We start from the raw sequence: 91921 nt of genomic DNA, 5'->3' as shown, positions 1-91921 counted from the left end.
GCAGTCTGTTGAAACCTATAATCAGAAAAGGCCACACACAGCCTTAAAGTACAAAACGCCCGATGAAATTCATCGAGCGTTTTGACATAAAAAGTGTCAACCCATACTAGGATGGGTCAGACTTATTATGTAAAGACATAAGTAGTTCAGCTTCAGCCCTTGGCAGCTCACATTCCCTCATGATCTCCTCAAGATCTGCGCCAAGTTCCACCATTTTAACGGCCCGAGAATATATTTTCGCGTCTGGGTCATCATATTTTTGCGCTGCTTGCTGCTGCGCCAAATCTTTGGCAAAACTCTCACTAGCGACAAGACGCTTTCCGATACTTAGTACACTTGCTCTAACTTCAGCAATTTCACTTCTTAAAATGCTAATTTGTTCTGCATCATTTTGTGTTTGTTTAAGCAATCTAGCATTACTTTGCTGGGCTTGATATATACGCTTACTAAATACAAAAAGCAAACCCAAGCACAGCAAGCTAATCACGCTCGCCGCTATTACAAGTACAATAAGTACGTCATCTAATGTTACTGCCGCCACAATCTACAGATGACTCAACTCATCCCACTCATCATCGCTGAGTAGTTTGTTAAGATCGACTAAAATCAGTAGCTCACCTTCACGGTTAGAAACACCTTGAATAAATTTAGCACTTTCTTCAGTGCCAATATTTGGTGCGCTGTCGATTTCTGAACTGCGTAAATAAACAACCTCAGCAACACTGTCTACTAAAATGCCAATTACTTGCTTTTCAGCTTCAATAATAACGATGCGAGAATTGTCGGTTACTTCAGCGCTCATCAGTCCAAAGCGGGCACGCGTATCTATAACAGTTACAACATTACCACGTAAGTTGATAATACCTAACACATAACTTGGTGCGCCTGGAACAGGGGCTATTTCAGTGTAACGAAGCACTTCTTGCACTTGCATTACATTGATACCGTACGTTTCTTCCTCTAGTTTGTATGTCACCCACTGCAGGACTTCATCATTACTATCGGCATTTTTATCTGCAGAAAGTATTCTTTCTTGGCTCATGATTAAACTCCAGATTGATGCTAGTTACTGCTCTCGGCTATCGAGGCCTTGTTCTAGCAACCTATTTAAATTCTCTACGTCAATAAGCGCACACATTTTTTCTTTGATAACACCAGCAAGCCATGGACGCTTGCCACATGCTGTTCGCCACTTAACATCATCTGCTGAGAGCGTAATATTATTCACTAGCTTTTCCGCTAATAACCCCCAAGGGCTGTCTCCTAGCATGATTAAATATTGATAGTTAAGCTGAGATTCTAACTCAGGGGTATACTTTTCAGGCATAACCCAACGCGCCGTATCAACAACATTTAACTTTTCTTCGCGGTTTAACATCACGCCTTTAAACCACTTCGGTTTACCAAATAGCTGGTTAACCTCTGTCAGCTGATGAATTCCACCAAGTGCCTGTAAAGGAACCGCTAACGTTAACCCTGCCACTTCAAAGAATAAAGCCTGAAATTCACCTTCTATAAAAGCTTCCTTTGCAGCACTTTGCGCGGGAGCTTGTTCTTTGATAATAGTTGTATTTTCAGTTATCTCAAGCTCTTGAGTTGGCTTCACAGGAGTTTCTTGTAGAACTTCCTCTACAGGAACCTCCTGAGTTTGAACTTTCAGCTCAACTTTTGCTTTCGGTTCTTCTATTGCCTCGGCTTGTTTGAGTAGCTGCTCTTGCTTTTGAGCATCTGGGACAGATTCAAGCAACTTTGCAACGGGTGCAAGTGCAACATCCTGATCTTCCTCTTCTTGCAGTAGAGCACCAAGATATTGTTTCATCACTTGTTCGTTTGCAAACAGGTGCTTACTCATTCTTACCTCTTTCTAATTCACCAATATGCTCAAGCAAAGCTCGATACGCATATACTCCCCTTGATTTTGGGCAGAATTGTACCGGAACCTTTTGCGCCAAGCTAGCATCTCTGAATTTAGTATCAACTGGGATAACACCTGGCCAGACTTTATCCCGATATGACTCAACCAAAGATTTGTATGCTTCTAGCGACGCTTTAGTACGCTTATCATACATTGTAGGAACTATAGTATATTGATATTGCTTAGAATGCGAACTTTGCATTAATGTCATTGTTCGCATCATTCTATCGAGACCTTTAAGTGCTAAAAACTCGGTTTGTACTGGGATTAATATTCGCTCACTTGCAGCCAACGCATTAACCATCAGTACACCAAGTACTGGAGGGCAATCTAAAATAGCATAGTCGTAATACTCACTGATTTTCGCTAAGGCTTTTTTTAGTATCAGCCCCATACCTGAGCGGTTTCCCATACTTCTATCTAGTGTTGCAATGGCCATAGTTGCCGGCAAAATATCTAGGTTTTCAACAGTTGAAGGACACAGCGCTTGCAAAATTTCTTCGCTTTGCATATTAGAGCCGCGTATAAAAATATCATATACGCTCACCTCTAGATCTTCAGAGTCTATTCCAAAATAATAGGTTAGTGATGCATGTGGATCCGTATCAATCAATAATACTCTCTTACCTTCAGCGGCCAAAATACCGCCCAAGCTCACAGCTGTGGTTGTTTTACCCACACCACCTTTTTGATTAGCTACCGTCCAAATTTTCACTTTATTATTTTATTCCTTTGTGACTCATGGCAAAGCTGTTTTTAACAATTCAATATGCCCTAAGCGATCCCCAGCTCTTTATTGATACGTAAAGCTACATCCTGCAACGCCAAGCTTTCAGACGATAAGCCAGCAGCGGTAACTGCTTGTGGCATACCATAAACAACACATGTCTTTTCATCTTGGGCCCAAATAGTTGCACCTACTTGCTTGAGCATACGAGAACCATCTCTGCCATCTGCGCCCATACCAGTTAAAACAATTGCCAATACATCTCCAGAATATGCTTTTGCAGTACTCGCAAAAGTCACATCCACACAAGGTTTATAGGTAATTCTCGGGCTGTCATCTTCAAACACTTTTAATGATTTACTACCGCCTCTTGATTCAACCATCATTTGTTTGCCACCTGGTGCGAGATAAGCAACACCCGGCATCAATTTGTCACCTTGCTCAGCTTCTTTCACTTTAATCTTACACAAGCTATTTAATCGCTGTGCAAACGCTGGTGTAAACGCCGCAGGCATATGCTGAATAAGTAATATCGGATGGGGGAAGTTAGCGGGTAATTGAGTTAATATTGTTTGCAAAGCTACCGGACCACCTGTGGATGTACCAATAGCGACGACCTTATATGACTTGCCCGACGCCTTGAAACTTCTTTGTGGTGTTGCTTCTGGCGTAGCTCTTTGAAAACTTCTATCCGGTTGAGCGACTGTCGATGTAGAGCGTAAACTTGATGGCGCAGGCTTCGCAGCAGGTGTCGCTGGTTTGGACGAGGTCATTGGTCGAGTAAATCGACTTACTCGCTTCCTACCAATTTCTTTTACTTTGCTCTGTAACGCACGTGTAGCGTCTTCACTATTTCGAGCAATGTCTTCAAACTTTTTGGGTAAAAAGTCAACCGCACCAGCATCTAGCGCGTCTAAAGTGGCACTGGCCCCTTCTCTCGTTAAAGACGAAAACATTAAAATTGGCGTCGGATTACTTTGCATTATTTTTTTAACGGCGCTGATACCGTCTAATACAGGCATTTCAACATCCATTGTAATTACGTCAGGACGTAATTTACTGGCTTTTTCAACGGCTTCTTGACCATTTACTGCAAAATCAATGACTTCAATACCAGCATCTTTTTCCAGTATTTCACTTACACGACGACGAAAAAAACTTGAGTCATCAACAACTAATACTTTTACTGCCATTGGCATCGCTCTTTTTTATGTTACAGATCCGAAAAGTGGTGCCCTTGGCACCACTAATTCGGTGACAGCAAAAAGCGTCAAACGCTATTTGCCCGCGTAATGCTTCAACATACTTGGTACATCCAAGATCAATGCAATTCCGCCATCTGATGTGATGGTCGCACCTGCCATGCCTGGAGTACCTTGTAGTAGAGAATCAAGTGGTTTAATGACCACTTCCTCTTGACCTATTAATGAATCAACTACAAAACCAACTTGCTTAGTACCGATTTGCACTATCACCACGTGGCCTTCAGCTTTCTTCTGACTGATGTCAGTACCTTTGACTAACCAATGTTCAAGATAAAAGAGTGGTATCGCTTTTTCTCTCACGATAATAGTCAATTGCCCATCAACTACATTGGTTTTAGTTAAATCGAGGTGGAAGATTTCACTTACCCCAGCCAATGGCAAGGCAAATGTCTGCTCTCCAACCATCACCATTAATGTCGGTAAAATAGCAAGCGTGAGTGGTACTTTAATTTCTAATATAGTGCCCACTCCCAGCTCTGACTGAATGTTCACTTGGCCATTAAGCTGGGTAATTTTAGTTTTTACAACATCCATTCCAACACCTCGGCCTGAGATGTCAGATATTTGTTCTTTAGTCGAAAATCCAGGAGCAAAGATCAGGTTATATGCCTCAGTATCCGACAATCTGCTTGCCTGATCAGAGTCAATTACGCCTTTACTAATTGCTATTTTCTTCAGTTTTTCAGGGTCCATACCTGCACCATCATCTCTGATGGTCAATAGGATATGATCACCTTCTTGTGAAGCTGACAAGGTCACAGTACCTGTACGCACTTTTCCAGCAGCTTCACGGACATCTGGCATTTCTATCCCGTGGTCAACCGAGTTTCTAACTAGGTGGACCAATGGATCTGCTAGTGCCTCTACGAGGTTTTTATCTAAATCTGTATCTTCACCCTCAAGGATCAGATTAATATCTTTTTTAAGGCTGCGCGCCAAGTCCCTAACAACGCGGGGGAAGCGACCAAATACTTTCTTAATTGGCTGCATTCGCGTTTTCATAACAGCACCTTGCAAATCTGCGGTAACCACATCTAAATTTGAGATGGCTTTACCCATTGCTTCGCTGTTGCTGTTATTAGCAAGGCTTACTAAACGGTTGCGCACCAATACTAACTCACCGACCATATTCATTATTTGGTCTAAGCGCTTTGTATCAACACGGACTGTCGTCTCAGCCTGAGCTGCGGGCTTCTTCGCAGCTCCACCTTTTGGCTCTGCTTTGGCAGGCGCTGGTGCCGATTTTGCTGCTGGTTTCGCAGCCGATTTTGGCGCTTCCACTTTTGCAGCTGGCTGGGGTTTAGGCTTTGGAGCCGGGGCAGGTTCAACTTTTGGTGCCGGTGCAGGATCCGATTTTGCTGAAGAATCTTCCTTATTTTTAGGCGCCTGACCTTTGCCATGTAGCTCGTCTAATAAGGCTTCAAATTCATCATCGTTTATTTCTTCATCCGTACCTGCCGATTCTGACGCAGGTGCAGCTGGCGTTGCTGGTGCAACAGGAGCTGCTGGCTTCTCAGGTTCACTGGGCGTAGAGCCAAACTGGCCAACACCGTGCAATTCATCTAATAAGCTATCGAATTCATCGTCGGTAATATCACCATCATTTGCATTTGCTGGCGGTGCAGCTGGCGCTGATGCGGCCGGTGCTTGCTCTTCTGCCGACGGGCCGTTCCCAGAGCCATGTAGCTCATCTAACAGGCTTTCAAATTCTTCTTCTGTTATTTCATCAATGTTGTCAGACTTAGCTGGCTCGCTACTTTCTTCACTACTGCCATCTAAATCGAAAAATACGTCAGCTTCAGGTTCAGGAGGGGCTTCTGGCGTCGGTGCAACAACAGCCTCTGGTTCTGGAGTCAGTGCAACTGGTTCTTCGTCAGCAGATTCTGGTTGGCTAAGCTTGTGCAAGACGTCAAGTAACGTCTGGTCAGCTGGCTCTGGTTGCTCGCGGTTTTGAATACAAGCAAACATATCGTTAATTGTATCCAGTGACTGCAAGATCACATCCATTAATTCTGGGTTGACTGAACGTTGACCTTGTCTCAGTACATCGAAAACATTCTCAGCACCATGACAAGCATCAACCAGCTCATTCATGCCTAGAAAGCCAGCACCACCTTTAACTGTGTGGAACCCTCTAAAAATTGCATTTAGTAAATCTTTGTCATCTGGGTTGTTTTCTAATTCAACGAGTTGCTCAGATAACAGTTCGAGTATTTCTCCAGCTTCAACAAGAAAGTCTTGTAAGATATCTTCATCGACTTCAAAGCTCATTATTATACTCTCCTATTAGAAACCCAAACTAGATAACAAATCATCAACTTCATCCTGACCAGACACGACATCGTCTCGTTCTTCAGCGTCAATGATAGGTCCTTCTGGACCTGATAGTTCATCAGTGGTGGTTTCAACTACTTCTTGTGGTTGTTGAGCCGTGCTAAGTTGACCCACTTCTGACGTGCCAAATACAGTTAATAAATGAATTAAACTGTCTTCAACCTCTCTGACAAGTTCAATGACTCGGCGAATAACTTGACCAGTCAAATCTTGATAATCTTGCGCCATCAAGACATTTGTCATCAAGGTTTGTAGCTCATCGGTACGGCCTTGTGAAGATTGCATAAAGTCATTTAAGTCGTGACACAGGGATTTAAACTCCCCTAATTGTATATCACGACTCATTAACCTATCCCAGGTAGGCTTTATTTCAGAAAGCTCATCTGCCAACTGTTGAGCAAGCGGCAAACTCGCTTCCACCGCGTCCATTGTTTTATTAGCCGCGTTTTCTGTCATTTCCATGACATAATTTAAACGTTGTTTTGCATCTGGTAAGGCTTCAGTTGTTAAGTCTGATAAACGCGTATCTAACTCGAAGTTTTTCAACGATTCGTGTAATTGGCGTGTCAATTTTCCGACTTCAGCAAATAATTCAGATTGTTCTTTATTAGTCGCTTCAATTAAAATTTGATCAGCTTTTTCTTGTTCACCATTTTCAAGAAACTCAACAAGTTGCTTTGCTTGCTCTAATGTTATTTGTGGCGCAGAGGATTCTGACATAAGCCTATCCTTACTAGTAACTAGCCTAAGCGTTCAAAGACTTTTTCTAACTTAGTTTTCAATGTTCCAGCTGTAAACGGCTTGACGATATAACCATTTACACCAGCTTGAGCTGCTGCAACAATTTGTTCTTTTTTAGCTTCTGCAGTTACCATCAGCACTGGAATGTGCTTAAGGCTATCATCGGCTCTTATCGCTCTTAGCAGATCGATACCTTGCATGCCTGGCATGTTCCAATCGGTAACAACAAAGTCAAATTCTTGATTTTGCAACATTGGAAGCGCAGTGCTGCCATCATCTGCCTCTTGAACATTTGTAAAGCCTAAGTCTCTCAAAAGGTTTTTGATTATTCTTCTCATTGTAGAGAAATCATCAACCACGAGAATTTTCATGTTCTTATCCAAAACTTCCTCCGGTGAGGTTTGAACCTAAATAAATAATAAAATGTACTCTAATTGATCCAGTCATTTATCTTGGCTCTGAGTTTAATCATTGCCTGACCATGAATCTGACTCACTCGAGACTCGCTCACATCAAGGATCTGGCCAATCTCTTTTAAATTCATTTCATCGTTATAGTACAAAGACAAAACCATCGCATCTCGCTCAGGTAATGTTTTAATTGCTTCTACTAACGATTCATTAAAGCGCTCATTCTTAACGTTATTGAATGGTTTGTCTAGCGCTAAATCACTGCCTGCAGGTGAAATTACATCTTGATCGACACCCAAGTCTTCAATGCCAATAATTTTACTTGCATTTACGTCATGTAAAATATGATGGTACTCATCTAAGGGAATATCAAGTTTTTCAGCGATTTCAGTATCTTTAGGCTCTCGGCCTAAGGCTGTTTCCAGCTCAGAAATAGCCTCTGCCACCATACGGCTATTTTTATGAACTGAGCGTGGTGCCCAGTCTCCACGGCGTATTTCATCTAACATTGCGCCGCGAATGCGAATCCCTGCAAAGGTTTCGAAGCTAGCCCCTTTACTTGCATCAAAATTCTTTGTCGCTTCAATTAAACCAATCATGCCAGATTGAATTAGGTCATCGAGTTGAACGCTCGCGGGTAGTCTCGCGAGCAAATGACAAGCAACTTTTTTGACTAAAGGTGTATGACGCTCAACCACCTTATTCAGATGATCTGCTGTTTGATATCCCGCCATTCGATTGACCGGTGTAGCCATAATTACCCGTTAACTAGTTGCTCAATGAAAAACTCTAAGTGACCTGAAGGCTGGTGAGGTACAGGCCATTTCACTGCTTTACTTGCCAATCCCCTAAATGCAACTGCAGCTGGGGAATTAGGGTAGAGTTCCACGATCGTTTTTTGACGACGCGAAGACTTTCGCATATTTTCGTCGAAAGGTATTGTTGCAACGAGTTCAAGCGCTACATCTAAAAACCTATCCGTTACTTTCGAGAGCTTTGCAAAGAGTTCCTGACCTTCACGAAGGCTTCTCACCATATTCGCGACGATTTTAAATTTGTAAACTCCGTGCTCTCGGCTTAATACTTTTATCAGTGCATAAGCATCTGTGATTGACGTTGGCTCATCACAAACTACAACCATGACGTCTTGAGCTGCTCTTGAAAAACTGAGTACCATATCTGAAATACCAGCAGCCGTATCGACAATCAGAACATCAAAATCGTTACTTAATTCACTGAATGCTCGAATAAGACCGGCATGTTCTGCTGGGCTTAATTCAACCATATTTTGAGAACCTGAAGTAGCAGGTACAATTCTTATACCAGCAGGCCCTTCTACTAAAATCTCATCTAATTCACATTCGCCGGATAGCACATGAGACAGGTTGCGCTCAACACGTAACCCTAGCATTACGTCACAATTTGCTAATCCAAGGTCAGCATCTAAAACTAATACTCTATGGCCTTGTTGTCCTAACGCAATCGCAGTATTCAATGAAACATTGGTCTTACCGACTCCTCCTTTACCACCAGTTACTGCTATTACTTTTACTCCGTGGTTACTTTTTTGATTCATTTTACGCAGGCCACTTGCTTGATCTAAAACTGTATTAATCATACATTCCTACTGTCTGGGACGCCACTGCTTCACGTCGTGAATGTTGTGCTTTTGTTCTTTTTAAATACAATTGCTCAGCCTTTTTAACTAATTTTTGAGCATTTGCTACACGAATGTCTTCTGGCACTCGCTGTCCGTTGGTAAGATACCCTATTGGCAAACGATTTTGAATCGCAATACTAATAATCTCACCTAAACTTAGACATTCATCAAGTTTTGTAAAAATGCAACCGCTTAAATTTACTTTTTTAAAGTGATTGACAGTTTCTTGCAAAACATGCATTTGCGATGTTGCACTTAATACTAAGTAGCTACGAATATCAACTCTTGAACTACGCATCAATGTATTAAGTTGTTCAGTTAAACGCAAGTCTCTTTGACTCATGCCCGCAGTATCTATTAATACTAGTCGTTTATTTCGTAAATGATAAAGAACTTCTGCTAATTCATTAGCATCTTTAACTTGCTTTACCGGACAGCCAATGATTCTACCATAAGTTGCCAACTGCTCGTAAGCACCAATTCGATATGTATCAGTAGTAATTAAAGCAACTTTATCAGCACCATATTTTTGAGCGCCTAGCGCTGCAAGCTTTGCAACCGTCGTCGTCTTACCAACTCCAGTTGGTCCAACCATCGCATACACACCACCTTGACGAAGAATATCGTTGTTGGTTGTGTGCATTTGATTTACAACCATATTTAAAAGTGCATTCCACGCTTCTTTTCTCGATACATCGTCAGGGATAAAACAGGCCATTTGCTCAGCGACATCAGAACTAATTCCCATACCTTGAAGGCGGTCTACTAAACAAGCTCTAGTCGGATCACGTCGTTCCATTTCTTGTTTCATTAAACCAGAAAGCTGATATTCAAGTAATTGACGTATCGCATTCATTTCATCACGCATCGAGCTCATTTCATCTTGCGGAGCGGCTGCTGTTGCTGTTTGTAGCGGATCCAGCTCTGAATCTAAATCATCGTCAAAACCCCAGTCTGAAGAAATAGGGTCGGCTTCTTTTACAGGACGTTGACGAGCACTGATGGGCTGCGCTTGCTGAGTTTGATTGAATTCAGGTCTCTGTGCTTGTTGAGGTTGAAACAAGTCATCTGTGTCTATCCCTGAATGCGAAAACATAGAAGCAAGCTCAGGTGAACGAGGTTTTGGAGCTTGACGCTCTAGGAGCGCTTCTAGGCTATCAGCCACTTGAGCCTGAGGCTGAGCTTGAGGACGACGAGTTTGAGGCTTAACCACTCTTGCTGGCTGACTATACGTTGGCTTTTGTACGGCTGCTGGCGCAGGCTCAGGACGAGTCTCCACAGGAGCAGCCTGTGACTGCGGCGCTACGCGGTCGTTGTCAATTGCAGCGACGATTTCTACGCCATCAGCAAGCTTTTTGTTTGACATGATCACCGCGTCTGCACCTAATTCATCTTTTACTTCTTTCAAAGCAGTACGCATATCTTTTGCAAAAAATCTTTTAATCTTCATAACTCAGCACCTCGTTCCTCTATTATTGCCCTACAGAGCTAATAATCTTGATTTGTCTCTCGTCTGGTACTTCCTGGTAAGACATCACTCTTAATCCAGGGATCGTATGTTTGACAAATCGAGATAAAACACTTCTTAACATACCTGAGGTTAATAAGATGGACGGCTCGCCTAGCATTTCTTGCGTTTGATGCGCTTCTCTCAATGAACCTTGAAGTCGCTCTGCAAGTCCTGGCTCTATGCCTGCCCCCTCATCACCTGCGTTCTGAAGTGACTGATGCAACATCTGTTCCAACTCGGGCGCCAATGTTATGACAGGTATCTCATCAGCATTGCCAACAGCATCTTGAACTATGAGTCTGCGTAGTGAGATTCGCACTGCAGCCGTTAGTACATCAGGGTCTTGGCTTCGAGGACCATATTCAACTAAGGTCTGCACAATTGATCTCATATCTCGAATTGCGACCCCTTCATTGAGTAAATTTTGCAGTACTTTTACAATCGTTGTCAGTGGTAGTACATCAGGAACTAACCCTTCAACTAATCTAGGGTGGCTTTTCGCCAACATATCTAATAAGTTTTGAACTTCTTCATGACCTAACAATAAAGAAGCATTATTGGTCAATAACTGACTAATGTGTGTTGCAACCACAGTAGCTGCATCAACAACCGTATAACCTAAAGAATGAGCTTCATCTTTTTGGTCGGGTTTAATCCAAACTGCATCCAACCCAAAAGCTGGATCTTTTGTTGCGACACCTTGAATTGGTCCAAATACCTGACCTGGGTTAATCGCGAGTTCATCACCATGTTTTAGTTCACCATCGCCAGACCCAACGCCCATTAGCGTGATCTTATAAGCGTTCGGGTCTAGTTCTAAATTGTCACGAATGTGAACAGGAGGGACGAGAAAGCCTAGCTCTTGTGATAACTTTTTACGCACACCTTTTATGCGGCTGAGTAATTCACCACCTTGGGCCTGATCGACAAGTGGTATAAGTCTATAACCCACTTCTAAGCCAATCACGTCAACTGGTTGAACATCGTCCCATCCAAGCTCTTTTTGATCTTGCTGCTTATTGGCAACTTGTGTGCCTTTAGCTTCTTGCTCTGCTTGTTCTGCAGCTGCCTTTGCTTTGTGCTGCTTTGAGTAATATGCTAAACCACCGATTAAGCTCCCCAAACCTAAGAATGCAACATGTGGCATGCCCGGTACTAAGCCCATTACAATGAGGATACCAGAGGCAATATATAGAGACTTTTCATTGCCTAATTGCTGTGTTACCTGCTCACCCATGTTGTGAGATTCATTTTGACGTGTCACAACGATTGCAGTGCCAATTGACAACAGCAGTGATGGTAATTGTGCAACAAGGCCATCACCAATCGTCAGTAACGTATACACCTCCATCGCTCTGCCAAAAGTAAGGTCATGCTGTACCATGCCGACAAATAGGCCACCAATAATATTGATCGCAAGTATCACAATGCCTGCGATTGCATCACCTTTTACAAATTTGCTGGCACCGTCCATCGAACCATAAAAGTCCGCTTCTCTTGTCACTTCATCACGGCGAGTACGTGCGTCTTCAGCAGAAATGAAACCGGCGTTCAGGTCGGCGTCTATTGCCATCTGTTTACCTGGCATTGCGTCTAGTGTGAAACGCGCTGATACTTCTGAAATACGTCCCGCACCTTTGGTGATTACTACAAAGTTAATTATGATCAGAATTAGGAAGACGACTAAACCAACGGCATAGTTACCGCCAATTACAACAGAGCCAAATGCTTCAATCACTTTACCAGCTGCATCACCACCGTTGTGACCTTCGAGAAGCACTACTCGGGTACTGGCAACATTCAGTGCCAGTCTCATAATTGTCGCAATAAGAAGCACTGCCGGGAACATACCAAACTCAAGGGGTTTTAGCGTATATACCGTTACTAATAATACGACCAGTGCCAATGCAATATTGAATGAAAATAAGATATCTAACAAAAACGGAGGCATGGGTAATATCACCATACCTAACGCAGCAAGAACCAGTAACGGTGTACCTATCCCCTTCGCATATTCTTTTTTGTCTCGATTAATTTGTTGTAGAACCGCTTTAAAATCCATAACTTATCAACTTCAATTTATTGACGCAGATAAGTTAAAGCAAAGTTCGTTCCAACTATTAGTGTTTCAAGCTATCAGGAATAGGTAAGTCTTTACTCAGTTCGTTAGGCCTGCGACCACGACCTTTATTGAATTTTTTCAGCTGGAATACATAAGCGAGCACTTGTGCCACCGCTGTAAATAACTGATCAGGTATTTGGTCACCCACCTCTGTGGTGTGGTATAAAGAGCGCGTCAACACAGGAGATTCGACAATCGGCACCTCATTACCTTTAGCAACCTTTCGGATCTGCATTGCTAGCTCATCGACCCCTTTGGCTATAACCATAGGTGCACCAGCTTTTTCCGTGTCATATTTCAGTGCTACTGAGTAGTGTGTGGGGTTTGTAACAACAACATCTGCATCAGGTACATCTTGCATCATGCGTCGCTGTGACATTTCTCGTTGTGTTCTCCGAATACGCGCTTTAATTTGAGGATCACCTTCTGAATTTTTATACTCATCTTTCACTTCTTGCAATGTCATCTTCAATTGCTTGTTGTGGTTATAACTTTGATAAGGTGCATCAATGGCAGAAATTATGATCATGGTGCAACTGAGGGCGAGGAACAACCAAGACAAAATTTCCAGTGAATGAATAACACTTCCAGGGACTGATTCAATGCTCAGATGCAAGATGTCGTAAAACATCCACTTGATGAATAAGATAGCAAACCCAGCAACCAGTACAAACTTTAAAATAGATTTAAACAGCTCCACGGCGGCTTGCGGACCAAACATACGTTTGATCCCTTTCATCGGTGACATTTTACTTGGCTTTGGAGAGGCAGCTTCCCAGCTAAAGTTAAAGCCGCCAAGCAATGTATTACCAATTACACCGGCGACAAGAATAATCAAGACAAACATCGACATAGGGAAGAAAAGTTCGGAGAATGCATCACCCCAAACAGCAAACATCTTGGTTGTATCATATGTTTCGTTGCGATTGAGAGTGAGCATGCGGCCCATGATGTTATAAAGGCCTTTAGCGATATCGGCCCCATATAAAATAAGTGCGACCGCAGAGAAAATAAGTACAAACGTCGTCCCCAACTCCTTAGAACGAGCGACTTGACCCTTTTTTCTAGCATCACTGATCTTTTTCGCCGTGGGTTCTTCGGTACGTTCTTGACCTGAATCTTCAGCCATCTTACTCTCCTACACCGTACAGCCAATTAAATTACACATCAGCTCAGTCATTTTAAGCCACTGAAACTCGTACTGCATAGTAAAGTTGCCCAATGTCGCCCAAATAATCATTAGTCCAGCGACTAGGGTAAACGCAAAGCCAACAGAGAAAATATTCATTTGTGGTGCTGCACGCGTCATAATGCCAAAGGCCAAATTTATCACTAACATCGCCGTTAAAGGTGCCAACGAAAGAGATAAAGCCGTTGCGAACAGCCAAGAGCCCCAGTTAGCAATGTCATAATAATTATCAACATGCCACCAGTCTCCTCCGATGGGCCACGACTGAAAGCTAAACACAATCATTTGGATCATCATCAAATGACCGTTGAATACAAAAAATAACAGTGTTGCTAGGATCAAATAAAACTGGCCTACGGCTGGCACACTTAAACCATTTGATGGGTCAACAACGGATGCGAAACCCAGACCAGTTTGCATCGCCAGAACTTGACCGGCAAGAATAAAGGTGTTTAATAACAGTAGCGAAGCAAAACCAATCGCTACCCCAACAATCATCTCTTGGATAACCACCAGTATCATCTGAAACGAAAATAAATCGGTAAACTGAGATTGCGGTATCGCAGGAGCAACAGCTAAGGTCACCACCATAGATAAACAAATTTTTATGCGCTTTGAAACACTCTGTGCACCTAAACCTGCCATGACCATGATCATTGAACTAATGCGAATGAACGGGATCAAGTAATCACTTAACCCCTGCATTATGTCTGAGAATAAAAACTCCATCCTAGCCTGCTATTTCAGGGATACGCATCACCATTAATTTAAAGAAATCCATCAGCTCTTGAGTCATCCAGTGCCCCCCTGCGATTAAGGCAACCAGAGTAATGATGAGTTTTGGTAAAAAGCTTAGGGTTTGCTCATTGATTGATGTGGCGGCTTGAAACACAGACACCACAAGACCAACCATCAAGCCGGGAAGCACAATCGCGGAAACTAATTTGATAACGACAAACAGTGAGTCACTTAAAATATCTACAAATATTTCCGGTTCCATCTTACACTCCTAAGCCGAAACTTCGTGCCAATGTCCCCATAACCAAGGACCAGCCGTCAACTAAGACAAAAAGCATAATCTTAAATGGTAAAGAGACAATCATGGGCGATAACATCATCATACCCATTGCCATCAAAACACTGGCGACAACCAAGTCAACAATTAGGAATGGAATGAAAAACATAAACCCAATTATAAAAGCGGTTTGCAGTTCGCTAGTTACAAAGGCCGGTATAATGACGATAAATGGCGTATCTTCTGGGCTGTCCAACTTCTCATAACCCGCTATTTTGGCAAAAGTCTCCAGATCTTTTATCCGCGTTTGCGAAAGCATAAATTCCTTCATTGGCTCTTTTGCTGCATGCAAAGCTTGTACCGACGTCATTTCTTCATTGATGTATGGCTGCACTGCTTCATCATATATTTGGCTGAAAATGGGCGCCATAATGAAAAATGTCAAAAACAATGACATACCAACCAAAATTTGATTTGACGGTGACTGCTGTAAGCCTATTGCCTGACGTAATATCGCCAGCACCACGATGATCCGGGTAAATGATGTCATCATTATCAATGCGGCAGGTATAAAACTAAACGCCGTCATGATGGCTAACACTTGAAGTGTTACAGAATACTCTTGAGACCCGTCAGGGTTGGTCGTCACACTCAGCGCTTCGATACCATCATTAGCGCTTACTTGTGGAATAAATACAGTTAATACAAGTAAAATTAGCAATCGAAGCATGATATTCACTTTGTTTTTTTTATGGGTTGATTCATAAAACGACTAAGCTCTTTGACAAAAGGGGCCGTTTGATTTTCACTTAAAGGAGTTTCCAATTGATATAAGTAGTTGATATTTTGGGGAGTTACACCGAGTAAATGTTGTTTGTCATCAATTTCTATTACAAGCAGCCTTTCACGAGTCCCTAAAGGCATGCTTCGGATCACTTTAAAATCTTGATTGTTACCCACATTAGGGTTTATCCGCTTCACCAACCAAGCTAAGCCAACGATTAGCACAACAATAACAGCCAGCGAAAACATCACTGTCACTATTTCCAAGCTTGTCCCTTGTGGCTGCGATACGGCAGCCGCATTTGTAAACATTATCCAAGTCATTTTTTAATATATTACCTGAGCTTTTTAATACGCTCTACTTGGCTAATGACATCAGTTAGACGAATACCAAACTTATCGTTTACTACCACTACTTCACCGTGAGCTATCAAAGTACCATTGACGAGTACATCTAACGGCTCACCTGCAACCCTATCCAACTCAACTACCGAGCCTTGGTTTAATTGTAACAGGTTACGTATGTTTATTTTAGAACGACCTACCTCCATCGAAATGGTAACAGGAATATCTAAAATCGTGTCTAACTTTCTTTTTTCATCAACACTTAGGTTGGCGTTGCTTTCTTCAAGCTCTTCAAGCTCGGCTACTTCAGCATCCCCTTGATCAGCATCTTCTGCTTCAGCAAGTGCTGCCGCCCATTCGTCCATTGTATCTTGATCATCACTCATGCACTAACTACCTTAAAAACTTGATCACCAGTCAAGGTCTACACCTTCAGACAGGTGCAGATCTTCTTCTAATTCCGCCAATTCCGCATCCGAATCGAGCTTTTTACCACCTTTGGTAAATACGTGAAGCTCTGATTTAACAGACTCTGGACGTTTGATTTTTTCACTTATTTGTAAAGCAACATTGTCTCTGGAACGCCCCATTTTTGCTCTAAATGTAGGCAGTTCTTCGACAAAAACAGTAATATGTTCTGGCATCTCCACAGGAATAATGTCTCCTGCTTTTAAATCCATAATTTGTTGCAGTGACAAGTCGACTTCTAACAACTGTGTTGACATTTCGACTTCAACGTCCATTATTTCATCGCGAAGCGCCTTACTCCAACGAAGGTCTGTGTCTTCTGTATCCGACTGTACACCTGCGTCCAGTAATTCCCTTATTGGTTCTAGCATCGAGTAAGGAAGAGAAATATGAAAGTCTCCACCCCCTCCATCTAGTTCTATATGAAATGAGCTAATAACGACTACTTCGGTAGGCGAAACGATATTCGCCATCGCGGGGTTAACCTCTGAATCCAAATATTCAAATGACACATCCATGACAGGTGCCCAAGCTTCTTTATAATCTTCAAAGATGATCTTGAGCAGCATTTGAACAATACGGCGCTCTGTCGGCGTAAACTCTCGTCCTTCAATTTTGGCATGGTAACGTCCGTCACCTCCAAAGAAGTTGTCCACCAATATGAAAACCAGTCGCGCTTCCATAGTGATAAGACCGGTTCCTTTGAGTGGACGAAACCGCACCATATTCAAACTAGTAGGTACAAATAGAGTATGAATATACTCACCAAACTTAAGCATTTGGACGCCATTGATTGACACTTCAGCGGTGCGTCTCATCATATTGAACAAACTGATCCGCATGTGTCTCGCAAAACGTTCATTCACAATTTCAAGCGTCGGCATCCGACCACGAACAATGCGGTCTTGCGATGAGAAGTCGTATTGCAAGGCATTTGCATCCTCGCCCTCTTCACCTGTGGATACTTCATCTTCTTCAACTTCATCAACGCCATGAAGTAGCGCATCGATTTCGTCTTGCGATAATAAGTCACTCACAATTTAGTCCTACTGCATTACAAAACCAGTAAACAGCACTCGCTCTATCACTTTGCTGCCCTCAACGCCTTCCATTGCAGCTTGCACCTTGTCCAATGCTGTCAAGCGCAACGTCTCTTTGCCTGCACTTGTACTTAGTTCATCTGCGGTAGTCGTCGAAAATACACTCAATAAAGTGCCCTCGATAAGCGGGATATGCTTCTTGGCTACCTCTTCATTGACGTCTCCGCGTACCAAGAGTTGCACTTTAATTTGCACAATTCTGTCTCTGCTCGCTCCTGGCACGTTGAATACGAAAGGTCTTGGCATTGCAACATATAGTGCGCTACCCATTTCAGCTGAGTTTTGCTCGCTTAAGTCTTCCTGTACAGCGGTTGCTTCTTCTTCTAACGAAGCTTCTTCTTCGTCACCACCAGACAACAAGAAAAAGGCTGCTACACCACCTAAAATAACTACCGCAGCAGCAATGATGATGATAAGTTTCTTCTTCGACCCACCCGTTTCTTCTATTTCTAAATCGGTTTCTTCTGCCATATGCGCGCTTCTATAACTCAATAATCTTTTTTAATAATAGCAGTTGTTAAGCATAGTAATCTATCGCCGAATCACTTTGTTTTCTGCTAGTCACTGATTGTTCTTTATTATTTTGCGCTTCACTGCCTTCATTAGCAAGTTTTCCATGACCATTTTGCTCATTCCCTTCGTTGTCACCGTTGCCTTCAGACTGCTGCTGAATATTACTTTCTCCTAACTCAATCCCTTGTTCTTCTAACATTTCTCTCAGTTTAGGCATGGATTCTTCCAACAACTCTTTTGCTTGTTGGTTTTGTACCACAAAATTTATTTGTGCCTGTTCTGCATCTGAGCGGATACGGATTTGCATACTGCCCAGTTCAGCCGGGTCAAGACGTATTTCAGCCTCTTTATTGTTCAAGTTAATCATCATGTTAACTTTGTCTTGCAACATTTTTGCGGCATCATTTCTAGCAAGATTCAACGCTTGTGTTACAGCCGGATCAGCCTGCAGTTTGGCTTGAGCCGTCGCTTGTTGCTGAACAGTTTGCTGACTCTGACGGGACTGCTCAACCTGATGGATCACTTGCTCAAACTCTTCTTTGCTCTGTATTTGCTCTGTACCTAGAGTGCGGATAGCTTTAAAGATATTTTCCACATTGGCGCTCGCTGTTTGGCGCTGGTTGCTACCCGAATTTTGCGACTGTTCACTATCTGTATCAGAAGTCATCTCCTGAGACTCATCACTTGGAGCGACCTCAACGTTTTGTTTAGGTGCCTCTGCGGTAGTTGTTTCTTTGGCTGACACAACTTTTGTTGAGTTATACGTTACTTCTGGTTTAGCAGTTTGAGGTGTTTTGGCATCGCTAACCAAGCTATCCAACTTAGAAGGATTTTCAGCCACCTTGTCTGGCTTTTGCTCTACAACTGCAACGTTTTGAGTCTGTGCTGCCCCAACTTCTCCCTTGCTAGCTTCTCTTGCGGGTTTGCCGGTTACCATTTCATACAGCGTACTTTCAATTCGCTTAACTTGGGGATCAGCTGCTTTATCGCTATTAATACTTTCTTTGAGCGTCACTTCTAAATGTTTTTTCTCTTGGGGGGTCAGTTGTTCGACCATGGCTTTTAAATCAGACATGGACTTGTTACTCATGTCAGTGGGGATGCGCTGCGTAACGCTAGCCTCTGTGCTCTTATCAGTATTCACAGCAACAGGTAGCTCATCTGCCTGTTGTGTAGAATTCGATGTAGATATTGGTTCGCGGGCTTGTAACAAGGCTTTTTTAATATCGGCTGCCAACTGAGTTGTTTCAGCTTGAGGGCCAACTTTAGGTTGCTTAACTGGCTGTGTTAGATGCTCTGTAGACTCGCTTTTAACGCTCGGAGCTACAATTGGCTTCTCTTCACTTTGGGGCACTTGGGTCGCTTTTACATCAGCTTGCTGCTGGGCTGTCACTTCTTGGCTTGCAGCATTTTTATTATGTAAAAACCATTCTCTCGGCTTAATTTCACCGTCAAATGCTTCTACTTTGGAATTAAAGTTTCTGCTGCGTTCAAGCTGGTCGTTATTCGTTTGGCTTACAATAGCGTCGGATGGCGCCTTTGAATCAATAATTGGGCCTTCAGAATATCTTGGACCTGGATCTGTTGCTTTGAAGGCTTCTACTTGAGTATGTTTCGTTTTTGCAGTCTGATTCTCTTCTAAGCCACTTTTATCGCTCACCTTGACACTATCCGTTTCAACTTGCGGCTCTTCTCCTTGCTTAACTATCGGGCCAATTAAATCAATTGGACCTTTTTTAGTCTCTTTCGCTATTATGTCAGGTGCAATAATTTCAACCTTTCCGGCATGTTCCTGCATAGATTTTGGCAGTGCACCAAGGTGGTGTTCAACATCTGTTTTTTGGTTATTTGATGCAGTAATTTGAGATAACAAACTATCAGGGCTAGTCGACTTTGATTGGTTTTGCTCTCCCACTGACTTTTCAACTTGCAATATGACATCAGGGCCATTTTTTGGTTTTGGCAAGTGTGAATCATCTAGTTTAAGGCGTTCATCTGGACCGATGTGGTTGGGATTATCGACACTATTGACCTGCTGCTCTTCACTACTTTCTTCGTTTTTTGTCGTGAAAAACCCGCGTAAAACCTCTTTGCTTCCTTCATTGTCAGTACTGGTCTTTTTTTCTTGCCCCTGCCCCTGCTCCTGCTCATTCGCCTGCGCCATAATGGCCATAAACTTCTGATCATCTTGACTTTCTTCAGTCTGTCGATGTTGAGGTGAAACTGTTTTGTTCAAACCTACATCTAGTGAAACATTAGCCATACTCTCACCTTTTCATGTGGCAATTTAAAACCGCTTGCCTACTTCAAATACTATTATTTCCAAAAAATGCAATTTTCAAGCCACTAATTGAGCAGTTTGTTGCGCATAAATATGTTGGTCGCAAATTCGTCGAGCATTTTTTGCTCTGCCTTTGCTTCTAATCTTTGTTTTTCATCTTGTTTTTTCTCAATCAACTTAGCAATCGCCTTTACTTTTGCCTGTTGAGTTAACCACAGCTTTCTTCGCTGCTCGACAACTCGCTTTGCAGTTGCAACCGTATTTGCTTGTTGTTTGATCGCTTCTTCAATTTTATTTATGAAGCTATGATATTGAGTAAACCCGCTACTACTTAGCCCCTGCTGTGCCTTTGTATGCAGTTGTTGTGTATATTCCAAGCGAAAATCATTTAACCCTTTGAGCTTCTGCTGATTCTCATTGAGGCTATTTTCGGCTTGTACAAAATTAATTCTCAGTGAGTCTTCTTTATCTGTTTCAAGCTTATGTAACAAAGATAATTTATCTGCAGCCATTAACCTTGTCCTAGTATTTGTGATAAGCCTTGTAAGCACTCATCATAGTTAAGTACATCTTTCATACCTTGTTGCAGGAACCCATTTACAGTCGGCATCATCGCTATCGCTTGATCTAACATGGGATCACTCCCTTTTTGGTATGCCCCTAGGGTGATCATGTCTTTGTTCTGTTGGTACATTGAATAGACCTGTTTTAGTACTCTTGCTTGCTGCATATGCGTATCTGAAACAACTTGAGGCATAACACGACTAATGGACTTTTCAATGTCAATCGCGGGATAGTGTCCACTATCGGCCAGCTCTCTAGATAGCACTATGTGACCGTCAAGAATTGCCCGTGCGGAGTCTGCAATTGGATCTTGCATATCATCCCCCTCACTGAGCACAGTAAAAAATGCTGTAATTGACCCCTGTCCTTCACCACCGTTGCCCGCTCGCTCAACCAGAGCCGGTAACTTGGCAAATACAGAAGGTGGATAGCCCTTTGTTGCAGGCGGCTCACCAACAGCCAATGCTATTTCACGCTGTGCCATTGCATAGCGTGTTACCGAATCTAAAAGTAATAAAACGTTTAGTCCTTGATCTCTAAAATACTCAGCAATGGTGACTGCACTTTCACAGCCTTTTAACCTCATCAAAGGAGATGCATCTGCTGGTGCGGCGACAACGACAGAACGACGGCGACCTTCAGCGCCCAATATGTCATCTATAAACTCTTTGACTTCTCGTCCACGCTCTCCGACGAGGCCTACCACGATGACATCTGCTTCACTGCCTCGTGTCATCATGCCAAGTAATACCGATTTACCCACACCACTACCAGCAAACAGCCCCATCCGCTGCCCCTGTCCAACTGTGATGATGGAATTTATCGCTCTAACACCCACGTCCATTGGCTCTTTAATTGGTCTTCTGGCAAGAGGGTTTATGGGGGCCTGTGCAAATTTCAGTCGTGTGTCAGCTTGAATAGCGCCTAACCCATCTAAAGGTCTGCCTAAGCCATCCACAACACGGCCCAATAGCCCCATGCCAACAGGCAAGCCAGCTTCTTTAACTTGAGGAATAACTCGTGCGCCAGGTAAGACGCCTGATATACGATCATTTGGCATAAGATACAAAACATCATTATTAAAACCGATGACTTCAGCATCAACAAAGCCATTGATCGTTTCAATTTTGCACTGACTGCCTACTGCTGCATTTAAGCCTTTCGCTTCGAGCGTCAGCCCAACAACACGTGTTAGGCTCCCCGCAACGGCAACACCGAAAGGATGGATATGTTTTTGATACTTATTTAAACGTTGCGCAAACGATTGACTTTGTGATTCAAGATCTGACATGACACATGATGCGGTTATTCTTAGATACCGCTATCATGCAAAAACTTTTCCAATATTTCAGTCAGGCGTGTTTTTATTGTTAAATCAATAGAAGAGATAGGTGATTTTATTTCACACCCTCCACGGTCAAATGTTGGCTCAGGGATCAGTTGCCATTGCTGCTTTTGTATCATTTCTGCGCCGTACGCCTCTTCAACTAGCGCCAAGTCTTCTGGATGAAGATGTACTTTTAACTGCACCTCAGCAATTGGCAGTGCATCCAAGCCTTTTTTCAAAGCTTGAAGAATTAAATTTGGATTGGCTTTAACTTCATGAAAAGTAATTTGTTGTGTCAATAAACTGACAAGTTCTATCAATTGCTTTTCACACGCCTCATCAACTTGCTTAAGTGGATCATGCATCTTTTCGATCAGTAATGATAACGTGTGTAGCCTTTCTTCCACCAAAGGCTTAGCATCTTCGAGGCCTTGTTGTTTACCGATCTCAAGCCCTTCTTTCTGGCCTGCTTCGTTTCCTTCTTTGGCGCCTTTTTCAAAGCCCTCTATATATCCTTGTTCATGACCCTGTTTGAGGCCCTCATCGTAGGCATCTTGGCGGATCTGCTCTAGTTCTTCGAGCGTCAGAGTGGGGATTTCTGGCTCGACTGCTTCTGGTTCAACATTGCGCTCGGTTTTGGTATATAGCTCTTCTAGGGGTGTGCCCATCGCTGTTGATCGGCCCGATAAGCCACTCAGGTCCTCTTTCACATCAGGAATGGGCCAATCTTCTAAGTGCTCCAATAGTGCATCGACTGCATCACCTTGCACTGGTCTGCCGCGTTGTAACTTTGGTTCAGACATGGTTTATAAGAACTCCTCACCGCCACCGCCGCCAAGCATGATCTCTCCAGAGTCAGCCAAACGTCTTGCTGTTGCCAATATTTCTTTTTGTGCCGCTTCTACTTCACTAATACGTACAGGTGGCATTGCTTCAAGGTCATCAGCCATCATTTCTGCAGCACGCTTCGACATATTGCTAAGGATCTTGTCTTTCAAGGAGTCATCAGCGCCTTTAATGGCCTTCATTAACACATCCTGCTGTACTTCGCGTAATATTGCCTGAATACCTCTATCTTCAACATCCATTAAGTTTTCAAACACGAACATAAGGTCTTGGATCTGCTGCGACATTTCTTCATCATGCTCACGGATAGAATCCATTAACTGACCTTCCACATTCGTATCAAGGTAGTTCATGATGTCAGCAGCCGCTTTCAAGCCACCCATCTTCGCAGCCTGTGCACCTGCTTGCCCCGCAAACTGTTTCTCCATAATTTCGTTTAACTCTTGCAATGCAGCTGGTTGAACTTCTTCTAAGTTTGCAATACGCATTGTTAAATCAAGTCGTACTTTCTCAGTAAACTGCGACAAAATTTCCGCAGATTGCTCCGGCTCTAAATACGACAAGACGATAGTTTGGATCTGAGGGTGCTCATTTCGAATGATATTCGCAACCTGCTTAGAGTCCATCCATTTCAATGAATCTAAACCCTTCGCGCCTGAGCCCATGACAATTTGGTCAATTAAGCTCGCAGCCTTATCTTCACCCAGTGCGGCTGTTAATGCCTTTTTAATGAAGTCTTCTGATTGGAAACCTATGGTACTAAAGCTTTGAATTTGTTCGATGAACAGATTATGTACCGCACTAATTTTAGATTGCGACAGGTCATCTATCGCGGCCATAGCCATACCGACTTTTTGCACTTGCTTAGGCTCTAAGTGCTTTAAGATTTGCGCCGCATCCTCCTCTGTTAGGCTCAGAAGCAAGATGGCTGCCTTGTCGACACCATCTAACTTCTCAACATCGAATGTTGGGGGCAGTTGTTTTTGTTCTTCATCACTCATCTTCAGTTAACCACGCTTTGACCACTTGTGAAGAAAGCTCTGGTTCATTTGCTACCAATGCACGAACCGCTTTCAATAGATCTTCATCTCCATGTAAGTCTGGCAATTGTAATGTACCATCCGAGGAGAAGCCAACAGCTGATTCATCAAAGTCATTACTTAACATATCTAAAGTACTATCTCCTAAGTCTACACCAGCAGTAAGTGCATCCTCATCGTAGTCCTCAAGTGTATCATCTGGGTAAATAAGTCTTTTCAGCATAGGGCGAACTACTGCCATTATCAATACAATGATAACCAAAGCACCTGCCGCTAAACGGGCAACCTTCATAAACCACTCTTGTTCCCACAGTGGTTGCTCTGATGCCTCTAGAATATCTTCACGTACAAATGGGACAGTAACAACCTCTAGTGCATCACCACGCTGCATATCGAAACCAACACCACCTTGCAGTAAACGACGAATGTTATTTAATTCTTCTTGAGCGCGGGGCACCATGGAAACATTGCCTTCTGCATCCGCTTTTGCAACATAATCAACTGCAACGGAGACGCTGATCCGACGGATCACGCCAGTTTGTTGACGCTTATGAGAAATCGTTGTATCCAGCTCGTAGTTGCGCGTCGCCTCTTTTTGCGAACGACTCGGTGTAGTACCTTTGCCGCTGCCACCAGCACCTGCTACTTCAGGAATATTCGAGTCCATCGGTGGCTGATTACTCAACGCACCTGGGATACCTGCGGTGATCCCACCAATGTTACTCTCTTCAAAAGTGGTTTCACTGCGCACTGCGGGTAAGTCAGGGTTAAAGCGTTTTTGCGTTTCTTCAACCGCACTGAAGTCCATAGTCAAGTCAACTTGCGCTGTGAAATTGCCCAGCCCAACAACCGGGATCATAATGCTGTCTATTTTAGATAAATATTCAGATTCACGTTTGCGTTCAATTTCATACTCTTTGCGTGAGCGTGCAGCCAATGAATCTTGAGAACCTGAGTTGAGTAGTCGACCATTTTGGTCTGTCACGGTGACACGTGATGGCTCCAAGCCTTGTACTGCGGACGCGACGATATCTACAATTGAGTCAACCTCTTCACCATCTAGCGTGCGGCCGCGTTTCATTGTTAATACCACAGTCGCTGAAGGCTTTTTCTCTCTGCGAGCAAATACATTCTCTTTTGGTATTGCCAACAATACTTTTGCACGATTGATGTCTTGCAACTCTTCAATTGTGCGAGCTAGCTGCTGCTCTCGGCTATGCTTTAGTCGCTCTCTTTCAAGACGCTGACTCACACCAAAGCCCATATCCTGCATTAAGATATCTGCGCCTGACGAAGGTGATTGTGAAAATCCATCTCGCGCCATTTTTAATTTGATGTTTTGGTAATCTGACTCGGCAACCATGATGGTATTGCCTTCAAGGTCATACTCAATTTTTTGCGCGTCTAAAAAGTCTAGGGTTTGCACCAATTCATCAGTGGGATATTGACCCAGCGGACGCATATCTGGCTGACGCGCCCAAATGATGATGAAAACAGCGATTGCCAAGCAAATTGCCAGTGCGATGACGAGCGTAACTTGACGTAGCATATCAACGCCGCTCAAAGCGCTAAAATAGCCAGACTTTTGCTCTTGCTGGGTGTCTGCGCCTTCAGCTACAGCACCTGCTTGGTTGTCTGAAAGTGCTAAATCTGTCGTTTGATTCGTAGCCACAGTTACTCTCCAATCATCTCTTCAATTATACCGGCATGCTCATGATATCTTTGTAAGCTTCTACAAGTTTATTACGAACTTGTACAGTTGCTTCAAAAGCGACCGATGATTTATTTTTTGCAATCATCGCCTCTGCCAAAGAGACACTGCGATCTCCCATCTCAACCGCAGTCACTTTTTCTTTTGCATCTCTTTGCAAACCGGCCACTGTATTCAATGCATTTTGCAGCACGTCACCAAACTGCGCCGTTGACGTAGCAGCACTTTCTTGAATAGGCGGCTTCGCCTGTGGTTGAACTCGGCCCGCTTGCGCTGCCATAGATTGCATTTCTTGATATAGACTGGTGTTTTGAATTTTCATGTCGCTCACCCTGTAAATACTCTTACACTGGATAAAGCACTAATCATGCCAACTTTTAACCCTTTAATTTCAAAAGGTTACAAGTTAATTTGGAGGGGCAATATTTTGACAGGTTATAAAGCAACCAGTTGATAACTGGTTGCTTTATATAAATTAGGCTGGAACTGGTAATCCTAAATCTCGCATTTTAGCTAGCTTATATCTCAGCGTTCTGGGGCTTATCCCGAGTATTTCCGCTACGTCCTTACGCTTACCGTTACAACGCGTTAATGTATCCAGAATAATTTGATGCTCCTTGTCTTGGAGCTCTTCTTTGTAGCTCAGGCTATCTACTGGTGTTGTATGGTTTTGCTCTTCAACAGGCTCTACTTTAAAAGGAGATGCATCCAATTCCACTGGATTGGGGTTGAGGATAGTTTCTCCTGAAGCTTCAATGGGAATCAAATTTTCAATAAAAACATCCGCATCAGATACTTCATTGCCTTGTTGTAGAATAAGGGCACGCTGAACTACGTTATCGAGTTCCCTAACATTACCCGGCCATGCATGTTGCAATAATTTTTGCTGAGCAGCCACAGTAAGCTGAGGTGTCGGCTGGTTGGACTTCTGACAATGTCTATCCATTAAATGCATCGCCAAAGGCACAATATCTGCGGCTCTGTCTTTCAATGGTAGCCATGTTAACGGAAATACATTCAGGCGATAGTATAAATCTTCACGGAATTTGCCTTCTGCAACCGCATCTTTTAAATCTCGGTTACTGGTTGCCAAAACTCTGACATCCAATTCAATGGTTTTCCTACCACCTAGCCTTTCAACTTCACGCTCTTGTAATACACGGAGCAGCTTAGCTTGCAGACCAAGATCCATTTCAGTGATTTCGTCAAGTAAAATAGTCCCCTTTTGCGCTTGCTCAAATTTACCTGGACATGCTTGAATCGCGCCGGTAAAGGCACCTTTTTCATACCCGAATAATGTTGCCTCAAGCATGTTTTCAGGTATTGCAGCACAGTTAATTGCAACAAAAGGTTCGCTCTTTCGCTCAGAGTTGTCATGGATATAACGTGCCAAAACTTCTTTACCTGAGCCACTTGGACCCAACACCATGACACTGGCATCTGACAACGCCACTTTTTTGGCGAGATTCAAAAGCTGCAAACTTTTTTCATCTGCAACAATTGGCCCATCCGTTTCTTTCTCTTTCTCCGGCATATAACGGCTAACCATATTGAGTAGCACCTCTGGCGCAAATGGCTTAGCCATGTAATCAATGGCACCCAAGCGCATTGCTTCAACAGCATCATCAATGGTTGCATATGCCGTCATCATCAATACTGGTAAATTTGGAAAGTTCAGTTTAATACTTTTGAGCAGGTCAATACCGCTCATCTGACCCATTTGAACATCACTGACAACCAGTGAGAAGCTCTGCTGTTTTAGCAATATCATTGCTTGCTCAGCGCTATCAGCCTCAACACAATCAATACCAGCGAGCTCTAGAGTATCCAAAAGTGCTTCACGTAAACCTGCGTCATCTTCAACGACTAGAATTTTATTGCTCATACAACCTCCTGAAGTTGAGTATGTTGAGAAATGGGTAATAGCATACTGAAGCATGCTCCTCCGTCTTGCGCGTTGTTCACTTCAACGCGCCCTTTATGCGAATTGGCTACTGAGCTAACAACTGCTAACCCCAACCCAGTACCCTGTGATTTGGTAGTAAAAAATGGTTCAAATAGTTTATCGGCAACCGTCATATCCACACCCGGGCCGTTGTCACACACAGAGATCCGCACAAGGTCTGCTTCGTCTCTCACCGCACTCAAGGTAATTTGAGCACCGGAACCAATAACCTGCACACTGTTGTGAATAAGATTCTGAATAGCGCTAGCAAGTGCGGTTTTATTGCCGATAATTTCTATATCTGGATCAGGTAAAATAACCTCTAGCTCTGCATTATTGAGCGATAACATGGCATCAGATCCCGCTTTTACTTCATTGAGTAACTGTTGCATAGAGACCTGCTCAATCACTTGTTGCTCACCACTTTTGGCAAATAACAGCATGTCGTTAACTTGATTTTCGAGGTCTTTCAGACGCGACATTAATTTGTTATGAAACTTTTCGCGGGATTTAGCAGGCAAGTTTTCACTGCCTAGGTTCGCGCCGTAAAGCATAGCGGCTGAAAGCGGTGTACGGACTTGATGCGCAAGTGATGCAACCATCTTGCCCAATGCACTTAAGCGTTGCATATGGGCAACACGCGCCTGCAAACGTCGCGTTTCAGTCAAGTCTGTCATTAAAATCAGTTGGCCTGGCTCTGGCGTTAGGGCTGTGATCTCAAGTTTGATCAAACGGCCGTCACGCAGTGATACCTCATGACCATCATCTTGTTGCGGACTAAAAGAACGCTGAATGATGTTGAACCATTTTTCGCCCTCAAGCGGTTCACCAAGCATATCTTTGGCTATCTGGTTTGCTTTGGCAATCATGCCTTGCCCATCTAATACAACTATGCCAGCGGGCATAGTGTCAACCAAATGGCTCAACCAACTTGCCTGCTGCCGCAAATCGCTCAGCTCACCAATATACGCCTCTTGCAGTAAGCAAGGGTTAAATTGGTTTTCTGGCACAAATTGTGGATTTATCACTTTCGCTAACGCCATGACACTACTCTCATGAATCTTCCTAACAAGACCAAAGCAAATGATGTGCCAACTTTATTTCCTAACTATTACAACAACTTAAACCAAGCCTGTGGGCAGACAAAACTTTGACACAGCTTTATTTAGTCAATTCATGTGCCACATTTGATGAGTGATATTAAAGAGGGCTCTAGAAGAGATGGGGGGGGAGAAAACAATAAAAGGGCTGAACTCTGTCAGCCCTTTTTTGGGTCAATTTAATAACTAATATTGGTGTATCCTTGGGCTACCATTTCCGTCAAGTAGGCTCTAGTGTCAAGGGATAAAGGACTATCATATAAAAAAATATACGCTTCTTTATTATTGACCCCATCGATATTTGTTACATCATTCATAAAAGAGGAGCGGCCATAAAAATAATCTAGATTGGATAAGTTCTTAAAGTCAACCTGAGTCACAAATGTACCATCAATATCAATTGACTTAATTTGATTACTTGCTGGTATTTCAATACTGCTTAACTGTGTATTTGACAATTCAATTGATTCAACACTGGGGAAGTTATGCAAATTTACACTGCGTACATTGCTGTTTTTTGCACCTAGTCTCACCAACCTTGGAGCATTAAATTGAGCAAGGCTTGTTAACTTACTATTTGAAAGATTAAGCACTTCCAAAGCTTGCTGTGATTGGGTGTCAATGTTTAACTCCAATAGCGGGTTTTTATCAATATACAACTCCTTTAAATAATGAGCACCAGTTATCTCTAGTGAAGAAATATCATTTCCTGATAAATTGACATGCTCGAGAAACTCGCTAATACCAGTCGAATAACTTGTTATTGAATTGTATGATAAATCTAGATATGTAATATCAGGTAATTGTGTATTCCAAGATTGTAAATTATTATTACCTAAGGAAAGTTTTTCAAGGTTATCAGCACCGTTTAAATCAATTGTGGATAGTTGGTTTAGCACAGCATTGATTTCGATGATTGAACTCACATTACCAAACTTTAACGACGCAATTTGATTAAACAAAACATCCACAATCTCCAATCTATCAGCTCCTGATAAATCTAACTCTACCAATTCATTGAGTTGTAGATAAACAGCTTCCAAGTTTTTGTTATTGGATAAATTAATAGTTTTTAAGCCAATATCATTCGCCCTAATATCGCGTAGGTCTGGCGCTTGAGAAAAATCTAAACTCTCTATACGGCCTCCAGAGATGCTCAAACTCACGAGCGCCTTAAAATTACTTCCTTGAAATTCAGTTAGACTAGTTTCGGATAAATCAAGATTTGCAATCTTATTATTTTCATTCACCCTTAACGCAACAAGCGGGTTTGAATTTAAAGAAATTCGATATAATGAATCAACTTGTGCGGACAAATCAAGTTGACTTATTTTATTATTTGATGCCCCTAAAGTGGTTAATTCAGTATTCTTTGATAGATCAATCTCAGATATTTTATTATTTGATGCCCATAAAACGGTTAATTCAGTATTCTTTGATAGATCAATCTCAGATATTTTATTATCATCAACTTTGAGTTTTTCAAGCTTAACTAAGTGTGACAATGAAAGTTCAGTCAAAAAGTTATTATTTAAATGAATAATTTCAATATTGTGAGTCCCAGTTAGGTCAATGGATGTTAGCTGTGAATGTGACGCATCTAAATAAACAAGGTTAGGTTTATTCGTTAACCCACTGACTTCTACCGGGCGGTCGTATAAAGCACCTATGTTAATCGACTCTATCTTTTTATTGCTACTGAAATCTATATGCTCAAGTGGCGCGTTTTTTAAATCTATAGTTTTTAACTTACCTTGCTTGCTTAAATCAATCGTTTTCAATTTTTGCTCGGGAAGATGTATTGCTTGTAATTCATTGTTATTCTTTAAATCTAAAGCGGTTAACCATCCTTCACACCCTTGAGTTAATATACAACCTGGCACCCCCAAATATTTTAAAGGTGATGAGTCTGGTAGTATTAGCTCTGTCAGTGAACTCAACTTTAACACAACTACCTGTATGTGACTTGCTTTGCTAAGGTCTACACTCTTCAACTTTCCGCCAGATATTTTGATGTCCATCAATAAAGTATTGTCAGCGAGGATTAATTCAGAAAGGTCAATATTTGAGAGTTTAACGGTATCTAATTTGGGGACCATAGATAAATCCAATGTACCAACGGGTATAGCCGTATCATTCGAAACCTCAAAGTGTTTGAGTTTTTCAGGCCCTAATAATTTAATACCACCCGTTAATTCGCTATTTCCAAGATAAAGAGAGGTTAGCTCAACCACATTCTCAATACCTTCCAATGATGTAACATTAGAACAATGTAATTCGATTACATCTGACGAATATAAATAATTATCAACGCAAGAAGCTAAAGCAGTATCCTTAATTTTAAACATCTCAGAGAGCTTCAAGCCATTGTCTTTGGCTATAAAGGGTAGGTCTAGCGAACGTTGGACTTTGCTGCCAGATTCTCCTGTGACCCATGACACCGATAAACTTGCATCAGAATCATGCACTAACTCAGGGATTGAAAAGGATAACACTTTGCCCGCAGTGTCAACTGACACCTGCTCGAAATATGCAATCTCAGGTATCGAAACTGAGGCAGTGAGCTCGCTCATCCCTTTTTCATCACCCAATACGCTATAAGTCACTTTATATGTTTGTAATTCAACATAGCTGCTATCTAACTGCGCAGTAACTTCAACCGGATCAGCTTTATTATCTGTTCCTTGGTTTGCGGTACTTGGTGTACTTGGACTATCGCTACCGCCGCCCCCACCACATGCAGCCAGTGCCGCTGCAAGCAGGACTATTAAATAGTTCTTCATTTTATAACCTTTGTGAAATAAACAATTCTTAAACACTGAAATTATATACCCAAATTAGTTACAGCAACACCAAATTTAAAAAAAAAACAAATGAGAAACAATGTATTTACCTAGATACTCTATGAATTGTGAAAGCATCAGTTAAAATATTGATAGAGAATGTATAACGTTTCCCCGGACGAAATATGTGTAAAAGATGCCTATGGCTCGATGAGAGCAAACCTGACTATGTGGCCTATCATGATGATGAGTGGGGCGACCCCATATGGGATGACAATAAATTATTTGAGTTTATCACCCTTGAGTCTGCTCAAGCTGGGTTAAGCTGGTATACGATTTTAAAGAAGCGTGCGCACTATAGAGACGCATTTCATAATTTCAATGTTCAATTGGTGGCAGATATGAACGAGGGGGATGTTGAGCGCTTGATGCAAAACCCAGGTATTGTTCGAAATAGAGCAAAAATAGTGGCCACCATAAACAATGCGAAGCGCTTCATTGAAGTACAACAAGCCTACGGAAGCTTTGCCAAATATCAATGGGAGTTTGTCGATTTCACTCCCATAGTGAATGACATCAAAAGCAAAGCAGATTATCCAGCTACCAGTGAAATAAGTATTCGATTTGCAAAGGATTTAAAAAAGAAGGGGTTTAAGTTTTTAGGTCCTACTACTGTATATGCACATATGCAGGCATGTGGCATGGTCAATGATCACGACAACGACTGCCATAGAAAACAACCGTTAGTTGATAAGTTGGCGACGCTAGACTTAGCCAGTAAGCTAAACTAGCGCCTAAAGTACAGCTTTAGTCCCTATTAAGGTTGTACTTTTTCATTTTTTCGACCAAAGTCGTACGCCTCACACCCAAAATTTCAGCAGCACGTGCCACGACATAGTCATATCGCTCGAGCGCTTGTGTGATCAGACTTACTTCCAATTCAGCCAAGTAGTCTTTCAGTTCAATTCCCTCGTCAGGCAAAAGACCGAGCATGGGTTGTTCAGGTGCCACATCCACATCTTCTTCTTCAAAGTCGCTAAAGCCCTCGCTGAAAAGCTCATTGAATGCATCTTTCTCCATCAGCTCTTCTGGGTATTCAGGTTCAAATGCTTCTACTTCAATATAACGGTATTTTGAGGGTAAGTCAGTGACATCCACCAGCTTATCTGGAAACATAATGGCCATACGTTCTACCAAGTTAGCCAATTCGCGAATATTGCCCGGCCACGCATGGGATTTAAGGCTTTCTACCGCTCGATCTGTAAACTTAACAGCTTTATTGCCTTGCTCTGTCACTCTTCGCAAAAGCTCTTTAAGCAACAAGGGGATGTCGTCTACTCGTTGGCTCAAAGATGGGTTTTCAATTGGGAAAACATTTAAACGATAGAAGAGATCCTCACGAAATTTCCCTTCTTCAATCATATGTTCAAGATTTCTATGTGTAGCAGCGATAACTCGCACATTTGCTTGAATAGGTTTAGTACCACCGACGCGCTCATAGCTTCGCTCTTGAAGCACGCGCAGTAACTTAACCTGCATTTGCAGTGGCATATCACCAATTTCATCAAGGAAAAGCGTACCATTTTGGGCTAGCTCAAAGCGACCTTTTCGAGCAGAAATCGCACCTGTAAATGCGCCTTTCTCGTGACCAAACAATTCACTTTCTAGTAATTCACCGGGAATGGCACCACAGTTGACCGGTACAAATGGGCCTGAAGAGCGATTTGAAAGCAAATGAACATTGCGTGCCACCACTTCTTTACCTGTACCAGACTCACCTAAAATCAAAACGTTAGCATCGGTTTTGGCAACTTGTGAAATTAAAAAGCGCACATCCTTAACCGCTTCGGTATCACCAACTAGGCCATCAAAAGACTTTGCATCTCTGCCTTGGTTTGTTTGGCCTGGTAGCAAACTCAAATATTGCTGACAGTCGTGAAGTAACTGCATTGTCACATCATGACTAAACGGTTCACTGATTAAACCAATCACATTTGCAAGAGACAATAAAGGCCTGAGAGTTTCACCTACTAGGATAAAAGGTTGAGCAGGCAAACTTTTTATATGGCGCTCATGATCCAATCCTTCGAGTGCACCTAATACAACTTTACATTCTTGATATTTTTTAACCAACTCGGGGGAGAACTCTGATTCAACCACGACTCGAGCAGGTTGTCCACAAAATGATAGTGCAGCTGCTAGTCCAGAGGCGCGATTATTGTTGTTATCGATGATCAGTATCATTTGGACTGGATCCGAGAGTTTTTATAAGTCTATGGGTATGATTGTAAGGGAGTATAAAAGGGATGCAATACCTAAGTGGCATTTTATTGACGTAAACGCCAAATAAATGCCACGGGGTATGTTTCAAATCAATACAATAGTATTAATTTTTACTGGAGTAGGCCAAGTACTGACGACGCAGACTGGTTAGCTTGGCCTCGAAGTGCAATAGATGCCTGAGACAAAATATCGTTTGCAGTTCTTTCAGCAGCAGCTTGTGCAAAATCCGTGTCAGCTATGCGACTTTGACTTTCAGCAATTCTGTCACTTTGGTTACCTAAACCTCGAATCGTGCTGTCCAACGTATTTTCAAAGGCTCCCAATTGTGAGCGTTGTGTATTAACGTCTTTTGCAACTTGATCTGCGGCGGTAATGGCTGCTTGAGCACCCGCTTGAGTAGAAATATCAACACTTAAGATACCTGCGGCGACAGTTCCATCAGTTGGCGTAAAACTTTGCGTTGTATTTGCATCCGGACCAACCTGAAAACTAGCTTGTTGTCCATCAAATAGTGGATCGCCACCAAATGTTGTATTTTCAAAGGTCTCTGTAATTTGTGTTTGCAGCTGCGACACTTCATCCTGCAGAGCTTGTCTATCACTGTCGGTTAAAGCACCACTACCAGCTTGCAGAGATAACTCCCTGATCCGGCTGACAGCATCATTCACACCAGACAATGCAGAGTCGGCAGTTTGAGAATATGATATGCCGTCATACGCATTTCGGATAGATTGGTTATATCCCTCTTGTTGTGAGGTTAAACGATTAATAATCTGCAGCGCTGCTGCATCATCAGCCGCTGAGTTTACCTTTTTACCCGTCGCTAGTTGCTGGTTTAATTTATTATTCGTTTGCTCAATCCGGTTAAAGAAAGAGTTACTCGGTGAATTGACTTGCATGACACCTTCCTCCGCAATACCCATTGTTCCAGTCTACGCCTATTAGTGCAAAAAGTCACCTATAGCTTAAAATTCACTACTCAGTCCCTGTTAAATACTGCAAAAAATAAAAAAGTGATATAAAGTATTGAGTAATCACTTTTTTTAGGATGCAGGGGCAAAATCTTTACCTAATACTTTTTTCCATAGTGTAAAGAAATGATTGCACCTTTAGATGGGTAAAATATGTTTGATAATAAAACAATCTTGATTACTGGCGGAACTGGCTCGTTCGGTAAGAAATACGTCAAAACTCTGCTTGAAAGGTATCGCCCTAAAAAGATTATAGTTTTTTCTCGCGATGAACTGAAACAATTCGAAATGCAGCAAACTTATAATGCCTCGTGTATGCGGTACTTTATCGGTGATGTTCGAGATAGAGAAAGACTACGTAGAGCCATGCAAGGCGTAGATTATGTTATTCATGCAGCGGCATTAAAACAAGTACCTGCGGCCGAATACAACCCTATGGAATGCATTAAAACAAACATAAATGGCGCAGAAAACGTGATTGAGGCCGCCCTTGATTGCAATGTCGATAAGGTTATTGCACTCTCTACCGATAAAGCTGCAAATCCAATCAATTTATACGGTGCTACAAAACTGGCTTCAGACAAATTATTTGTCGCAGCAAATAATATTGCAGGTGGACACAAGACGATGTTTTCGGTGGTTCGCTATGGTAATGTCGTGTGCTCGAGAGGCTCAGTAGTGCCCGTTTTTCAAAATTTTATTGACGAAAACAGAGACCACATCCCAATCACCCACCCGGATATGACTCGATTTTGGATAAGTTTGCAGCAAGGTGTTGATTTTGTTCTTAAGAATTTTGAGCGTATGCTAGGTGGTGAAATCTTCGTTCCTAAAATTCCATCTATCAAAATAACCGATTTAGCAACCGCTATGGCGCCCAATTTGAAACAAAAAATTGTCGGGATCCGACCTGGCGAAAAGCTCCATGAAGTTATGTGCCCTGAAGACTTATCATTTGATACCTATGAATTTGACGATCACTTTGTCATCGCGCCTGGCATCAAATTCAGTAGTCGTACAAATAATTTCGACACCAATGCACAAAATGAAAAAGGAAAGCCTGTGCAGCCTGGGTTCGAATATAATTCACTTTCTAACCCGGAATATTTATCTGTGGAAGAAATTGTAGAATTTAACAAACAGGCCCTATTATGATCCCCTACGGAAAGCAAGCGATATCACAACATGATATTGATGCTGTTGTAGATGTGTTGAAGTCAGATTGGCTCACACAAGGGCCGAAGGTTCCCGAGTTTGAAAAAACTGTCTGTGCATATAGCCACGCCCAATATGGTACTGCCACCAATAGTGCTACCTCTGCACTGCATATTGCGTGTCTCGCTCTAGAAGTCGGGCACAACGATATTGTTTGGACCTCCCCTAACTCTTTCGTCGCGTCGTCAAACTGTGCCCTGTATTGTGGTGCAAAAGTTGATTTTGTGGATATAGACCCTGATACCGGAAATATGTGTATTGATGCTCTAACTAGCAAACTAGAGCACGCATACAGCAACAACATATTACCTAAGGTGCTCATACCTGTTCATTTCGCCGGTCAATCATGCGATATGCAAGCCATTGCGCAACTTTCAGAACAATACGGTTTTAGTGTCATTGAAGATGCTTCGCATGCTGTAGGTAGCAAATATCAAGATCTCCCTGTTGGCAATTGTCAGTTTTCCGATATCTGTATCTTTAGTTTTCACCCTGTGAAAATAGTGACGACAGCAGAAGGTGGTATGGCGCTTACCAATCAACCTGAGCTCGATAAAAAACTCAAACTCTTTCGCAGTCACGGAATTACAGCTGATAAATTACAATTACAAAACGAAACTGACGGCCCTTGGTATTACGAACAACAAGCACTAGGTTTTAATTACCGCATGACTGACCTGCATGCGGCTTTGGGCATTTCTCAATTTTTGCAGTTGGACCAGTTCGTCGCCAAACGTAATCAACTAGCCAGCTATTACGACGAGCATTTAATTAGCCACCCTCATATCAAGCCTCTGAAACAAAGTGAAAACGTCTACAGTGCATATCACCTGTATGTTGTTAGAGTGATATCTGCGACTCCTGATATTCACAGGCAATTGGTTACACAACTAAGAAGTAAAAATATATTTTGCCACGTGCATTATATCCCTATCTACTTACAACCTTACTACCAAGAAAAAGGCTTCAAAGCCGGTTACTGTGTAAACGCTGAAGCTTATTATCACAGCGCTATTACCTTGCCTTTATTTCCAGCGTTAACACAACAAGAACAAGAGTATATTGTCGAGACATTGACTGAATCAGTCGCGGCCTTAGAAATCCCAACTCAATAGGAAACACAGATGTCAAAACACTGTTTAAAACTCGCATTTATTGGTGGTGGTGCCAATTCAGCTGTGGGCTACGTGCATTTTTCTGCTGCACAATTGGACAACAGATTCAAAGTGGTTGCGGGGGCATTTAGTCGAGACAGTGAGCACAATTTACTCACAGCACAACAGTGGGGTATCGAAGCCAAACATACCTATAGCAACTGGCAAACCATGCTGGAAAAAGAACGGCAAAATATTGATGCGGTGGTTGTACTAACGCCCACACCTCACCACTTAGAAGTGCTTGAAACACTTTTTAAACTTAATATCCCAACCATTTGCGAAAAGTCTTTGGTGTGTGGAAGTGATGAAATGCAACAATTGGCTAAATGCTATAACCCAAAAAAGCACTTTTTGGCGGTCACTTTTAACTATTCTGGCTATGCCATGATCAGAGAGCTCAAAAACTTAATTAAGTTAAATAAGCTTGGAGATATTCAAAAGATCCACCTTGAGATGCCACAAGAAGGGTTTAAACGTCCGCCTGAAATTGCGGGTAAGGCATCCCCTCCCCAATCTTGGCGTTTGCAGGATTATGCCGTACCGACGATATGTCTTGATTTGGGTGTACACCTGCATCACCTCTCAAGTTATCTGCTAGATTTGGAACCAACACAGACCAGTGCGTTGTATGCAACACACTCCCAATACCCAAATTTGGTTGATGATGTACAGATGTTGCTAAAATACCCAAACAACATTACTGGCAGTATGTGGATGTCAAAGACGGCCATAGGCCACAGAAATGGCCTTAAGGTAAGAGTGTATGGCACAGAGGGGAGCGCGACCTGGTATCAACTTAACCCGGATGAATTGGAGCTGTACTTTAACGATGGCCGCCGAGAAATATTAGACCGAGCAGGACAATGTCAATACGCCCACCAGTTTAGATACAATCGAATGAAACCTGGGCACCCAACCGGATTTGTTGAGGCCTTTGCTAATTTATACACGGATATTCATCAAGCGCTGTGCAGCTATTTAAATTCAGAAGAAAACGCCAACGAGTATGTCTTTGGCTTTGATCAAGCACGCGACGGATTGGCATTATTTGAGGCTGCAACTCGCTCAAATCAGTCTGGAAGTTGGGAAGCCGTCAAATAAATTGGTTGCCTAAGTGAAGGGCTAGCCCTTCACTTCGTTATTGATTTTGCAGTTTAACATCATTTCTGAGCACTTTACCCATTTGATTCCTAGGAAGTTCACTTAGACGTACAAACGTTCTCGGCTGCTGATAATCTGTCAGCTCCTGTAAGCACATTAACCGCAATGCTCTATCTATCGACTCTTCACCTTGCTGCTCATAGACTACTTTAATGATTTCACCTAGCTGTGGCTCATCTACACCAAATGCGACACAATCGATAACATCAGGATGGCGCTTGATCACAGCTTCAATATCTTGGGGGAATATATTGATACCGCCACTGGAAATTACCTCTTTTTTCCGCCCGACATAGTACAAGTACCCCGACTCATCGAGATAGTCTAAATCACCAGTATAAAAGTACCCTTCTTTATCATAAGCAGCTTCTGTGGCTTCCGGCATTTTATGATAACCACTAAAACCTGTAAGCGTTTTACAGGCAATCTCCCCCACCACACCTTGCTGAACTGGCTGGCCAATTTCCGAACATATTTTAACATTAACAAATGGCAAAGGACGCCCAACACTACCATTTTTTTCTGGAGAATCCGACACGCAAAAATCGGTCACAACCCCCACTTCAGAAGCGCCATAACACTCATGAAATGTACATTGTAATTTGCTTAGCAATGCGCGTTTTGATTCAGCATTAAGCACTGCGGACGAAGAGACAAGACAGCGCAACGAGCTCAAGTTAAAAACAGGCCCTTGATAGGCGAGAAAACTCTCTAACTGTGCAGAAACCGCAAACAAGAAACTAATACGATGCGTTTCAATCGCATCCAGCCAACCCTGCAAAGCAAATTTAGCCATAATTACCGTTGTTGCGCCGAGCATTAAAGGCATAAGCACGCCTCTTTGAGCCAAAGAGTGATACAGCGGTGTCGCAACCAATACTTTGTCATTTTCATCCAAGCCATAGTAATTCTGCGTCGCTTCAATAGCGCGCATGATTTTACAATACTGGCTAAGCACGATGGGCTTCGGTGTTCCGGTCGAACCTGAAGTCATTGTTAATATAAATGGCGCGTTCACATCCACTTGTTGTGGTATCTGCTGCGTAGACGGACTTAATGCTGTTTGTTGCTCAAAAACTTGTTGCCAAGTAACCTCTCCTGCGACGCTTTTCTCAAAACTAATCAGCTTGTCTCTTTCTATGAGATCTTTTTCTAGCAATATTTTGCTGATACTGGGCCAAGACAAGACAGCTGCAACCGGCGTTTTTTTAAGTGCGACTTCAAGGGCCGTCCCTTTGAGGCTGATAGGTAAGGGCACAACCGCCAAGCCGATTTTTGCGGCAGCTAATAGGACGATTGGGTACTCAATCCCGTTGGGCGCAAACAGCGCTATTCGATGGCCTGATTTTAGTCCAATACGCTCAAAGTATGCCGTTAACTGGCAAACTTTTTGGTCCAAGTCTCTATACGTTAAATATGTGTGCTTAAAAATAACAGCCGTTTTGTCTGGCGCCGCTAAAGCGCGGCGTTTAAAAATTGGATATATCCCGTCCATATTAGGCTCTACTCGCTGGGAACTTTGCGACATAATTAAACTCATCTTCTGATGCTTGAGGAAATAACCTTTGCGTGACGGAAAATTCTTGAGACTCTGGTGTCAAAGTTACAAAGCCTTCCTTTTGGTTCAACAAATTTACAAATTTATTGTCTTTGTTGATCACAGCCAACCACACTGCCTCTGAGTGTTGCGCTGCGCAGTATTCTAGCTGCCACTTTAGAATAAGTTGTGCGTGTACAAAGTTAACGTCATTGCTGGCGGCAAACCATCCACCAAAGAGGTAATCTTGCTGGTCCTCTCGATACACCTGATGCCACACATAAATGAGCGGCTTGCTGTCTTTTTCTAACACATACGAATGACGATTGTTATTAAACCACCATACATAGTGATCAATTTCCTTTATGGTATCTGTTATCGTCATGCGCCACATATTTTCAGCGCGATTGCGTGCTTGCAAATAACCATTTACATCATTGTTTGTGACTTTGCGTACGTGAAGCGAATCAGACAGCTCTGAAACAACCTCAACGCCATTGCTAGGCTCAGATTGTAGCTGTTTGCGTTGCTTCACTGGTGTCCCTAGCAAGATATCTGCGATGCGTTCTCGGCCCAAGCCATCTACATGAACACTAGGGTGCCTGCGCTGCGCTGCAATGGTACTGCGATGTTCAAATAACGTAAAAATAAGCTTAGACACAGTACTGACTGGGTAATCTAGCAGATCCGGAACGTGGTAATAGTGTCCAAGATCTTGCAAATTTTCAATCTCGTTATGTTGGTTTACAGCAAGCGAGAAAGTCAGCGCAGGTGTTTTCGTCACAGCTAATTCGTACAAAGATGTACCAAGTGCACCGACAAATAACCCCGTTTTTCTGTAAATAGATGCCAAACTCTTAGGCGCATCGACTAGTACTAAATTGTCGAATTGACTCTCTATTTGGCGTAACTTTTCGGTATTCAGCGCTTTTGGCCCTATCACAGCCAATATATTGCACGTTTGCTCACTACAATGGCAAAGTTGTTCAATAACCTCTGTAAGTTGAGTCCAATCTCCGCCGCCGCCCAATGAAAAAGTAATAGTATCCGCCCTTTGCTCTAAGCTTTCATTTACCTGATATTCAGGAGCAAGAATGGCAAATTCAGGTCCTAGCAAACAGTCTGTACCCGGTGCCACCAAACTCTCATATCTTGAGTGAGTATCCTTACCAGCCCATTTCATATCAACAACCAGATCTGCGTGATGTTCGCGACCCAAATCATCCATACTCATGAGCTGAATACCTTGCTGCTGGGCCTTGTCCTCCCACGTCACATCAAAGCCATAACCATCCAATACGAACCATTGAATATTCATGGCTTGAGCGTCTAAATAGGATAAGCAAAACTCAGCATCCTCTCGACAGCTTTGAAACTTAGGCACCCAGACAATTTTCGCTTGTAGCGGCGCTATAAACTCACCAACAGTTGTGTTTTCATCGACAAAAAACACTGTCTTAGCGCCTCTACCTTCAAGCGCTACAGCGAGCCACTTCATACGCATAAAGTGGCCCAAACCACACTGTGTATCAACCCGAAAAGCTATCATGCCTGTTCCAGCACTGCAGTCACTAGATTACCGACAATGGCATTACTTTCATCTAACAGTAATGAAGGCGATACCTCAATCGAGAAATGTGCCTCAAGCCCCATTGTTAAAGAGAGGATCTCAAATGAATCTAGAGCACCTTCCGAAATAAAGTTGTAACTTTCCAGCTCTGAAGAGCTTAACAAAACGCCACGCTCTTCCATAAATTGCTGAATGTATTCTAGTAATGCTTCTTTTGTAGCCATTACAGCATGTCCTCCCAACGTAGCTGCGTGCCGCAAATCAACGGCTTATTTACTCTGCGACCTATCAAGTTAGGCAACTCTTTAGGCATAATTTCTCCACCTCCGGGACGCATTTGTCTTAAATGTTCAGCGGTTAAAACTTCGTTGGCCTGAATATCTTTGACAATATAAACGCAGCGACGGGCTGTAGATGCCTCACTCGGGTAGTGAACCGTCCCCATGGCTTTTTCTATTTGTCGCACACCGTGGACCAAAGCTTTTAACTCATCAGGGGTCATCGAAAAAAAGCTATCAGCAGTGTTGTCTTTTTTGTCTAATACGAAGTGCTTTTCAATCATACACGCCCCCACTGCCACAGACGCCAGAGGCACATCATTGCCGAGTGTATGATCGGACAAACCAACAGGACAGCCAAACGCATCGCGCAGATGCGGCATTGTTCGTAAATTTATTGACTCAGCAGGCGCTGGATAGGTGCTCGTGCACTTCATCAAAGCCAACTCTTCAATCCCAGCATCATGAGCTACTTTAACGGCTTCTGCAATTTCAGTAAGCGTCGCCCCGCCCGTTGACATAATCACGGGCTTTTTAGTTGCCGCGACATCTCGGATCAATTGATGATCGATAAGCTCTGGAGAAGCAATTTTATATGCTGGGGCATCAAATTGTTCGAGTAAATCAACAGCTGATTTATCAAATGGAGAGGAAAAACAAGTCAGCTCCAATTTATTTGCCAGTTCAAATAGCTCAGCATGAAAATCCCAAGGCATGTAAGCGCCTTGATAAAGGTCGTATAAATATTGACCTTGCCAGGGGCCTGTTGCTTCAAAGTGTGGCAACTTACAATTCATCGTAAGCGTATCTGCGGTGTATGTTTGCAATTTAATCGCATCGGCACCAGCCTCTTTGGCGGCGTATACTAATTCTTTGGCTTTAGTCAGTGATTGACCGTGATTAGCTGACATCTCGGCAATGATATAACATGGAAAGTCATGACCAACATCCCTGCCTGCAATTTGGAATTGAGATTTAAAATTCACAATGCTCTCTTCTTTTTTGGCATATAACTTTAACTGTGTAAGCAAATATCGCGCCGACAATTAACATTGGTACAAAAAGCACCCAACACCAATAAATACAACGCACACAATCACTTTTTTATTCTGTATTTGAGTGTAATGATTTGCTATATTGAACGCAATTATAATGATAACAACGACTTCGATGGAAAACGTTCAAATCATCATTCAAGCGCGAATGACGTCAACCCGTTTAGCGGGAAAAGTACTCTTACCATTGTGTAATTCAACCGTCTTACAGGTTATGCTGCAAAGGCTCAATGAGTTTAAAGATCACATCGTAATTGCGACCACGAATGACGGTACGGAAGCCCCCATTGTCGAACTCTGTAAACAGAATAAAATAAAATATTATCAAGGCAGCACCGAAGACGTGTTATCGCGTTATTACGAAGCGGCCACTCAATTCGGCGCAACTGACGATACGACCATAGTGAGACTGACAAGTGATTGCCCTCTCATTGATCCTCAATTGACGAGGCAAGTCATAGAGAAACACCGTCAATCTCAATATGATATTGTCAACCTTGGACCGCACAGCGGATACCCTAGAGGGTTGGATTGCACCGCGTTTTCATACCAATTACTGAAAAAGACCCATCTTCTGGCCACCAGCGCGCCCGATAGAGAGCATGTGACACTTGGTATGGCAAAGTTTTGCTCGATATCAACGTACTCATTTGCCGAAGGAGAGTCTTTGGACCACTGGCGTCTCACGCTTGATGAACCAGATGACTATACCGCAATTAAAGCAATTTATGCTCAGTTTGGTGATAGCCTTGATTTTTCCTATCTCGAGCTAAAAAAACAATTAAAGGAAAAGCCTGAACTTACCGATATAAATAAACACGTAAGTCAAAAAACTGTTTAGGGGAAACAATGGAATATATTATTTATGGTGCGGGTGGCAATGGTAAGGCCATTTTCGACGCCATGTCTAAACAGGGTGACAATGTATTATTTTTCATTGACTTATACTCAACTGAAGATAGCTACAAAGGCGTCCCAATTTATAAACCTGATGCCGTAGAGCCGAGTGAAACGCCTGTTCTAGTGTCACTTTCGTGTCTAAGCCAAGTGGTCAAAAAGCAACTTGAACTCAAAGGCTTTAAAAACTGTTATAACTTAAATGAAGTGATGACAGGGTTTAAATATATATTTGATGCCTTTTTTGACGATTCACATAAGCAAGCGTTACAGCAAAGTGAAATTCAGTTTGTTGACCAATTAGATAAACTTCACAATAAACTGGCCAATGCCCAAAGCAAGCAGTGTTTAGAGCGGATCCGAAAGTTTAGACAAAACCCAAATCATGATACCTATTTGGAAAATGATTGGGAAACCCAGTATTTTCCAAAAGAACTGATGTCAAAAGGCCTAGTTCAAGCGCCATTTAAAATGGTTGATTGTGGTGCCTTTAACGGGGATACGCTGCAGCTCGCCACAAACATTACGCAGCAATATGATATCGAGTTCGACAGTATCGTTTGTTTTGAGCCCGACCCAAAAAACTATCACAAATTAATGACTAGACTCCGAGGGAAGAGCGGCGTATTTCCTCGCGTTTTTACACAACAAGCCGGAGTGTGGTCTAAAAATACAACCCTGAGCTTTAGCTCATGCGGAGACCAAAGCAAGATAACTGAAGATGCGAATACACAAAGCAATAGCTTGCAGGTCGCAAAAATAGATGATGTTTGTTATGGGCTCGCACCCAACTATATAAAAATGGATGTGGAAGGCGCAGAAATTGAAGCCTTGAAAGGTGCATCTGAGATTATTACCGATTTTAAGCCGAACCTTGCAATCTCAGTGTATCACCACCCAGAACACTTATGGCAAATAGCTGAGTTAATTGAAGAACTCCACAGCGAATATCAATTTTACTTACATGCACACGGCGATTTTTGTAATGAGATCGTGCTCTATGCAATCGCAGAGTAATACAGTAATTCCGAGCAGAGAAAACATGAACGAGAAAACGATTTTAGTAACTGGTGCAACAGGCTACAAAGGCACCGTTTTAGTACCTAAGCTTTTAAATAAAGGCTATCGTGTCGTCGCTTTAGACACACAGTGGTTTGGCAATTTCCTACCTACACACCCTAATCTTACTGTAGTAAAAGGTGATGTAAGAGACACTCATTCAATTGATTTAACTGGTATCGATAGCATTATTCATTTGGCGTCTATCGCCAATGACCCATGCGGCGACTTAAACCCTAAGTTAACTTGGGAAGTCAGCGCATTGGCTACGATGCAACTCGCTGATAAAGCTAAAAAGTCTGGCATAAAACAGTTTATATATGCCTCTTCAGGCAGCGTATACGGTGTTAAGGAGGAGGAGCAAGTAACTGAAGATCTATCTCTTGAACCGATCTCAGAATACAACAAAACCAAAATGGTTGCTGAACGCGTGCTACTGAGCTATGCAGATGATATGGCAGTGCAAATTGTTAGGCCTGCAACCGTATGTGGCCTCTCAGCGCGTATGCGTCTTGATGTCTCTGTCAATATGTTGACAATGCAAGCGCTTAAAAACAAGAAGATCACAGTGTTTGGTGGTGCGCAAGTTCGCCCTAATATTCACATCGATGATATTACCGACCTGTATATCTACATGCTTGAGCACCCAGAAAAAACTTCTGGCATATTTAATGCTGGTTTTGAAAATATCTCGATCATGGATATTGCCAAAATGGTGCAAAGCAAAGTGAATTGCGAAATAGAAGTCACACCTTCTAATGACCCTAGGTGCTACAGAATCAACTCTGACAAACTATTGGCAACTGGTTTTAAACCTAAAAAGGATGTAAACACCGCCATCGGCGAATTGATCACTGCTTTTGAAAATGGAGAGTTGGAAGATCAAGATCGTTTTTACAACCTAAAGTGGATGCAACGAGAAGTACTATGAGCAATAAACAAGGTGCAGTTTCTGAGCTGCCAGTCCAACACCCTGCAGAATCCATAGCGCAAGCGTACACCGATACACTTAGCTGCGTGTTACAGCAACTCGATACAAAGCAAATAGCGCGACTTGTGGATAGCCTACTGGAAATGAAAAGGCAAAACGGCACCTTATTTATTTGTGGCAATGGGGGCTCAGCAGCCAATGCTATTCACCTTGCCAACGACTTCACTTTTGGCATCAACCCTCAAGGCAATGCCATTAAAGTAGAAGCGCTTGCTGCCAATAGCTCGGTGCTCACATGTCTTGGTAACGATATTGGTTACGAGAACATATTCAGTCACCAACTTAAAGTCAAAGCGAATTCAAATGACCTATTGTTGGTTTTATCTGGAAGTGGCAACTCTCAGAACATCATTAATGCGATCTCACAAGCTCAGGCAATTGGGATGACTACGGTTGGTATTCTTGGGTTTAAAGGGGGTAAAGCTAAACCCATGTTAGATCAAGTATTTCATTTTGATGTTCAAGACATGCAAATATCTGAAGATACACAAGTTATTATTGGCCATATATTGATGAAAGCGCTTTATCAGGAATTAAAAAATGTCTAACTCGCCTATATTAGTACTGGGAAGCAACTCCTTCTCCGGCGCTTCTTTTTGTGCTCATATGCTCTCTCAAGAGCATCAGGTTATAGCGGCTAGTCGCTCCGAAGAACCACATAATGCCTTATTACCTTATAGCTGGCAAAAAAACCGCGACGCACTCGACTTTCATCAACTTGATTTAAACCATCACCTAGATGACATTATTGCACTGGTCAAAAAGCATAAGATCAAACACGTATATAACTTTGCTGCGCAAAGCATGGTTGGACAGAGTTGGGATTACCCTGAACATTGGTTCATGACCAATTGTGTTTCTACTATCCAATTTCACAACCAACTAAGACATATTGACCACTTAGACAGATACATTCATATCTCAACTCCTGAAGTATATGGCAGCTGTGAAGGGCTAGTACCAGAACATAGAAATTACAATCCAAGTACCCCATATGCCGTTTCAAGGGCTGCTGCTGATATGAGCTTACACACCTTTTTTGACGTGCATCAGTTTCCTGTACTTTATACTCGTGCAGCAAACGTCTACGGTGAAGGTCAGCAGCTCTATCGCATCATTCCACGCACCATTTTATTTGCCTTGTTAGGTAAAGTGCTTCCGCTCCATGGTGGGGGACACTCGACTCGCTCCTTCATACATATTGACGATGTCTCTCGTGCAACCCAAGCCATTGCGCAACACGGTCAACTTGGTGATATCTATCACATATCTACCGAGCGAACTATCTCAATTAGAGCACTGGTTGAGCTTCTTTGTGACATGCTGCAGGTGCCGTTTGAGCAAGTTTGCGAAGTCACTGAAGACCGCCTCGGAAAAGATGCAGCATACTTGCTTGATGCACAAAAGCTACGTGGCGAGTTAAATTGGCAAGATCAAGTATCGTTAGAAAATGGACTTGAGCGCACAATTGCGTGGGTTCAAAAACACCTTGGCGATTTAAAACAACTACCAGATTCATATATTCATAAACCGTGAGAACTCTATGCTAGGACAAGAAATAGACCTATTGAAAAACTACCCAAAGTCAAAACGAGACACTAAGGGCAGAGCGAATGTGATCACCGAAGCTGACAGGGAAATTGCTAGGCAATACGGCAAAGACTTTTTTGATGGCGACCGCACATATGGTTATGGTGGTTTTAGTTACTTTTCTCGCTTTTGGCAACCGGTTGTACCTGACTTAAAAGCACACTTTGGCTTAAGTGAGCAAACCAGTTTACTGGATGTTGGCTGTGCCAAAGGCTTTATGTTGTATGACTTACAGCAACTTATCCCTGGGATAAAACTACATGGTATAGACATTTCTGAGTATGCACTCGAAAATGCCAAAGAAGAAGTGAAGGATATCCTGACTCAAGGAAATGCAAAAAACCTTCCGTTTGACGACAACAGTTTTGACGTTGTGATGTCAATCAACACTATCCACAACTTAGACGAACAAGAATGTGCGCTTGCATTAAAGGAAATTGAACGTGTGAGCCGTGGAAAATCCTTCATCACAGTAGATGCCTATCGCAATGATGAAGAAAAAGAGCGCATGCTTGAGTGGGCTTTAACCGCCAAAACTATCATGCATGTTGATGACTGGAAACAGTTTTTCCTAGACAACGGCTACACTGGCGACTTTTACTGGTTTATACCTTAAATACGCACTCAACAAATACCTAGCAGGAGAATGACCATGCAAAACTTACTCCTTGGAAATATCCCAAGTCATGAGCGCCTTAACTTAGCGTTGCCTCATTACAACCTCATTGACAACTTAGACAAAAGCTTTGTCACGTTTGGTAGTTGTTTTGCATCCTCAGTGAGTAGAGGGCTGTGGCGGCTAGGGTTTGACACTTATTTTTCTGAAGAAGAGAGCTTTCACTACTCGCCAAATTCGATTAAACAATATTTTGAGCAGCTTTCTTCTTCAGCAAAAGATTTAGAAGATTATGTCGTCCCACTGGAAGATGGCAAGTTCAAATCTGTGGCGACACGGTATGTATCAGAACCCGGTCAGAGCCTTGAATCATTTTGTGCGTTTCTAAAAAAATCAAATCAGCAAATGAAGCAGCGTATTGAAAAGGCTGACTTTATTGTGCTCACTTTGGGCAATGCTACCTATCAAAAGCTAAAAACTTCGGGCCTTACGCTATGCCATGGTGGTGGTTTACCAACCGATTTATATGAAGTCATTAAAAGTCCGTATGAAGAAGTACTCAGTGACCTAACTTCATGCTTAAAGCAATTGAAAACGCTAAATGCATCTTGTCAGGTTATTCTCACAGTATCTCCACAAAGGTACGGTTGGTTGATGAATGCCAACTTGTCTACTGGCATTAATGAAATTTTAGATTTAGATAAAACGGCAGCCACTAACTGGCTATTAAATAGCAATATTGATAAAGCTAAGCTAAGGCTTGCTATCGACTCAATGATCGAAAGTAATTCTGTCGAGCACATGCATTATTTCCCATCTTTTGAAATCGTTATGGATGAGCTCAGAGATTATGAGGGCTTTAACCATGACGTTAAAGATTTAATGCACGTCAATATGCCAAATACGCCCAACTTCGTTATTAATAAGTTTTTAAACTCATTTTGTGATGAGCAGCTTAGAGAAGTATTAGCTTTCTTTAGAACAACACTCGATATTCTGATTGATATCTACCCGTCGCGCCTTAAGAAAATGAGCAGTGAACAGGCAAAAAAATACATTGAAGATAAGCTGCCAACCATCTCAAAATATGTTGATGCTGTGCAGTGTGACAAGCTTGCTGGCTATGTTCTCAGAGGCATGATGATTGCTTTTCCTAGCATCACCGCAGAGACTATTGCAGCGCATAAATTGAAAAATCTGGAATCGTATTTGTCAGATCCGATGAAAGACAAGATTACACAGATAGCCGCTTTACAATCTGAAAGCATATGCGTGATTGGCAATACTCAAGACTTAGATACGCTGTGCAAGTCGTCAGCGCTGTTAAATAAAAATGTAACGCGTATTCTTACCACCAACCAAGATGACAAGCTCTGGGGCATCCCAGTGGTGAGTGTAACTACTGATATCCACATAGAAGAGCAAGTTGTCTTGGTATTGGATGACAACCTACAACGCCAACTTGAAGAGCAAGGTAAGTTACGCGCGAAGGTAATAATATAATGAAGTACACCGAAATCGCATCACAAATTAGATATACGCTGTGTGATGTTTCTAGCAAGACAAAAACGCCCCACCTTGGGAGCTGCCTATCGTGTGTTGATATCTTGGTAGCTCTATATTGGGAGATCATGAATATAGATCCAAAGGCACCGACAATGCCTGAAAGAGATTATTTTTTACTCGGTAAAGGCCATGCAGCCAGTGCCTTGTACACCGCTCTCGCCTATCGAGGCTATTTTTCTATAGGTTCTCTATATCAGCACGGTCAAACCAATAGTCAATTTGAAGAACACCCAGGCATTCACGCTCCTGCCGGTGTCGAAACCGTATCAGGTTCATTGGGCCACGCACTTTCTCTGGCTGCCGGTATGGCTCTGAGCACCCGTCTAAGTGGTAAAGAAAATCGCTTTTTCACTCTACTTGGTGACGGTGAACTAAACGAAGGAACAATCTGGGAAGCCGCGATGTTTGCTGGGGGCAAAAAATTAAGCAACTTGGTTGCCATTGTCGACTTTAACAAACTTCAAGGTACGGGTGAAAGTTGTGAGATCATGCACTTAGAGCCACTAGAAGACAAATGGTCGGCTTTTGGGTGGCACACTATTCGAGTTGATGGCCATGATATAGCGACGCTGATCAGCGCCCTTGCAGATGCAGGCAAGCACGATAAACCGACCTGTATTATCGCCGATACGGTGAAAGGCAAAGGCATTTCATTTATGGAAAATGACAATAACTGGCACTATCGGATCCCCAAAGCAGAAGAAGTAGAGAAAGCAAAGCAGGAGTTATCAGTCTGATGAGAAATGCATTCGCCAAAGTATTAACGGAACTTGCAAAACAAGACAGCCGACTCTTATTGTATTACGCTGATATTGGTAACCGTCTGTTCAATCCATTAAAAGAATTTGCCGCCGATAGAACTATAAATGCGGGTATTGCCGAAGCTAACATGGCTTCTATGGCTGCTGGCAGTGCCATGATGGGACACAAGCCTTTTATTTACACAATTACCCCCTTTACCACTGCCAGAAACTTTGAACAAATAAAAATTGATATCGCTTATCAAAACCAGCCTGTCATTATCGTTGGCACCGGCTCTGGTTTGTCATACGCTAATTTGGGTCCAACCCATCATTCGTTTGAAGATATTGCCTTAATGCGTTCGCTTCCAAATATGAATATTGTCTGCCCTGCTGACGCGGACGAACTTGAAATATTAATGCCTCAGCTAATTGCACTCAATAAACCCTGCTATTTTAGGATAGGTAAAAAGAACGAGCCACAGGTTCACCCAAGTCGCCCAGATTTGAAATTTGGTAAAGCACATGTCATGCATCAAGGTGAGCAAATCGCTATCATAGCAACAGGTACGATTATGCCATTAGCGCAGGCACTTTATGGCAAATTGGCTGAGTGTGGACTCTCACCAGAGCTGGTCAGCTTACATACTGTAAAACCGCTCGATAAAGAGTATTTGAATGGCTGTATGAGCCGCTTCAAACATGTGATCACGCTTGAGGAGCACAATGTAAATGGTGGTATGGGCAGTGCAGTACTTGAATATTTTAATGACCAGAATCACCAAATAGCGGTGCACCGATTCGGGATCCCTGATCATTTCATTGACCAAGTGCATAGCCCTGACGATGCAAGAGAAAAAGCGGGGCTAACGCTCGACGCTATTTCAAAAAGCCTGACCGAGCGAGGCGTTTTATGATCATTGGCGTTGATTTCGACAATACAATAGCAAATTATACCGGCGTATTTTACCAAGTTGCGCTCGATCTAGGGTGGATCCCAAAACAGACTGGCAAGTCCAAACAGGACGTGAAACAGTATTTCATTTCACAAGACAATGAAAAAAAATGGACTGAGCTACAAGGTATTGTTTATGGAAAAGAAATTTCAAATGCCAAGCCTTACCCAGAGAGCCTAACGCATCTAAAAGCGTTAAAGGCGCAAGGACATCAGCTAAAATTAATATCACACAAAACCAAGTACCCCATAATTGGTGATAAAGTCAATTTTCACGACGCAGCCAGAGGGTGGCTTGAAGCACATGGTTTTGTAAATTGTCCCAATGCCCCTTTTGATCCTGAACATGTTTTTTTTAATGAAACCAAAGATAAAAAGGTTATGTTGATTGATTCGCTAGCATGTGACTTCTTTATTGATGACTTAGAAAGTATATTGCTACACAAACATTTTCCCACTGCGTGTCAAGGCATCCTATTCTCACCCGATAAAGTGAGCCAATCATCTCATTTGCAAGCCCAAGCATGGACACAAATTCCAGCACTCATTGTATGATTGAGCCCAGTATCCTCAAGTGGCTACAGGAAGTAGTCAACAATGAACAGGTTTTGCTCACTCCTATTGATGGGGGCGCAAACAATCAGGGTTTTCGTGTCAGTTCAGGAACGGAGCAATTTTTTCTAAAGTGTTTTGAGCCACATAATAGCCGCTCACTGTCTAAATTACGTAATGAGTACGCCTTTGCTAACCACTTAAGTAAAGCGGAAATACCCAATATTGGTAAACCCATTGCGTACAGTGAGGAATTGAAAGTATCGTTATTTTCATTTATTGACGGGCAGGCAATTGCCAATTTAACGACCAATCACATTGACGCCGCCCTAGCCTTTATCGAAGCAATAAATGCTCCGGCAATATTTGATGCTACTCTACCAATGGCCAGCGAGAGCCCAGCGACCTTATATGGGTTTGTTGACATTATAGACAAACGGCTCGAGAGGTTTGCTCAACTGAGCTTACATGACAATCATCGCTTACAGTCGTTGCTTCAAGCCATAGCATCTCGTACTCAGCAAATCGCCGAGACTGTTGAACCTAGCTGGTATGAGCCATTGCAGAAAACGATCCTCTCACCTTCGGATTTTGGATTTCACAATGCAATTGAGACACCCTCTGATATATATTTTATCGACTTTGAGTATGCTGGCCGTGACACTGTTTGGAAACTGTTAAGCGATTTTTTTGCTCAGCCTGCAATACCTGTCCCTTTGGAAAATATCACGCGCTTTTTGCAAAGTGCTGTATTTTCTGAAATAAGCCAACGAAGGCAAGAATTTGTCACAATTTACGAGCTAACATTGATGAAGTGGTGTTTGATCATGCTCAATGAGTTTATTCCTGTGATTGAACAGCGAAGACGATTTTCATGGAACAATTCTTGCTTGGACATAAATAATGACGTGCTCAGTCAAAAAAAACAGAGTCAGCTTGAAAAAAGCATACGCTACTTTGCACATATACCTGAAAAGATTAAAATTTTAGATAAAAATCTATGAAAAAACATATGAAAGCCGCCGTGCTTTTTGAAACCGGCAAACCTTTAAAATTGATTTCAAATATTAAAGTACCCGCACTCACAGCCGGACAAGTACGCGTCGAGATCCTTTACAGTGGGTTGTGCCACTCCCAATTAATGGAAGTAAAGGGCGGCAGAGGCGAGGACAAATACTTACCTCACTTACTTGGTCATGAAGGCGTAGGTTACGTCACCGAGGTGGGTGAAGGCGTCACAAAGGTAGCTGTCGGTGACAAAGTCATTATTGGTTGGATCAAAGGCCAAGGACTCGATGCACCCGGGGGGAAATACCCACATGAAGATTACCTAATTAACTCTGGCAGTGCCACCACTCTGACGGAACAATCAATTGTCGCAGAGAATCGCTTGGTAAAACTACCTGAGGGTTTTCCCGAAAAACTCGCAGTATTACTAGGGTGTGCTCTGCCAACAGGTCTAGGATTGGTATTTAATGAATTAAAACCACTTCCAAATAAGACCATTGCTGTTTTCGGCCTAGGTGGAATAGGTCTAAGTGCGCTACTAGCGGCTAAATTGAGTCAGCCTACCAAGCTAATTGCCATTGATGTTAACCCAGATAAACTAGCGCTCGCAAAGCAGCTTGGTGCGACACATTGTATCAATTCTTTAGAAGTTGATCCTGTCACCGAAATATACCGCCTCACTGAACAACAAGGTGTAGACTACAGCTTGGAAGCTGGCGGTACGACACAAACGATTGAGCAAGCTTTTGAAAGCGTTCGCGATGGCGGTGGTCAATGTATATTTGCATCTCATCCAAGTGACGACTTAAAAATACAGTTAGAGCCTCATGCATTCCACCGCGGAAAGTCGATCCGAGGAAGTTGGGGGGGTGGCGCTCAACCTGATAAAGATATTCCGCTTTTTGCCGATATGTACTTTGAAGGAAGGTTAAACCTAGAGCCTCTGATCAGCAAGGAATACACGCTAGACGAAATCAATGAGGCAATTGACGATCTCGACAATAAAAAAATCGTCAGAGCTTTGATTAAAGTCACGCAAAGGTAATTCTATGAGTGAGAAAAAAATTCCGGTGCCCCATTTACCGCCTAGGTTATTGATGGATCTGTATACTGATTGTAATTTGAAGTGTCCAATGTGCATTGTTCACGGACAACCAGATGCACCAGAATTAAAGGGGATGCTGAAAAAGAGTATGACATTGGCAAACGCCAAGAAAATTCTCGATGAAGCGATGCCAGCAGCTCCTGCTGTTGGCCCTACGCTTTGGAGCGAGCCATTGATGAGCAAAGATATACTCATTCATCTCAAAAGTATGAAAATGAGAAATATGAATATATCCATGAACACAAATGGCTTGTTGATGAATAAGAAAATGTCAAAAGCCCTCATTGAGATTGGTGTAGATAGTATTACTGTGAGTGTTGATGCCACGACACCGGATGTCTTAGAACAAGTTCGTGGCATTAAAAACCTAGATAAAATCAAAAACAATTTATTTACTTTGCTAGAGCTACGAGGCGAACATTCATTACCACGGATCGGGGTTTCTTTGACCAAGCAAGATTGTAACCTACATCAGGTTGATGAATTTGTTGATTATTGGGTCAACATTGTTGATTTTGTCCGCATTGGTGAGATCTTTGAAGAAGGTACTTTTCCTAATGTGTCAGTAGATCATAGTCAACGTAAGCCCTGTCCAGAAATTTACTCGACGATGCCAATTCATACCGATGGCGATGTGTCACTTTGCTGCCTTGATGGTTTCAAAGATCAGGTCGTCGGCAATGTACTGGAAGAGGGTGTATCCGGTGTTTGGAATGGTGATAAACTTAACGAAATCAGACATTACCATGAAACGGGTCAATGGGATAAAGTCCCATTCTGTAAATCATGCGAGCGCTGGTCTTCTTCAGATTACACCGAAGAAGTCGTAGGAGAGGTCTTGATCAGGCGCTCTACTGAATATACTTTCTATAACGATATCCATAAGCTAAACAACTGGCGTGAAAATTGTCGGCATGAAAGGGAACAACAATCCCAACAAATAAATATAAAAATGGTGGATTAACTAATGCATGTTGGCATTTTTACTTACCAAACAGGGCATTTGAAGACCTATCAAATGATCCAAAAATTTTTGGCAAAATCTTATAAAGTTTCACTTTTTGCATTTCCGTTTCAACATAGGCCGCACCAGGCACGCGCCTTTGAAGAACGTCCATATCAAATTATTCCACTAGATATCGAATCGTTCTGTCAAAAAGCTGGTGTGAACTACATTGAAGTCCCGGGATGGGATGAAGCAGGCGCTTCAGTGGTAAACAGCGTCGCACAAAAACCCGATTACTTTATTACCGTGATCGCCAAGATTATTCCTCAACATTTTATTGACGGCAATACCATTATCAATGCCCACCCAGGCCTTCTTCCTGAAAATAGAGGTGTTGATGCATTTAAGTGGTCTATTGTGAATCAGGCGCCTGTTGGTATTAGCTTGCATGTAATTAACCGACATATTGATGCCGGACGTGTACTTAAAAGATTGGAAGTCCCTGTGATAGCAAGCGACAGCTATGATGATCTATGCGCTCGCGCCTATGACATGGAGTGTGATCTTTTGGCAAACTTTGTACAGTATTTGGATAACAACCAAGCTTGCAATGAAGTCGATATTAATTCACCACTGAGTAGAAAAAGCATACCCGAAGAACAAAATCAAAAATTTGACTCTGTTTTTCAAGAATATAAGAAACGCGTTTGTTTATGAATACCCATTTGAATAATGTCATTTTATATGGCATCAACGGAGTTACTGACCTCCTTAATAATAACTTAGATGGCGATAATATTATTGCTACAACCGACGGCAGTGGTGCTTTCGAAGAACAGCCCGTGCTTTCACTGGAGCAGCTTACACAACATAGAGACCGCAATGTCATTATTTGTTCTATTTTTGTTGATGACATTGTTGCATCCCTGCTGTCAATTGGCTTTCACATTGAGCAGATTTTCTTTTTCCATATGGTGAACAACCAAATAGAAAGTGCCTGCGACTTTCTTATCTCCCCTTGTCAAAAAGAAGATATCCTATATGCCATCTATGATTTAGGCAGTTCCATCGCAACATTTGACGCAACGAACTTTGCCGTATTAGCTGAGGCCAAGCGCATTGAGCTAGGTAAAAAGCATATTCATTTTATAGTTGTACCAAAACGAAACTTTCAACAGAGTATTCGGTTGCATGCGGTTCACGCTGAAGACGACGTAAATTGGCGAGTAAACCACATCCTGAACCCACTCTTTCAATGTATTAAGTCAACAACCGGGATCAGCTATTTAAACGCGAGGGAAGAATTAAGCGGGATACTCGGTGAATCCGCACACGTATTTCCGAGTAACTTTTCTTTGCAACACACTCAGCCACAGATGGGCTATCCAGAAATCATCGCGCAAACGCGAAAAGGGGTTGATGTAGCCCATTTAGAAGCGCCTGCGACAGCAAAAAGATTGGTCGACAACTACATTCAACACCATTGTGCTGACAAACAAATTATTACGATCACCATGCGCGAATACAACATGCATGAGCAACGTAATAGCTCAGCCGATGGTTGGTCAAAATTTTTGGCTGAGCTCGATACTGACAAATACTATCCAATTATTATTAGAGATACATACCAAGCGACGACACCAATCGCTGAGTCACTATCACATATAGAGCAGTTTCCACTTGCATCAATGGACCTAACGGTTAGAGTCGCGCTGTATCAGCGAGCATTTCTCAACTTTTCGATCCCCACTGGCCCTGCATACATGTTTTACTTTATTAAGCCTTGTCCATCTATTGTATTTAGAACGTTTAATGAAGAGCATTTCTCGACCAGTAAAGTCACAGTGGAGAAAGGCGGATTCTTTTTCGAACAGCAGCCTGAATTTAGACACCATGACAATCAACGTGTTTTTTGGGGTGAGGAGAATTACGAGAATATAACCGCTGCTTTCAATGCTTTTGAAAAAGATTTTGCACATGACTAACGTGTTTTTCAATGACCAAAATACCATTGCTTTTGACCAAGCTGGTATTGCACATCTCAAAGAGGTAGCTCAGGCTCACCCTCAAAAATGTGCGCGATTTTGCCTGCACCATGACAATCAGGCTGGCGTGCAAGAGATGCTTTTAGTCATGCACAGAGACAGTCGATTTGCACCGCACCGCCACCCAAACTACAAATCTGAGTCCATTCATATTGTTGAAGGGAAAATTGGCATGAGTGTGTTTGACCATAGCGGACAAGTGACACAGCTTAATGTGCTGGCACCAAATGCGCAGTTTTTATTTCGCCTTGAAGGCGGAACATGGCATTTGCCTATTGCACTTAGTGAGTGGGTCGTATTTCACGAGGTGTTTCACGGACCATATAGCAAAGAAGACGACGTTGAATCACTAAGGCATTATCAATCAGAAGCGGCCATAAACTCGCTCTACAATCAGTTAATTTCACAATTTAAAGAAATGGAAAGTAATGAGTAAACTTGCAATATTTGGTGGAGAGCCAGCCATACAATCTGCAATGCCAAAACGTGTCGCATTTGGCCAAAATGAAATTACCGCGCTTAATAACGCTGTTGAATTTTATTCTGGTGAAAGTGTTGATCCAGGTTACTTTGGTAAATTTGAACACGAATATTGTGAAAAATTTAACCAGTATATGGGAGGTGGCTATACGACTGCCGTGGCGACGGGAACGGCGGCCTTATATGTCGCGATTGCCGCCCTAGAACTGCCAAAAAATAGTCACATTGTGATGTCCCCTATCACTGACCCAGGCTCATTCAATGCCGCTGTTTTGCAAGGGTTTAAAGTATCCTTGGCCGACACAGCAACGGACAGTTTAAACACCAACTGGACACAAATTGAAAAGGTGCTTACACCAGAAACCAGTGCTATTTTACTCGTGCATTGTGCGGGCATTAACGCTGACATCGAAACCATCGCCAAAAATGCCAAAGCAAGAGGCATTAAGCTCATCGAAGACTGCTCACAATCACCAGGTGCAGAGGTCAACGGCAAAAAATTAGGTACTTTTGGTGATATTTGTGCACTTTCCACCATGTACCGTAAGAGCTTGGCTTCGGGTGGCAGCGGTGGGTTGGTATTTACATTGGATCAAAAGCTGCATTACAAATGCCTATCTTACGGCGATCGTGGTAAAGACTTTGAGAATCCAGAATATCAAGAGCGCAATGCTGAAGGCTATTTATTTCCGGCTCTCAACTGGAACACCAATGAGTTGTCCTGCGCCATCGGCATCGCTTCTTTGCAGCGACTAGACGACACTATTCGTGATCGCGCTAACTTCTGCAAAGCCTTAACTGATATGATGCAACAGTCAAAATTCTGCACTGTTCCTTCATTTATCGAGGGGACTTCCCCCTTTTTCTTGACTGTTTATTTAGAAGATCTCGGCGTCAGTAAAGCGCAGTTTTGCGATGCGCTGCTTGGCGAAGGTGTCGAGCTAAATCCACATTACAGGTTTGTGATCTCACAATGGCCATGGGCAAAACCGTATTTAACCCAGTTTCATCATACCCCAAATGCTCAGTCTGCCAGAGATCGATCATTCAACATTTATTTGAATGAAAATTATACCACTGATACAGCCAAAGCTATTTTTGCCGCAATCATCAAAGTCGAAAATTACTTTCTGGATCACCTTAGCAAAGAAATGTAAGAGAATTAATATGAATCAGTGTTTAGAACAAGAAAGCAACCGCCATTACCAGCACCGAAACAATTGTCGTTTGTGCCTGAGTACGGACATTCCGTTGGCGATCCCATTTGCACCAACTCCAATTGCAGAAAAATATGTATCTGACCCCAAAGGTGTGAAAACCCCATTATTCCCCGTACATCTATATATGTGTAATAACTGTGGTCACGTGCAAATTTTAGATGTAATTGACCCTGAATATTTATGGGCTGATTACACCTATCACTCAGGTCAAACTCAGGGAATTATCGACCATTTTAACGATGTTTCCCAACAGATACTTAGCAATTTTGGTCCGTTTAATAAAAAGTTTGTGATCGATGTTGGCAGTAATGACGGTACTTTTTTGAAATGCTTCAAATCACAAGGGTTTAAGGTTCTCGGCATAGATCCAGCGACCGAGATCGCAGCTAAGGCAACCAGTGAAGGCGTTGAAACAATTGCTGATCTAATGACTGAAGCACGCGGTCAACAGATCCAGTCCGAGTACGGTCAGGCAGATCTTGTAACTGCATTTAATGTATTTGCGCACGCAGATGAAATGATTGATTTGCTTAAAGGTATTGTGAAAGTTTTAGATAAAGATGGCCTCTTCGTTTTCGAAGTTTCATATCTAAAAGATATCATCGATAAAATGCTTATCGGAACTATCTTCCATGAGCATTTATGCAATCACTCATTAAAACCTATGATTGCATTCTTAGCCGCACAAGGGTTAGAAGTATTTGACGTAGAACATGTCTCTATTCAGGGCGGATCAATCATTGGCTTTGCCCAGCACAAAAATGGCCCACGCGAAATAAAGCCGTCGGTAGCAGCTATGGTAGACGCTGAAGACAAGGCTATGTTGCACGAATTGGCAACTATGGAACAATTTGTATCTCGCTTTGACGCTATGAAGCAACAAGTACGTGAAGCAGTCCAAAATACGTTAGACAAAGGCGGCGTTGTAGCAGGTTATGGTGCGGCGCGCAGTGGTCCAATGCTATTAACACAATACGAAATCGGCTCGGATGTTAGTGAGGTTTACGACGATCACAAACAAAAAGTGGGGCTTTTCACACCTGGCGATCTGATCCAAGTTAAGCCGACTCAAACCATAAATGAAACTCAGCCCGAGTTGACCGTTATTTTAGCTTGGATACATGCCAAAGCGATTGTCCGTAAGCATGAAGACTATCTTCAAAATGGTGGCCAATTTTTAACATTAACGCCAACCGTTCAATTAATTAATAAAGATAACTATGCCAACTTCATCGCGTAAAATTCGTTTAGGCTTTATTGGGGCTGGCTTTATTGGGCAAATTGCGCATCTTGAAAATTATGCGCAATTGGACAATTGCCAGCTGCACGCAATCGCCGATCTGCGCCCTAACCTCCTAAATCAAGTTGCCGACAAGTTCGGCATAGAAAACCGCTATGGCTCGCATAAAGAGCTTCTGGCAGATGAGCAAATTGATGCGGTCGTTGTTGTCACTGCACGCGCTCATACGGCAGACGTTGTGCGAGATTGTTTGTTGGCTGGCAAGCATGTCTTCAGTGAAAAGCCTATGGCTGGCAACAGCGAGATAGCGAACGCTCTAGTTCAGCTCGCCGAAAAACACGGGTTAGTTTATTGTGTGGGTTACATGAAGCGCTGTGATGCCGGGGTTGTAAAAGCCAAAAGCATATTTGATGAGTTGATGGCTCAAAATACACTCGGTAAACTTTTACAAGTTAGCGCGCAATGTTATATGGGGAATAGTTACTGCAAAGCGGCAGGCTATATCCATGGTGATGAGGCCAGACCAGATATGGTCAGTGAGGAAAATTTTGCGCCGAGTTTTTTAAGCGACAACAATAAGTCGTTATTTGCGCGTTATGTCAATGTCCATTCGCATTTATTGAACTTCATTCGTCACTTTTTAGGCACCAAGCCTTCCGTCGAGTACTTCAATACCCTTTCGCCTTTAGCACATGTCTGCGTTATGCGGGCCAATGAGCAACTAGTTGTGCTGGAAACCGGAGAGGTTGCGCAAAAGAACTGGCAAGAAAGGTGCACATTTATATTCGAGCAGGGTCAATTAATAGTCACATTGCCACCAGCCTTATTACGCAATGTACCTGCCACTATTGAGCTACAGCAAAATGCTGAAGTATCTCAACACACCCAATTTCAGGTAGAGTGGTCTTGGGCATTTAAAAATCAAGCAGCTACATTTATAGATAGTGTTCAAAACGGAAATATCAATAGCTTGATCAGTGCCAAAGAAGCATTGGTTGATATTGAATTAGCAGAGGATATATGGAAAAAGCTCAGCAATTAACACCAGTTATTTTTGGTGCCAGCGGACTACTCGGCGGGCATCTATTCGAGCATTTTCATGCTCAAGATCCGAATACAATTGGTACTTTTGGCCAAAACCCCAAAACGGGGTTAGTCGAGTTTGACTTGGTCAATGGCAATATAGAGACTTTAAATCTGCAACAGGATCGCAGCTATGTTGCAATTATCTGTGCCTCACTAACAAATATTGGCTATATCAACACAAACCCGCAAGCCAGCTTTGAAATAAATGTCAGCGCGACGGAGCGGCTTATTCATTCATTGACGGATAGGCAAATTCCGGTGGTGTTTATTTCATCAGACAATGTCTTCCCAGGCCGTACAGGCGCTTATACAGACGATAATATGGAAGCACCTGTTTCTGAGTATGGTGTGCAAAAGCGTGCTCTTGAAGCAAGGTTAACGGCAATCACCGATAGCAACTGCTGCATCGTAAGGCTTGCGAAAATTATCGGCCAAGCTGGAAAAGATGGCACCATATTGAATGACATTGTCGGCCAATTGCAATCGGGCAACGAAGTAAAAGCAGCTTCAGATCTGATATTTAACCCCACAGCAGTCCAAGATATTGTTTCTGCAATTGAGCACCTAATTAAAGGTCAATACAAAGGCACCTATAACTTTTGTAACCCTCAAGTTTTTAGCCGATTAGATTTAACAAATATGCTTGCTAAATCGTTGCATATTGACCCAGCAACTATCACAGATATTAAGTTTTCAGAGCTCGATAGCTCAGGTAAAAGGCCTCTCAATACAACAATGATCAACTCCTCAATCTTTGATGACTTTGACTTTACAGATGTTGAGACTTGTATTCAAAAAGGGTTGAGTTCATGGTGCAAATAGCCACTTCGAAAAAGTGTGTATTAGTACAGGGTAATTTTGACGTACTGCACCCGGGACATATTCGGCTTTTGAGCTTTGCAAAAGCATGCGGTGACCAATTGGTAGTCGCGGTGAACACTGACAGTGCAATGGCGGTAAAAAGCCGAGTCAGTGAACAACATCGTCTAGAGTTGGTTAATTCACTGGAGTGCGTCGACCATGCATTTTTAACAGGCGATACAGCCGAAAAAATTGTAGAGCAACTTCAACCCTATGCCGTGGTAAAAGGTAAAGAGTTTGAATGCCGGGAAAACCCAGAACTTGATGCCCTCAAAGTCTATGGCGGTAAATTGATTTTTGGTTCTGGTGAGTTTGAAAGTAATGCTGAGCAGTACATCAAAAAAAATAACCGCGTCGCCAGTAACCTCGACTTTTCGGAAGTGCAAGAATATGCCAAACGTCATAGTATCTTGCCCTCCAGCATTGCCAGTACACTAAACCAAGTTAAACAGTTGAATGTACTAGTCATTGGCGAAGTGATTGTCGACGAATATATTCAGGGTACGGCTGTCGGCATGTCTCAAGAGGACCCGACAATTGTGATGACACCGAATAAAACTGAGAAGTTTTTAGGCGGTGCTGCAATCACCGCCGGACACATTAAAGCACTAGGCGCTAAGTCGGTCTCGTTATTCTCTGTCATTGGCAATGATGACGCGGGTGAATACACCAAAGAAAAGGTTTTAAAGTATCAAGTAGACGCACAACTGTTTGTGGATTCAACTCGACCGACACCACTTAAAACCCGCTATCGTGCATCAAACAAAACGCTCCTGAGAGTCAACCAAGTGCGGCAGCACAAAATTGCCAAAGAGCTACAAAGAGACATTCTCGAAAAAATAACCGATGTGATCACCTCAATTGATTTACTGGTGTTTTCAGATTTTAATTACGGTGTTTTACCGCAGCCCTTGGTGGAATCCATTGCCGCCTTGTGTCACGAGCATGGCATAAACGTGGTGGCAGACAGCCAAACATCTTCACAAGTGGGCGATATTTCTCGCTATCATAATATGGACCTTATCACCCCAACAGAAAGAGAAACACGTGTTGCACTAAATAACCCGGATGATGGCTTAGTGATCCTCGCCAACAAGCTGACAAATAGAGCAAGCCCTAAAAACCTTGTTATTACATTAGGTGATGAAGGGATTTTTATTCACGTACCAGACCATAAACATAACAGTTGGGAAAATGATAGATTACCAGCCTTAAACCGCAGCGCCATCGATCCAGCCGGTGCTGGCGATTGCTTTTTAGCGGCAAGTGCCTTAGCACTGTCTGTAAATGCGTCTCCTTGGGAAGCATTCTACCTTGGTAGTCTCGCGGCGGCATGCCAAGTCGGCTCTTTGGGAAACACACCTTTATCACTCAACGTACTTGAACAAGCTATTTCTGAATCATTTAAGTAATATGAAAGCAATACTATTAGCTGCGGGATTAGGTACTCGCTTGCGTCCCCTCACAAATACCATCCCTAAGTGTTTGGTGCCCATCAATGGAGAGCCGTTACTGGGTTTGTGGATAAAAAAACTTATCGCACTGAATGTGGATGAAATTCTCATCAATGTCCACTACTTCGCAGAGCAAGTTGAACAATATGTCGCTCAGTCCCCTTATCGTTCTCGAATTACTTTAGTAAAAGAAGAAAATCTGTTGGGTACTGGGGGAACGCTTATTGCAAACCAAGATTTTTGGAAAGATGATACAACCTTAGTTATTCACGCTGACAACTACTGTGAAGATACACTCAGTGCGATGCTACAAGCGCACAACCAACGACCAACTCACTGTGATGCAACCTTGCTGCTGTTTGAAACGCCACAACCGCAGCAATGTGGTATTGTTGAACTGTCAGATAATGGCGTTATTGCTGCGTTTCATGAAAAAGTTGCCAATCCGCCGGGCAATCTAGCCAGCGGAGCACTGTTTATTTTTTCTGAACACGTGTTTGACAAACATTTATCACATTTTTCAAAAGGTCACTTTTATGAGATCAGTGTCGACTTCGTACCCCTTTTGATTAATAAACTGTATACATATAAAACTTCGGGTCTATATGTCGATATTGGTACACCTACTGCATACAAGAATTTGCAGTCTAAATTAAAGTAGCAAATAATGAGATTAGCCGAGCAGTTACTAAAAGCAAACAATGAAAGTCGCGATGCCCTGCATGTTAATGATCGCGGCTATTCGTATCAGCAGCTGCTGAACATCGCAAATAACATCATGGGTCGTTTGAGTCAAAAGACGCGCAGTATTGGTATTTTAAGTTACAGAGATATCACATATTTTGCTTCAGTGTATGGCTGTGCAACGAGTAATAGAACCTTTGTCCCGCTCGGTGTGAAGTTCCCAATTGAGCGCTTAGTGTCTATCGTACAACAAAGTGCACTTAACACTATTGTTGTTGCTCAGCAGTATGCAGACCTAGCTGAGAAACTGTCTCTGCACCTGCCTGACGTCACATTTATTTATATCGATAATACTGAATCGGAACACTACGCAACTCCGCCTGAAAGTTTGGAGCCCTGTGAGAACAACAATATCGCGTATATTCTCTTCACATCGGGGTCCACAGGAATACCGAAAGGCGTACCCATTAGTCTCGAAAACTTGCAAAGCTACTTAGACTATATGACTGACTATCTAAAATTGACACACCAAGATAGAGTCAGTCAAATATTTGACCCCACATTCGATTTAAGTATTCACGATATGTTTGTTACATGGTTAAGTGGCGCATGTCTATACGTTTTACCGGAAGCTGCAATGTTTGCCCCCGGCAAGTTTGCCAAAAAGCATGAAATTACAGTGTGGTTTAGTGTGCCCTCTACAGCCGCCATTATGGCGAAAATAGGCATGCTCAAACCCCAAGCCTACCCTCTACTCAGATATAGCCTGTTTTGTGGAGAGCCACTTCCAGTAGAATTAGCTAGAAAGTTTCAGCTTGCCGCGCCAAATAGCCAGGTAATCAACTTATATGGACCAACAGAAGCCACTATCGCCTGTACCCACCATATTTTTGAGCTTGAGCGGGAATATAGCCACTGCTATATCCCAATAGGCACTTGCTTCTCGCATATGCAAATGGCACTAAATGCTCAAAGTGAATTACTAATTTCTGGTAAGCAAGTGTTTTCAGGTTATTTAAATAACCCAACAAAAACCCGTGATTCATTTGATGTTATCGACGGACGGAGGTTTTACCGCACGGGTGACATCGCCAAATACAATCATCTAAACGAATTAGAGTATGTTTCACGTCTTGACGATCAGGTTAAAATACAGGGATATAGAATAGAACTGTCAGAGATAGACACGCTAAGTAAAGCATTAATCAGCAACCCGCTGGTACAGAGCATTGCTTACCCTAAAGGTGCACCACAATTCATTGCTTTATTTATTTGTGGTCAGGCCGATAAAAATATTGAACAGCAATTAATGACTAGTTTAAAGTCCAAATTACCCAGCTACATGATCCCAAAAAAGGTTCTATGGCTAAATGATATGCCATTGAATTCAAATGGTAAAATAGACAAACTAGCCTTGTATGCTATGTTGGAGAAAGAATGAGCTTAGCAAAAAACATCGAAGAAACAATTTATCAAACACTGGCTGAAAAGCACAGTGATGACGTTATCAATACCATCAATAAGGATGAAAGCCTTATCACCACAGGCCTGTTAGACTCAATGGATTTCATTACTATGTTGATGAACATAGAAAATACCTTCGATCTTGATATTGATTTTGAAGACGCTGATCCTGTCGCCTTTACTGCTATTAACGGCCTAGTAAAACTGCTTAGTGAACAACAAAATGCCTAATAAAGCGAACTGGCAGCAAATTTACAGCACAGAATATGTGAAAGCACCCGAGTGCTGGAAAACATGTGGTGGCTATTGCTGTAAAAACTTCTACGGTGAACACTTCAATATTCTTGATAAAAACGGGGTTTCATTACCCTTGTTAGAAAAAGAATATGAGTACTACCAATCTATTGGTGGTATTAGCAATATTACAGAGCCGCCCAAAAAGCGTACCTTTAACTTATCCAACGGTAAGTCTTTTAGTATATATTTACTCTCCTGTAACTGTGGGGGCGTTTGCGAGCCTCACGGCCATAGACCCTTGATATGCAGAATTTATCCATACTTTCCTGTGGTTGACGCCACAGGAACTATTTATGACTTTGAATACGCTGCACTGATGGATTTATTCTACCGAGACCCTGATGCTGAACATAAATGTACGCTCGTAAGAGAGCAATCGGAGCGTATAAAACGGGAGCTCACGATAAGTTTACGGCCTTTGTTACAAGACCCTGAAGTTGTATTTGTATTCCGCTGCTTAAAAGAGCTCGTAGATAGGCTAAAACTTAAAATGAACGGCTATATTAATACCTTAGATGAAAAGCAACTCAAGAAATTTATCAGTAAGTATGAGTGGATGATCCTCTCAGGAAAACCATGGAAAGACAAAGCCTTTGCACAACGTATTGATGATATCTATGACGAAGTCAAAGCAGCATTTGGAGGGAAAGATTTCTTATGAAGGCCAGCTCAACACAAGATATAAAAAATACATTGGCCGAGGTCGGTATAAACAAAAGTGACAATGTCTTTATACACTCATCTCTGTTTACATTAGGAAGAGTGAGCGATGTTACACCGAGAGATATACCCGCCGCCCTACTAAATTGCTTCGAACATGCAGTAGGAAAACAAGGCAATATATTTATGCCTTGTTTTAATTATGACTACCCTAGAACGCGTAGTGAAGATCTCCGCTCTCAAGAGACCGTTTTAGGCTATTGGCCGGAGTGGTTTCGAAATCAAGACCAAGTTTCTCGCTCAGGGCATCCCATGTTCTCAATATGTGGCCGCGGTCCAGATGCACAGCAGATTTGCAGATCAGAGCAACCAGAATTTTTTGCATTTGGTGAAAACTCGACTTTTGAGCGGCTGATTAATTCCGATAGTGTGCTAATTCTTCAAGGAATAGGTATGCGTGTTGCAACCGTCGTTGTTCAAATTGAGGCAATGCTCAATTTAAAATATCGCTTTAACAAACCCTTTATGGGTGAAGTCACACTCGCCAATGGTCAGATGGTAAAAGACAACTTTTACCACTTTTGTTTTCCGATAAATAACGCGTATCGTGAAGATTACTCTCAACTTGAGCAATCGTTGCTGGTAAACAACATTATGAAGAAACAAACATTGGGTCGTTCATTTATCTATGGCATTCGCATGAAAGCCCTGTATGAGTTTATTAAGCAACTAACACAAAAAGATCAATACGCGCTGTTAAACTGCCGCCCACAATCGCTCTATCGCTTTGAAGACGGCAAAGAAGTTAGTTACCCAGCCCCTAAATATTGATTTATTTCATTGAATGCGGCAACCAGTACATCTGCTTGCCGCCACTGCTTACCACCTGAACGACCAGAAATAATGATATTGTCGACACTACTTGCCAAGGTACTGTAATTTTTTTCATTATTTTGTTCAAATGCTTCTGTGGGAACAGGAAACGTATTGTGTATGACTTGCTTAACATGACTTAAACATGTTGCGTTGGGGTCGACAACTTGCATCTCTTTTAACTCATGCATAATTGCATCCAGCTGATAATTTTCCACCTCCTCTGGGCGACACAGTATTTCTGCGGACAAGGTGTTAAATTCACTTTGAGGGTTTAAATTAGGATACAGTGTAAGTCGAAATATATCGCTATATTTATCCCAAACCCACAGGTAATGCGACTGTTTGTCGACTAAAGGCTTGCTGAGATTTAAATGGAAAACAATGGCTGTTCTTAACTCAGGTCTATTCGCGACAACTGGCAACCCAAGCGCGTTGAGCGCAATAAATGGCGGAGCACTCCAAAACAGCAAATCACACTCCAGCGCCTGTGGCTCCCCTTCGATAAATACTTTCTCAACTTTGCGTGCTCGTGTTTCCAAAGATGAAATTTTGCAATTGCACCGAATATCAACACCCGCCTGCTCCACTTTAGTTTTTAAGTAGTCGACCCAAGCTTGAATACCACAATGTGAGGTAGGGTAATAATAATCAGGTGTCGAAGAGGCATCTTTTTGCTGCCTTGCAATAAAATGAGCCTCAGTTTGATAACCCAGTTTAGCGTCAAATACCGGCAGATCCTTTAGTGCATTTGCGACCTCAGCATCAAAAGCCAAAATGCGCGTAAAGCCGAATAAACCCGCGCCCATCGTCAACTTCGAAAGATCAGTGTGACGTCCATATAACTTTTCTAGAATTGGCTTAATAATATGCTGTGTAAACGTCTCACCTAACACTTCTTGGCAATAAGGCATGATGTGATTTTGGCTTGAAGGGGTAGTACTTTGAATTAATTCTGAACACCCTTGTTGATATGTCGCTACATCAAGCTTCTTACTATCTGCAAATGGTGAGTTAAGGTCCCATGAGCCACCAAAATAATTACCCGACTTGAGTTTTTTAATCACATTCCAATGATTGCCTTGCTCATGTGGGGCGCCAAATAAAAGGGTATCGAGCTCTTCGATCCCTGTCGCATTGGGGATATGAGAACCCATATCATAGTAAGCCCCTAGATCATCTTTGACAGAGCGAAACAGACCGCCGACTTCATCACTTTGTTCAATAAGCGTGACTTCTTTAAAATTGCGTTTTAGTAGTAGCGCAGCCATTAAGCCACAGATGCCACCACCCACTACCACTGCTTTATTTTGCATAATTGCCTCTTGAACTTGGAAACTAGATATCTCAATACTGCCCTTTCGACAGTTCAACCAACCTGATCTGTATCAGGTTTAAAAGCGCTAATAGACCACTGAGCACTAAGGATATTCCCTGACAATGTTTGAGACGTACTCAAGGCAATATTCACTTTTTCAAAACCATCAAATAACAGTGTTACATCCTTTTCAGATGCAAAATAAAGGCCATCAATATCCTGATAACCTTCATATCTAAACCCTGTTGTAAACTCACTCGTTGCGTTCAATGCACTGTTATGTGCAGGATGGCTATCGGCATACATTTGAGAAAATAGGCGACCTTTTGGTCTGAGAACGCGAAGTACTTGCTGTAAAGCAACCTCTATCTGAGGCTTAGGTACGCAATTAAGTGCGCTCCTATCAATCACCAGATCAAAACATTCATCAGGCCAAGGTAAATCTGTAAAGCAACCCACTTTAAGGTCGGCATTAAGGTTGCGCTCCGACAGGCGTGCTTGGGCGAAGTCTATTGCACTTTTAGAGCAGTCTATTGCTGCGCATGTGACACTTTCAGACGCCATGAAAACCACGTTATTACCAGCACCACAGCCAAGCTCTAGTACTTTAAGAGCGGGGTTATCACGTTTCATTTGAAAAATCAGGGAAACAATGTCACTAAACGGATAACGGTTTAACTGTTTACCCGCTTGATAAATTGATTCCCAACTCGCCATTACACCATCTCTAAAAGTGATTGTTGCTCTAATTTGCCAATTGCACTTTGCATATCAGTTACACACTTATTTTGTAGGTTGGCAATATCAATTGTATCGTGCTCACAGTCACCATAGTTGAGTAACATGCGCATGTCATTGAGCTCTGAAGCTTGACGCTCACGTTCTTTTGTCACCATGCTCACAGTCGGATACAAACCTCTACTGCCAAGGTTTGGCTCGCCATAAGGACAAGTATTTTCAAATGTTGCGCACTGTTCATGTGCTAAAAATATCTGCTCAAGTTTATCAATGCTATCTAGCAGAGGGTCAATACCCATAGCTTCTTTGTTGTCGAGCGATGTGTGATATTCATCAAACCCAGTGTGGAATGCCCTACTTACACAACATACAGGTAGTTGAAAGCCAGGGGAATTGTATTGCCGCTCATCAGACCCCTTCAACGGACTAAAAGGAATATTACTGTGCTTATAGCCAAAGCGATTCAAATGCGGCAGCAATTTATCAAGAATACCTTGCTCATTACGGCTTTGTTTAAAAACAAGCTCGTCTGGTTCTCCTCCCATACAATTGATCACTAACCCGGATACCATATTCTCTTTAAAATGCTCTCCAAGCATATGCAATACCGACAAGCTACCAATTGTTTCAGGGTTTAAAATAAATCGATAGGTATAACGACGGTTTGGCCACTGCTTTATCCGATTGTATAAACCCAATAAAACCAGTGGACCGCTTAATTCATTGTTGGCCATAGATGGATGACAAAGATATGAGCTAAGCATTACTTCTTTTTTGGACTGGCCTTCTAATACTGTTTGAGCGATATCCAAAGTGCCGTCTACAAATTCGCTTTTTACCACCGCTTTATATGTGCCTGGGCGCAGCTTATCTCTTGATTCCTGAGAAAGACAAAAGCCCCAGCGTTTTTTATAGTAGCTAGTTACATACGGGACCGCAGCCGGAAGATCTGGCAAACTATATAAGTGGTTCTGCAATTCATCCAGTTCAATATCTCTATCTACTGGCTCAGAATAATTTAAAACCTCTATGTTCAAGCGCTTCATATCAGCGACTTTATTGCCTTCAGGGTCAAGTAAATAAGCATCTTCACAGTGCCACTCTTGCGGAATTTTCCAGTCAAAAACACGTGAGCCTGATTTAAATGAACAAATTTCTAACGGCATATAGCGGCCAAATATGTCGTAGCTTTGACGCAAGCCCGGTCCTGTAATAGAACGTAAAATAGGGAACAACTCGTCGTACAGATCGCTATAAAACTCCGCCGTTTCTTGATAACTCACTATTTACTCCTTGCCCAAATCACACTTAGCACGATAGTTATCTCTGTAAAAATCTTTCATTTCAGTGATATAACCTTTCCATAATTCATTTAATTCGCTGTAACTCTCTAGCGTAAACTGATCATCTTCGTAGGTGTACAACAGAGACAACATAGGACAGTGATAATACAGTAATGCACCTTTAATCATATGATGAAGGTGATGCAATGGCGTATTTCTAAACGAGTAGATATACCTTGCTTGCCTAAGTAAGATATTTGACGCTTGTTTTCGAGTCGTTACTGGTTCATTTGCCAAGCTAAGTAAGTGCTCACAGATATCTTCAAATACATCAACACCAAGTAATTTGTCATCATATTGCTCTACGTCAAATTGCATAAAGTAATCTTGCTTGAGAAACTCAATCTGCTCGAATTTGTCCCTTGCAGTTGGCAAAGGTAATAATTCTTCCGCACGTACTTCATGTGCACCTGCTAACTTTGCGCCATTACCAATATTGTAAACATTCCTTCCAGTTGGGTAATGAGCAATCAGCTTCTCTAGCTGGCTGTGAGCCATCATAAACAAATCATTACTTTCGACCTGCCCACCAAAATTGGCTGGTAAATATTTACCATCCATCCTCAAACAAGCGATCCCTTCTTCGCTTTCATCATCTTGGTTGATGCGATAGATACTATCTTTACTATGGTGCTCACCCGTCAGTAAGTTGCCATTATCAATACCAAATAAATAAATATTCTTGAAACCAGTAAACATGGCAAAGGAAAGCGCTGCATTCGCAACCACTGGGTTACAATATGGCATCAAAGGAATACCGACATTTCTTTGAGTCTGACTCAATATTTCCAGTAAGAAAGTACCTGCCTCATTGCCTTTGCCAGCAATTCCCGACCATTTGTATCTATCGGTGTTATCGGGATAAAGCGTATTAAGGCCGATCAAATTTGTCTTTTTATATTCCTCGGCAGGAAATATATCACCAAATATTTTGTAGTTAGAGTAAGGGCGCTCGACCAGTACGTGGAAGTCAACTGGAATACCCTTTTTATATAAAGACGCAATTGAAGTACCGGCAGCCATCAAAATAGCACGATCACAGTTTTCTTTTATAAAAGCTTCAGCTTCATCTAGCGAGGGACCATTACCTAAAATAAAAACAGGAGTAGATAAATCCAAACGTTTGTCTTTGGGCTGAACCAACATCGGAATATTCTTTTCTAACAGATGCACAGTATGAGACAGACCCGTTATCGCATCGTTAAAGAACCCATGCCCGAATTGAAACTTGAAGTATTGCTGAGACCACTGTTGGATCAGTTCGATAATTTCTGGTAGTGGCGTGTGTTGATAGCAAAATGACCTAACCACAGAGAAGGCACCAACATTGTCGGCCAATACTTCCAAATCTTTGATAAAGTTATCTTTATTCGCACCAAGCTGGAAAAACAAAGAACCACCTTGTTCATCTACCTTTTTTATAATGTCATACCAATTAGTACAAAATAAGCTAGCAAAGAATACTTCAAAATCAGGTTCAATAAGAAAGCAATAATCAAATGTGGTTTTTTCAAGCAGTAGCTCTATATGGTAGCCTAGGCCAATGCCAAAAATCATAGCTGACGGAAAGTTTTCAGGTAATTGAGCAAAGTGCGCCTTTTTCTCTGCCTGTACTTTACGTAATGCATCTGTCATAGCACCCATATAACGCACATGAATGCGTGTATCATTCGGATCAGATTGATATGACGTATAATCTGTCGCGCTGAACATGGGGTGCTGTATACTGTACTCAACTTGTTGTGTTACCTGACCTATCGGGTCATCACTATATATCGGCGCTGAAAGGTTTGCAGGAACGAAGTTGCCGTGCCCGGTTGATGTGACATGAAGACAAAAATCTTCACGTACGTTGAATTCTTTGATTGCGTTGGCGATATCCGGATAATACTCTTCAAAGCACGTGACATTGCGAGCAAACCTTTCATTTGCTTCTGTTGCAAATTTTGCTTCCCGAGCCTGATGTTCAATTGAATTTGCTAACTGCTCGTCAATAATTTGAATTTGTTCTTCGAGGGATTTTTGACTCATATTAAATTTGATTGTTGGTTAGATGCTTTTATATGCGTTTATTTTCTTTTTATTGCCTAAATGTCGAGATAGCTGCGTAGTGACATCACCTTTTTGTTGTCGCAGCCTGTCATTTATAGCTGATATATTCGCATAGCAATTTTGTAGGTGCACGACTTGTTCTTGGGTCAAGTTGATATCATCACTTGTAAATATCTTCTTCAAAGACAAGTCTAAATTAGTTAGTACTTTTTCCGCGCTTTCTAGCTCACCAGCCTGACAGTGAGCTTCCAGTTCTTCTATATGGTCTTCAAGCTTAGCTAGCTCAGCCGACATTTGCATCAGCACCATTTTGGTTTAGCGTCTTTTCTCGTACATCATAAGGAATAGCATCCCAAGCAGACTTGATTTCCTTCAACAAATTAGAAACTTCATCTATGATTGCCGGGTCGTTTTGCATACTCGCATCTAACAAACGCTCTAACATGTAAGTATACAGAGCATATAAGTTTTCAGTTACTTCGCCACCAACTTCAAAATCCAGACAATCTCTCAATGCACCAATAATGGCAGATGATTTAGAAATATGTTCAGACTTGGCTTCTAAATGTTTTTTCTCAATTGCCACTTTTGCGAGGACCATTTTTTCAATCGCGCCCGCCATGAGCATTTGGATCACTTCATATCTATCAGCACCAGCAACACGCGTTTTAAGTGCCTCACGCTGATAATTTTTGACTCTTGCGTTATACATAACGGCTCCTTACAGTGTTATTTCTTGCTAGTAAATCCTGGTAGGTTTGCAAGCTGCGCACCTAAGTAGTTTTGAGTTTGTTGCATTTGCGCTATCAAAACGTCTAGGCCAGCATATTGTTTCCTTAACCTATCTTCCAGAGATTGCATTCTATACTCATGGTTTACGACATCGTCTTCAAGGTCTTTAATCTGACCATTAAGGCTGTCTTCCCTTTGTTTTAGCAAACCACCTGAATCTACGTAGTTGCCAAGTAACGATTCGAGTTCTTTGGCAACCCCATTAGGTCCTGCAAACGCTGTGCCAATATCGTCAAAATTAGAATCCATTGCGTCATTCAAACTGCGTACTAGCGATGACTTTTCAAGGTAGCCCTCTTTATCTACGCCCAAACCAATATCAAATATCGATCCGAAGGGACCGGCATCGGTTAACGGTTTAGAGAGTGCTGATACTAATTGATCATCTAAACTACGCATAGATGAATCACCATTTAATGGCCTACCTATTCTCGTCTGAAAGCCAATCTGGCCAATAACTGCATTATAGTTGGTAATGAGCTCATCAATTAATGTATTGACCGACTCTCTGTCATATTCAACACTTAGTTTAGCCGTTTCGTACACGGATGTGGTTGCATCTTGAACGCTTTTTGCCTTTGCTGTGATGGTCATATCTTGCACAGCATCTTTAAAGGTATTAGTAGAGCTCGTTACTTCCAAGCCATCTACGGTAATTTTTGCGTTTTGTGCTTTATCACCATCAGCAATGGTCATCCCACCAGCTGGGTTATTTGTTGCATCATGGGTTTCTAGCGCATCCATTTCGGACGTATCACTGGTAATTACCAAGTCATTACCATCCCCAGTTATGCTAGACGTTAACACCAATTTACTGCCAACCGTCGGATCACCGGTGTTGACTATGTTCGCAGTGAGGCCAAAGTTATTGGTGTCGGCATTGATGGCATCTCGTAACTGATTGAGTGTCATGCCTGCTGTGACAGTTAGGTCAAAGGAATTGGTGCCCGCTGCAAACGACAAGGTGCCGCCTGATGCACTGACTACGGTGTCACTGGACGCAAACGCGTTGTCCGCGGTTACAGCGCGACTACCTTGAGCAAGTTGTGTTACTGCAATGTCAAAGTTACCAACTGAAATATCTGACGTTGGTGTAACACTGATGATATCACCGCTTGTAGGCTGCGTAATATTTGCAACCCTTTTGTTGAAGTTTGTGATATCTGCCAATTTTTCGACAGTATCGTTAAGTTTGGAGATAGCAGACTTCACTTCGCCAACCGCCGATAACTCGACTTTGAGCGCTTCGTCCTTTATTGCGAACTGTTGCATCTTGGGCCTATTTTCAGCATCAACAGACGCTTTAATAATGCTTTCAAGATCTAACCCTGAGCCTACACCAGCAGATGTAATAAGTGGCATTTTGCTACCTCCAACTAACAATCAAGCTGTTCTATCAAACAGCACACCTTTACCTGATACCTTATCGGCAAATTCATCCAAAGCCTTAGCTACTTCTCGAAACTCTTCAGAAGGAATTTCTCTGATCACCTCATCGCTATCTCTGTCGATCACTCTAATGAAAGGGGGATCCCCATTTTCATCAAACTCAAACGACAAATTCGTCGAAGTCACAGGCAAAACATTACTTAGCCGATCGAGATTGGCTTTCACCTCCTCAAACAATTCAGGTTGTACTTTACCCTCTTCTTCCTTTTTTTCTCGAGATAGTTCAAGCTTGTTATTACCTTCAACAGCTCGTAATGTTTCTTGTCCTTCTTCGGGCTTCGCAATATCAGGAGTTGGCACCATGCCGTTCGCTCCAACTCCAGTAGCAGATTGAACGTCTTTCATAATACACCTCCAAGTAACAAGCCTAATATATAGTATACGTCAAGTTTGTATTGAGTCCCAAACTTGACGCAACCATAGCGCCAAAATTAACCAAGTAGAGAGAGTGCGACCTGAGGTCTTTGGTTAGCCTGACTTAGAATTGAACTACTTGCCTGCTGCAGTATCTGCATTTTAGTTAAGCTAGCAGTTTCGGTAGCAAAGTCTGTGTCTTTGATACGTGAACGTGCAGCTGATAAGTTTTCAGATACATTAGACTGGTTACGAATGGTAGATTGGAATCGGTTTTGAACCGCACCTAACTCCGCACGCTTTTTATCTACTACAGCGATAAGAGAGTCCATACCCGCAAGTACTGCTTGTGCATTTGCTTGAGAAGATACACTGATAGAGCCTGCTTGGAACGTATCACTAAATGTGTAACTATTTGACGCTCCAGAAATCGAGCTCACACCAGACGCCAATCCTGATAAGTTACTACTGCCTACAGCACTTGCAATGCCTGCAATACCTGACAAGGTGAAACCACCGTTTACAGATACGTCATTTGCAGTACTTGATACGTTTTTCATACTAAATGTGATGGTCTGAACTGCATCGGCACCAACCTGAAAGTTAGCGTCATAAGTACCGTCTAACAGATTTTGCCCACCAAAAGTAGTATCTGCCGCAACCCGGTTAACCTCAGCTGATAGAGAGCGGATTTCCTCTTGGATCGCCAATCTATCTTCATCAGTATTTGAACCGTTTGAAGCTTGTTGTGCAAGTGTTCTAATACGTTGGAACATTTGCGTCGTTTCATCTAACGCACCTTCAGCAGTTTGCGCCAATGAAATACCATCGTTTGCATTTCGAATACCTTGATTAAGACCGTTTATCTGGCCTGTTAATCGGTTTGAAATCTGCAAACCTGCCGCGTCATCTTTCGCACTGTTAATACGAGTACCTGATGACAACCTTTGGAATGAAACATCCAAAGAATTTGACGAGTTGTTTAATTGCCTTTGGGCATTCAAAGAACTCACATTGGTGTTTACGTATAAAGCCATAATAGCCTCCGCTTTATCAATTTTGGTCGCTAAAACGGGATACCCCTACCCTGTTTTAGCGATTGTCAGAGTCCTAAAGTTATAGTTCTCTAACTCCGCTATCGACTGATAAAGCGAAAGCTTTAGCTTTATTTGCAAATAATTTTAAAAATAATTTAATTACCCTTGTAATAAGCTCAATGCAGCTTGTGGTCTCTGATTCGCCTGACCCAAGATTGTTTGGCTAGCTTGTTGTAAAATCTGATTTTTAGTAAGCATAGCTGTTTCATGGGCAAAGTCAGCATCTCTAATACGCGATTTTGCAGCTGCTAGGTTTTCAGAGATATTCGATTGGTTACGGATAGTCGATTGGAATCGGTTTTGAACCGCACCTAACTCTGAACGCTTTTTGTCCACAACTGCGATCATAGCATCCATACCAGCCATAACAGCCTGTGCATTCGCTTGCGAAGAAACGCTGATAGAGTCCGCTTGATATACATTACTAAAAGTAAATGAGTTAGAAGCGCCAGAAATAGCACTGACACCACCTGATAGACCAGAAAGGTTGCTGTTACCTACCGCACTCGCAATACCAGCAATACCAGACATAGTAAACCCGCCATTGGCTGCCATTGAGTTTGCTGTGGCACCAACATACTGCATACTAAAGCCAATTGTCTGTACCGCATCAGCACCGACTTGGAAATTAGCAGAGTAGGAGCCATCGAGTAAGTTTTGACCACCAAACGTCGTATCCGTGGCAACACGGTTTACTTCTGCCGCTAGTTGTCTAATTTCCTCTTGAACTGCCAAACGGTCTTCATCAGTATTCGAGCCGTTAGCCGCTTGCTGTGACAAAGTACGAATACGTTGAAACATACTGGTAATTTCGTCCATCGCACCTTCAGCTGTTTGGGCCAGTGAAATCCCGTCGTTTGCATTTCGGTTACCTTGGTTTAGACCCAGTATTTGCGATTGCAAACGGTCTGAGATTTGCAGACCTGCTGCATCGTCTGCAGCACTATTGATACGAAGACCTGAAGATAATCTCTTAAAAGATGTATCTAGTTCTACGCCCGACTGCTGCAACTGTCTTTGTGCATTCAGCGAGCTGACGTTAGTATTTACAAATAAAGCCATGGTTCACTCTCTCTATTCAATGCTCTTATTCAAGAGCAATATATGAGTACAAGAAGGCAATCCGAATCGATAAAGTTTTTAACGATGGGGCAATAAACTGCCACTTGTACAACTATTCAAAGTTTGAATAAGTAAAAGCAAGCTGCATGCCAACTAACAAAAATAATTTTTGACAATATTGAAAAAACAGACTTAAAGGCTTGATTTTTATTTGCTTTATTTATTTTCTTCGTAAAAAAAGGAGGCTAATGCCTCCTTTTTTAAAAGTTTGAGAGTGAGTGTCAATATTTTATTCTAAATATTGGCACGGAAAGTGCTAACATTAATGTGTTCATTGAATACATGAACTGATTTGGATTATAAGCTCCTCCGCTTTACCATCCAATTCCGGTGTCTGTGTTAATACCCCATCAAGCACAGACACCATTTTCATCCTCCGCTTTACTTAGCCTCTACTTTATTAACCTAGAAGACTTAATGCAGCTTGCGGACGTTGGTTTGCTTGACTAAGAATCGTTTGGCTCGCCTGTTGTAGAATCTGCATCTTAGTTAGTGATGCTGTTTCTGTAGCAAAATCAGTATCTTTAATACGAGATTTCGCAGCTGATAGGTTTTCAGCAATATTCGATTGGTTACGGATTGTAGATTGGAAACGGTTTTGAACCGCACCAAGTTCCGCACGTTTTTTATCAACTACGGCAATCAATGAATCCATACCAGCCAGTACAGCCTGTGCATTTGCCTGTGACGATACACTGATCGAACCTGCTTGGAACGTATCACTGAACGTGTAACTGTTCGATGCATTTGAGATAGCACTTACGCCGCTTGACAGGCCTGATAAGTTACTACTCCCTATTGAACTTGCAATACCAGCGATACCAGATAATGTGAAACCACCATTTGCTGAGATATCGTTTGCCGTACCGGCAACATTTTTCATACTAAAGCCGATGGTTTGTACTGCATCTGCACCCACTTGGAAGCTTGCTTCATATGTACCATCTAGCAGGTTTTGACCACCGAAGGTCGTATCTGCCGCAACCCGGTTAACTTCTGAAGATAGAGAACGGATTTCCTCTTGTATTGCTAAACGGTCTTCATCTGTGTTTGAGCCGTTTGAAGCTTGTTGTGCCAATGTACGAATACGTTGGAACATTGAGGTTACTTCATCCATTGCCCCTTCAGCTGTCTGCGCTAAAGAGATACCGTCATTCGCGTTACGGTTACCTTGGTTTAAACCGTTAATTTGTGAAGTTAGACGGTCTGAAATTTGTAGACCTGCCGCATCATCTGCTGCACTGTTGATACGGAAGCCTGATGATAAACGTTTGAATGAAACGTCTAAGGAATTGCCTGAATTGCTTAACTGTCTTTGAGCATTCAATGAACTTACGTTAGTATTTACATAAAGTGCCATGGTAATTCTCCCACTGTAAACTGAGTACTTACTCTCAAACTTATAACTCTCTTGGCCTTCGAGTTATTTAAACTGTCCGGCTTGGTTAATTAAGTTATCGGACGGCAAAAAGTTTCCTTTAGAATTTTTTTAATTTTTTTTATAAACCACTGTATTTAAAAGACTAAAAATGTAATTTACAGCCTTCTAATAATAGAAGGAAAGGACTTTCCGCTTTGACAAATAACCGAGATAAGGCAATGTTTTTATATGTGGGTCAGGGGGTTAACAAGTAAACTTTAATATTTGGCGGGTTTAATAATAAAAAGCCGTCAAATCGATGACGGCTAAATAGTTTATCGAATGTAATCGAGCAAGGACAAATTGGATAATCTGCCGTAAGTCGCCTGGGAAGCCTGAAGTTGCGTTTCGTGTTTAGTTAATTCAGTAATGGCCTCAGCCATATCTAACTCAATCAAATCTGCACGCGCAATTTTATTGTTAATATCCAAATCCGTGTTTGCATCGGTGATCCGTGTGGCGGTATTCATTCTGCCACCTAACCCCGATTGGATCTGAGAAACTCGATTTTTTGCATTTTCCAACCCTATCATTGAGTCCGCCAATACTTGGCGATAATCTTTGTCGGAAAGGTTGGGGTCTTGCACTGCGGTTATGAGGCTTTCCAATGTATTTAATACATTGTCTTTCTCGGGCGTGCCCAGTTCAAAGGTGATCGTATCGGCAGCCCCAGCAGTCCCGGTAAAACTAAACTCCATACCCGCAACTTTAATATTGTTCTCAGTATAAGTACCGGTCTCAAATACCGTTGCACCTTGCATTAGTCGGTAGCTTGGGGGAGCGGTTGTGCCATTGAGCTCTAATTGAAATTCGTTTCTCGTCGCTGGCGCCGTTGGGTCTGGATTGTAATTGGCTTTGTGGAACAGATCGAAAGGGCCTTGTTGTGTAACGTATACATCTGCACTGACAATACCACCAGAAGGTGTAGCCGTGTTGGTTGTGACATTCAGGCGCTGCTCTACACTTTCAAAAACATCATACCCGTTATCACTAGACTTAATCTCAACACCTTCGGCCACTTTAATTTTATGCTGCCCCTGATCGCCTCGATAAGCATATCGATTATTGTTGCTGTCAAATTCATAAGTTCGAGTGTTATCTTGATAACCCGAAAAGATATAACGACCATCTTCCGTTTTGGAGTTCATTAACTCTAGAACAGCAGTTTGAATTGACTCCAGCTCTTCAGAGAGTGCCGCCTTATCAGGCGCGGTCAATGAACCATTACCAGCGTTAACGGTAAGCTCAATCGAGCGAGTCAAAGAATCTTTAATGTTATCAAGCACACCTTCTTGCGTGTCAAGACGGCTTTTTAACATCGTTAAGTTCTTTGTGTACTGTTCATTAGTCTGGATCTTGTCGGAGTAAAGTAATGATCTCGCCATTGCAGAAGGATCATCCGATGCAGTTAATACACGTTTTTGTGTATTAACTTGCTTCATCGAATTATTCACTTCTTGCTGACTGTTCAAGATAGAATTCAAGTTACTTTTGAAAATCATGTTATGAGATAAACGCATAATTACCTCGCAGCACTAAGCAGTGTATCAAACACTGTTCTGGCAGCACTTAAAATTTGTGCTGACGCAGAATAAGATTGTTGGAAACGCAATAGATTTGCCGCCTCTTCGTCTAGGTTCACACCAGCTACCGATTCAAACCACGCCTCAGACTGAGCAGCAAGCGCATCATACGCTGCGCCATTTGTTTTAGCTTGGTTGGCGACTACCCCAATATCGGTAACTAGCCCGGCGTAAGCTTCATTAAATGTTTTTAAATTGTCCGCAACGGCGGTAGTAACCACATTTTGCCTTACTAATTGTCCAGATTGTAATTGACTTAATACCAATCCATTACGGTTATCATCGAAACCGCCTTGGTTGAATTCAATGGTATAAGTATCACCTGTTGATGGCTCACCATCGATATTGAAGTCAAAACCATACCCCGCAAACACACCACCAGCCGACGCCAAGATATTCTCTCTCGGCGCAGGTGCTGTAAATGTCGTTGTACCGCTTGCATCGGTGATCTGGTATTCATCTGGGTTACCCGTTTTCACCAACGTGATCGTGCCATTTGTCAAAGTTGGAGGACTCGTAGCAGCAAAATTACTACTTGCTGGATCTGTACTTGTCACTGTACCGACAGAAATAGTTGCGTTACTCACATTATTGGCTGAAGACTCAGTTCGAATTGGAGACGCAAGCGCTAGACTCTCTGGTCTATCAGTTGCCAGTGTCATGGTGCCAGCCGCCGCTGAGTTCAATTTTATGTCAAACATATCTCCATCATTTGGCGTAGTAGCTGCACCGTTCACATCGGTAAAGCTTATTTGCAAGCCAAATAAATCTGTGCCTGCGGGCGCAGATTGAGAATTTAAAGGGTTTACATAAGGAACTGTCGTCGCAGTGCCAATGGTATTGCCTTGCGCATCAATCGCTGCAACAGTAATTTGGCTTGAACCGGCATCATAAGAGACTCTAAAATCCGTTGCCGGGATCTCGTTACCTTTTCCTGGTTCCAATGTCGCAACGAGCTGGGTTGTACCTGTATTGCTTCTGTGAGGGTAACCAGCTGTGGTCGGAATTGAAAATATATCTCCGCCTAAGTTACCATCTAAATCCATACCGAGTTTATTTTGTTGGTTAAAAGCATCTGCTAAAGATAACGCTATTTGACCCAACTGGTTTTGTGCAGGGATCAATATTTCGTCACGAAATGCCAGTAACCCGCCAATCTTGCCTTGTAATTTGGTTTGATCTACATCCAGCGCAACTGCCGTCCCATCAGTGACATCAAGTTTTAATTCTTTCTTGCTTGGATCGGGGTCGCCATCTAATGAAAACAAGTTAAAACTGCCATTTTCCATCACTACCGACTGACCTGATCCTAAGAAAACCAGCTTCTCGCCATTTGAACCGTCAAGGGTTTCAATATCAACTAACTCTGCCAAATCTTTAATTGCCTGATCACGCTCATTGAGCACTGAGTTTGCATTATCACTATCAGGGTTCGCATTAAGCGCACCTACCTGACCATTCAAATCACTTATTTTTTGAATTAAGTTATTGGCCTCTTGTGAGTAAATTGACAGCTGCTCATTTACGATATTATTTTGGTCGAAAACAATACCAGACAGTCGGTCCATTTGATCAATGAGATTTTGTGCATCGGTGAGAAACAATGAACGCGTCACCGTAGACGACGGCAGGTTCATCGCTTCTTGTAAATTATTAAACAGAGAGTTAATGCTGCTGTTTAAATTATTTGAGTCTTCGCCAAATAGTGTATCAACACGCGTAGACTCAGTCACAAACTGATCATAATAGGACTGACTAGATACATCTCGGTACAACTGCTTTTGCGCAAATTCATTTAGTAAGCGGACGGTTTCACCACGACCCACTTGATTACCAATTAACGTAGCATGTTCAGTACGCTCTCGAATGTACCCAACTGTGTTTAAATTGGCGATGTTTTTACTGGTCGTTTGCAGTAGTTCACTACTTGCTCTTACGCCAGATGTGCCAATATTCATTAAGTTAAAAGACATCTTAGTTTACTCCCTGACGTGCAAATGAGGACACTACTGATTGAAAATGTGACCCACCCAATACATTTTTTATTTTATTCGCATAATTAGGATCAGTCGCATACCCAGCCTGTTGCAGTGCATCTAGGTACTCGCCGGGTTTAGATGCTTTTTGTAGCGCCTCTTCATAGCGAGGATTGGATTGTAGAAAGTCAACGTAGTCGCTAAAACTCTCTTTTAACGAATCATAAGCGCGAAAGTTTGCTTGTTTTTTAACAGGTAAGCCCTGTTCAAATTCGAGTGTCATTTTACTGGCACTGTCTCCTGTCCAGCGGCTATCCGCCTTAATATTGAATAAGTTAAAACTACTATTTCCATCTTGTTTGGAGATAACATGTTTCCCCCAACCAGTTTCCAGCGCCGCTTGTGCCACCATCACAGCAGGGTTTAAGCCTATTTTTTCTGCTGCAGACTTAGCATAACCCCATAGAGTTTTGACAAACTCTTCTGGGCTTTCAAAAGCCTGAGGATCAGCTGGGGTGTCTGCCACACCTTTAACTGTGCTTTTTTCTTCTGCCACATCTTTATCGGGCTGATTAACCGGAGCCTGACCGTTAGCAATGCGATCACTTTGTAGCTCGGCGCCAGTGCGCACAACCGATGAAGGCATATAGCCATTTTTTTCTGGTGACAGCTGCTGCACAATCAAGTCAGCGAGACCTAAACTACCTTTATTCGATAATTCCAATGCCATTTGTTGGTCGTGCATATCACGATAGAATTTGACACTGCTAGAGTTGAAAGGGCTATCTTTGTCTTCGAAAGCCTCATTGGCTTTACGCATACTGGTTAACAGCATTTGAGTAAAAATTGATTCAAACTGCTGTGCAGCTTTTTTTAGCGCTTGTTTTGATGCATCACCATCACCCGCGCTTTTTAACGCATCCTGTCTCAATGAGTTCAGGTTGTTTAAATCAAAAAAGCTTTGATTATGTGTTGGATCAGTATTCATAGTTCAAAAACACGTCGCTAAAAAAGAATATTACTAACAATGCAAATTTTGAGCCAAAAAAAAGCCTCATTAAAATGAGGCTAACTTATTGATTGTTAATTAATCATCATATGACAACAAGTTGACCATGTATTGCACCAGCTTCTTTTAGCGCTTCAAGTATCGCCATTAAATCACCTGGAGCTGCACCTACAGCGTTAATCGCACGAACTAAGTCATCCAAGCTGCTGCCGGGGTCAAAAACAAATGCTCTTGAATCATCTTGGTCTACGTCAACAATGCTTTGACGCGTGACAACAGCATCTGCATCAGTGAGAGGCTGTGGTTGCGAAACATTGGTCTGCTCTGCAATTGTTACCGTTAAACCACCATGAGTAATTGCAGCGGGCTGTAACTTCACATCTTTACCAATTACAATTGTGCCAGTTCTTGAGTTAACAATGATTTTTGCTGATGTATCTGCTGGTTTAAATTCCAAGTTTTCAAGAGTAGAAAGGTAAGCCACACGTTGCGATGGATCTCGAGGCGCAATCACTCTGACTGAAGCTGCATCTAACGCACTGGCGCTGTTTGGTCCAACTAGTTCATTTATCGTATCAGCTAAACGCTTAGCCGTTGTAAAGTCAGGACGATTCAAATTGAATGTGATGTGGTCCCCTTGAGTGAACGGGCTTTTGACGGCACGTTCTACCATACCACCATTTGGAATTCGACCAACTGTGGGTGTATTGATCACCACTCGGCTCCCATCCAGCCCCTCAGCGCCTAACCCACCAACAATCATGCTACCCTGCGCAATCGCATATACATTGCCATCAACACCTTTTAAGAAGGTCTGTAATAACGTACCACCTCTTAGACTACCTGCACTGCCAATTGAAGATACTGTTACGTCAATGCTCTGACCTGGCTTTACAAAAGGTGGTAAGTCTGCGTGAACCGCTACCGCTGCTACATTTTTGATCTTTGGTTTTAAGTTTCCAGGTAAGGTAATACCAAAGCTATTCAACATTGCTTTAAAGCTTTGTTCGGTAAAGCGGCTTTGCTCCCCTGTTCCTGGCAGGCCCACAACTAACCCGTAGCCAATAAGCTGGTTGCTTCTTACCCCTTCGACCACACTAACATCTTTAATGCGTTCAGCAGCTACCTCAACCGATAAGAAGAGTGTGAAGAGTATTACTAGAGTTTGCAGATTACGCATAATTGACTTCCTTAAAATGGCATCAAGGTGCTCATGAAGAACTTGGTCAACCAACCAGCACTTTGAACTTCTTGTGTTTGCCCTTTACCCGAATATTGGATCCGTGCATTTGCAATGCGGTTGGATTCCACTTCATTTTCAGCAGAAACATCCTGCGGTCTGACTAAACCTTCAAGGCGAATAAACTCCTCTCCAGTATTGAGTGTTAACCATTTTTCACCTCGGATCACCAAATTACCATTCGGTAAGACTCTCATTACATTCACTGAGATATTGCCAAATAAGCTGTTTGATTGATTTGCTTGAGCATCGCCCTGATAGGAAGAGTTAGCCCCCATATCTAGTTGAATAGCGTCACCACCAATATTAACTGGAAGATTGCCAAGACCAAGAAATGGATCGACATTGACCTCACTATCTTTGTCTAACTTTGAGTTTGCTGCTTTTGAAGCTTGTGTCGACTCCCTGAGCACCACTGTAATGATGTCGCCCACTCTCACCGCTTTTTTATCCGAGTACAGATCATTCGAATATGAATTGAACAGCGATCCTGTTGAAACTACAGGCTCGGCCTCCATGTCAGGATACATAGGCGCGTAGTAAGGATCATCTCTTACTACATCACTATTTTCTGTTGACATGCAACCACTTAGGCCTAAGCCTAGCGCAACTACCAATATACATTTACGCATGATCTGCCCTACCTTATTAAAGTTGTTGATTGATGTAACTCAGCATTTCGTCAACAGACTTAATCACTTTTGAGTTCATTTCATAAACGCGCTGGGTTTCGATTAGATTCACCAGCTCTTCGGTGACGTTTACATTAGAAGTTTCAAGTGCCCCTTGCACCATTGTGCCAAGACCTTCAACTCCCGGGTTACCTTGAACAGGTGCACCACTTACCGCAGTTTCGGTATATAAGTTTTGACCTATTGGTTCCAAACCTGATGGGTTAATGAAGTCACTGATCACAAGCTGACCGATAACTGTATTTTCTGCTTGTCCATTAATACTGACAGAAACTTCACCATCTTGAGAAATCGTTATCGAATTTGCGTTATCTGGTACCGTCATTTCTGGTTGCACAGGGAAACCAGCACCGGAAGTTACAACACGACCTGTTTCGTCTGTTGTAAACTGACCATTGCGCGAATAAGCAATTGTGCCGTCAGGCATTTGAATTTCAAAAAAGCCAGGGCCTTGTATCATCCAATCAAGAGAGTTTTCGGTACTTATCATATTACCTTGAGAAAAATTCTTTTGGTTGGCAACTACCTTTGAGCCAGCACCGAGCATTAAACCCGAAGGGAGTTCGGTATCTTGCGATGAACGTCCACCCGGCTGGTTAATATTTTGATAGAGTAAATCTTCAAATATTGCTCGGCTCTTTTTATAACCAACGGTACTGGCGTTGGCTAAGTTATTCGAAATAACTGAAATGTCAGTTTGCTGGGCGTCGAGCCCTGTTTTACTTATCCACAATGCAGGATTCATAATCTATACCTCACTCTCTTATACTATGCGCAGGAGCGAAGTGTGTCGCTCGTCGATTTCTTCTGCTGACTTCATTAATTTCATTTGCATTTCAAACTGCCTCTGGTGGTTAATCAAATCCACCATCTCATGAACTGGGTTGACGTTGGACATTTCTAAATAGCCGCTCATTACTTTTGCTGTGGGTGATATTTCACAAAAACCACAATGGCCATCTTCAAGCTGGTCTTCTTTTGGTCTAAATAGACCATCATTACCTTTCTCCAGCTTTGTGTTGTCTGCGGTAATAATTTTGAGTCTATCCACGGTTTCCAAAAAATTGGCAGGCGCCCCCTGAGGGCGCACCTGAATTGAGCCATCATCACTAAATACCACTTTATCTATTGGAAGGGGTAAGATGATTGGTCCGCCTTCGCCAATTAATTGACGACCATGACTAGTAACCAAAGAACCATCACTTGTAATGTTTAACGTGCCCACTTTTGTATAGGCTTCTTCACCACTCGCATCCATAACACTTATCCAAGATTTGTCATCAACCGCAATATCCAAATCTCGCCCAGTTTCTGCGACAGCACCACTTAGCATGTTTGTTCCTGGACGCTCTTGCATGGCGAATACACGTGTCGGCAAGCCTTCACCAAACGCTTGCATAGAGCGAGCTTGAGCAAAGTCTGCTTTAAAACCCGTGGTATTAGCATTTGCTAAGTTGTTCGCTTTTAGCGCTACACCGCGTAAGCTTTGTTTAGCTCCAGACATGGCGACATATAGCATTTTATCCATGAGAACGACCTAAAACTGTTCAATATATAGTGATAAAAGCAATATTAGTGCCAAGGTGAGTGTCAAAAAATAAAAAAGCCGCGAATGCGGCTTTTGAAGTGTGGTTGATGTTATCGGATTTGCAATATATTTTGTTGTAGTGTCGAGTTTACTTCCAGTGCCCTTGAGTTTGCTTGGAAGTTCCGCTGCGCACTTATCAAATCAACCAGCTCGTTGGTCAAGTTTACATTCGACTGTTCTAAGGCTGAAGAGTTGATGGACCCTAACGTACCTGAACCCGGTTCACCTGCGATGGGCTCACCTGATGTCAAACTTTTCTTCCACCCTGTATTACCAGCTTCAGTTAGACCTTGCGAGTTAGAAAAACGTACCATTGCTACTTGGCCTAGGAAGGTAGAGTCACCATTACTGTATGAAGCAACGATCTTACCATCCGCGCCGATATCAATACCCGCTAATCGACCAGTCGTCGCACCATCTTGATCAAGCGCCTTAACTTCGAATCGGCTCGCAAACTGAGTTGGGAGTTTTGAGCTGGTATTGGTTTCATCACGCCAGTTCATCTGAATATCTGACGGGAATGTCGCGCCATTAGTCAACAAGCCAGATAAGTTCGTACCGGTAAGTGTTAATGGGTTGAACGTAGTACCCGTATTTGGCACTGCTGGGTTACCTGTATCTTCTGGAAAACCTTGTGCGTTAAAACCAAATTCAGTGATAGGGGTACCAGGAGGCGTTGCGATAAGTGTACCAGTGGCATCAAACTGTTGTCCTCCAAGCGTTGCATATACTTGCCACTCATTTGCATTGGTTGTCGGGTCTTCCTTACGGAAAAAGAATTGCAATGTATGAGGTTCACCCAATGAGTCGTAAATAGTCGTCGACGTCGAGCTGTTATATGACGCGCTCACTGTAGGATCAAACGGTACAGACGGTGCCGTTGCACGTGAATCTAGGTTAAACGAAGAATAAACATTTGTGGTAGCACGAGGTGAACCTGATGCATCCGGAATTTGCAACGCAGAAGAGGTACTCAAACTCACCGAAGTCGTATCACCAGTACTTGGGTCTACAGGGAAGCCTTGTAAGAAGTTACCATTGGCATCAACAATAAAGTTATCTTTATTGAGCTTAAATGCACCGGCTCGTGTAAACGTATAGTCTTGGCCGCCTAATTCCTCACTTGTCGCAAAATAACCTTCACCTGTAATTGCGAGGTCAAGTGAGTTTTGGGTAAAGTTTAAAGAACCTTGGTGAAACTGTTGGGCAACCATTGTCGTTGAAACACCATCACCATTTTTAGTTTTACCTGCACTAAATACTGACGATGCGTAAACTGAAGCGAACTCTGCACGCGACTCTTTAAAGCCTGTCGTATTTACGTTTGCAATGTTGTTAGCTGTGGTATCCAAGTCTTTTTGGGCAGCAGCTAGTCCTGTTAAAGCAATATTAAAACTCATACTCTAATACCTCTACAATTAAGGTTAAAATCTTTTGATTACGCTATTTCTGCAACGTCAGTTAATCTAACTGCACCAGCTTTGGTGTTAATTACAATGCCCTGAGAGCCATTGACGTTAACACTATCAATATTTCTAAAAGTCGCTGTAGGCAAAGATTCAAACTTACCGTTTGTTTGCCCTTCAGCTTTAATCGTATATTCACCAGGAGGAACTGGATCGCCGCTTTGATTTAAACCATCCCACTCAAAACGTGTGGCGCCAACACTCTGTTCCCCTAGCTCTATTTTCCTAACGAGCTCATTTTTGTCGTTAACAATACTCAAAGTGAGCTTTTCAACGGGCTCTGCAACAATGATGGATCCCCGTGACTGCATGCCAGGGCCATGCTCAACAGTGTCAGACTCAAGCAGTGCCTTTTTACCAATTAACGCCGAAGCTTGAAGCGCTGAGTTTGACGTCATCGATGCGGCTAGTGATTCAAACTTGGTATTCAAGTTTGATATTCCCTCAGCCATGGTAAAGTTTGTCATCTGAGAAATCATTTGATCATTGTCAGCAGGTTTACTCGGGTCTTGATAAGACAACTGCTGAGTGAGTAACGCAAAGAAGTCTTCCTGCTTTAACTCATCATTTTTCTCAGTTGGCACTTTTTTATCCGGCCAACGCAACGAGTCTACAAAGGACGAAGTTGCGGAATTGACATCATTACTCATCAGCTATACTCCCAATTAGCGCTGACCAAGCAACAGAGTTTTACTTAACATCTGTTTTGCTGCGTCTGCTACTTGAACATTCGTTTGGTACGAACGTGAGGCGGAGATCATATTTGTCATCTCTTCCACAACATTCACATTCGGTTTATAGATATAACCATCTTTATCAGCACTAGGGTGGTTTGGATTGTATTCAACCTGTAATGGCTTATCGCTCTCTACAATTCCTAAAACCTTAACGCCTACCGAAGAACTCATTGTATTTGGGTGCGCTGCGGCCGCCTTGTTTAACTCAGCGGCAAAAACAGGGTGCCTTGCCCGATACACTTTGTCCTGACTAGAACTGATGCTGTTTGCATTGGATATATTACTGGCAGTGGTGTTCAAGCGAACATTTTGTGCACTCATGCCAGAGCCTGCGATATCAAAAACGTTATATAAACTCATAATTAGGCTCCTTGACCACCACCAAGCGCTTTTTTCAAGCTTTTAAATTTACCACCCAAAAAGTTCAAACTAGCTTGGTACTCTAATGCATTCTGTACATACAAGTTTCGTTCCACTTGTATATCTACTGAGTTGCCATCACCTGTATCTGTTTGATTTGGATTACGAAATAGTTCATCACTGTTAGTCAATCTTGTCCCGCCACTAATGTGTCTTTCGTTGGTTCGGGTCATTTGATTGCCGCTTTGTTGTGCCGTCTTTGCCGCACTGAGTGCTCGACCAAAATCGATGTCTTTTGCTTTGTAACCGGGAGTATCAGCGTTCGCAATATTACTTGCCAAAATCTCGGCTCGTTGAGAACGGATCAACATTGTATGCTGATGCACCCCAAGCGCTTTATCAAAACTAATTGCCATAACCAACTCCAAAAATTTGACTATATACAGATTAATGCAAAAGTAGGACCAACTTTAATTTAAATTAAAACACAACATTTAATCTCTTTACATCAGCAAGTTAGAGTTAAACTTTTAGCTCAAAACCTTTGGCCAATAATGTGTTTTTAACTTTTATATAGCTTTGTATAAGCAGGTTTTATTCCAGAAATTGGAGGGAACTTGATGTAAAGGCCACACGTATTTTATTAAGTTAGTCATGATTGAGTTGTCAATGTAATGACTGGAAGGACCATAGCGTGCACTTGCACATACAAGTTTGCAGTAAAAAGCTGCTGTATGATTAAGAATGGGTGTATGGTATCAAAAGTACTAATATCGAACAGATAAATGCTCCTCACCAGCCTTTAACTTCAAGGAATGCCCTAACAGGCAAGATTCTATTTTCATATGAACGAATTGAGAGCAAAAATAAAAATTTGGATCTAAAAAGAGTCGCAATATTCAAGATACATTGGTGTACTTTACTGATGATATCAGTGTTGAACTGGGTATAACCGTATTCATGATGACATGACACCTAGTTCAGCAGCTGTGTGTCTAGCCGTTAAATTTTTGGAGTCTGAGCTGTATGCAGACTGATTTGAACGACAAAAGACATGGCTTCCTAGCTTAGATGCACTTCTATTTCCATCAAGAGTTAAGCGTCAAACTTGTTGAGGTTAGTAGCCAAAAACATGGATCCTGAAGCGAGTTCAGGATGACGGCATTAAACAACTCAGTTGTATTCCCCCTCCTCGTCACCCTGAACTGGTTTCAGGGTCTAAAGTGTAAAAGGCTACCTACAGCGGACGTATTGAGTACCGTTCTTTTATAACGTACAAAATGTAACGGTAGCGAGCGAAGCAAGCGCCTTCAATTTGCGCAAGTTAGGTGTAAAGGTTTAGCGACAGTGAACGAAGTGAATACGTTTACTTTATGCAAGGTGAAATGAGCTATTTTGACAATTGTTAAGGCAAGCAGCTCTACATCTTAGCTTGTATCGAAAACCCCTAACCAACATCAAAAACATGGATCCTTAAGCGAGTTCAGGATGACGGTATTGAACAACTCAGCTGAATTCCCCCTCCTCGTCACCCTGAACTGGTTTCAGGGTCCATAGTGCAAAGCACTAACGGCGATGAACGCAGTGAATACGTTTACGTTGCGCAAGATGAATAACGAGCAAGATGAAATGAGCCGTTTTGACCGCTGATGAGGGACTATATTTAAGAGGAGTAAAGGGTGAAAGCTGTGAAGGTTGCTCCCCTCACCTTGCGCTAATTCGTCTCTTTATCAATGTGCGTGACCTCTGCAATATTCGAGATGATTCAGCACGAAAAAAGCCCGACTCTTTCGAATCGGGCTTTCTTTTATTTGGCGCTTGGCAATGTCCTACTTTCACATGGGAAACCCCACACTATCATCGGCGCTATTTCGTTTCACTACTGAGTTCGGCATGGGTTCAGGTGGTTCCAAAATGCTATGTTCACCAAGCAAATTCTTTGCTTTTAGTTTTTATTATTTATTTTTAAATTGGGCCCTGGCGATGTCCTACTTTCACATGGGAAACCCCACACTATCATCGGCGCTATTTCGTTTCACTACTGAGTTCGGCATGGGTTCAGGTGGTTCCAAAATGCTATGTTCACCAGGAAATTCTGTGTGCAAGATGTTTATCAACACCTCACTAAAATCTGGAAGCGTAATTAAATTCTTATCGTCTACTTTCTATTCTTAACTTCTAACAAGTCAAACCACTTTGGCGTTGTATGGTTAAGCCTCACGGGTAATTAGTACGAGTTAGCTCAATGCCTCACAGCACTTCCACATCTCGCCTA

At 42.4% G+C, this 91921-nt stretch carries 89 protein-coding genes and 2 rRNA genes; 31 read left to right on the top strand and 60 right to left on the bottom strand.

Annotation, left to right across the window (positions count from 1 at the left end; translation table 11 throughout):
* The coding region (locus QNM18_RS25950; protein ID WP_284138616.1) for an integrase core domain-containing protein at nt 1-85 on the top strand (85 nt) is incomplete at its 5' end.
* Nucleotides 86-106: 21 nt separating this feature from the next.
* Here the strand turns inward: QNM18_RS25950 and QNM18_RS25945 are convergent.
* The 30 genes from QNM18_RS25945 to QNM18_RS25800 all read right to left on the bottom strand — a co-directional run bounded on the left by QNM18_RS25945 (nt 107) and on the right by QNM18_RS25800 (nt 31730).
* Nucleotides 107-544 (bottom strand): DUF2802 domain-containing protein, encoded by a 438-nt coding sequence (locus QNM18_RS25945; RefSeq protein WP_417714870.1) that lies wholly within the window; start codon nt 542-544, stop codon nt 107-109.
* The gene (locus QNM18_RS25940; RefSeq protein ID WP_023401824.1) at nt 545-1042 is read right to left on the bottom strand and encodes a chemotaxis protein CheW; all 498 of its coding nucleotides are present in this window, start codon (nt 1040-1042) and stop codon (nt 545-547) included.
* A gap of 24 nt (nt 1043-1066) precedes the next feature.
* Nucleotides 1067-1852: a chemotaxis protein CheW gene (locus QNM18_RS25935; protein ID WP_211010444.1), complete on the bottom strand. Its 786-nt coding sequence runs from the start codon at nt 1850-1852 to the stop codon at nt 1067-1069.
* The gene (locus tag QNM18_RS25930) at nt 1845-2630 is read right to left on the bottom strand and encodes a ParA family protein (RefSeq protein ID WP_023401822.1); all 786 of its coding nucleotides are present in this window, start codon (nt 2628-2630) and stop codon (nt 1845-1847) included. Before QNM18_RS25930 ends, QNM18_RS25935 begins: the two co-directional genes overlap by 8 nt.
* 59 nt (nt 2631-2689) lie before the next feature.
* Nucleotides 2690-3835 (bottom strand): protein-glutamate methylesterase/protein-glutamine glutaminase, encoded by a 1146-nt coding sequence (locus QNM18_RS25925; RefSeq protein WP_211010443.1) that lies wholly within the window; start codon nt 3833-3835, stop codon nt 2690-2692.
* Between the two features lie 84 nt (nt 3836-3919).
* Nucleotides 3920-6178: a chemotaxis protein CheA gene (locus tag QNM18_RS25920; protein WP_284138829.1), complete on the bottom strand. Its 2259-nt coding sequence runs from the start codon at nt 6176-6178 to the stop codon at nt 3920-3922.
* A 15-nt stretch (nt 6179-6193) separates the two neighbouring features.
* The gene (locus QNM18_RS25915; protein WP_023401819.1) at nt 6194-6961 is read right to left on the bottom strand and encodes a protein phosphatase CheZ; all 768 of its coding nucleotides are present in this window, start codon (nt 6959-6961) and stop codon (nt 6194-6196) included.
* 20 nt (nt 6962-6981) lie between these two features.
* Nucleotides 6982-7365: a chemotaxis response regulator CheY gene (gene cheY, locus QNM18_RS25910; protein WP_010364893.1), complete on the bottom strand. Its 384-nt coding sequence runs from the start codon at nt 7363-7365 to the stop codon at nt 6982-6984.
* Between the two features lie 47 nt (nt 7366-7412).
* Nucleotides 7413-8147 carry an RNA polymerase sigma factor FliA gene (locus QNM18_RS25905; protein WP_023401817.1) on the bottom strand — a complete coding sequence of 245 codons (735 nt, stop codon included), beginning with the start codon at nt 8145-8147 and terminating at the stop codon, nt 7413-7415.
* A 2-nt stretch (nt 8148-8149) separates the two neighbouring features.
* Nucleotides 8150-9010 (bottom strand): MinD/ParA family ATP-binding protein, encoded by an 861-nt coding sequence (locus tag QNM18_RS25900; RefSeq protein ID WP_023401816.1) that lies wholly within the window; start codon nt 9008-9010, stop codon nt 8150-8152.
* Nucleotides 9003-10502, bottom strand: coding sequence for a flagellar biosynthesis protein FlhF (flhF, locus tag QNM18_RS25895; RefSeq protein ID WP_211010441.1), 1500 nt, complete (start codon nt 10500-10502; stop codon nt 9003-9005). The genes QNM18_RS25900 and flhF overlap by 8 nt, the downstream gene beginning before the upstream one ends.
* Nucleotides 10503-10524: 22 nt before the next feature.
* Nucleotides 10525-12624 (bottom strand): flagellar biosynthesis protein FlhA, encoded by a 2100-nt coding sequence (gene flhA / locus QNM18_RS25890; RefSeq protein ID WP_211010440.1) that lies wholly within the window; start codon nt 12622-12624, stop codon nt 10525-10527.
* A gap of 58 nt (nt 12625-12682) precedes the next feature.
* Nucleotides 12683-13813 (bottom strand): flagellar biosynthesis protein FlhB, encoded by a 1131-nt coding sequence (gene flhB / locus QNM18_RS25885; RefSeq protein ID WP_211010439.1) that lies wholly within the window; start codon nt 13811-13813, stop codon nt 12683-12685.
* 9 nt (nt 13814-13822) lie between these two features.
* Nucleotides 13823-14602, bottom strand: a complete 780-nt coding sequence (gene fliR / locus QNM18_RS25880; RefSeq protein WP_023401812.1) for a flagellar biosynthetic protein FliR — start codon at nt 14600-14602, stop codon at nt 13823-13825.
* A gap of 1 nt (nt 14603) precedes the next feature.
* Nucleotides 14604-14873 carry a flagellar biosynthesis protein FliQ gene (gene fliQ / locus QNM18_RS25875; RefSeq protein WP_284138828.1) on the bottom strand — a complete coding sequence of 90 codons (270 nt, stop codon included), beginning with the start codon at nt 14871-14873 and terminating at the stop codon, nt 14604-14606.
* Nucleotide 14874: 1 nt separating this feature from the next.
* Entirely contained in the window at nt 14875-15618 is a 744-nt protein-coding gene (gene fliP, locus QNM18_RS25870) for a flagellar type III secretion system pore protein FliP (protein ID WP_284138827.1), read from the bottom strand.
* 5 nt (nt 15619-15623) lie between these two features.
* Nucleotides 15624-15983 (bottom strand): flagellar biosynthetic protein FliO, encoded by a 360-nt coding sequence (fliO, locus tag QNM18_RS25865; RefSeq protein WP_284138826.1) that lies wholly within the window; start codon nt 15981-15983, stop codon nt 15624-15626.
* Between the two features lie 23 nt (nt 15984-16006).
* Nucleotides 16007-16402: a flagellar motor switch protein FliN gene (fliN, locus tag QNM18_RS25860; protein WP_023401808.1), complete on the bottom strand. Its 396-nt coding sequence runs from the start codon at nt 16400-16402 to the stop codon at nt 16007-16009.
* Nucleotides 16403-16426: 24 nt separating this feature from the next.
* Complete coding sequence (gene fliM / locus QNM18_RS25855; protein WP_023401807.1) at nt 16427-17521, bottom strand: flagellar motor switch protein FliM; 1095 nt, start codon at nt 17519-17521, stop codon at nt 16427-16429.
* A 9-nt stretch (nt 17522-17530) separates the two neighbouring features.
* Nucleotides 17531-18055, bottom strand: coding sequence for a flagellar basal body-associated protein FliL (gene fliL, locus QNM18_RS25850; RefSeq protein WP_284138825.1), 525 nt, complete (start codon nt 18053-18055; stop codon nt 17531-17533).
* A 46-nt stretch (nt 18056-18101) separates the two neighbouring features.
* Nucleotides 18102-20360: a flagellar hook-length control protein FliK gene (locus QNM18_RS25845; protein WP_284138824.1), complete on the bottom strand. Its 2259-nt coding sequence runs from the start codon at nt 20358-20360 to the stop codon at nt 18102-18104.
* Nucleotides 20361-20443: 83 nt separating this feature from the next.
* A complete protein-coding gene (fliJ, locus tag QNM18_RS25840; RefSeq protein WP_211010434.1) occupies nt 20444-20890 on the bottom strand; it encodes a flagellar export protein FliJ in 447 nt (148 codons plus the stop codon).
* Nucleotides 20890-22233: a flagellar protein export ATPase FliI gene (gene fliI, locus QNM18_RS25835; RefSeq protein WP_211010433.1), complete on the bottom strand. Its 1344-nt coding sequence runs from the start codon at nt 22231-22233 to the stop codon at nt 20890-20892. Before fliI ends, fliJ begins: the two co-directional genes overlap by 1 nt.
* 20 nt (nt 22234-22253) lie before the next feature.
* Nucleotides 22254-23072, bottom strand: coding sequence for a flagellar assembly protein FliH (gene fliH / locus QNM18_RS25830; RefSeq protein ID WP_211010432.1), 819 nt, complete (start codon nt 23070-23072; stop codon nt 22254-22256).
* Nucleotides 23073-23075: 3 nt separating this feature from the next.
* Nucleotides 23076-24116 carry a flagellar motor switch protein FliG gene (gene fliG / locus QNM18_RS25825; protein WP_023401801.1) on the bottom strand — a complete coding sequence of 347 codons (1041 nt, stop codon included), beginning with the start codon at nt 24114-24116 and terminating at the stop codon, nt 23076-23078.
* A complete protein-coding gene (gene fliF, locus QNM18_RS25820; RefSeq protein ID WP_023401800.1) occupies nt 24109-25827 on the bottom strand; it encodes a flagellar basal-body MS-ring/collar protein FliF in 1719 nt (572 codons plus the stop codon). Before fliF ends, fliG begins: the two co-directional genes overlap by 8 nt.
* Nucleotides 25828-25852: 25 nt before the next feature.
* Nucleotides 25853-26188: a flagellar hook-basal body complex protein FliE gene (gene fliE / locus QNM18_RS25815; RefSeq protein WP_023401799.1), complete on the bottom strand. Its 336-nt coding sequence runs from the start codon at nt 26186-26188 to the stop codon at nt 25853-25855.
* 153 nt (nt 26189-26341) lie between these two features.
* Entirely contained in the window at nt 26342-27751 is a 1410-nt protein-coding gene (locus QNM18_RS25810) for a sigma-54-dependent transcriptional regulator (protein WP_211010431.1), read from the bottom strand.
* The gene (locus QNM18_RS25805; RefSeq protein WP_211010430.1) at nt 27748-28854 is read right to left on the bottom strand and encodes a sensor histidine kinase; all 1107 of its coding nucleotides are present in this window, start codon (nt 28852-28854) and stop codon (nt 27748-27750) included. Before QNM18_RS25805 ends, QNM18_RS25810 begins: the two co-directional genes overlap by 4 nt.
* 236 nt (nt 28855-29090) lie before the next feature.
* Nucleotides 29091-31730: a leucine-rich repeat domain-containing protein gene (locus QNM18_RS25800; RefSeq protein ID WP_284138823.1), complete on the bottom strand. Its 2640-nt coding sequence runs from the start codon at nt 31728-31730 to the stop codon at nt 29091-29093.
* 149 nt (nt 31731-31879) lie between these two features.
* On the opposite strand from QNM18_RS25800, the gene QNM18_RS25795 reads away from it, so the two are divergent.
* Nucleotides 31880-32485, top strand: a complete 606-nt coding sequence (locus QNM18_RS25795; RefSeq protein ID WP_211010428.1) for a DNA-3-methyladenine glycosylase I — start codon at nt 31880-31882, stop codon at nt 32483-32485.
* A 16-nt stretch (nt 32486-32501) separates the two neighbouring features.
* Here the strand turns inward: QNM18_RS25795 and QNM18_RS25790 are convergent, their stop codons facing one another.
* On the bottom strand, nt 32502-33938 hold the full coding sequence (locus QNM18_RS25790; RefSeq protein WP_211010427.1) for a sigma-54 dependent transcriptional regulator: 1437 nt from the start codon (nt 33936-33938) through the stop codon (nt 32502-32504).
* 149 nt (nt 33939-34087) lie between these two features.
* Nucleotides 34088-34876: a flagellin N-terminal helical domain-containing protein gene (locus QNM18_RS25785; protein WP_211010426.1), complete on the bottom strand. Its 789-nt coding sequence runs from the start codon at nt 34874-34876 to the stop codon at nt 34088-34090.
* Nucleotides 34877-35101: 225 nt separating this feature from the next.
* On the opposite strand from QNM18_RS25785, the gene pseB reads away from it, so the two are divergent.
* From pseB to QNM18_RS25770, 3 genes are read left to right on the top strand one after another with little or no spacing between them, the layout of a single operon-like run.
* Complete coding sequence (gene pseB, locus QNM18_RS25780; protein WP_023401792.1) at nt 35102-36103, top strand: UDP-N-acetylglucosamine 4,6-dehydratase (inverting); 1002 nt, start codon at nt 35102-35104, stop codon at nt 36101-36103.
* Nucleotides 36100-37278: a UDP-4-amino-4,6-dideoxy-N-acetyl-beta-L-altrosamine transaminase gene (gene pseC / locus QNM18_RS25775; RefSeq protein WP_284138822.1), complete on the top strand. Its 1179-nt coding sequence runs from the start codon at nt 36100-36102 to the stop codon at nt 37276-37278. The genes pseB and pseC overlap by 4 nt, the downstream gene beginning before the upstream one ends.
* Before the next feature lie 9 nt (nt 37279-37287).
* Complete coding sequence (locus QNM18_RS25770; protein ID WP_211010424.1) at nt 37288-38421, top strand: Gfo/Idh/MocA family protein; 1134 nt, start codon at nt 37288-37290, stop codon at nt 38419-38421.
* A gap of 37 nt (nt 38422-38458) precedes the next feature.
* On the opposite strand, the gene QNM18_RS25765 is transcribed toward QNM18_RS25770, so the two are convergent.
* From QNM18_RS25765 to pseI, 4 genes are read right to left on the bottom strand one after another with little or no spacing between them, the layout of a single operon-like run.
* Nucleotides 38459-40009 (bottom strand): class I adenylate-forming enzyme family protein, encoded by a 1551-nt coding sequence (locus QNM18_RS25765; protein ID WP_284138821.1) that lies wholly within the window; start codon nt 40007-40009, stop codon nt 38459-38461.
* Complete coding sequence (locus tag QNM18_RS25760; protein WP_284138820.1) at nt 39978-41567, bottom strand: pseudaminic acid biosynthesis protein PseG; 1590 nt, start codon at nt 41565-41567, stop codon at nt 39978-39980. Before QNM18_RS25760 ends, QNM18_RS25765 begins: the two co-directional genes overlap by 32 nt.
* The gene (locus QNM18_RS25755; protein WP_211010422.1) at nt 41564-41812 is read right to left on the bottom strand and encodes an acyl carrier protein; all 249 of its coding nucleotides are present in this window, start codon (nt 41810-41812) and stop codon (nt 41564-41566) included. The genes QNM18_RS25760 and QNM18_RS25755 overlap by 4 nt, the downstream gene beginning before the upstream one ends.
* Nucleotides 41812-42852 carry a pseudaminic acid synthase gene (gene pseI / locus QNM18_RS25750; RefSeq protein WP_284138819.1) on the bottom strand — a complete coding sequence of 347 codons (1041 nt, stop codon included), beginning with the start codon at nt 42850-42852 and terminating at the stop codon, nt 41812-41814. The genes QNM18_RS25755 and pseI overlap by 1 nt, the downstream gene beginning before the upstream one ends.
* A gap of 184 nt (nt 42853-43036) precedes the next feature.
* On the opposite strand from pseI, the gene QNM18_RS25745 reads away from it, so the two are divergent.
* The 26 genes from QNM18_RS25745 to QNM18_RS25620 are packed head-to-tail and all read left to right on the top strand — an operon-like array spanning nt 43037 to nt 67268.
* Nucleotides 43037-43762, top strand: a complete 726-nt coding sequence (locus QNM18_RS25745; RefSeq protein ID WP_211010908.1) for a cytidylyltransferase domain-containing protein — start codon at nt 43037-43039, stop codon at nt 43760-43762.
* 8 nt (nt 43763-43770) lie between these two features.
* Nucleotides 43771-44835 carry an FkbM family methyltransferase gene (locus QNM18_RS25740; RefSeq protein WP_211010420.1) on the top strand — a complete coding sequence of 355 codons (1065 nt, stop codon included), beginning with the start codon at nt 43771-43773 and terminating at the stop codon, nt 44833-44835.
* A gap of 25 nt (nt 44836-44860) precedes the next feature.
* A complete protein-coding gene (locus QNM18_RS25735) occupies nt 44861-45808 on the top strand; it encodes an NAD-dependent epimerase/dehydratase family protein (protein ID WP_284138818.1) in 948 nt (315 codons plus the stop codon).
* A complete protein-coding gene (locus QNM18_RS25730; protein ID WP_211010418.1) occupies nt 45805-46416 on the top strand; it encodes an SIS domain-containing protein in 612 nt (203 codons plus the stop codon). Before QNM18_RS25735 ends, QNM18_RS25730 begins: the two co-directional genes overlap by 4 nt.
* Nucleotides 46409-47404 carry a GDP-mannose 4,6-dehydratase gene (locus QNM18_RS25725; protein WP_211010417.1) on the top strand — a complete coding sequence of 332 codons (996 nt, stop codon included), beginning with the start codon at nt 46409-46411 and terminating at the stop codon, nt 47402-47404. Before QNM18_RS25730 ends, QNM18_RS25725 begins: the two co-directional genes overlap by 8 nt.
* 7 nt (nt 47405-47411) lie before the next feature.
* The gene (locus QNM18_RS25720) at nt 47412-48074 is read left to right on the top strand and encodes a class I SAM-dependent methyltransferase (protein WP_211010416.1); all 663 of its coding nucleotides are present in this window, start codon (nt 47412-47414) and stop codon (nt 48072-48074) included.
* A gap of 36 nt (nt 48075-48110) precedes the next feature.
* On the top strand, nt 48111-49577 hold the full coding sequence (locus tag QNM18_RS25715; protein WP_284138817.1) for a GSCFA domain-containing protein: 1467 nt from the start codon (nt 48111-48113) through the stop codon (nt 49575-49577).
* Nucleotides 49577-50377, top strand: coding sequence for a transketolase (locus QNM18_RS25710; RefSeq protein WP_284138816.1), 801 nt, complete (start codon nt 49577-49579; stop codon nt 50375-50377). The genes QNM18_RS25715 and QNM18_RS25710 overlap by 1 nt, the downstream gene beginning before the upstream one ends.
* Nucleotides 50377-51297 (top strand): transketolase family protein, encoded by a 921-nt coding sequence (locus QNM18_RS25705; protein ID WP_211010413.1) that lies wholly within the window; start codon nt 50377-50379, stop codon nt 51295-51297. The genes QNM18_RS25710 and QNM18_RS25705 overlap by 1 nt, the downstream gene beginning before the upstream one ends.
* Nucleotides 51294-51890 carry an HAD family hydrolase gene (locus QNM18_RS25700; RefSeq protein WP_211010412.1) on the top strand — a complete coding sequence of 199 codons (597 nt, stop codon included), beginning with the start codon at nt 51294-51296 and terminating at the stop codon, nt 51888-51890. Before QNM18_RS25705 ends, QNM18_RS25700 begins: the two co-directional genes overlap by 4 nt.
* The gene (locus tag QNM18_RS25695) at nt 51887-52891 is read left to right on the top strand and encodes an aminoglycoside phosphotransferase family protein (protein WP_284138815.1); all 1005 of its coding nucleotides are present in this window, start codon (nt 51887-51889) and stop codon (nt 52889-52891) included. Before QNM18_RS25700 ends, QNM18_RS25695 begins: the two co-directional genes overlap by 4 nt.
* Nucleotides 52888-53940 carry a zinc-binding dehydrogenase gene (locus QNM18_RS25690; RefSeq protein ID WP_247687346.1) on the top strand — a complete coding sequence of 351 codons (1053 nt, stop codon included), beginning with the start codon at nt 52888-52890 and terminating at the stop codon, nt 53938-53940. Before QNM18_RS25695 ends, QNM18_RS25690 begins: the two co-directional genes overlap by 4 nt.
* Before the next feature lie 4 nt (nt 53941-53944).
* Nucleotides 53945-54964 carry a radical SAM/SPASM domain-containing protein gene (locus QNM18_RS25685; protein ID WP_247687345.1) on the top strand — a complete coding sequence of 340 codons (1020 nt, stop codon included), beginning with the start codon at nt 53945-53947 and terminating at the stop codon, nt 54962-54964.
* A gap of 3 nt (nt 54965-54967) precedes the next feature.
* Entirely contained in the window at nt 54968-55663 is a 696-nt protein-coding gene (locus QNM18_RS25680; RefSeq protein WP_211010410.1) for a formyltransferase family protein, read from the top strand.
* The gene (locus tag QNM18_RS25675; protein ID WP_284138814.1) at nt 55660-56931 is read left to right on the top strand and encodes a hypothetical protein; all 1272 of its coding nucleotides are present in this window, start codon (nt 55660-55662) and stop codon (nt 56929-56931) included. The genes QNM18_RS25680 and QNM18_RS25675 overlap by 4 nt, the downstream gene beginning before the upstream one ends.
* A complete protein-coding gene (locus tag QNM18_RS25670; protein WP_284138813.1) occupies nt 56924-57427 on the top strand; it encodes a WbuC family cupin fold metalloprotein in 504 nt (167 codons plus the stop codon). The genes QNM18_RS25675 and QNM18_RS25670 overlap by 8 nt, the downstream gene beginning before the upstream one ends.
* On the top strand, nt 57420-58628 hold the full coding sequence (locus tag QNM18_RS25665) for a DegT/DnrJ/EryC1/StrS family aminotransferase (RefSeq protein ID WP_211010407.1): 1209 nt from the start codon (nt 57420-57422) through the stop codon (nt 58626-58628). Before QNM18_RS25670 ends, QNM18_RS25665 begins: the two co-directional genes overlap by 8 nt.
* Nucleotides 58629-58638: 10 nt before the next feature.
* Nucleotides 58639-59931 carry a class I SAM-dependent methyltransferase gene (locus QNM18_RS25660; RefSeq protein ID WP_284138812.1) on the top strand — a complete coding sequence of 431 codons (1293 nt, stop codon included), beginning with the start codon at nt 58639-58641 and terminating at the stop codon, nt 59929-59931.
* Nucleotides 59912-60973, top strand: a complete 1062-nt coding sequence (locus tag QNM18_RS25655) for a Gfo/Idh/MocA family protein (RefSeq protein ID WP_284138811.1) — start codon at nt 59912-59914, stop codon at nt 60971-60973. Before QNM18_RS25660 ends, QNM18_RS25655 begins: the two co-directional genes overlap by 20 nt.
* On the top strand, nt 60952-61839 hold the full coding sequence (locus QNM18_RS25650) for an SDR family oxidoreductase (protein ID WP_284138810.1): 888 nt from the start codon (nt 60952-60954) through the stop codon (nt 61837-61839). The genes QNM18_RS25655 and QNM18_RS25650 overlap by 22 nt, the downstream gene beginning before the upstream one ends.
* On the top strand, nt 61827-63290 hold the full coding sequence (locus QNM18_RS25645) for a PfkB family carbohydrate kinase (RefSeq protein WP_284138809.1): 1464 nt from the start codon (nt 61827-61829) through the stop codon (nt 63288-63290). Before QNM18_RS25650 ends, QNM18_RS25645 begins: the two co-directional genes overlap by 13 nt.
* 1 nt (nt 63291) lies before the next feature.
* Nucleotides 63292-63993, top strand: coding sequence for a nucleotidyltransferase family protein (locus QNM18_RS25640; protein WP_211010402.1), 702 nt, complete (start codon nt 63292-63294; stop codon nt 63991-63993).
* A 6-nt stretch (nt 63994-63999) separates the two neighbouring features.
* Nucleotides 64000-65457, top strand: a complete 1458-nt coding sequence (locus tag QNM18_RS25635; protein WP_284138808.1) for an AMP-binding protein — start codon at nt 64000-64002, stop codon at nt 65455-65457.
* Nucleotides 65454-65711 (top strand): acyl carrier protein, encoded by a 258-nt coding sequence (locus tag QNM18_RS25630; protein WP_211010400.1) that lies wholly within the window; start codon nt 65454-65456, stop codon nt 65709-65711. Before QNM18_RS25635 ends, QNM18_RS25630 begins: the two co-directional genes overlap by 4 nt.
* A complete protein-coding gene (locus QNM18_RS25625; protein WP_211010399.1) occupies nt 65704-66438 on the top strand; it encodes a hypothetical protein in 735 nt (244 codons plus the stop codon). The genes QNM18_RS25630 and QNM18_RS25625 overlap by 8 nt, the downstream gene beginning before the upstream one ends.
* Entirely contained in the window at nt 66435-67268 is an 834-nt protein-coding gene (locus QNM18_RS25620; protein WP_211010398.1) for an AAC(3) family N-acetyltransferase, read from the top strand. The genes QNM18_RS25625 and QNM18_RS25620 overlap by 4 nt, the downstream gene beginning before the upstream one ends.
* Here QNM18_RS25620 and QNM18_RS25615 read toward each other — a convergent pair.
* The 24 genes from QNM18_RS25615 to rrf (QNM18_RS25500) all read right to left on the bottom strand — a co-directional run bounded on the left by QNM18_RS25615 (nt 67247) and on the right by rrf (QNM18_RS25500) (nt 91736).
* A complete protein-coding gene (locus QNM18_RS25615) occupies nt 67247-68626 on the bottom strand; it encodes an FAD-dependent oxidoreductase (protein WP_284138807.1) in 1380 nt (459 codons plus the stop codon). The genes QNM18_RS25620 and QNM18_RS25615 overlap by 22 nt on opposite strands.
* Nucleotides 68627-68679: 53 nt before the next feature.
* Nucleotides 68680-69345 carry a class I SAM-dependent methyltransferase gene (locus QNM18_RS25610; RefSeq protein ID WP_284138806.1) on the bottom strand — a complete coding sequence of 222 codons (666 nt, stop codon included), beginning with the start codon at nt 69343-69345 and terminating at the stop codon, nt 68680-68682.
* Nucleotides 69345-70649, bottom strand: coding sequence for a DUF4910 domain-containing protein (locus QNM18_RS25605; RefSeq protein WP_284138805.1), 1305 nt, complete (start codon nt 70647-70649; stop codon nt 69345-69347). Before QNM18_RS25605 ends, QNM18_RS25610 begins: the two co-directional genes overlap by 1 nt.
* A gap of 3 nt (nt 70650-70652) precedes the next feature.
* Nucleotides 70653-72740, bottom strand: coding sequence for a motility associated factor glycosyltransferase family protein (locus QNM18_RS25600; protein ID WP_211010395.1), 2088 nt, complete (start codon nt 72738-72740; stop codon nt 70653-70655).
* A gap of 18 nt (nt 72741-72758) precedes the next feature.
* Entirely contained in the window at nt 72759-73055 is a 297-nt protein-coding gene (locus QNM18_RS25595; protein WP_284138804.1) for a hypothetical protein, read from the bottom strand.
* On the bottom strand, nt 73045-73473 hold the full coding sequence (gene fliS, locus QNM18_RS25590) for a flagellar export chaperone FliS (protein WP_284138803.1): 429 nt from the start codon (nt 73471-73473) through the stop codon (nt 73045-73047). Before fliS ends, QNM18_RS25595 begins: the two co-directional genes overlap by 11 nt.
* 17 nt (nt 73474-73490) lie before the next feature.
* Nucleotides 73491-74915, bottom strand: a complete 1425-nt coding sequence (gene fliD / locus QNM18_RS25585) for a flagellar filament capping protein FliD (protein WP_211010393.1) — start codon at nt 74913-74915, stop codon at nt 73491-73493.
* Nucleotides 74916-74936: 21 nt separating this feature from the next.
* Nucleotides 74937-75347 carry a flagellar protein FlaG gene (locus QNM18_RS25580; protein ID WP_211010392.1) on the bottom strand — a complete coding sequence of 137 codons (411 nt, stop codon included), beginning with the start codon at nt 75345-75347 and terminating at the stop codon, nt 74937-74939.
* Between the two features lie 86 nt (nt 75348-75433).
* Nucleotides 75434-76393: a flagellin N-terminal helical domain-containing protein gene (locus tag QNM18_RS25575; protein WP_211010391.1), complete on the bottom strand. Its 960-nt coding sequence runs from the start codon at nt 76391-76393 to the stop codon at nt 75434-75436.
* A 159-nt stretch (nt 76394-76552) separates the two neighbouring features.
* Nucleotides 76553-77515, bottom strand: a complete 963-nt coding sequence (locus QNM18_RS25570; protein WP_211010390.1) for a flagellin N-terminal helical domain-containing protein — start codon at nt 77513-77515, stop codon at nt 76553-76555.
* A gap of 460 nt (nt 77516-77975) precedes the next feature.
* The gene (locus QNM18_RS25565) at nt 77976-78935 is read right to left on the bottom strand and encodes a flagellin N-terminal helical domain-containing protein (RefSeq protein ID WP_211010389.1); all 960 of its coding nucleotides are present in this window, start codon (nt 78933-78935) and stop codon (nt 77976-77978) included.
* A 335-nt stretch (nt 78936-79270) separates the two neighbouring features.
* Nucleotides 79271-80515 (bottom strand): flagellar hook-associated protein FlgL, encoded by a 1245-nt coding sequence (gene flgL / locus QNM18_RS25560; RefSeq protein WP_023401747.1) that lies wholly within the window; start codon nt 80513-80515, stop codon nt 79271-79273.
* 2 nt (nt 80516-80517) lie between these two features.
* The gene (gene flgK / locus QNM18_RS25555) at nt 80518-82551 is read right to left on the bottom strand and encodes a flagellar hook-associated protein FlgK (protein ID WP_284138802.1); all 2034 of its coding nucleotides are present in this window, start codon (nt 82549-82551) and stop codon (nt 80518-80520) included.
* A 1-nt stretch (nt 82552) separates the two neighbouring features.
* Nucleotides 82553-83542, bottom strand: a complete 990-nt coding sequence (gene flgJ / locus QNM18_RS25550; protein WP_284138801.1) for a flagellar assembly peptidoglycan hydrolase FlgJ — start codon at nt 83540-83542, stop codon at nt 82553-82555.
* A gap of 106 nt (nt 83543-83648) precedes the next feature.
* Nucleotides 83649-84743: a flagellar basal body P-ring protein FlgI gene (locus tag QNM18_RS25545; protein ID WP_211010386.1), complete on the bottom strand. Its 1095-nt coding sequence runs from the start codon at nt 84741-84743 to the stop codon at nt 83649-83651.
* A gap of 11 nt (nt 84744-84754) precedes the next feature.
* Nucleotides 84755-85435, bottom strand: a complete 681-nt coding sequence (gene flgH / locus QNM18_RS25540; RefSeq protein WP_211010385.1) for a flagellar basal body L-ring protein FlgH — start codon at nt 85433-85435, stop codon at nt 84755-84757.
* A 16-nt stretch (nt 85436-85451) separates the two neighbouring features.
* The gene (flgG, locus tag QNM18_RS25535; RefSeq protein ID WP_211010384.1) at nt 85452-86240 is read right to left on the bottom strand and encodes a flagellar basal-body rod protein FlgG; all 789 of its coding nucleotides are present in this window, start codon (nt 86238-86240) and stop codon (nt 85452-85454) included.
* Nucleotides 86241-86258: 18 nt separating this feature from the next.
* On the bottom strand, nt 86259-87023 hold the full coding sequence (locus QNM18_RS25530) for a flagellar basal body rod protein FlgF (protein ID WP_211010383.1): 765 nt from the start codon (nt 87021-87023) through the stop codon (nt 86259-86261).
* A gap of 110 nt (nt 87024-87133) precedes the next feature.
* Nucleotides 87134-88483 (bottom strand): flagellar hook protein FlgE, encoded by a 1350-nt coding sequence (gene flgE, locus QNM18_RS25525; protein ID WP_211010382.1) that lies wholly within the window; start codon nt 88481-88483, stop codon nt 87134-87136.
* 38 nt (nt 88484-88521) lie between these two features.
* A complete protein-coding gene (locus QNM18_RS25520) occupies nt 88522-89199 on the bottom strand; it encodes a flagellar hook assembly protein FlgD (protein ID WP_211010381.1) in 678 nt (225 codons plus the stop codon).
* A 15-nt stretch (nt 89200-89214) separates the two neighbouring features.
* Nucleotides 89215-89646: a flagellar basal body rod protein FlgC gene (flgC, locus tag QNM18_RS25515; RefSeq protein ID WP_023401738.1), complete on the bottom strand. Its 432-nt coding sequence runs from the start codon at nt 89644-89646 to the stop codon at nt 89215-89217.
* A gap of 2 nt (nt 89647-89648) precedes the next feature.
* Nucleotides 89649-90062 (bottom strand): flagellar basal body rod protein FlgB, encoded by a 414-nt coding sequence (gene flgB / locus QNM18_RS25510; protein WP_023401737.1) that lies wholly within the window; start codon nt 90060-90062, stop codon nt 89649-89651.
* A 1400-nt stretch (nt 90063-91462) separates the two neighbouring features.
* Nucleotides 91463-91577: ribosomal RNA gene (gene rrf, locus QNM18_RS25505) — 5S ribosomal RNA — on the bottom strand.
* 44 nt (nt 91578-91621) lie between these two features.
* A 5S ribosomal RNA gene (rrf, locus tag QNM18_RS25500) occupies nt 91622-91736 on the bottom strand.
* Between the last annotated feature and the right edge of the window lie 185 nt (nt 91737-91921).

Origin of the sequence: Pseudoalteromonas obscura, from assembly GCF_030135505.1 — a bacterium.
GTDB lineage: Bacteria > Pseudomonadota > Gammaproteobacteria > Enterobacterales > Alteromonadaceae > Pseudoalteromonas > Pseudoalteromonas obscura.
This window is presented reverse-complemented; position numbering and strand designations above follow the sequence as displayed.

What these genes read in the sequence shown, in the direction of transcription:
- fliS (WP_284138803.1), bottom strand. Translation starts at nt 73,473, where the DNA reads ATGTATAACGCAAGAGTCAAAAATTATCAGCGTGAGGCACTTAAAACG.
- pseB (WP_023401792.1), top strand. Translation starts at nt 35,102, where the DNA reads ATGTTTGATAATAAAACAATCTTGATTACTGGCGGAACTGGCTCGTTC.
- QNM18_RS25530 (WP_211010383.1), bottom strand. Translation starts at nt 87,023, where the DNA reads ATGGATAAAATGCTATATGTCGCCATGTCTGGAGCTAAACAAAGCTTA.
- QNM18_RS25685 (WP_247687345.1), top strand. Translation starts at nt 53,945, where the DNA reads ATGAGTGAGAAAAAAATTCCGGTGCCCCATTTACCGCCTAGGTTATTG.
- QNM18_RS25730 (WP_211010418.1), top strand. Translation starts at nt 45,805, where the DNA reads ATGAGCAATAAACAAGGTGCAGTTTCTGAGCTGCCAGTCCAACACCCT.
- QNM18_RS25935 (WP_211010444.1), bottom strand. Translation starts at nt 1,852, where the DNA reads ATGAGTAAGCACCTGTTTGCAAACGAACAAGTGATGAAACAATATCTT.
- QNM18_RS25695 (WP_284138815.1), top strand. Translation starts at nt 51,887, where the DNA reads ATGATTGAGCCCAGTATCCTCAAGTGGCTACAGGAAGTAGTCAACAAT.
- fliO (WP_284138826.1), bottom strand. Translation starts at nt 15,983, where the DNA reads ATGTTTACAAATGCGGCTGCCGTATCGCAGCCACAAGGGACAAGCTTG.
- fliH (WP_211010432.1), bottom strand. Translation starts at nt 23,072, where the DNA reads ATGTCTGAACCAAAGTTACAACGCGGCAGACCAGTGCAAGGTGATGCA.
- QNM18_RS25785 (WP_211010426.1), bottom strand. Translation starts at nt 34,876, where the DNA reads ATGCAAGTCAATTCACCGAGTAACTCTTTCTTTAACCGGATTGAGCAA.
- flhF (WP_211010441.1), bottom strand. Translation starts at nt 10,502, where the DNA reads ATGAAGATTAAAAGATTTTTTGCAAAAGATATGCGTACTGCTTTGAAA.
- QNM18_RS25845 (WP_284138824.1), bottom strand. Translation starts at nt 20,360, where the DNA reads ATGGCTAATGTTTCACTAGATGTAGGTTTGAACAAAACAGTTTCACCT.
- QNM18_RS25630 (WP_211010400.1), top strand. Translation starts at nt 65,454, where the DNA reads ATGAGCTTAGCAAAAAACATCGAAGAAACAATTTATCAAACACTGGCT.
- QNM18_RS25610 (WP_284138806.1), bottom strand. Translation starts at nt 69,345, where the DNA reads ATGGCGAGTTGGGAATCAATTTATCAAGCGGGTAAACAGTTAAACCGT.
- QNM18_RS25650 (WP_284138810.1), top strand. Translation starts at nt 60,952, where the DNA reads ATGGAAAAAGCTCAGCAATTAACACCAGTTATTTTTGGTGCCAGCGGA.
- flgB (WP_023401737.1), bottom strand. Translation starts at nt 90,062, where the DNA reads ATGGCAATTAGTTTTGATAAAGCGCTTGGGGTGCATCAGCATACAATG.
- flgL (WP_023401747.1), bottom strand. Translation starts at nt 80,515, where the DNA reads ATGCGTTTATCTCATAACATGATTTTCAAAAGTAACTTGAATTCTATC.
- flgE (WP_211010382.1), bottom strand. Translation starts at nt 88,483, where the DNA reads ATGAGTTTTAATATTGCTTTAACAGGACTAGCTGCTGCCCAAAAAGAC.
- QNM18_RS25940 (WP_023401824.1), bottom strand. Translation starts at nt 1,042, where the DNA reads ATGAGCCAAGAAAGAATACTTTCTGCAGATAAAAATGCCGATAGTAAT.
- QNM18_RS25595 (WP_284138804.1), bottom strand. Translation starts at nt 73,055, where the DNA reads ATGTCGGCTGAGCTAGCTAAGCTTGAAGACCATATAGAAGAACTGGAA.
- QNM18_RS25660 (WP_284138812.1), top strand. Translation starts at nt 58,639, where the DNA reads ATGAATCAGTGTTTAGAACAAGAAAGCAACCGCCATTACCAGCACCGA.
- flgK (WP_284138802.1), bottom strand. Translation starts at nt 82,551, where the DNA reads ATGTCTTTTAACTTAATGAATATTGGCACATCTGGCGTAAGAGCAAGT.
- QNM18_RS25700 (WP_211010412.1), top strand. Translation starts at nt 51,294, where the DNA reads ATGATCATTGGCGTTGATTTCGACAATACAATAGCAAATTATACCGGC.
- QNM18_RS25705 (WP_211010413.1), top strand. Translation starts at nt 50,377, where the DNA reads ATGAGAAATGCATTCGCCAAAGTATTAACGGAACTTGCAAAACAAGAC.
- QNM18_RS25925 (WP_211010443.1), bottom strand. Translation starts at nt 3,835, where the DNA reads ATGGCAGTAAAAGTATTAGTTGTTGATGACTCAAGTTTTTTTCGTCGT.
- QNM18_RS25575 (WP_211010391.1), bottom strand. Translation starts at nt 76,393, where the DNA reads ATGGCTTTATACGTAAACACCAATGTGAGTTCTTTGAATGCCCAAAGG.
- pseC (WP_284138822.1), top strand. Translation starts at nt 36,100, where the DNA reads ATGATCCCCTACGGAAAGCAAGCGATATCACAACATGATATTGATGCT.
- QNM18_RS25640 (WP_211010402.1), top strand. Translation starts at nt 63,292, where the DNA reads ATGAAAGCAATACTATTAGCTGCGGGATTAGGTACTCGCTTGCGTCCC.
- QNM18_RS25805 (WP_211010430.1), bottom strand. Translation starts at nt 28,854, where the DNA reads ATGGCGTTAGCGAAAGTGATAAATCCACAATTTGTGCCAGAAAACCAA.
- QNM18_RS25570 (WP_211010390.1), bottom strand. Translation starts at nt 77,515, where the DNA reads ATGGCTTTATTTGTAAATACTAACGTCAGCTCGCTGAATGCACAAAGA.
- QNM18_RS25545 (WP_211010386.1), bottom strand. Translation starts at nt 84,743, where the DNA reads ATGCGTAATCTGCAAACTCTAGTAATACTCTTCACACTCTTCTTATCG.
- flhA (WP_211010440.1), bottom strand. Translation starts at nt 12,624, where the DNA reads ATGGATTTTAAAGCGGTTCTACAACAAATTAATCGAGACAAAAAAGAA.
- fliE (WP_023401799.1), bottom strand. Translation starts at nt 26,188, where the DNA reads ATGAAAATTCAAAACACCAGTCTATATCAAGAAATGCAATCTATGGCA.
- QNM18_RS25675 (WP_284138814.1), top strand. Translation starts at nt 55,660, where the DNA reads ATGAATACCCATTTGAATAATGTCATTTTATATGGCATCAACGGAGTT.
- flgG (WP_211010384.1), bottom strand. Translation starts at nt 86,240, where the DNA reads ATGAATCCTGCATTGTGGATAAGTAAAACAGGGCTCGACGCCCAGCAA.
- fliR (WP_023401812.1), bottom strand. Translation starts at nt 14,602, where the DNA reads ATGGAGTTTTTATTCTCAGACATAATGCAGGGGTTAAGTGATTACTTG.
- QNM18_RS25770 (WP_211010424.1), top strand. Translation starts at nt 37,288, where the DNA reads ATGTCAAAACACTGTTTAAAACTCGCATTTATTGGTGGTGGTGCCAAT.
- QNM18_RS25905 (WP_023401817.1), bottom strand. Translation starts at nt 8,147, where the DNA reads ATGGCTACACCGGTCAATCGAATGGCGGGATATCAAACAGCAGATCAT.
- QNM18_RS25735 (WP_284138818.1), top strand. Translation starts at nt 44,861, where the DNA reads ATGAACGAGAAAACGATTTTAGTAACTGGTGCAACAGGCTACAAAGGC.
- QNM18_RS25715 (WP_284138817.1), top strand. Translation starts at nt 48,111, where the DNA reads ATGCAAAACTTACTCCTTGGAAATATCCCAAGTCATGAGCGCCTTAAC.
- flgJ (WP_284138801.1), bottom strand. Translation starts at nt 83,542, where the DNA reads ATGAATACTGATCCAACACATAATCAAAGCTTTTTTGATTTAAACAAC.
- QNM18_RS25900 (WP_023401816.1), bottom strand. Translation starts at nt 9,010, where the DNA reads ATGATTAATACAGTTTTAGATCAAGCAAGTGGCCTGCGTAAAATGAAT.
- QNM18_RS25765 (WP_284138821.1), bottom strand. Translation starts at nt 40,009, where the DNA reads ATGTCGCAAAGTTCCCAGCGAGTAGAGCCTAATATGGACGGGATATAT.
- fliJ (WP_211010434.1), bottom strand. Translation starts at nt 20,890, where the DNA reads ATGGCTGCAGATAAATTATCTTTGTTACATAAGCTTGAAACAGATAAA.
- QNM18_RS25665 (WP_211010407.1), top strand. Translation starts at nt 57,420, where the DNA reads ATGAGTAAACTTGCAATATTTGGTGGAGAGCCAGCCATACAATCTGCA.
- QNM18_RS25620 (WP_211010398.1), top strand. Translation starts at nt 66,435, where the DNA reads ATGAAGGCCAGCTCAACACAAGATATAAAAAATACATTGGCCGAGGTC.
- flgH (WP_211010385.1), bottom strand. Translation starts at nt 85,435, where the DNA reads ATGCGTAAATGTATATTGGTAGTTGCGCTAGGCTTAGGCCTAAGTGGT.
- QNM18_RS25615 (WP_284138807.1), bottom strand. Translation starts at nt 68,626, where the DNA reads ATGCAAAATAAAGCAGTGGTAGTGGGTGGTGGCATCTGTGGCTTAATG.
- QNM18_RS25680 (WP_211010410.1), top strand. Translation starts at nt 54,968, where the DNA reads ATGCATGTTGGCATTTTTACTTACCAAACAGGGCATTTGAAGACCTAT.
- fliI (WP_211010433.1), bottom strand. Translation starts at nt 22,233, where the DNA reads ATGTCAGATCTTGAATCACAAAGTCAATCGTTTGCGCAACGTTTAAAT.
- QNM18_RS25915 (WP_023401819.1), bottom strand. Translation starts at nt 6,961, where the DNA reads ATGTCAGAATCCTCTGCGCCACAAATAACATTAGAGCAAGCAAAGCAA.
- fliN (WP_023401808.1), bottom strand. Translation starts at nt 16,402, where the DNA reads ATGAGTGATGATCAAGATACAATGGACGAATGGGCGGCAGCACTTGCT.
- QNM18_RS25720 (WP_211010416.1), top strand. Translation starts at nt 47,412, where the DNA reads ATGCTAGGACAAGAAATAGACCTATTGAAAAACTACCCAAAGTCAAAA.
- fliQ (WP_284138828.1), bottom strand. Translation starts at nt 14,873, where the DNA reads ATGGAACCGGAAATATTTGTAGATATTTTAAGTGACTCACTGTTTGTC.
- QNM18_RS25810 (WP_211010431.1), bottom strand. Translation starts at nt 27,751, where the DNA reads ATGAGCAATAAAATTCTAGTCGTTGAAGATGACGCAGGTTTACGTGAA.
- QNM18_RS25635 (WP_284138808.1), top strand. Translation starts at nt 64,000, where the DNA reads ATGAGATTAGCCGAGCAGTTACTAAAAGCAAACAATGAAAGTCGCGAT.
- QNM18_RS25520 (WP_211010381.1), bottom strand. Translation starts at nt 89,199, where the DNA reads ATGAGTAATGATGTCAATTCCGCAACTTCGTCCTTTGTAGACTCGTTG.
- QNM18_RS25760 (WP_284138820.1), bottom strand. Translation starts at nt 41,567, where the DNA reads ATGATAGCTTTTCGGGTTGATACACAGTGTGGTTTGGGCCACTTTATG.
- QNM18_RS25710 (WP_284138816.1), top strand. Translation starts at nt 49,577, where the DNA reads ATGAAGTACACCGAAATCGCATCACAAATTAGATATACGCTGTGTGAT.
- fliD (WP_211010393.1), bottom strand. Translation starts at nt 74,915, where the DNA reads ATGCCACTTATTACATCTGCTGGTGTAGGCTCAGGGTTAGATCTTGAA.
- QNM18_RS25745 (WP_211010908.1), top strand. Translation starts at nt 43,037, where the DNA reads ATGGAAAACGTTCAAATCATCATTCAAGCGCGAATGACGTCAACCCGT.
- QNM18_RS25795 (WP_211010428.1), top strand. Translation starts at nt 31,880, where the DNA reads ATGTGTAAAAGATGCCTATGGCTCGATGAGAGCAAACCTGACTATGTG.
- QNM18_RS25645 (WP_284138809.1), top strand. Translation starts at nt 61,827, where the DNA reads ATGGTGCAAATAGCCACTTCGAAAAAGTGTGTATTAGTACAGGGTAAT.
- QNM18_RS25655 (WP_284138811.1), top strand. Translation starts at nt 59,912, where the DNA reads ATGCCAACTTCATCGCGTAAAATTCGTTTAGGCTTTATTGGGGCTGGC.
- flhB (WP_211010439.1), bottom strand. Translation starts at nt 13,813, where the DNA reads ATGGCTGAAGATTCAGGTCAAGAACGTACCGAAGAACCCACGGCGAAA.
- QNM18_RS25725 (WP_211010417.1), top strand. Translation starts at nt 46,409, where the DNA reads ATGTCTAACTCGCCTATATTAGTACTGGGAAGCAACTCCTTCTCCGGC.
- QNM18_RS25600 (WP_211010395.1), bottom strand. Translation starts at nt 72,740, where the DNA reads ATGAGTCAAAAATCCCTCGAAGAACAAATTCAAATTATTGACGAGCAG.
- fliP (WP_284138827.1), bottom strand. Translation starts at nt 15,618, where the DNA reads ATGCTTCGATTGCTAATTTTACTTGTATTAACTGTATTTATTCCACAA.
- flgC (WP_023401738.1), bottom strand. Translation starts at nt 89,646, where the DNA reads ATGAGTTTATATAACGTTTTTGATATCGCAGGCTCTGGCATGAGTGCA.
- QNM18_RS25920 (WP_284138829.1), bottom strand. Translation starts at nt 6,178, where the DNA reads ATGAGCTTTGAAGTCGATGAAGATATCTTACAAGACTTTCTTGTTGAA.
- fliL (WP_284138825.1), bottom strand. Translation starts at nt 18,055, where the DNA reads ATGGCAGAAGAAACCGATTTAGAAATAGAAGAAACGGGTGGGTCGAAG.
- QNM18_RS25625 (WP_211010399.1), top strand. Translation starts at nt 65,704, where the DNA reads ATGCCTAATAAAGCGAACTGGCAGCAAATTTACAGCACAGAATATGTG.
- QNM18_RS25565 (WP_211010389.1), bottom strand. Translation starts at nt 78,935, where the DNA reads ATGGCACTTTATGTAAATACTAACGTAAGTTCATTGAATGCTCAAAGA.
- QNM18_RS25670 (WP_284138813.1), top strand. Translation starts at nt 56,924, where the DNA reads ATGACTAACGTGTTTTTCAATGACCAAAATACCATTGCTTTTGACCAA.
- fliG (WP_023401801.1), bottom strand. Translation starts at nt 24,116, where the DNA reads ATGAGTGATGAAGAACAAAAACAACTGCCCCCAACATTCGATGTTGAG.
- QNM18_RS25690 (WP_247687346.1), top strand. Translation starts at nt 52,888, where the DNA reads ATGAAAAAACATATGAAAGCCGCCGTGCTTTTTGAAACCGGCAAACCT.
- QNM18_RS25790 (WP_211010427.1), bottom strand. Translation starts at nt 33,938, where the DNA reads ATGATACTGATCATCGATAACAACAATAATCGCGCCTCTGGACTAGCA.
- QNM18_RS25755 (WP_211010422.1), bottom strand. Translation starts at nt 41,812, where the DNA reads ATGGCTACAAAAGAAGCATTACTAGAATACATTCAGCAATTTATGGAA.
- QNM18_RS25580 (WP_211010392.1), bottom strand. Translation starts at nt 75,347, where the DNA reads ATGAAAGACGTTCAATCTGCTACTGGAGTTGGAGCGAACGGCATGGTG.
- QNM18_RS25740 (WP_211010420.1), top strand. Translation starts at nt 43,771, where the DNA reads ATGGAATATATTATTTATGGTGCGGGTGGCAATGGTAAGGCCATTTTC.